At 46.4% G+C, this 115,343-nt stretch carries 102 protein-coding genes and 1 tRNA gene (2 of these 103 cut by a window edge); 56 read left to right on the top strand and 47 right to left on the bottom strand.

Translation table 11 applies throughout. From position 1 onward, the window contains the following. Positions 1 to 1,491: the 3' portion of a tetratricopeptide repeat protein gene (locus tag EHO61_RS04275; protein ID WP_135812371.1), read on the top strand. Its footprint begins 2,100 nt before the window's first position; only the last 1,491 of its 3,591 coding nucleotides appear in the window; the start codon falls outside the window, past its left edge; its stop codon occupies positions 1,489 to 1,491. Positions 1,492 to 1,494: 3 nt separating this feature from the next. On the opposite strand, the gene trmB is transcribed toward EHO61_RS04275, so the two are convergent. Beyond that, entirely contained in the window at positions 1,495 to 2,142 is a 648-nt protein-coding gene (gene trmB / locus EHO61_RS04270; protein WP_135812370.1) for a tRNA (guanosine(46)-N7)-methyltransferase TrmB, read from the bottom strand. 49 nt (positions 2,143 to 2,191) lie between these two features. On the opposite strand from trmB, the gene EHO61_RS04265 reads away from it, so the two are divergent. From EHO61_RS04265 to EHO61_RS04255, 3 genes are all read left to right on the top strand, one after another. Beyond that, positions 2,192 to 3,130, top strand: a complete 939-nt coding sequence (locus EHO61_RS04265) for an MBL fold metallo-hydrolase (protein WP_135812369.1) — start codon at positions 2,192 to 2,194, stop codon at positions 3,128 to 3,130. 159 nt (positions 3,131 to 3,289) lie between these two features. Continuing rightward, positions 3,290 to 3,598 (top strand): PilZ domain-containing protein, encoded by a 309-nt coding sequence (locus EHO61_RS04260; RefSeq protein WP_246031998.1) that lies wholly within the window; start codon positions 3,290 to 3,292, stop codon positions 3,596 to 3,598. A gap of 74 nt (positions 3,599 to 3,672) precedes the next feature. Then, positions 3,673 to 4,365 (top strand): hypothetical protein, encoded by a 693-nt coding sequence (locus EHO61_RS04255; RefSeq protein ID WP_135812367.1) that lies wholly within the window; start codon positions 3,673 to 3,675, stop codon positions 4,363 to 4,365. 8 nt (positions 4,366 to 4,373) lie between these two features. On the opposite strand, the gene yihA is transcribed toward EHO61_RS04255, so the two are convergent. The 4 genes from yihA to EHO61_RS04235 are packed head-to-tail and all read right to left on the bottom strand — an operon-like array spanning position 4,374 to position 8,242. Continuing rightward, positions 4,374 to 5,048: a ribosome biogenesis GTP-binding protein YihA/YsxC gene (yihA, locus tag EHO61_RS04250; protein WP_135812366.1), complete on the bottom strand. Its 675-nt coding sequence runs from the start codon at positions 5,046 to 5,048 to the stop codon at positions 4,374 to 4,376. 14 nt (positions 5,049 to 5,062) lie between these two features. Continuing rightward, positions 5,063 to 6,073, bottom strand: coding sequence for a PP-loop family protein (locus EHO61_RS04245; RefSeq protein WP_135812580.1), 1,011 nt, complete (start codon positions 6,071 to 6,073; stop codon positions 5,063 to 5,065). Next, positions 5,992 to 6,318 (bottom strand): PP-loop family protein, encoded by a 327-nt coding sequence (locus EHO61_RS17385; protein ID WP_135812365.1) that lies wholly within the window; start codon positions 6,316 to 6,318, stop codon positions 5,992 to 5,994. The genes EHO61_RS04245 and EHO61_RS17385 overlap by 82 nt, the downstream gene beginning before the upstream one ends. A gap of 4 nt (positions 6,319 to 6,322) precedes the next feature. Next, the gene (locus tag EHO61_RS04235; protein ID WP_135812364.1) at positions 6,323 to 8,242 is read right to left on the bottom strand and encodes a GAF domain-containing SpoIIE family protein phosphatase; all 1,920 of its coding nucleotides are present in this window, start codon (positions 8,240 to 8,242) and stop codon (positions 6,323 to 6,325) included. A gap of 255 nt (positions 8,243 to 8,497) precedes the next feature. On the opposite strand from EHO61_RS04235, the gene EHO61_RS04230 reads away from it, so the two are divergent. Then, positions 8,498 to 10,540: a sigma-54-dependent Fis family transcriptional regulator gene (locus EHO61_RS04230; protein ID WP_135812363.1), complete on the top strand. Its 2,043-nt coding sequence runs from the start codon at positions 8,498 to 8,500 to the stop codon at positions 10,538 to 10,540. Here EHO61_RS04230 and EHO61_RS04225 read toward each other — a convergent pair. Both EHO61_RS04225 and EHO61_RS04220 read right to left on the bottom strand, forming a co-directional pair. Beyond that, complete coding sequence (locus EHO61_RS04225) at positions 10,534 to 10,935, bottom strand: SET domain-containing protein (RefSeq protein ID WP_135812362.1); 402 nt, start codon at positions 10,933 to 10,935, stop codon at positions 10,534 to 10,536. The two genes, EHO61_RS04230 and EHO61_RS04225, sit on opposite strands and share 7 nt — an antisense overlap. Before the next feature lie 67 nt (positions 10,936 to 11,002). Then, a complete protein-coding gene (locus EHO61_RS04220) occupies positions 11,003 to 12,877 on the bottom strand; it encodes an ABC transporter ATP-binding protein (protein ID WP_135812361.1) in 1,875 nt (624 codons plus the stop codon). 276 nt (positions 12,878 to 13,153) lie between these two features. Between EHO61_RS04220 and EHO61_RS04215 the strand changes: the two genes are divergently transcribed. The 5 genes from EHO61_RS04215 to EHO61_RS04195 all read left to right on the top strand — a co-directional run bounded on the left by EHO61_RS04215 (position 13,154) and on the right by EHO61_RS04195 (position 18,794). Then, the gene (locus EHO61_RS04215; RefSeq protein WP_135812360.1) at positions 13,154 to 13,765 is read left to right on the top strand and encodes an ACT domain-containing protein; all 612 of its coding nucleotides are present in this window, start codon (positions 13,154 to 13,156) and stop codon (positions 13,763 to 13,765) included. Positions 13,766 to 13,938: 173 nt separating this feature from the next. Further along, positions 13,939 to 15,438: an HD domain-containing phosphohydrolase gene (locus tag EHO61_RS04210; RefSeq protein ID WP_135812359.1), complete on the top strand. Its 1,500-nt coding sequence runs from the start codon at positions 13,939 to 13,941 to the stop codon at positions 15,436 to 15,438. Positions 15,439 to 15,580: 142 nt separating this feature from the next. Next, entirely contained in the window at positions 15,581 to 16,726 is a 1,146-nt protein-coding gene (gene aroC / locus EHO61_RS04205; RefSeq protein WP_135812358.1) for a chorismate synthase, read from the top strand. 102 nt (positions 16,727 to 16,828) lie between these two features. Continuing rightward, complete coding sequence (locus EHO61_RS04200) at positions 16,829 to 18,280, top strand: NADH-quinone oxidoreductase subunit G (protein WP_135812579.1); 1,452 nt, start codon at positions 16,829 to 16,831, stop codon at positions 18,278 to 18,280. Continuing rightward, a complete protein-coding gene (locus tag EHO61_RS04195; RefSeq protein WP_135812357.1) occupies positions 18,267 to 18,794 on the top strand; it encodes a NuoI/complex I 23 kDa subunit family protein in 528 nt (175 codons plus the stop codon). The genes EHO61_RS04200 and EHO61_RS04195 overlap by 14 nt, the downstream gene beginning before the upstream one ends. A gap of 10 nt (positions 18,795 to 18,804) precedes the next feature. On the opposite strand, the gene EHO61_RS04190 is transcribed toward EHO61_RS04195, so the two are convergent. The 7 genes from EHO61_RS04190 to EHO61_RS04160 form a co-directional block, all read right to left on the bottom strand. Continuing rightward, on the bottom strand, positions 18,805 to 19,086 hold the full coding sequence (locus EHO61_RS04190; protein ID WP_135812356.1) for a DUF433 domain-containing protein: 282 nt from the start codon (positions 19,084 to 19,086) through the stop codon (positions 18,805 to 18,807). A gap of 77 nt (positions 19,087 to 19,163) precedes the next feature. Then, positions 19,164 to 19,766: a hypothetical protein gene (locus EHO61_RS04185; RefSeq protein WP_135812355.1), complete on the bottom strand. Its 603-nt coding sequence runs from the start codon at positions 19,764 to 19,766 to the stop codon at positions 19,164 to 19,166. A gap of 116 nt (positions 19,767 to 19,882) precedes the next feature. Beyond that, positions 19,883 to 20,461, bottom strand: coding sequence for a DNA-3-methyladenine glycosylase I (locus EHO61_RS04180; RefSeq protein ID WP_135812354.1), 579 nt, complete (start codon positions 20,459 to 20,461; stop codon positions 19,883 to 19,885). Positions 20,462 to 20,500: 39 nt separating this feature from the next. Beyond that, positions 20,501 to 21,004 carry a hypothetical protein gene (locus EHO61_RS04175; protein WP_135812353.1) on the bottom strand — a complete coding sequence of 168 codons (504 nt, stop codon included), beginning with the start codon at positions 21,002 to 21,004 and terminating at the stop codon, positions 20,501 to 20,503. A gap of 1 nt (position 21,005) precedes the next feature. Then, a complete protein-coding gene (locus tag EHO61_RS04170) occupies positions 21,006 to 21,938 on the bottom strand; it encodes an alpha/beta hydrolase (protein ID WP_342776041.1) in 933 nt (310 codons plus the stop codon). 82 nt (positions 21,939 to 22,020) lie between these two features. Continuing rightward, positions 22,021 to 23,463 (bottom strand): flavin-containing monooxygenase, encoded by a 1,443-nt coding sequence (locus EHO61_RS04165; protein WP_135812351.1) that lies wholly within the window; start codon positions 23,461 to 23,463, stop codon positions 22,021 to 22,023. A gap of 162 nt (positions 23,464 to 23,625) precedes the next feature. Beyond that, positions 23,626 to 24,930 carry a hypothetical protein gene (locus tag EHO61_RS04160; RefSeq protein ID WP_135812350.1) on the bottom strand — a complete coding sequence of 435 codons (1,305 nt, stop codon included), beginning with the start codon at positions 24,928 to 24,930 and terminating at the stop codon, positions 23,626 to 23,628. A 181-nt stretch (positions 24,931 to 25,111) separates the two neighbouring features. Here EHO61_RS04160 and EHO61_RS04155 point away from each other — a divergent pair, with 181 nt between their 5' ends. Together EHO61_RS04155 and EHO61_RS04150 are read left to right on the top strand one after the other, a co-directional pair. After that, entirely contained in the window at positions 25,112 to 26,587 is a 1,476-nt protein-coding gene (locus EHO61_RS04155; RefSeq protein WP_135812349.1) for an NAD-dependent succinate-semialdehyde dehydrogenase, read from the top strand. Positions 26,588 to 26,792: 205 nt separating this feature from the next. Then, entirely contained in the window at positions 26,793 to 29,954 is a 3,162-nt protein-coding gene (locus EHO61_RS04150) for a SpoIIE family protein phosphatase (protein WP_135812348.1), read from the top strand. Positions 29,955 to 29,974: 20 nt separating this feature from the next. On the opposite strand, the gene EHO61_RS04145 is transcribed toward EHO61_RS04150, so the two are convergent. Then, the gene (locus tag EHO61_RS04145) at positions 29,975 to 30,430 is read right to left on the bottom strand and encodes an OsmC family protein (RefSeq protein WP_135812347.1); all 456 of its coding nucleotides are present in this window, start codon (positions 30,428 to 30,430) and stop codon (positions 29,975 to 29,977) included. Between the two features lie 168 nt (positions 30,431 to 30,598). Between EHO61_RS04145 and EHO61_RS04140 the strand changes: the two genes are divergently transcribed. The 4 genes from EHO61_RS04140 to EHO61_RS04125 all read left to right on the top strand — a co-directional run bounded on the left by EHO61_RS04140 (position 30,599) and on the right by EHO61_RS04125 (position 38,189). After that, positions 30,599 to 32,179: a methyl-accepting chemotaxis protein gene (locus tag EHO61_RS04140; RefSeq protein WP_135812346.1), complete on the top strand. Its 1,581-nt coding sequence runs from the start codon at positions 30,599 to 30,601 to the stop codon at positions 32,177 to 32,179. Positions 32,180 to 32,290: 111 nt separating this feature from the next. After that, entirely contained in the window at positions 32,291 to 35,068 is a 2,778-nt protein-coding gene (locus EHO61_RS04135) for a SpoIIE family protein phosphatase (RefSeq protein WP_135812345.1), read from the top strand. 207 nt (positions 35,069 to 35,275) lie between these two features. Continuing rightward, positions 35,276 to 36,277 carry a ketol-acid reductoisomerase gene (gene ilvC / locus EHO61_RS04130; protein WP_135812344.1) on the top strand — a complete coding sequence of 334 codons (1,002 nt, stop codon included), beginning with the start codon at positions 35,276 to 35,278 and terminating at the stop codon, positions 36,275 to 36,277. 289 nt (positions 36,278 to 36,566) lie between these two features. Then, on the top strand, positions 36,567 to 38,189 hold the full coding sequence (locus tag EHO61_RS04125; protein ID WP_135812343.1) for a caspase family protein: 1,623 nt from the start codon (positions 36,567 to 36,569) through the stop codon (positions 38,187 to 38,189). A 56-nt stretch (positions 38,190 to 38,245) separates the two neighbouring features. Here the strand turns inward: EHO61_RS04125 and EHO61_RS04120 are convergent, their stop codons facing one another. Next, positions 38,246 to 38,452 (bottom strand): hypothetical protein, encoded by a 207-nt coding sequence (locus tag EHO61_RS04120; RefSeq protein WP_135812342.1) that lies wholly within the window; start codon positions 38,450 to 38,452, stop codon positions 38,246 to 38,248. A gap of 161 nt (positions 38,453 to 38,613) precedes the next feature. Between EHO61_RS04120 and EHO61_RS04115 the strand changes: the two genes are divergently transcribed. Both EHO61_RS04115 and EHO61_RS04110 read left to right on the top strand, forming a co-directional pair. Beyond that, on the top strand, positions 38,614 to 38,847 hold the full coding sequence (locus EHO61_RS04115) for a hypothetical protein (RefSeq protein ID WP_135767216.1): 234 nt from the start codon (positions 38,614 to 38,616) through the stop codon (positions 38,845 to 38,847). Beyond that, entirely contained in the window at positions 38,844 to 40,766 is a 1,923-nt protein-coding gene (locus EHO61_RS04110; protein ID WP_135812341.1) for a MutS-related protein, read from the top strand. Before EHO61_RS04115 ends, EHO61_RS04110 begins: the two co-directional genes overlap by 4 nt. Before the next feature lie 48 nt (positions 40,767 to 40,814). Here the strand turns inward: EHO61_RS04110 and EHO61_RS04105 are convergent, their stop codons facing one another. From EHO61_RS04105 to EHO61_RS04080, 6 genes are all read right to left on the bottom strand, one after another. After that, on the bottom strand, positions 40,815 to 42,875 hold the full coding sequence (locus EHO61_RS04105) for an AsmA family protein (protein WP_135812340.1): 2,061 nt from the start codon (positions 42,873 to 42,875) through the stop codon (positions 40,815 to 40,817). 1 nt (position 42,876) lies between these two features. Beyond that, positions 42,877 to 43,833, bottom strand: coding sequence for an ABC transporter ATP-binding protein (locus tag EHO61_RS04100; RefSeq protein ID WP_167884806.1), 957 nt, complete (start codon positions 43,831 to 43,833; stop codon positions 42,877 to 42,879). 5 nt (positions 43,834 to 43,838) lie between these two features. Next, a complete protein-coding gene (locus EHO61_RS04095; protein ID WP_135812338.1) occupies positions 43,839 to 44,834 on the bottom strand; it encodes an ABC transporter ATP-binding protein in 996 nt (331 codons plus the stop codon). After that, positions 44,831 to 45,868: an ABC transporter permease subunit gene (locus EHO61_RS04090; protein WP_135812337.1), complete on the bottom strand. Its 1,038-nt coding sequence runs from the start codon at positions 45,866 to 45,868 to the stop codon at positions 44,831 to 44,833. The genes EHO61_RS04095 and EHO61_RS04090 overlap by 4 nt, the downstream gene beginning before the upstream one ends. Continuing rightward, positions 45,865 to 46,878: an ABC transporter permease subunit gene (locus EHO61_RS04085; RefSeq protein WP_135812336.1), complete on the bottom strand. Its 1,014-nt coding sequence runs from the start codon at positions 46,876 to 46,878 to the stop codon at positions 45,865 to 45,867. Before EHO61_RS04085 ends, EHO61_RS04090 begins: the two co-directional genes overlap by 4 nt. A gap of 111 nt (positions 46,879 to 46,989) precedes the next feature. After that, positions 46,990 to 48,168: a lipocalin-like domain-containing protein gene (locus EHO61_RS04080; RefSeq protein ID WP_135812335.1), complete on the bottom strand. Its 1,179-nt coding sequence runs from the start codon at positions 48,166 to 48,168 to the stop codon at positions 46,990 to 46,992. Between the two features lie 225 nt (positions 48,169 to 48,393). On the opposite strand from EHO61_RS04080, the gene EHO61_RS04075 reads away from it, so the two are divergent. The 8 genes from EHO61_RS04075 to EHO61_RS04040 all read left to right on the top strand — a co-directional run bounded on the left by EHO61_RS04075 (position 48,394) and on the right by EHO61_RS04040 (position 56,598). Next, the gene (locus tag EHO61_RS04075) at positions 48,394 to 49,365 is read left to right on the top strand and encodes a lysophospholipid acyltransferase family protein (protein WP_135812334.1); all 972 of its coding nucleotides are present in this window, start codon (positions 48,394 to 48,396) and stop codon (positions 49,363 to 49,365) included. A gap of 105 nt (positions 49,366 to 49,470) precedes the next feature. Further along, the gene (locus EHO61_RS04070) at positions 49,471 to 50,391 is read left to right on the top strand and encodes a septum formation inhibitor Maf (protein ID WP_135812333.1); all 921 of its coding nucleotides are present in this window, start codon (positions 49,471 to 49,473) and stop codon (positions 50,389 to 50,391) included. 221 nt (positions 50,392 to 50,612) lie between these two features. Continuing rightward, complete coding sequence (locus EHO61_RS04065) at positions 50,613 to 51,344, top strand: phosphoadenylyl-sulfate reductase (RefSeq protein WP_135812332.1); 732 nt, start codon at positions 50,613 to 50,615, stop codon at positions 51,342 to 51,344. Then, positions 51,341 to 52,249: a sulfate adenylyltransferase subunit CysD gene (gene cysD, locus EHO61_RS04060; RefSeq protein ID WP_135812331.1), complete on the top strand. Its 909-nt coding sequence runs from the start codon at positions 51,341 to 51,343 to the stop codon at positions 52,247 to 52,249. Before EHO61_RS04065 ends, cysD begins: the two co-directional genes overlap by 4 nt. Further along, on the top strand, positions 52,249 to 53,487 hold the full coding sequence (locus tag EHO61_RS04055) for a sulfate adenylyltransferase subunit 1 (RefSeq protein WP_135812330.1): 1,239 nt from the start codon (positions 52,249 to 52,251) through the stop codon (positions 53,485 to 53,487). Before cysD ends, EHO61_RS04055 begins: the two co-directional genes overlap by 1 nt. 24 nt (positions 53,488 to 53,511) lie before the next feature. Beyond that, on the top strand, positions 53,512 to 54,291 hold the full coding sequence (cobA, locus tag EHO61_RS04050) for a uroporphyrinogen-III C-methyltransferase (protein WP_135812329.1): 780 nt from the start codon (positions 53,512 to 53,514) through the stop codon (positions 54,289 to 54,291). Further along, the gene (locus EHO61_RS04045; RefSeq protein ID WP_135812328.1) at positions 54,288 to 54,884 is read left to right on the top strand and encodes a precorrin-2 dehydrogenase/sirohydrochlorin ferrochelatase family protein; all 597 of its coding nucleotides are present in this window, start codon (positions 54,288 to 54,290) and stop codon (positions 54,882 to 54,884) included. Before cobA ends, EHO61_RS04045 begins: the two co-directional genes overlap by 4 nt. A 28-nt stretch (positions 54,885 to 54,912) precedes the next feature. Then, on the top strand, positions 54,913 to 56,598 hold the full coding sequence (locus EHO61_RS04040) for an NADPH-dependent assimilatory sulfite reductase hemoprotein subunit (protein WP_135812327.1): 1,686 nt from the start codon (positions 54,913 to 54,915) through the stop codon (positions 56,596 to 56,598). Positions 56,599 to 56,620: 22 nt separating this feature from the next. On the opposite strand, the gene EHO61_RS04035 is transcribed toward EHO61_RS04040, so the two are convergent. Both EHO61_RS04035 and EHO61_RS04030 read right to left on the bottom strand, forming a co-directional pair. Next, the gene (locus EHO61_RS04035; RefSeq protein WP_135812326.1) at positions 56,621 to 57,718 is read right to left on the bottom strand and encodes an SMP-30/gluconolactonase/LRE family protein; all 1,098 of its coding nucleotides are present in this window, start codon (positions 57,716 to 57,718) and stop codon (positions 56,621 to 56,623) included. Then, a complete protein-coding gene (locus tag EHO61_RS04030) occupies positions 57,718 to 58,593 on the bottom strand; it encodes a LysM peptidoglycan-binding domain-containing M23 family metallopeptidase (RefSeq protein ID WP_425460328.1) in 876 nt (291 codons plus the stop codon). Before EHO61_RS04030 ends, EHO61_RS04035 begins: the two co-directional genes overlap by 1 nt. A gap of 103 nt (positions 58,594 to 58,696) precedes the next feature. Between EHO61_RS04030 and EHO61_RS04025 the strand changes: the two genes are divergently transcribed. The 7 genes from EHO61_RS04025 to EHO61_RS03995 all read left to right on the top strand — a co-directional run bounded on the left by EHO61_RS04025 (position 58,697) and on the right by EHO61_RS03995 (position 69,428). Beyond that, the gene (locus EHO61_RS04025) at positions 58,697 to 59,599 is read left to right on the top strand and encodes a CPBP family intramembrane glutamic endopeptidase (RefSeq protein ID WP_246031997.1); all 903 of its coding nucleotides are present in this window, start codon (positions 58,697 to 58,699) and stop codon (positions 59,597 to 59,599) included. Continuing rightward, a complete protein-coding gene (locus tag EHO61_RS04020; RefSeq protein ID WP_135812324.1) occupies positions 59,596 to 60,381 on the top strand; it encodes a hypothetical protein in 786 nt (261 codons plus the stop codon). Before EHO61_RS04025 ends, EHO61_RS04020 begins: the two co-directional genes overlap by 4 nt. 24 nt (positions 60,382 to 60,405) lie before the next feature. Beyond that, positions 60,406 to 62,358, top strand: a complete 1,953-nt coding sequence (locus tag EHO61_RS04015) for a chloride channel protein (protein ID WP_135812323.1) — start codon at positions 60,406 to 60,408, stop codon at positions 62,356 to 62,358. A gap of 271 nt (positions 62,359 to 62,629) precedes the next feature. Continuing rightward, positions 62,630 to 64,168 (top strand): OmpP1/FadL family transporter, encoded by a 1,539-nt coding sequence (locus EHO61_RS04010; protein WP_135812322.1) that lies wholly within the window; start codon positions 62,630 to 62,632, stop codon positions 64,166 to 64,168. Between the two features lie 132 nt (positions 64,169 to 64,300). Then, positions 64,301 to 65,593, top strand: coding sequence for a sterol desaturase family protein (locus EHO61_RS04005; protein WP_135812321.1), 1,293 nt, complete (start codon positions 64,301 to 64,303; stop codon positions 65,591 to 65,593). Between the two features lie 76 nt (positions 65,594 to 65,669). Then, positions 65,670 to 67,775: a DUF4139 domain-containing protein gene (locus EHO61_RS04000; protein ID WP_135812320.1), complete on the top strand. Its 2,106-nt coding sequence runs from the start codon at positions 65,670 to 65,672 to the stop codon at positions 67,773 to 67,775. A 15-nt stretch (positions 67,776 to 67,790) separates the two neighbouring features. Then, the gene (locus EHO61_RS03995) at positions 67,791 to 69,428 is read left to right on the top strand and encodes a mucoidy inhibitor MuiA family protein (RefSeq protein ID WP_135812319.1); all 1,638 of its coding nucleotides are present in this window, start codon (positions 67,791 to 67,793) and stop codon (positions 69,426 to 69,428) included. Here the strand turns inward: EHO61_RS03995 and EHO61_RS03990 are convergent. The 5 genes from EHO61_RS03990 to EHO61_RS03970 form a co-directional block, all read right to left on the bottom strand. After that, positions 69,391 to 70,527, bottom strand: coding sequence for a vWA domain-containing protein (locus tag EHO61_RS03990; RefSeq protein ID WP_246031996.1), 1,137 nt, complete (start codon positions 70,525 to 70,527; stop codon positions 69,391 to 69,393). The genes EHO61_RS03995 and EHO61_RS03990 overlap by 38 nt on opposite strands. A gap of 104 nt (positions 70,528 to 70,631) precedes the next feature. Beyond that, on the bottom strand, positions 70,632 to 71,279 hold the full coding sequence (cobC, locus tag EHO61_RS03985; RefSeq protein WP_135812318.1) for an alpha-ribazole phosphatase family protein: 648 nt from the start codon (positions 71,277 to 71,279) through the stop codon (positions 70,632 to 70,634). Continuing rightward, positions 71,264 to 72,076 carry an adenosylcobinamide-GDP ribazoletransferase gene (locus EHO61_RS03980; RefSeq protein WP_135812317.1) on the bottom strand — a complete coding sequence of 271 codons (813 nt, stop codon included), beginning with the start codon at positions 72,074 to 72,076 and terminating at the stop codon, positions 71,264 to 71,266. The genes cobC and EHO61_RS03980 overlap by 16 nt, the downstream gene beginning before the upstream one ends. A gap of 71 nt (positions 72,077 to 72,147) precedes the next feature. Continuing rightward, positions 72,148 to 73,026 (bottom strand): LIC_13355 family lipoprotein, encoded by an 879-nt coding sequence (locus EHO61_RS03975; protein ID WP_135812316.1) that lies wholly within the window; start codon positions 73,024 to 73,026, stop codon positions 72,148 to 72,150. 42 nt (positions 73,027 to 73,068) lie between these two features. Then, positions 73,069 to 73,644, bottom strand: a complete 576-nt coding sequence (locus EHO61_RS03970; protein ID WP_135812315.1) for an LIC13354 family exoprotein — start codon at positions 73,642 to 73,644, stop codon at positions 73,069 to 73,071. Between the two features lie 457 nt (positions 73,645 to 74,101). Here EHO61_RS03970 and EHO61_RS03965 point away from each other — a divergent pair, with 457 nt between their 5' ends. After that, positions 74,102 to 75,445, top strand: coding sequence for a flavin monoamine oxidase family protein (locus tag EHO61_RS03965; protein ID WP_135812314.1), 1,344 nt, complete (start codon positions 74,102 to 74,104; stop codon positions 75,443 to 75,445). A gap of 69 nt (positions 75,446 to 75,514) precedes the next feature. Continuing rightward, complete coding sequence (locus EHO61_RS03960) at positions 75,515 to 75,952, top strand: SRPBCC family protein (RefSeq protein ID WP_135812313.1); 438 nt, start codon at positions 75,515 to 75,517, stop codon at positions 75,950 to 75,952. Between the two features lie 38 nt (positions 75,953 to 75,990). Here the strand turns inward: EHO61_RS03960 and EHO61_RS03955 are convergent, their stop codons facing one another. Next, positions 75,991 to 78,135, bottom strand: coding sequence for a toprim domain-containing protein (locus tag EHO61_RS03955; protein WP_135812312.1), 2,145 nt, complete (start codon positions 78,133 to 78,135; stop codon positions 75,991 to 75,993). Then, the gene (locus EHO61_RS03950; RefSeq protein WP_135812311.1) at positions 78,132 to 79,517 is read right to left on the bottom strand and encodes a DNA gyrase subunit A; all 1,386 of its coding nucleotides are present in this window, start codon (positions 79,515 to 79,517) and stop codon (positions 78,132 to 78,134) included. Before EHO61_RS03950 ends, EHO61_RS03955 begins: the two co-directional genes overlap by 4 nt. 224 nt (positions 79,518 to 79,741) lie before the next feature. Between EHO61_RS03950 and EHO61_RS03945 the strand changes: the two genes are divergently transcribed. From EHO61_RS03945 to EHO61_RS03900, 10 genes are all read left to right on the top strand, one after another. Further along, positions 79,742 to 80,686: an LIC_13346 family putative lipoprotein gene (locus tag EHO61_RS03945; protein ID WP_246031995.1), complete on the top strand. Its 945-nt coding sequence runs from the start codon at positions 79,742 to 79,744 to the stop codon at positions 80,684 to 80,686. Further along, positions 80,676 to 82,238: a glutamate--tRNA ligase gene (gene gltX / locus EHO61_RS03940; RefSeq protein ID WP_135812309.1), complete on the top strand. Its 1,563-nt coding sequence runs from the start codon at positions 80,676 to 80,678 to the stop codon at positions 82,236 to 82,238. Before EHO61_RS03945 ends, gltX begins: the two co-directional genes overlap by 11 nt. Before the next feature lie 63 nt (positions 82,239 to 82,301). Beyond that, positions 82,302 to 82,889: an ATP-binding protein gene (locus EHO61_RS03935; RefSeq protein ID WP_167884799.1), complete on the top strand. Its 588-nt coding sequence runs from the start codon at positions 82,302 to 82,304 to the stop codon at positions 82,887 to 82,889. Next, positions 82,886 to 83,731: a DUF455 family protein gene (locus tag EHO61_RS03930; RefSeq protein WP_135812308.1), complete on the top strand. Its 846-nt coding sequence runs from the start codon at positions 82,886 to 82,888 to the stop codon at positions 83,729 to 83,731. Before EHO61_RS03935 ends, EHO61_RS03930 begins: the two co-directional genes overlap by 4 nt. A gap of 55 nt (positions 83,732 to 83,786) precedes the next feature. Continuing rightward, positions 83,787 to 84,938, top strand: a complete 1,152-nt coding sequence (locus EHO61_RS03925) for an LIC13341 family surface-exposed protein (protein ID WP_135812576.1) — start codon at positions 83,787 to 83,789, stop codon at positions 84,936 to 84,938. A 28-nt stretch (positions 84,939 to 84,966) separates the two neighbouring features. Beyond that, a complete protein-coding gene (locus EHO61_RS03920) occupies positions 84,967 to 85,626 on the top strand; it encodes an FFLEELY motif protein (protein WP_135812307.1) in 660 nt (219 codons plus the stop codon). Continuing rightward, on the top strand, positions 85,623 to 86,351 hold the full coding sequence (locus tag EHO61_RS03915; RefSeq protein ID WP_135812306.1) for a flagellar motor protein MotB: 729 nt from the start codon (positions 85,623 to 85,625) through the stop codon (positions 86,349 to 86,351). Before EHO61_RS03920 ends, EHO61_RS03915 begins: the two co-directional genes overlap by 4 nt. Before the next feature lie 8 nt (positions 86,352 to 86,359). Next, positions 86,360 to 86,845 carry a hypothetical protein gene (locus EHO61_RS03910; protein ID WP_135812305.1) on the top strand — a complete coding sequence of 162 codons (486 nt, stop codon included), beginning with the start codon at positions 86,360 to 86,362 and terminating at the stop codon, positions 86,843 to 86,845. 100 nt (positions 86,846 to 86,945) lie between these two features. Further along, the gene (locus EHO61_RS03905; protein WP_135812304.1) at positions 86,946 to 87,932 is read left to right on the top strand and encodes a M14 family zinc carboxypeptidase; all 987 of its coding nucleotides are present in this window, start codon (positions 86,946 to 86,948) and stop codon (positions 87,930 to 87,932) included. Between the two features lie 438 nt (positions 87,933 to 88,370). Next, entirely contained in the window at positions 88,371 to 89,858 is a 1,488-nt protein-coding gene (locus tag EHO61_RS03900) for a 7TM diverse intracellular signaling domain-containing protein (protein ID WP_246031994.1), read from the top strand. A gap of 24 nt (positions 89,859 to 89,882) precedes the next feature. Here the strand turns inward: EHO61_RS03900 and EHO61_RS03895 are convergent, their stop codons facing one another. From EHO61_RS03895 to EHO61_RS03885, 3 genes are all read right to left on the bottom strand, one after another. Then, entirely contained in the window at positions 89,883 to 91,076 is a 1,194-nt protein-coding gene (locus tag EHO61_RS03895; RefSeq protein ID WP_135812302.1) for a pyridoxal phosphate-dependent aminotransferase, read from the bottom strand. Between the two features lie 3 nt (positions 91,077 to 91,079). After that, positions 91,080 to 91,313, bottom strand: a complete 234-nt coding sequence (locus tag EHO61_RS03890) for a DUF2905 domain-containing protein (protein WP_135812301.1) — start codon at positions 91,311 to 91,313, stop codon at positions 91,080 to 91,082. A 26-nt stretch (positions 91,314 to 91,339) separates the two neighbouring features. Then, positions 91,340 to 91,426: transfer RNA gene (locus tag EHO61_RS03885), tRNA-Ser, on the bottom strand. A gap of 173 nt (positions 91,427 to 91,599) precedes the next feature. On the opposite strand from EHO61_RS03885, the gene EHO61_RS03880 reads away from it, so the two are divergent. The 3 genes from EHO61_RS03880 to EHO61_RS03870 all read left to right on the top strand — a co-directional run bounded on the left by EHO61_RS03880 (position 91,600) and on the right by EHO61_RS03870 (position 94,336). Further along, positions 91,600 to 91,833, top strand: coding sequence for a ferredoxin (locus EHO61_RS03880; protein WP_135812300.1), 234 nt, complete (start codon positions 91,600 to 91,602; stop codon positions 91,831 to 91,833). 192 nt (positions 91,834 to 92,025) lie between these two features. Continuing rightward, the gene (locus EHO61_RS03875) at positions 92,026 to 93,939 is read left to right on the top strand and encodes a PAS domain-containing sensor histidine kinase (protein ID WP_135812299.1); all 1,914 of its coding nucleotides are present in this window, start codon (positions 92,026 to 92,028) and stop codon (positions 93,937 to 93,939) included. Continuing rightward, positions 93,923 to 94,336, top strand: a complete 414-nt coding sequence (locus EHO61_RS03870; RefSeq protein WP_135812298.1) for a response regulator — start codon at positions 93,923 to 93,925, stop codon at positions 94,334 to 94,336. Before EHO61_RS03875 ends, EHO61_RS03870 begins: the two co-directional genes overlap by 17 nt. 29 nt (positions 94,337 to 94,365) lie before the next feature. Here the strand turns inward: EHO61_RS03870 and EHO61_RS03865 are convergent, their stop codons facing one another. The 12 genes from EHO61_RS03865 to EHO61_RS03815 all read right to left on the bottom strand — a co-directional run bounded on the left by EHO61_RS03865 (position 94,366) and on the right by EHO61_RS03815 (position 106,205). Continuing rightward, a complete protein-coding gene (locus tag EHO61_RS03865; RefSeq protein ID WP_135812297.1) occupies positions 94,366 to 94,854 on the bottom strand; it encodes a GDYXXLXY domain-containing protein in 489 nt (162 codons plus the stop codon). Beyond that, positions 94,844 to 95,899 (bottom strand): DUF4401 domain-containing protein, encoded by a 1,056-nt coding sequence (locus EHO61_RS03860; protein ID WP_135812296.1) that lies wholly within the window; start codon positions 95,897 to 95,899, stop codon positions 94,844 to 94,846. The genes EHO61_RS03865 and EHO61_RS03860 overlap by 11 nt, the downstream gene beginning before the upstream one ends. Beyond that, positions 95,896 to 96,879 carry a DUF2157 domain-containing protein gene (locus tag EHO61_RS03855; RefSeq protein ID WP_135812295.1) on the bottom strand — a complete coding sequence of 328 codons (984 nt, stop codon included), beginning with the start codon at positions 96,877 to 96,879 and terminating at the stop codon, positions 95,896 to 95,898. Before EHO61_RS03855 ends, EHO61_RS03860 begins: the two co-directional genes overlap by 4 nt. A 98-nt stretch (positions 96,880 to 96,977) precedes the next feature. Beyond that, on the bottom strand, positions 96,978 to 98,444 hold the full coding sequence (locus EHO61_RS03850) for an NADP-dependent isocitrate dehydrogenase (RefSeq protein ID WP_135812294.1): 1,467 nt from the start codon (positions 98,442 to 98,444) through the stop codon (positions 96,978 to 96,980). Positions 98,445 to 98,606: 162 nt separating this feature from the next. Next, positions 98,607 to 99,788: a molybdopterin molybdotransferase MoeA gene (locus EHO61_RS03845; RefSeq protein WP_135812293.1), complete on the bottom strand. Its 1,182-nt coding sequence runs from the start codon at positions 99,786 to 99,788 to the stop codon at positions 98,607 to 98,609. Then, positions 99,785 to 100,735, bottom strand: coding sequence for a bifunctional molybdenum cofactor biosynthesis protein MoaC/MoaB (gene moaCB / locus EHO61_RS03840; RefSeq protein ID WP_281276633.1), 951 nt, complete (start codon positions 100,733 to 100,735; stop codon positions 99,785 to 99,787). The genes EHO61_RS03845 and moaCB overlap by 4 nt, the downstream gene beginning before the upstream one ends. 79 nt (positions 100,736 to 100,814) lie before the next feature. Next, positions 100,815 to 100,991 carry a hypothetical protein gene (locus EHO61_RS17195; RefSeq protein WP_167884798.1) on the bottom strand — a complete coding sequence of 59 codons (177 nt, stop codon included), beginning with the start codon at positions 100,989 to 100,991 and terminating at the stop codon, positions 100,815 to 100,817. Positions 100,992 to 101,219: 228 nt separating this feature from the next. After that, positions 101,220 to 101,633 carry a nucleoside-diphosphate kinase gene (locus tag EHO61_RS03835; RefSeq protein WP_135812291.1) on the bottom strand — a complete coding sequence of 138 codons (414 nt, stop codon included), beginning with the start codon at positions 101,631 to 101,633 and terminating at the stop codon, positions 101,220 to 101,222. A gap of 9 nt (positions 101,634 to 101,642) precedes the next feature. Continuing rightward, entirely contained in the window at positions 101,643 to 102,125 is a 483-nt protein-coding gene (gene coaD, locus EHO61_RS03830; RefSeq protein WP_135767266.1) for a pantetheine-phosphate adenylyltransferase, read from the bottom strand. Then, entirely contained in the window at positions 102,122 to 103,333 is a 1,212-nt protein-coding gene (locus tag EHO61_RS03825; protein WP_135812290.1) for an argininosuccinate synthase, read from the bottom strand. The genes coaD and EHO61_RS03825 overlap by 4 nt, the downstream gene beginning before the upstream one ends. Before the next feature lie 73 nt (positions 103,334 to 103,406). Next, positions 103,407 to 105,005, bottom strand: a complete 1,599-nt coding sequence (locus EHO61_RS03820) for a DUF2779 domain-containing protein (protein ID WP_135812289.1) — start codon at positions 105,003 to 105,005, stop codon at positions 103,407 to 103,409. Positions 105,006 to 105,047: 42 nt separating this feature from the next. Further along, positions 105,048 to 106,205, bottom strand: a complete 1,158-nt coding sequence (locus EHO61_RS03815) for an ACP S-malonyltransferase (RefSeq protein WP_135812288.1) — start codon at positions 106,203 to 106,205, stop codon at positions 105,048 to 105,050. 264 nt (positions 106,206 to 106,469) lie between these two features. Here EHO61_RS03815 and EHO61_RS03810 point away from each other — a divergent pair, with 264 nt between their 5' ends. Genes EHO61_RS03810 through EHO61_RS03775 form a run of 8 tightly spaced genes read left to right on the top strand, consistent with a single transcriptional unit; the run spans position 106,470 to position 114,647 of the window. After that, a complete protein-coding gene (locus tag EHO61_RS03810) occupies positions 106,470 to 107,402 on the top strand; it encodes an ABC transporter ATP-binding protein (RefSeq protein ID WP_135812287.1) in 933 nt (310 codons plus the stop codon). Between the two features lie 11 nt (positions 107,403 to 107,413). After that, positions 107,414 to 108,142 (top strand): ABC transporter permease, encoded by a 729-nt coding sequence (locus EHO61_RS03805; RefSeq protein WP_135812286.1) that lies wholly within the window; start codon positions 107,414 to 107,416, stop codon positions 108,140 to 108,142. Beyond that, complete coding sequence (locus EHO61_RS03800; protein WP_135812285.1) at positions 108,139 to 110,076, top strand: motility-associated ABC transporter substrate-binding family protein; 1,938 nt, start codon at positions 108,139 to 108,141, stop codon at positions 110,074 to 110,076. Before EHO61_RS03805 ends, EHO61_RS03800 begins: the two co-directional genes overlap by 4 nt. Next, positions 110,066 to 111,160: a DUF4340 domain-containing protein gene (locus EHO61_RS03795; protein WP_135812284.1), complete on the top strand. Its 1,095-nt coding sequence runs from the start codon at positions 110,066 to 110,068 to the stop codon at positions 111,158 to 111,160. The genes EHO61_RS03800 and EHO61_RS03795 overlap by 11 nt, the downstream gene beginning before the upstream one ends. Beyond that, entirely contained in the window at positions 111,157 to 111,786 is a 630-nt protein-coding gene (locus EHO61_RS03790) for a YIP1 family protein (RefSeq protein ID WP_135812283.1), read from the top strand. Before EHO61_RS03795 ends, EHO61_RS03790 begins: the two co-directional genes overlap by 4 nt. Further along, positions 111,783 to 113,183, top strand: a complete 1,401-nt coding sequence (locus tag EHO61_RS03785) for a UDP-N-acetylmuramate--L-alanine ligase (RefSeq protein ID WP_135812282.1) — start codon at positions 111,783 to 111,785, stop codon at positions 113,181 to 113,183. Before EHO61_RS03790 ends, EHO61_RS03785 begins: the two co-directional genes overlap by 4 nt. Continuing rightward, positions 113,180 to 114,205: a phenylalanine--tRNA ligase subunit alpha gene (gene pheS, locus EHO61_RS03780; RefSeq protein WP_135812281.1), complete on the top strand. Its 1,026-nt coding sequence runs from the start codon at positions 113,180 to 113,182 to the stop codon at positions 114,203 to 114,205. The genes EHO61_RS03785 and pheS overlap by 4 nt, the downstream gene beginning before the upstream one ends. Before the next feature lie 10 nt (positions 114,206 to 114,215). Then, positions 114,216 to 114,647, top strand: coding sequence for an acyl-CoA thioesterase (locus EHO61_RS03775; protein ID WP_135812280.1), 432 nt, complete (start codon positions 114,216 to 114,218; stop codon positions 114,645 to 114,647). Here EHO61_RS03775 and EHO61_RS03770 read toward each other — a convergent pair. Further along, positions 114,644 to 115,343, bottom strand: the 3' portion of a protein-coding gene (locus EHO61_RS03770) for a DUF389 domain-containing protein (protein ID WP_135812279.1). Its footprint extends 539 nt past the window's final position; only the last 700 of its 1,239 coding nucleotides appear in the window; the start codon falls outside the window, past its right edge; it ends in the stop codon at positions 114,644 to 114,646. The genes EHO61_RS03775 and EHO61_RS03770 overlap by 4 nt on opposite strands.

The following is a 115,343-nucleotide window of genomic DNA, read 5'->3' as shown; positions in this document are numbered from 1 at the left end:
GAAAAGAAACCCGACTCCTATTATAGCCACTACCAATTAGGTATCATTTCTCTCCAAAGGAAGGACTATGATCCGGCGATTCAATCCTTCGACAGGGCGTGGTTGTTGAATCCCGAATTCTCTGCAGCAAAAATAGGAAAGGGAATCGCGTTTTATAACGGAGGTCGGACAAAAGAGGCTCGAGAGGAATTCGAGAGCGCTATGAAGTCGGATTCCGAAAACGAATTAGCACCTTATAATATAGGAATCGTATTGTTCAACGACAACCTTTTGGAACAAGCATCGAACGTGTTTAAGGATATCATAAAGAGAAATCCCGATTTTTCCGACGCGCACTACCAGCTTTCCTATATCTACTTTAAACGCGGGGACCTGGAAGTCGCGGATACGGAAATCGGAAAAGCTCTCGATTTGGAGAGAAACGAAAAGTATTTGCACGCACGGATTAGGATTCTGAGCGAATTACGTTTGAAATATCCGAGCAGATCGGAATATAAGAAGTTGGCGTTGGAACTAGGGCGGGAAATCGCCGAGAAATATCCGAATTCTCCCTACTCCACTCACGCCGAAAGATTGCTTTTAGCCGATGATGATACTCCGGTTATTGTTCAGCCTTTTCCGAACCGAGGATCCCTCGTCGGAGTTCCCATCTTGATAAACGACACTCTGTTAATGAATTATGGAACTTCTCTCGAGGCTCTCGATAAGAATCGAGCCATTCGGATTTGGAGAATTTCAACCGTTAAACCTTACAAATCGGTCATTGCCGACAAACGGATCTTTGCATTTACGGATAAGGCGTTGGAGGTAAGGGATCAAAATACAGGCGTTCTTTTTCAATCCTTGCAACTTTCAGGTAATTTTAAAAAAGCACAGATTGCGGGGGAACGAGTCCTTATTGAAACCGAAGTTTCCGGTAAAAGATCTTTGACGTCCTATACCGAGACGCTGGAGGACAAGAAAACGATCCCGCTGGAAGCGAAATCTTGGACGTCGACTAAAGAAGGTCGATTGCTCTTATCCATTTCCACTTCGAAAGAAAATAAGATTTTCGTAATGGATTCGAGTCTAAACGGACCGATGGAAACGGCATGGATCGGCAAAACTTCCCAGGAACCTAGATTGCTTGGGTCTGCAGAAGAAGGAGTATTTTACCGGTTGGAGAATCAGATTCTATATGTCTCGGGCAAGGGAAGAGTCTCTAAAGCGGAGAACATAGATGCGGCGGCTTCTATGTTCAGCGTCCGCGGAAATACATTATGGTACGTATCTAAAGAGAATCTGTTTAGATTGGAAACGGGATCTAATTCGCCCACTTCGATCAAAATCGATTCGAAAACGGTCGAAGGGTTGCTTCCGGGAAAAGGCAAGGATTGTATCGTAGTTTACTCGGACAATACGGCAATCCGATACACGGATAGGGGAGAAATCGCCTGGAAATACTCCCTGACCCAAGACAAAGACAACGTCTATTCTCTATTGTATCGTTAAATGTCAGATGCGTTCGCGGTCTAGATAATAGATTCGCGAACCTTCTTCCCGCTTCGTCTTTTCGAAATAGGAAACGGGAAAATCTTTTCGAAATAGCGAATATTCGGCGCCGACGGATCTGAATCGCGGATCCCGGCGAAAGTAGCCGATTCCCTTTCTGGCATAGGGTCCGTAGTCCGTCGCAAAACGAAAACGACCTCCGGGAACGAGCAATCGGTGGATCGAATCCAAAAATCTCGGACTTAGGGTTCTGTGTTTGTGATGTCTTTTTTTAGGCCAAGGATCCGGGAAATTCAGAAGGATTTCTTCGAAACTCCCGTCCGCGAAAATGTCTTCGAGAAACCAGTTGAAGTTTACGGATAAAATTTTTACGTTAGTCAGCTTTAAACGACTAGCCGCTTTGATCGTTTTCCTGATCCGATCCGCCTTTTTTTCCATCAACACGTATCCGATTTCGGGATGAGTTTGGGCCAACTCGATCGCGACCTCCCCCCAACCGGAGCCCAATTCCAAGTAATATGTCCCGAAGTCCGAAGCGAATAGATCGGATTTTTTTAATTTACTTTCAGGCAGAATTCTCAGGAAGTATTCCGAGTCGAAGGGAATTCCGCCTGCGATGTTCCAAAGTTTTTTTCGAAAATCTTCGGTCATTGAGGATATACCGAGAATACCAAATCTCCCGATTGTCTAATTTAATACAGTGAAAATAAAACTTTATGGCGTTCGGGGCTCGCTCCCGACGCCGATTTCGGAACTAGAATACCAGGAAAAAATCGAAAGAATTCTCGAAAAGGCCCAGCCTGAGATTTTGAAAAAGGGGAACGAATTTTCCGTTTCGGACTTTGTTCGGTCCTTGGACCCACTCCTAGCAAGACCGATAGGAGGAAATACCACCTGCATTTATGTCGAGTCTTCCCTCGGAAGCCGTCTCGTAATCGACTGTGGCTCCGGGATGCGAGTGCTCGGAAACGAACTTCTGAGAAGCGGGATCGCGTCCGGAGGTAGGATCTCGATCTGCCTGACCCATACACATTGGGACCATATCCAAGGTTGGCCCTTTTTTAAGCCTGCATACATTCCTTCCGTTCAGATCGATTTTTATTCCACGATAGCAAATTTGAAGGAAAGGCTGGAAAGACAACAGCATCCTGAAAATTTTCCTGTTTCTTTCGATTCGATGGCCTCCGATAAGACATTCACTCTTTTGGAAAAGGACAAACCGGTAAGAATCGGGGATTTTAAGGTGACACCATTTTTACTACGACATCCCGGAAATTGTACGGGTTATCACGTGGAGGAAAACGGGAAAAGCTTCCTTTTTTGCACCGATCTGGAAGTTCGGGAAGAAGGTTTGGATGAAATCGAACGGTTGAGGAAGGAATTCGGAAAAGTAAATCTTCTGGTAATCGATGCCCAATACAGTTCCGACGAAGCCGCCTCTAAGATCGGATGGGGACATACGGCAGGTAAAATCGCTGTCCGCTGCGGTGAAATACTCGGTGTAGATCGATTGGTGTTAACCCATCACGAACCGGATCACGCGGACGCCGAGATTCTACGGATTTTTGAGTCTGAAAAATCGGGTAGTTCTTTGGCCGAAGTGAGACTGGCTAAGGAATCCGATTCCTTCGTTCTGTAGCGCGGGATGCGAAACGTTAAACGGGATCGGATCATCGTCGCTTTTCGGCGAATTTTTGAAAAATTCCTTCCTATTTATTTTTTACGGGTGTAGACTTTCCCGGTTATGGAAAGACTAGAGATCGGGAAAAGAACGTCTCCCGTGGACGAACCCGATTGCATGCGAGATAAAAGATTTTATATAAGATTTCGCAGACAAAACAGAGTTCGAGTTTTCTACGGGGGAGAGTGTATAGAAGGGGATCTGATCGATATATCGATGATCGGAATTTCCTTGGTTTCGGGTGGAGTCTGGGAAATCGGCTCCCATTTAAAAATTATGTCTTCTATGTTTTCCTGTCAGTTGGAAGCGGAAGTCATTAGAAAGGAAGAAATGCCGAATGGAACACGGTATGCGTTGGTATTCGGCGAATTAACGGACGATTTTATCATAGAAATACTGAATAAGATTCCCGTTCCTTCCGAATGATTTTTTTTTCGATAGATTCAATTTTTTTAACAAATCCTAAACTGAGAAAGTTTATCGCCGACATTTAATATAGGATGAACGTCGGGGCGATACAATCTGCCGTACTGGAAAGACCGCGAGATACCTCGGTCAAGTACGTGGGTCACGGGCAGTTAGAAAGCTCGCCCCAGTCTACCTCCGTTCTGCATGTGATTTCTCATGAGTTGGGGCATGTCGCCGAATTTAAAAGCGAAGCGATTCGGGATAAGGCGGAAATCAGATCCATAGACGTCTCCATCAAATACGAAATGAGAGACGGGAAATTGGTAGCCGTAGCCGGCGAAACGAAAGTGACTTCCGTAAAAAAAGCGGAAGAATCCGGCAAAGCGACCCCGGAACTCCGGAACGATTCCGATTCGTTCGAATCCGAAAAGAACGCGAAGGGAAATTCCGAAAAAAGCGGCAGGTCCGAGATCATTACGGATCGGGAATGGGACCTCATGTCCGAACTGCGACAAATCGAACTGGAATTAGGTCGTCTGGATAAAAACCCCGATTCCTCCGAAGAGTCGAACGTAAAAAAGGACGAAGAATCCCGTAAACGTGTCGAACTCGTGGAACTAAAAAGAAAACTCGAAATGGAATTGAGTCAGGAAAAATTAAAGGCCCTGTTAAAGGAAACATTGGATACGATCCAAGAGTTAAACCGAAAACAAATCCAATTCGCAAACAAAGTATATAATGGGGAATTCGAAGCGGTCGGGAATTTCCTACAGGATCTTGCCTAAAACAAAATTTAGCCTTGTCCCTGTGCTTCTCCCGGAAAAGGTTCTTCTTCCGCCGGTAAAATGATCGTCTTCATCATCGTTTCTATGATCTTTCGCAACTCGGGGAGGCCTTTTCCGTATTTCGGAGAAACCAATACTACTTCCAGCATGGGGTAGAGTCCCTGGATATTCTTCATTTTTTTACGTAGCTTGGAAAGGTCGGACTGGTTCAGTTTGTCGACTTTCGTTCGGATCAGTACCGGTTTCATTCCGCGCTCGAAACAAGTTCCGATCAACTCCAACTCTTCTTCCGGTAATTCCCTTTGTGCGTCCGAAAGTAGGAATAGCACCTTAAGATCCTTGGCGCTATTCAGATAATTCATAAGCAAATCCATCATTTGCTCGTGTTCTTTATGCGAATTGGCCGAATAACCGAATCCGGGAGTGTCTACAAGGTACAGGGATTTCGAGACCAGGAAAAAGTTCAGAAGTTTCGTTTTTCCCGGAACTGCAGAAACTTTTGCGAGAGATTTGCGCTCGACGATAGCGTTCAATAATCTGGATTTTCCGGAGTTGGACCGTCCGGCAAACGCGATTTGCGGTATTCCTCTGGCGGGAACTTTAGATGCGTCCGCGTAGGAGGAATAGAATCGAACCTCCCGGAAGAATGGATCGGGTTTCGTATCTTGAACCTCTTCCGACATACTCTCCCCTTACTTTAAAAGGCTCCTTGGAAATCGTCGGACTGGATATCATCCATCCTTGTATCCCACATTCGGAGACAGACCATTACAGTTTTCCCGTCCCTTTTTAGAATGGGTAGCATTTTTCTAATCGGGACGGGGATCTCCTTTTCCCTTAACAACTCTGAAAGTTCTCTGTGAATTCCTCTCAATAAAATTTTTTCTCCCTCCGCATCGGATTCCGGCAGGCAAAATTCCGGAACCCGCTTCGTTTTCCCGTTCCAGCGCAAAAATCCGGATTCCGAATCGAATTGAAAGCTTCTAAAGAAAGCCCCAGATTTGGGTAAAATATAAAGGTCGGAAGAAACGCTTTTCCAAAACCAGGCTTCCCTATTTTCCAAGGAAAAAGAAGTTCTGGAGTCGATTTTAGAAAGCAAATCACGTAGGAAATTCCCGGATAATGGATGGAGAAATACGGATTTCATGTGTAGGTCGAGAATATCTTTGCAGACGGATTCGGTTTCCGATTCGAGTACTTGTCGACTCACGACACGGACTTCTTTTCCGCTCCTATCGGCTTTGGGCCTGGGAATTTCCAAATCATGAAAATTCCTATAAATTTTTTCCGGATTGGCGCCTTCCTTTAATAAATGCGGAAGAATTTGCTTCCTGATTCTATTTCTGAGGAAGGAGTCGGATTCGTTGGATTCATCGTCGAAGACCGGCCATTTCGGATGTTCTACCAGAAATTTTCGATCGGATTCTTTAAAGAGCAAAAGAGGTCGAAGTCGGTCGTTTTCATACACTTTTAAAGTGCGAAGTGAATTCCAACCTCCACCTCGGATCAACTGGACAATTACGGTTTCGAGATAGTCCTCCGAGTGGTGCCCTGTCGCGACATAGCCGTCGACTTCTCCGGCAATTCTATGAAGACTTTTGTAACGAAGCGTTCTCCCGGCTACCTCTAAGCTAAAGCCGGTTTTATCCGAAAACTTCGGAACGTTTTTTTTTTGCCGACAAGGGAAAGGCCTAGTCCGCGCATATATTCCAGGATTTCTTTTTCCTGATCCTCGTTTTTTCGGATCGAATGGTTCAGGTGAAAAAGAATCGGATCCTTGCTCAGATGTTTCTCCTTTCGGAGCCAAAGATAAAATTGCAGAAGAAGAGAGGAATCTTTTCCTCCGGAATAAGCGATGACCGCCGTTTTGCGACGGATCAGTTCCTGATAATTTCGAAGATTTGACCAGGCCTCCGAAAATACGTCCTCTTCCCGAACGATTTTTTCCGACATAGTTCTACTTTAACCTTCTCAATCCCACTAGAGTGATATCGTCTACTTGTTCCTGTTCTCCGGTAAAGCGTTTTATATCCTGCACGATTTTATCGAAGAGAGCCGGCAGGGATTCCTTTCTGTTTCTTAGGATGCAATCCTTCAATCTTTCCGTTTCGTATCTATCCCCGCCCGCATCCGAAGCTTCCCAGATCCCGTCCGTTCCCATAATGAAAAAATCCCCGATATCTAGCCGGAATTTGCCGTGGTTTTCGAATTCGCTCACGTTCGGATCGATTCCCAGAACGATGCCCCCCGTAGGTATCTCTTCGATTTGTTCTGAGGAAGCCCTGTAGATCAAAATGTTTCCCTGTCCGCCGCCGCTGAATTGAAATTCGTGTCCTAACCGGTTCCAATGAATCATCGTCAAAGACATGAATCTCGGACTCAGCGAATCCTTAAAATAATTCTGATACAGATACGTGTTTACGGTCGAAATGATTTCCCAAGTTCCTGGGTTCCTTCTGACCAACGAGTGAATGACAGTGCGAACGGTTGCCATCACCAGACCTGCGGGAACCCCCTTCCCGCTTACGTCCCCGATGCAGATGTACGTTTCTTTATCCATCGGATCTGTTATAAAATCGTAATAGTCTCCCCCAACGCCGATTGCCGGGATCATCGTGCCGCCGAATTCGTAACCGACGTGTCCCGGAACTTTTCTCGGAAGTAAGGATCTTTGGAGTTCTCTCGCGATTTCTATTTCCCGATCGAGTCTTTCCTTCTCCGCTCGTTGGTGGAAAAGGTTGAAATTTTGGATCGAAATTCCCGCCTGGATCGCAAACGCGTTCAGTACGTCTAGTTCTTCGTGACTCCATAAGAACTCGGGGTTTTTCGTGAGTAAAATCCAGATGTTCGTCTCGTCCGAGATAAGTACGGGTAAAAGAGCGATATTCTTTTTTCCGAATCCTAAGCGCTTCCAATCGGAAATTTCGGAGGAGTCCAAAACCCGAATTTCCTCCGTTTTTTGAGATAGGATTTCCCAGTTTCCCTTTAGATCGTTGTTCAATTTCAATTCCGGAACCATCGAATTTCCGGTGAGAAAATGCCCTTTTACCGAAATTTCATTTTCGGAACCTTTCGATTTTTCTAATATCGCGTAAGCATCGCTCTCGGAAAATTCAGTGAGGCATAAAAGTATTACTCTGAATATTTCCGTTCGGTATTTGAAGCCCAGACTGCTCAGTTTCAATGCGGCAGAATGCAGATTACGGAAGTTTCTGGATTGTGTCTGGGAAATTTCGAAAAGAATCCGATTCTTTAATGTGGTTGCGAATTGGTTCGCGATCAGTTCCAGGAAATAGCGATCCTTTTCCGCTTGGTACGGATCGTCTTTTTCGTAATCCACATTGATAAGTCCTAGGACTTCCCCTTTTAAATGGATGGGGACGCAAAGCGCGGAGACGACCCGATTCAATCGGCCGTATTGCTTTATCTGCTTATGTTTTTGTTCCGCAAATCTATAATAAATGGATTTGCAAGTGTCCACGCAACGACCGAAAGGGCCCGTATCCTCGCCTTTTCGAATTTCCATTTTAAAGGCTAATCTCTCTAAAGCCGGACCTTGGCGGTTTTTGCAGGATTTTACCAAGATGCGATCCAGTCTAGGTTCATAGACCATTACGGAGATTCCGGGGAGACGCAATTTTCGAAACGCCAAGTTCGTAAAATTCTGGAGTAAGGCATCCAGGTTGGCGCTGGTATTAAAGAGGGATAGAAACTCCAACAAGACTTCGTTGGTTAGGCTATGGCTTTCCGGAGGCTTGACCCTCGTATTTTTGCGCTTTTCCAGGATCCATTCCCGGCTACAGGCTCGGCAGAAGAATTTTCCGGCTTCAAAAATTCCTTCCGGAACCTTTTCTTCTCCGCAGAATACGCAGGGCATTCTCCTCAGAATAAGAAATTTATTTCATAAGGGAATCGTTTTCGGAAACCAATCATAAAAATTGCGCGCTTAAATTTCAGAAATCGCTCTAGAAAATGAAAAAAAACCGGCGAATTGAATTATTTTGAAGCCTCTTGCTCGAATTTTAAGATTTTTTACTTGACCCTAAAATCATCAATTCGCACCTTTTTTAAGCAGATGTCAGGTTACGTAAAGCCCAGCCCCCTCCGCCACATCCAAGAAGTGGCAACCGCAATGAATTCCACTCTGGATCCGGATCGTCTTTTGGATTTGATCCTGGAGCGATGTATCCAAATTTGTGAAGTCGGCTCCGGTTCTCTCATGTTGATCAATCGACAGGACGAGGTTTTGGATATCGTAACGTTCCGAGGAATGAATCCTTCCGTTCGCACGAAAGTAAAATTACGTGTGGGGGAAGGGATCACGGGAATTGTCGCAGCTTCCGGGGAAGGAATGATCGTAAACGACGTCACTCAGAACCCGCATTATATTTCTATAAAGGACGACATACTTTCCGAACTAGCCGTACCTATGATTGTGGAAGACGGCGTGATCGGCGTCATTTCATTGGATTCCAGCCGCAAACAAGCCTTTTCCGAAGAGCATTTGGAATTGGTTTCCACCTTGGCGAACATGGCGGCGCAGATTTTCAAAAACCTGCAGACCTTCAGGCAACTGGAACAGAAGAACAAAATCCAGCAAGTACTCATCGATATCTCCCGCACGGTCACTTCCACGCTTATTTTGCAGGAAATCTTCGACGATATCATGGAAAGATTGGATAAGTCCCTGAACTTGGAAAGAGGGTCCATCGTTCTATTCGACTCGGAAAAGAATATCCTAAAGCTGACGGGGGCGTACGGGCTGACTGCCGAAGAGATGGAAAAAGGGGTTTATCTTCCGGGCGAGGGAGTCACGGGAAAGGTTTACGAGGCGGGAGAGGCGATGATCGTCGAATCGATCGTAAACGACGATAACTTCCTGAACCGTATGGGGAACATGACCCACTTTAAGAACAATCCGGAGAACGTAAGCTTTTTAGCGGCACCTATCAAATCGGATACGGATGTTTTAGGGGTAGTTAGCGTATTCTTCGTTCATAAGAAATATGTGGATTTAAAGACCTACTTGGACTTTTTGCAAGTGGTTGCGTCCATCATATACCAGGCGATCCGAATCCAGAAATTGATCGATGAGGAAAAACGCGAGATTTCCAGAGAGAACGTTCTTCTCAAACGCGAATTGAAGAACAAATATAAATTCGGTTCTCTCATCGGAAAATCCAAACCGATGGAAAAACTTTTCGAAATGATCCAATTGGTATCCGATTCCCGTGCTTCCGTTTTAATTACGGGGGAATCGGGAACCGGAAAGGAAATGATCGCGTCGGCAATCCATTACAACTCCTCGCGTTCCGACAAACCCTTTATCAAGATCAATTGTGCCGCAATTCCGGAGAATCTGTTGGAATCGGAATTGTTCGGGCATAAGAAAGGCTCGTTTACCGGGGCAGTAGCAGACAAAAAAGGGAAATTCGAGATGGCGGATACCGGAACGATCTTCCTGGACGAAATCGGAGAGATGGATCTGAACCTTCAGTCGAAACTTTTGCGAGTGCTGCAGGAAAAGGAAATAGAAGCGGTTGGCTCCGTTAAACCCAAGAAAATAGACGTCAGGATCATAGCGGCGACGAACGCGAATCTAGAAGAGTTGATCGCGCAAAAACTCTTTCGCGCCGATCTTTTTTACCGTTTAAACGTGGTCAATATGCTCACTCCTCCGTTGCGGGACCGTCCAGAGGACATTCCGTTGCTTATCAATCATTTCATCTCCAAGTACACTGCGGAGAATACGAAGAAGATCAAGGGAATCACACGGGAAGCTCATAAACTGCTTATGAGCTATAACTGGCCGGGGAACGTCCGGGAATTGGAAAACGTTATAGAAAGAGCCGTTGTTCTTTCCCAATCCGAGATGCTGGATATCCAGGATTTTTCCGAAATCAACGGCCGTATCCTATACGGGGAGGAGGGAGAAGCCATCGATGTCGGAGATCCCGACACTTCCTTAGAAGTTGCGAGTTCTCGCTTTTCTCCGGCTCATTTGGATGCCTTGGACGGTCGGGCCATGGAAGTCGTGGTCGGAGAGGTGGAAGCCCGGCTGATAAAGTACGCCATGAAGAAATTCAAGTACACCAAAACCCGGGTCGCGAAATTCCTCGGTATCAACAGGAACACGCTGGATAAGAAGATAAAAGACTTAAAGATCGATTATTGAGGCGGAAGTTTTTCGTTCCAATTTTGATCGAACTGCTTGTAGTTGCAGGTTAATTCCTCTCCCGCTAAGATCTTTCGAACCGCACGATCTCTCCCCATAGGATTGCTGCTTCCGGAAACTCCGGTTTTGTCTTCGAGAGTATTGGAGTCGTCGCTGTGATTCATAAAACGCGAGTTGTCCACACAGAAAAACCATTTTCCTTCGTACAGGTACGAATACGTGCAAATCGACTCCTTTAATCTTGAGGGAAAAGAAGCGACCTCTTCCTCGGTAAGGATCCAGACGGTTTTAGGATGGTATTCCCAAATTAACTCTCCGGGTTCGATATCCCGTCCCGCAAAGAGTCCCAATCCCCCGATCGGAGATTCTGCGACGTACGTAGGCACTTTTAGCATAATAAGAGTAGAAAAAAATCGGTTCCTTTAAAATCAATCTAGTTGCCGATCGTCATCGGAAATTCCGTCAGAGACCGATAGCCGGAATCGGAGTCGGTTCGTCTTCCGTAGAAGGATAAGGTTCCAGCAATCCGTTTCTCATGACTAAAACCTGATCTGCGGAATGCAATCCAGTCAATCTGTGAGTGACGGAAACAATGGTCCTTCCTTCCCGCAATTTCTGTAGGGTTTTGAGGATTCTCGCCTCGGTAACGGGATCCAGGGCGGAAGTAGCCTCGTCCATCAGTAGGATCTGCGGATTTCGGATCATCGCTCTCGCGAGAGCGATCCTTTGTTTTTCTCCCCCGGACAATCTTGTACCTTTGTCCCCCACGATCGTCTCGTAACCGTCCGGCAAGGAAGTGATAAATTCGTGTATTTCCGCGAGTTTAGCGGCTTCGATCGCGTCTTCCGCACTTGCGGTCGGACTTCCGAGACGAATATTCTCCAGAATCGTAGTATGAAAGAGGAACGTATCCTGAAACACGATTCCGATCAGAGAGTGCAAGGCGGGGCGATGGATTTTATCCAGGTCCATCCCATCCAAAGTGACCTTGCCTTGGTTCGGTTCTATAATTCCGAGCAGCATTTTAAAGATCGTACTTTTGCCGGAACCGCTCGGTCCGAGGATTACGGTGTAACTTCCTTTCGGGATTTCCAGATTGATTCCGTTCAGATTCTTATTTCTTCCTTTATACCGGAAGTGAATATCCTCTAACCGGATCATGTTTCTGAATTCGGAGGGAGAAATCGCCCGATTTGCGTCCTGATCGAAGACCGGAGTTCTCAGTATTTCCAATATGCGCTTAGCGGACCCGCTGGCTTGGTTCAGAGTGGGAAAATATTGGGACACATATAGCAGAGAATAGCTCAAATTCAGGAACGGAGGTAAAAATGCGGCCAAGGCCCCGACGCTTACCATTCCGTGAAATGCGAACCACGCGCCGGAGATTAGGAGTACCGCCTGTAACATCAGGATTCCTCCGGATGCGGAACGTTCCAAAAAGGAATTCGTAAGACCCAATCGCAGAGAAACGTTGAACAATCGATCGCAATTGTTTCGAAATCTTTCCCAGAAGAGTTTGTCCAGGTCGTAGACCCGGATCAGGTTTTGCGCGGAAACGGATTCCTCCACCGCGTTCAACACTTTCGCCTCTTCTCCTTTCCTATCGTAGCTCGCTTGGGTGGATTTTTTGGAGAAAAAGATCGGCCCTAAGAAAGTGACAGGCCAAGTCAAGGTAGCGATTGCTCCCAATTTCCAATCCAAAGCGAATAAAAGAGCGGTGCCGAAGATCGCTTCCAGAATCGGAGAGATCCCCCAAGGAATGGCGGCCAAGACCGCGTTTTCTAAAGCGGACAAGTCGGAGGAAAAACGGGAAAGAATATCCCCCATCCGCGCATTTCCGTAAAAATCCAGACTAACGCGCTGCAGATGTAGGAATAATTCTTCCCTCATGTCACGAATTGCCCTAGCGGAGACCCAATTGTACAAATAATCACGGATCGTTCCGACGGCTGTGATCAAAATGGTTCCAGTGACCAGGAAGATTCCTGTTACATAGAGTACGGTTTGGTTCTTGCCGATGATGGCGTCATCTATTAGGAATTTAAAGGAGAATGGGATCGTAGAATAAACCAGAATTTCTACGAGTAAAAGAGCGAGAACGATGCCGAGATGGAACTTGTATTTTCGGAAAAAACGGGTCAGTCCGTACAAAATCAGGAGAGGAGAATCTTGGGAAGGTTCTCCCGAAACTAAATTCGGGCCCAAGGAGGAAGAATAAGAACCTCTAGCACCTTGGCTTCCTGGCGGAGCTTTCGGAGTTCCGGTAGGCGTATTGGGGAAAGCTCCCGAGTTCTTGCCTAAACGGAACCCATCCTTAAATTTCTGTTTATTTGTCATATATTTGTCCCCTTTTGTATCGAGTCGTCGGGGTTTTTAGAACCTAATTTCTTTACTTTGTCCTAAGATTTTCCTATTATTCAGAAAGTGCCAAAGACGAAAAGCGGAAGGCGAAGGATTTCGACCAAACTTCTGTCTCATTGAAGAAAAATTTTTCGAGACAGAATCCGGAAAAAAGGGCCTATACTATTTTAGACTTGATTCCATCGTAAGGTCGAACACAAGTTTTTGCTGGATACTGGCTAAAAACTGGGTTTTTTCCTAGCGCGCGGGTATATGATAGAATTTAACTATAAAGAAGAATACGGAGTTTATCGGGTCACCTTAAAGACTTCGGAAACTGCGCCGGGAACCCTCCATAAAATGGTAAAAGCCATGTTTTTCATGGGTTTCGAAATCCTGTCCGGAGATATCCGAACCGTGCAGGAAGGCGATTCCATGATCAGTTATGACGAATTTCTGTTGCGCTCCGACGAGACGGATTCCCGGATCAAAGCCTCCAAACTCGGGATTTTAATGTCTTCCGTTTTTTCCGATGAGAAACTTCTGGAAGAGATGATCCAAACTTCCAGTGAAATCGACATTCGAAACACTTTCTATCTTAGCAAAGACTCCCAACTTGAGTTCGAAGATCTGCCAGACGGTTCGGCGACAAAATTTTATCTCGAAGCCCCCGACCGAAAAGGTCTGCTTTACTTCGTGACCGGAGTTTTAAAGGATTTGGGGGTGAATATCCTTTCCGGCGAAGTACGAACGGACGGAACCACCAATAACGCACAGGACACTTTCCTACTAACCGACTCCCGTACGAATGCGGGATTTTCCGGTACTTCGATCGAAGAACGCGTTCGCAGATATATATTGCAAAGTAGCCTGAATCAAGTTTGATAGGGGCGAAATTTCTCGTCAAAAGCCACTATACGCCCCGCGAAGCGTTATAAGCTTTTCGGGTTTGCACGCACACCTATGTTCTAAAGTGCGGCGGTATCTTCGGATCGTTTAAACGTTTTTGAAATAAGCGAGAAAGCCGATAATTTAAATAGGAGTTTTCCTCCCGCAAAATGGACGCGTCCAAAGACCTGCAAAAATTCGATTTTACCGAAGAGGTAATCCAGCATTTTAGGGAAAACAGGATTATCCCGGTAGATTTTTATAATAAGAACGGCCAGATTCTCATTCACAAAAAGGATATGGCGACCGGGGACGATATCAATCGTCTCCAGAAATTCGAAAAACAAGGGATTTACTTTTTACTATCCGAAATCGGGAAGATAAACCCCGGTTCCGGAAGACGAGGTTACGGTGGCGATCCCTCGTTCGATCGGCTGATCAATCCCGACCTTACGGTCAATCTCACGAAAGGAGCGACCGAGCTTCTCCAGGAAATCAAAAGATATCCTCTTACGGGCGCCCAGGTTCGGGATGTAGGAAAATCCATAGATTCTATATTAGAAGATTTTAAATCTTCACCGAATATGGAAACAGGGCTAGTGAATATTTTGGAAGTGATGAGTAACGTCGGCGCTCCCATTGATTCCGAAGTTCTGACGAAACGTACCGTGATCACCATGGCTATGAAAGTCCGGACCGCCAAGGCGTTCACCAAAGCGGATATGGACGTCAAAAAGGCCGAGCAGATGAATCTTATGATGGCCTCGTATCTCGCGGATATAGGTTATACGCAGATGAAGATGCCCACGCATGCGGATCTGAAATCGGAGGAATTGGATTACATAAAAAACCATCCTATTATAAGCTATCTGATGATCGCGAATATTCCCGAGCTGGACGATTCGGTGAAGTCGATCGTGCTGAATCATCACAGACCGCATAAAGGCGAAGGACTCAATAATAATTATCCCCAGACCAAACCTCTCGTGCAAAAACTCCAAGGATATCGCGAGAAGTACAAAGACGATTACAGGAAAAACACTCTGGTCAACGATATCCAAAAACAGGTAAGAGGAATTTTATCGAACGCGCTTTCTCACGACGATATCGGAATGCTTTCCATTGCGGGAGAATTCGCCTCTCTGACCACCGCGCAGCCTTGGAGAGGACCCATGGAGGCGGTGAAAGCGTTAAAGTTGATCCTGAACAACAGCTTTTTCGCATATAACGAAAAGACCTTGAAGGATTTTTACGACCATGTCGGTCTTTCCCTTTCGGAAAACCGACCGTTCCTAAAAACCGGTGATTACGTCATCGTAGCTTCCCAAGATTCCAATCGGAAGGTTTTTTTCGAGATCTGCGTGATCCGGGAATCCTATAAGAATTCTATTCGACCCATGTTGGAAAGGATCGGGACAATCCGGCCGAATTTTGCAAATAACGGAAAGCTCCGAATTTCGGGATTCGACAAGGCGAGTCTGAATCTGGATCGTAGGCGGGCGATTTTTAATCTCGAAAGAAATGCGGACCCGAGACGGATCATATACCTGGTAGACCCGGAATTGGATGCGGAATTCTTCGGATTTTTGGATAAGAAAGCCAGAGAATTCCTAGCTCCTAAATCCCCGCAAACGGATTCGGAAGAGTCGGTAAAAACCCCGGCAGAATGATCTGATTCTTCAAGGAAAGCGGATTTGATTTACCGCAAAAGCGGTCGACCTCGGAAATCTGTCACGTAAGTCGGACGGCTTTTCCCTTGCCTGTCCGAAACGGACTTTCTTCTGCCCGGGGGTTCTTGTTTTCTGGTACTGTATGCCTTCCAGTTGGGGTAAAATATTTCGTATCAGTACCTTCGGAGAATCTCACGGGGAATCCGTAGGTGTGGTCGTGGAGGGAGTTCCTGCAGGAATTCCGATCCGTCTAGAGGAAATCCAAAAGGATTTGAATCGAAGGAGACCAGGGCAAAGTAAACTGACCACTCCTCGGGATGAATCGGATACGGTTCGGATCGTTTCGGGAGTCTTCGAAGGTAAGACGATCGGAAGCCCGATTGCGCTTATCGTGGATAACCAAAATACCATCTCCAAAGATTACGAAAATTTAAGGGAAACGTTCCGTCCCTCTCACGCGGATTATACGTACCAGGCAAAGTACGGTTTTAGAGCTCATGTAGGCGGGGGGCGCTCCTCCGTTCGCGAAACCATAGCTAGGGTAGCCGCGGGAGCGATTGCCAGAATGATCCTTGAGGACGACCTAGGGGTTCGTACCGTGGCTTGGGTGGATACGATCGGAGAAATTTCTTCCGATCTTACGGAGGAAAAATATCCTCGCAGCAGGGAAGAAGTGGACGAAAACGAGGTTCGATGTCCGGATTCGGTTGCAGCCGATAGAATGAGAAACCTGATCCTTAAAATGAAGGAAGCGGGGGATAGCGTCGGAGGAATTATCCGCTGCGCTTCATACCACCTTCCGCCCGGATTAGGAGACCCTGTGTACGATAAACTGGACGGAGACTTAGCGAAAGCGATTCTATCCATCCCCGCCTGCAAAGGATTCGAGGTCGGCTCCGGTTTTGCCGGAACTCTTTTGACCGGAAGCAATCATAACGACGAGTTTTATGTGGAAGAAGGATCGGGAAGAGTCAGAACTCGAACCAATCGGTCCGGAGGTCTGCAGGGGGGAATTTCGAACGGAGAAGCCTTGGTAATCCGAGCGGCGTTCAAACCTACTTCGACCATCTTTAAAAAGCAAAATACCGTAAATCTCAATCGGGAAGAAACCGTCCTGGAAGCGAAGGGGAGACACGATCCTTGCGTTCTACCCAGGGCCGTACCGATCGTGGAAGCCGCCGTGAACCTCGTTCTGGTGGACGCTTATTTGTACCAGAGAGCGATGAATCCGCTTTGGTTTAAAAAATGGGCCAGTATGCCCGCTTACTACGACGATTTGAAACTTTGATCGTTGTCGTCCGCTTTCCGGATAAGAAACGGGTTGCAAATCGGGAATAGTAAGATTCCATTGAGACGTGCGCCTAGCGGAGCCGAAGAAACGGAGGTCCGAGTGGTCAAGATAAAGATAGACGGGATCGAATACGAAGTCGATGAAAAGAAGAATCTGATTTCGGCGGCAAAAGACGTCGGTGTAGATATCCCTTTTTTCTGTTTTCATCCGAAATTATCCGTAGTGGGCATGTGCAGAATGTGCCTGATCGAAATCGAAGGAATTCCCCGTCTGCAAGTCGCATGCAATACGAAGGTCGCGGAAGGCCTTTCGATCGTTACGAATAGCCCTAGAGTAAAGGAAGCCAGAGAAGGAACGATGGAATTTCTTTTGGCCAACCACCCTCTGGATTGTCCCATCTGTGACAAGGCGGGCGAATGCCAACTCCAGGACAATTCCTTTAACTCGGGTAAAGGGAACTCCAGATTTACTTTAGAAAAGCGCAATATTCCTCAGGAAGAGATCGGCACCAACCTTATCATCAATCACAATCGTTGCATAGTCTGTTACCGGTGCGTACGATTCGAAGAGGAAATGATAGGGGAATCCAATCTCGGCCTCTTTGAGCGGGGTCATCATTCCATTATAGGTTTGGCAAAAGAGGAACCCATCTCCCATAATTACCAGGGAGCGCTTGCCGACATTTGCCCTGTCGGAGCCCTATTGAACGATAAGACATTATTCAAATCTAGGGTTTGGTGGTACAAATCCGAGGAATCCGTTTGCCCCGGTTGTAGTACCGGATGCAAAACGTATACGAACGTACGGGACAATAAGATGTACCGCTATATGCCCAGGGTCGACGAAGAGAAGGACCAATATTTCCTCTGTGATAAGGGCCGCTTCGACGTAGAATGGTTGAATTCGAACCGGCTTTTCGCTTATTATAAGAACGGAGCGGTGAGCACAGGATCGGAAGTTCTCGAGGAAATCGCACTTTCGATTTCGAAGTCCGCCAAGATCGCTGTGCTAGGCGGAGCACAGGAATCCAACGAGAATCTTCAATCCATTCGATCCTCTTTGGAGAAGCTCGGAATTCCCGTCGTAACGGAAGCGAGAGTATCTGACGCCCAATACAAGGAATCGGAACAAGTGGATTTTCTTTTGACTTCGGATGAAAGACCGAATACTAAGGGGGCCGTCGAGGCGAAATTCGTTTCGAGCGCCGGTGTCGTAACTTTGCGCGAGTCGATTTCAAAAGGCGAATTCGATTTGGTCTTTGTGATCAAGGAAGACACAAAATCGGTACTGGACGGGATAAAACCGAAGACTCTCATAATCCTGGACACGAATCTGGATGCTGACATTTCCAAAGCTTCATTCGGAATTCCGATCAAAGCGTATGCGGAACAATCCGGTTCCTTTACGAATAAGAACGGTTGGAAGCAGACTTTTAAAAAGTCTATGGAACCTCCGAAAGGTCTTTTGTCTTCCGGGGAATTCTTTGGAGAAATATTGAACCGAGTCTCCGAATTGAGATCCGAAAAGGAGGCCGCCGTTGGGAACCGTTAATGTAGTAAACGTCGCGGCGAAGCATAAGCTGGCGTGGTACCAAAAACTGTATTTCTATTCGATCGGAAACGGTCTCTGGATCACGTTGAAACATTTCGTTAAGGCCGCTTTTTTAAAAGGCGCGGTCACTCTCGAGTTTCCCGAAAAAAGAAGAAAATATTCTTCCCGTTTCCGCGGAATGCACAGCATGAAACGCGACGAACAGGGACGGGAAAGATGTACGAGTTGTTTCTGTTGCATGTGGATTTGTCCTGCGGACGCGATCCATATCGAAGCCGGACATGTGACTCCCGAAATACAGCATCTTCATCCGGAGGATAAGTATGCGAAGAAATTCGAAATCGATCTGCTTCGTTGTATTTTTTGCGGTTTGTGCGAAGAAGCTTGTCCTAAAGGAGCCATTTATCTGGACGGGCCGGCGGAAATGGCTGCGGACAATCGTGAAGATTTAATCCTGACGAAGGAAAGGATGATGGAGAAAAACGGCGGGCCAATTTTGGGAGAGAGAAAGTAATCGTTTCATTTCAAGCCGTTTGATTTCGTTTCAGACTGGCCATCCAATCCTTTTGCATGGCTTTTTCCAGAAGAGGCGAATGTAACCTTTGGGAAGCGTACTCTAAACAAGCCCGAATATCTTCTCCTTCCAGTTGGGGATATTCTTGCAGGACTTCCGCCGCTCCAAAACCCAGAAAAATCCGATCCAGAATTTCCAATACCGGGATCGAAGTTCCCTTTAGAGTCGGCTTCCCGTTACAAATGGACGGGTGGGAAACGATTCTGTCTTGGAGAAAGTTTTGTTCTTCCATGTAAGCATGATAACAAATTTATCTCTTAGAATTTGCTTATAAATTTCGTGACTGAATAATTCCTTGAGGGATAAATCTCAAAACGATTCTTCCCAGTCGATACCGGGAGGAGCACAGCCTACAAGATCTCCGGCAAAATAATGGGGAAAAATATAAGCCATTTTCCCAGGTATGGGATCGGGATCCCTATAACGGAGTCCGTCGATTCGGATGCTTCCTGTTTCGTCCTGATAGATTTTAAAAGTCAGAGGAAGTCTGAAATTTCCCTTTCCGTAACGGAATTCCGCGTTGGATTTACAGGATTGAAAACAGACCGAGTACGCGTTTTCGGGATTCACACTGAAATTAGAACGGTGGCTTTGGTCCTTGCAGTTATGACTGCATTCGTCCGGATCGTCGGACTTAAAATCGAATTCGACGATCAGATGTTGATTCTCTATTTTAAAAAAACCTTCCGTTTTGGCTACGAGTTCTCCCGATCTTCGACTTTGCATCATCGCGGATGAAGGTGGAACGAGCAAGAGATGAAAACTGCTGACCTCGAGAGACAAACGTGAATCGACTCTAGGAAAAACTTTCTCCCAATTTAAACAGGTCTCTTTTTCGCTTCCCTTTAATAGAATCGGAATCGCAAAGAGAACCGTTAAAGTCGATAGTAGGATTTTCGATCTCGGGCTCATATATATGAAAAGATAAAAAGTATCCGAAATCAATATTATAATGAATCATTCGGCTCTGCGAGCAAAAAGGGCGAAAGGCGATCCGCTTTTTCCGTTTCTTAGGAATGGAATTTGATTTATTCCATCGCTTTTTTTGCTCGTTTCCCTTTGGAAGACATCCATCTGGGTTTTAATCGGGTGATCTTTTTATGAACGGGACAATTCGCGTCGTGCGCGCCCGGCAGATATCCGGTGCTTAACAAAAATTCGTTAACGATCTCGCCGCCGGTAAATCGGAAAGTCTTTTTGAACAATTTGGTCCATTCTTCCCTGGACTTGGGATGGTGGGAATCCAGCCATTCGGAAAAACTTCCGTTTTCTTTCTGAATGGAAAGAATGACATTCGCGTTGTGTATCGCCGCTTCGATTTTCAGTCTGTTTCTGATAACTCCGGAGTCGTTTAATAAGCGATCTATATCTTTCTGTTTGTATCCCGCTACTTTTCGAATCGAAAAACCGTGGTACGCTTTCCGAAAATGCTCCTTCTTTTTGAGAATGGTGGTCCAGGAAAGTCCTGCCTGATTGATCTCCAGGACCAATCGTTCGAACAGTTCGTCGTCTGTTCCAAGAGGAAAACCGTATTCGGTATCATGATAGATTCGGTGCTCCGATGCTTGGTCGTCTTTTAAGGTACGTATGTATGCACAGTAACTCATGCCTTGGAAAATCCTTTTTACGATTTCGTTCCCGCGGATTTAGTCCGATTCGAAGCGACAGTTCTTCAAGCTGATCTCTTTCCAGCTCCAGGCGCCGGGGAAGTCCGGAATCTCCTTTTCAAAAAGATCGAACGTTTTGGCGTTCGGATTCATTCTTTCGAAACTCCAAGAAAACGTTTCCACTCGCCAGCTTTTCGAACTTTGACATCCAGGAATTCCTTCATAGGAAACGGCCGAGTATATTCTTCCCGTATTGTCTCGAAACGTCACATTCTCCAAAATAGTACATGCGAAACTGGGATGATCGTATTTGAAAAAGATTTTAGTGTTCGTTTTGCTAAGGCAAAGTCGGATCAAGCGAAGATCTCCTTGCGATCTGTCGTCTAACTCGCAGCAGGAAATCTTTTCCATATTTTTGCCGGATCGATTCCGTTCCGTTTTTTCCTTTTCCCGTTTTTGCGGAGCGGTAGGAATCAATGCTAAGGCGAAACTTATAGGAAGAAGGGATAAAGATAGGACTAAGATAAATTTTTTACTCAGCATATTAATCTTTTAACTTGAATCCTTTTCGAATCCAAAGCGCCAAATCCACGACCGCATTTTTAGCCTCCGGGACACTAGCTCCTAAGTTTAGAAACCCGTGAATCAATCCTTCCAATACTTTCGCTTCCACGGAGATTTTCGCTTTTCTAAGCCTTTCCACATAGGCAAATCCTTCGTCCTGAAGAGGATCGAATCCTGCGATTTGAATGTACGTAGGCGGGGTCCCCGTCAGGGAAGTTCGGTTTACAGGATTTGCTAAAACGTCTTGGCAATCCTTGTCGTTCTGAAAGGTATGCTTTTTAAAATATCTTAAAAGGTCTCGTGTCAGACCGTATCCGGTCGCGAACTCCTCCACGCTTTTTCTTTCCTGGGCTAAGTCCAACCAGGGATACAATAGCAATTGAAAATTCGGAGGAGTTAATCCTTCTTTTTTTGCATTCGCATAAACGGAGGCTGCAAGATTTCCTCCGGCGGAATCTCCTCCGACTGCAATCATCCTGGTATCCAACCCCATAGCTTTGCCTTGCTTGCGAGCCCAGGAATAAGCGGAATATGCGTCTTCCCAAGCTGCCGGAAAAGGATGCTCGGGGGCCAGTCGATAATCGACGGATAAAATCGCGCATTTAGACAAACCGCTTAAGTAGCGCAGAGGAAGATCATGAGTTTCTAAATTACCGATTACGAATCCTCCACCGTGATAGTAAACCAAGCAAGGAAGAGGTTCCGAAGTAGGATAGGGAGAATACAAACGAACAGGAATTCGGCCCGCGATTCCCGGAATCGTAAAATTCTCCACACGTGGGAGTTCTACTTTAGGAAAATCGAATAAATTTAGAATATAGGCGAATAATTTTCGGGCCTTCTCCGGAGGAAGAGATTCCAATTTCGGCTTAGTTTTGGCTAGGAGGAGGATCGTCCGAAGTTTTGGATCCAACGACCGTTCCCGCTTTCGGTCCTCGCCGAAAATCCGGACGACTTCGTTCGGAACCGCTAAAAGAGAACGGGCTGCCGCCGTTTCAAGTCTTTGCCATAGCACTTTTTTTGCTTTGCCCCGTAGGTTTTTTCCCTTTCCGAACAGCGGAACCCGCAGAGGAACGAAATTGCGCTTTCGCTTTTATCGGAAGTTCGTTTCCGGATTTTAAAGCACGGTTCTTTCCCGCTTTCAATTCTTTTTGCATATAATAGAGAAAATCTTCGAAATCGACCTGCATAGTGTGTCGAGCGGAGGCAACATACCGTTTGCGCATCGCGGATTCGTACTTTTCGATCTGGTTTTGCATTTCCTGGATCGACGGGAGTCGATAATTTCCGGTCAGATATTCCGCGATCCATTTTCCTTGGAATTCCGCTAAAGGCATGATCGCACCGAGAGGTTGATATAGACCGATAAAGAAAAGATTGTTCGATCCGGGCTTAAAAGTTCTATGAAACAACGGAAGGTGGTTGTTTTCCACGGAAATGAAATTCGGATCGAAGAACGGAAATCGGACGTTGTATCCGGTGCAGTAGATAACGGCGTCCGCTTCCTCTTCGGAATTGTCCTCGAATCGAATCACATTTCCTTTAAATTCTTTTATAACGGGTTTATAAACGATATCCCCTCTTCCTAAGCGCACAAGAATGTCTTGGGATATCGTCGGGTGTGCTTCTCCAGGTTCGTGATCGGGTTTAGGCAGGCCGAAGTCCTGCATATTTCCTACCCCCAATCGTAAAATAAAGCCTACTAAAGCCCTTTTGATCCAAAACGGCGTTCCGGGCGGAATGAGTTGCGTAGATTTGTCTAGAGGTTTTCCGAATAGATAATTCGGTATGATCCAGGCGCCTCTTCTGGAACTTAGGAAAACTTTCTCCGAGACTCCGGGGCGACTCAATTCGACGGAAATGTCCATGGCGCTATTACCCATACCGAGCACTACCACCCGTTTGCCGGTCAGTTTTACGGGCTTCTCCGGGTCCACATAGTCGTGCGAATGGATGATTTTTCCGCTGAATTTTCCCGGAAAATTCGGCTCCGGCCAACGGGGAGACCAGTGGTGTCCGTTCGCAACTATAACCGCATCATAATATTCTCTGATTCCCTTCTCCGTCGTAACGAGATAAGTCCCGTCTTCCTGAGGTTCGACTTTCGCCACTCCGTTTTTGAAGAGGATGTTCTTCCGAAGTCCGAAATGATCCACGTAGTCGGAAAAGTATTTTTGAATCGGTTCGTGGTTCGGATAATCCGGATACCATTTCGGCATCGGATAATCCTTATATTCCATTCTATCCCGATGAGTGTTGATGTGTAAGGATTTGTATATGTTACTGATTCCGTTGTCGTTATTGAAACGCCAGTTTCCGCCTATATCGCTCCCCTTTTCGTAGCAATCGAAAGGAATACCTTTGTCTTGTAGAGATTTGCAGACGGTGATTCCGCTGGAACCGGCTCCGATAACGCAAACTTTAGGTAAATCAACCATGGGCCGTCTCCAATTCTTATACAATACCGATCAGTAAGAGGGAGACTAGAGTGAATACGCCTCAAATCGAAGGTCAAGTAGGAAAAACGATTCGAACGGACAGAACTTCGCGGAGAATTTCTCCGACTAAAAAAAGAACAAACGTTCACTCTTCGCGCTTTTTCAGATCCGAATCGTATATCCTATATTATAGAAAAATATAAAATGCACGATATGCTGCTGTTGGTAATGTTCTATCAGTCCTCTTCTTACGAATTCGTTCGGTGAAATGGAAGAAAGATAATTCACTATGAATTGGTTCTTATATCCGTATACTTTGGAAGGATCCGTCGTTTTTCCATCGTTCGGATTCGTATCGGGATAAACGCCGGCGCTAGGCGTATATAACTCGTTGTCCACTAAGGCTGGAGTCGCACGGTACATCGCGTTTAGCGCGAAGAAGAACTTTCCGTAATCGAACTGCAATCTCGGACTGACGTCGCTGAACCCTTTTTTTCTGTCTATATTGTCGTTAACGTCAGCGTATCCGATGACCAAGCTCGGGGTGATTCGAAACGTCTCTCCTTTAAAGAATTCGTGACTCAAGGAAAGTCGATAGTTATGAGTTCCCTGAAATACGCCGCCGTAATCGTTCAACATTTTGTTGTTCGCCGAAAATTGAGGATTCAACCATTGTAGAAAAGGAGGTCTCCATCCTATGACCCAGTATCCCCGCATCACGTATATGGGATCGTTCGCGTTTATAAATAGGAAACCGGCGGAAAAAGCGCCCATCTTCGTTTCGTGCTCGTACATCGCACGAGTAAAAAGATAATCAAAGAGTCCGTTTTTTTCCTTTCTGGTTTTTACCTGATTCGGATCGTATTGTAAAGTTCCTGTGGCCAAAGATTGGTTGATCAGATAGGATTGGTCCGGCCCGCCGGGCGTGGATTGGAAACGATTGTCCGCGTCAGTATTGGACCGATCGACTAACGGATCCATGACGGTTAAGCCGAGTTTGAATTGTTTCGGCAGACCTAATAGGTCTACGCTAGTGGTCATAAAGTAAGCTTGATAAAAATCCTTGTACTTCGTCCCGTTTCGTCTTGCCTGTCGTTCGCCGAATAGATCCACGCCTTGAAACGCGCCGTCGTTCGAAACGGATTGGGAAAGAAGAAAAGAATGTTCCGGTAGGGATTCCGCGGGTGAATCTTTTTTTACCGCTCCAGTCGGAACACTCTCGTCGGTGGTGAATTCCGCAGGACCTTCCTTTGCATCCGGAGTGATTTGTTTGATTCGGTCTTTACGGATTCGGTAGACGACTCCGTCTTTATCGACGATTTCGATTTCCGTTTCCGTCTCTTTTTCGACGGTTACTCGTTCGAAACTACGACCGCCTGTAGTCAGAACCGTAACCGCGTCCAGATCGACCACGAAGGGCGTGAAGAAAAATAATGCGATGAATAAACGCCGATGTTTTTTTCTCATAATACCACCCTTTTGCCGAGTGATTCAGAATTCAATTCAGATAATTAAGTTAGTTAACTATTAATTATTAAAATAATTCCCTTTTTTTAATGATTTTGGGGAAAAAAATTTAACTTTTTTTCCGAACTATAGTCAAATCAGTTCTCGAATCCACTACTAGAAAGGAATATTCGCATTTCTTATGAACGATCCTAGTTTAGCTTGTACTTCGCTTTTTAGGACTTCCTCCTTTTACGCAGGCCATTGGCAATCTTCCGAGAAAAGGATCCGAGTTATAGATCCTGCAAGCGGGGAAGAAATCGGAACGGTTCCGAATCTTTCGGGAGAAGAGACTCGAAAGGCGATCGAGTTTGCGGATGCGGAACAAAGACGATGGGCAAAAACGACGGGAAAGTATAGGGCCAAACTTTTAAGAAATTGGGCGGATCTCATGCTTCTCCATAAGGAAGACCTTGCAAAGATCATGACCTGGGAACAGGGAAAACCTCTTTCGGAATCCATGGGAGAAATCGAATATGCGGCCTCCTTTTTGGAATGGTTCGGAGAGGAAGCTAAGAGAACCTATGGAGATGTAATTCCTTCGCACCGACAGGAATTACGTTTGCTTGCTTTGCGGGAACCTGTCGGAGTCTCCGCAATTTTAACTCCGTGGAATTTTCCGAGTGCTATGATTACGAGGAAAGCCGGGCCGGCTTTAGCGGCGGGATGCGTTGTGATTGCGAAACCGTCGGAGCTCACCCCTTTTTCCGCACTTGCCCTCGCCGTTCTGGCTCAAGAAGCGGGGTTTCCTTCCGGAGCATTCCAAGTTTTGACGGGAGAACCCGAACCGATCGCGAATGAATTTTTAGAGAGTTCTCTCGTACGAAAAATTAGTTTTACGGGTTCCACAAGAGTAGGGAAGATACTTTTGGAAAAGGCCGCCAAAAGCGTTAAGCGGATCTCTTTAGAATTAGGAGGTAACGCTCCGTTCGTCGTATTTTCGGACGCGGATTTAAAAGAAGCTGTAAAAGGAGCGATGCTGTCCAAATTTCGAAACACCGGCCAGACCTGCGTATGCGCTAACAGATTTCTGGTGGAACAATCCGTTCTTCCCGAATTCTCCGCGCGACTGGTCGAAGCCGTTTCGAAATTGAAAGTGGGTAACGGCTTTGACGAAGGCGTGCAACAAGGACCTTTAATCAACTCTCTTGGTTTCGCGAAATTGAGAAGACATATCGAAGATGCCCGTTCTCGCGGAGGAAAAATTCTTACCGGAGGAAAGCCTCATTCCCTTGGCGGAAATTTTCACGAACCTACCGTAATTACCGGTGTGTCCGAGGATTCGCTTTGTTTCCAAGAAGAAACATTCGGTCCCTTAGCCCCGATTCTCGGCTTTAAAACGGAGGAAGATGCGGTTCGGATCGTTAATTCGGGTAAAACGGGTCTCGCGTCCTATTTCTATACTACGGATCCGGCAAGAATCTGGAGGTTCAGCGAATCCATAGAGGCGGGAATGGTTTCCATAAACGAGGGGTTGCTTTCCACCGAGCAAGTTCCTTTCGGAGGAGTGAAAGAATCCGGGATCGGTCGCGAAGGATCTAGATACGGAATAGAAGAATACCAGGAGCTGAAGTATCTCTGCTGGGGAGGTCAGGATCCGCTTGCCGATTCATTTTAGAACTAGTTAAAATTATAGAAAACTGTTGCTTTTTTCCGGGAATATTCGTCATTTATTTAGAATTCTTTTGACATAAAGATTACGGAACCTCTTTGACTACGCCGAGAAAACCGTTAGGCGGCCTGGTCTGTTTGCGGTCTTAGGCAAAAACTATTTTCCTTGACGCGAGTTGTTTTGATCGAATCCTTCTCAGACCGCCTTTTTTATGGATCATATATATCTTAACTTCTATTTTTTCGGTTCCTTGCTAGCGTCTTTATTTGCGCTTTATGTTTCGCTGTTCTTTCTTACGATCAAGGATAGAAGTAAGGCCGCTTTTCATTTAGGGTTGTCCGCCTTATCCACGTTCGTTTTTCATTTAGGTTACGCGATCGGCTTCATATCGTACGACGAGTGGTCGATATTACATCGTTGGATCGTTATTCCTACGCCTATGATAGGCTATACGCAACTCCTGATTTTTTTCTTCTATTTTCCCCAACCGAAAAAGGTGAAACTAGGATTGTCCGTATATGCTGCCTCATACTTAGGCGTCGCAATAATGGCGGGTTACTACATAGTCGCGTCTATGCAATCCGTTCGAACCTTCGTAATGGGAAGCCATTATTGGGATTTTGAGACACATCAGTTCTATAAGATATTTTCTTTAGCCGTTCTGACATATAACCTAGCATTCCTGATCGCCGGGATTTGGAGAGCGGTCAGCGAGAAGGGAAGAGAGCGCAGGTCCGTCATATATATCATACTTTCATACTGCGTCATAACTATCTTTCCAGGAGTGGCAAACGCTCTGAGTCGGGACGGATCCATTTCCCGCGCCCTTTACCAACAGGTGGCGGACCTGGGTCTCGTTACTGGATTGTTCCTGATATTGGTAGTGTACGTAAATACCACGAAGGAACGTACCACCATTCTCAGTAGGATCGTCGGAATCACGATGGCTACTTTCCTTTTGGTATTTCAACTTGTAGGGTATGCGATTCTGAACGGTTACGAATCCTCTTTCGATCAGATCAAGATCCGGGAATCGAAATTGGTGGTGATGGAAGGAGAAAAGCCTTCCGGTTTTGCGTACGAAATTTCCTACGATCCCGCAGAAGACTCGTTCACTACGGAAAAAGGAGTGAAGGACTCCAGGTTCGTCGAGGAAGATAAGACCGAAATTCGTTTTTTTCATTTTTATAATCTGTTAACCGAATTAGGGAACCTGCCTGCCAAGAAACGTTGGGAAAAATCCAAGGAGATCATGGAAGGTTCTCCGCGAGAATTTTACGGCTATCGGGAAGCGGTTCGACAATTTTTAGCGGACAAAGGGGATAAGAGCGTTTCGGACGAGGAGATGCGTTCCCTTTTTAAGAATATTCGAAAAAAATTATCCGTTATCAGGAGCAAATTTTCCCACTTTCCGAATAAAACGGATCGCGACGCCGTCTCCAAACTGCTCCAATCGAACGAAATCGGAATTTCGGGACTTTTGGAGAAAGTGAGGAACGGAACCGACAGACAGATCTTGGACGGAAAACCCTCAGAAGAGGTAACTAAAAACCTTCTTTCCGCTTTGGCTTTGATACGGGAGCCCGGGGAAAGGATTTATCGCGGAACGAAGTTCTATAATTACGGGGAAGAAAAACCGATCTTTTACGTTTCTTATTTTTTCGTACATCCGGAAAACGGAAAAATCTACGAGGTAGGTTTCGATTACAAATCCTTGCGGGCGTTTTTACACGATCCTTCCTTGGTTTTGGTGGCCTCGCTGATCGCCGTTATTCTTATCGTTTCGATCGGATTCCGATTCTTTTTTCAATTCGCTTTGGTCGTTCCGATGAGCGAAGTGGTCGTCGGATTGACCGAGGTGAATTCGGGAAATCTAGATTATCGTCTTACTCCGCGTGTCGAGGATGAAATTGGCTTTATTGCTCGTTCTTTTAACAGGATGGCAAGGTCAATCCAAGCGGCAAGAAAACGACTAGAACAATATGCAAACGAACTTGAGGAAAAAGTAAAGGAAAGAACCAAGGAATTGGAGCAGACCCTCAACGAAGTCCGCGAGTTGAAACACCAACAGGACGGGGATTATTTCCTTACGTCTCTGCTGATCAAACCTTTAGGCGCTAATAAGGCCAACCAAGAGAACGTAAAAGTGGATTTTCTGATGGAACAGAAAAAGAAGTTCACTTTCAGGAGATATAAGGACGAGATCGGAGGGGATCTCAATATTTCGAACCATATCGATCTACAAGGTAGATCATATACGGTCTTTTTGAATGCCGACGCGATGGGAAAATCCATGCAAGGAGCCGGAGGAGCATTAGTTCTCGGCGCCGTATTCGAATCCATTATCGAAAGAACCAGAATTGTGGAATCCATGAGGACCCAATCTCCGGAGCGATGGCTCAAGAATGCGTTTACCGAACTCCATAAGGTTTTTGAGAGCTTTGACGGTTCCATGCTCGTGTCTTCCGTAGTCGGTCTGATCGACGACGAGGTTGGAATATTATATTTTATCAATGCAGAGCATCCTTGGACCGTTCTGTACCGGGACGGAATAGCTAGTTTCATCGAAGACGAGCTTATGTTCCGCAAGCTGGGAACTACCGGAATGGAAGGGAGAATTTTCATCAAAACATTCCAGCTCGAAACCGGGGACGTCATCATAGCGGGGTCCGACGGACGGGATGATATTCTTTTGGGAGTGGATGCCGAAGGAGCTCGGATCATCAACGACGACGAACGCCTTTTTTTGCGCACCGTAGAGGAGGCAAAAGGCGATTTAAAAGAGATCTACTCGGGCATATTGTCCAAGGGAAATCTTACCGACGACCTTTCGCTGATCCGTCTTTCTTTTAAGGAATCGGATCCCGAACAAAGGCGGATGGAGGAAGAGCAAAAGGAGAAGGTCAGAGATCTTTTGAAAAAGGCGAAAGAGACTTCGCAAAATAAGGAAATCGACGAGGCGATTTCCTATTTGGAACAAGCGGAATCTTTGAACAGCAGAATCCCCGAAGTAAAAAAGAATTTCGTCCGCCTGTTTTTAAAAATGAAAAATTATACGAAAGCCGCCCGTTACGCTGAGGATTATCTGAACATCAAACCGGTGGATAAGGAAATCCTGTATGTAGCGTCCTATGCTGCAAGAAAAGCGGGTCAACTCAGAAAGGCTTTGGACTTCGGGGAAAGGTTGCTTTTGAGAGAGCCGGACCATTTTAAAAACCTAATGAACCTCGCGCAAGTTTACATAGCTTTAAAGAATTACAGCCGAGCGATGGTAATGACCCAGTCCGCTCTCCGATTGGACCCGGATAACGAAGCGATTCTGAAAATCAAAGATGTGCTGCGAGCTTATACGGATAAAAAGCCGGAAGCGTAGGAAAAGCACATCTAAAGAAGCTATTCCAGACTCGGATGAATGATCACTTCTGCCTTAATGGAATTTCCTATAAAACAACTCTTATGAGAGAGTTCGTGTAGGGTCCTGAGTTCTTCCTCCGTAGGAACGTTTTCCGAAGAGAATTTGGTTTTAGGATGGATGTCGATTTTGACGATCGCAAGTTTTCCGTTTTCGTTTTTATCCAGCGTGGATATCGCAGTATCGGAATATTCTAACACCACATACTTTCTTTTGGCGGCGACCGCCAAAAAAGTTAACATGTGACAACTAGATAAGGAAGCTGCGATGATTTCCTCCGGATTCGCGTATTCCTCTCTTCCGAAAGTGGAAGCAGTGGAGGATCCTTTGATTTCCTGGCCTCCTCCGAAGCGGATGGAATGGGTTCGATCGTAAGTTTCGTACTTAAACTCTTCCGGCCCTTTTTTCCAATTTAATTGAATACGATACTCGGACATATTCTCTACTCCATGTATTTTTCATGAAACGTTAAAATGTTGTAACGTTCCTTTCTTTTGCGGCGAATTTTCCACGATCCTTCGACAAAAAAAGTGTCGCTTTCCGACCTATTTACTATTCTAAATCTCTTGTAAGTAATGTAAATAAATTACTGGAGAACGGGCGTTATGTCGAATCAAACCGGAGCCGAGAAGATTGCCGCTACAGGACCGATCACGATCAACCGGATACGATTTGGATTAATTTTTCTTTATTTTGCCTCGATTGCGATCGGATATAAGCTTAGCACGACGACTCAGAACGCGATGTACATTGCCGGTACTTCCGCCATGGTTCTATATACTGTTTATTCTTTCTATAAGAACCGATTCGGTGGTGGAGTTTCCCCGGTTTTAGGAAAAGCCTTCGTATTAATAGACGTGGCAGTGCTAACGTTGGTGATGATAGGCGCCACATCGGAAGACCCCAAACGCGCATCGGTCGTGGTCCGGCAAATCGTATTATTCACAATATATGTGATTTATATAATATATTCCGGGCTTCTACTATCCACCTCGTTCGTGATATGGACCGGATTTTCCTCAGTAGTCGCGCAATTGATCATCATCTTCAACGCCAAGCTAACCGGAGTGATTTTTACGGAAGATCCCAAGGTCGTGAATCTTCCCGGATACGCCCCCATCTCCGAACAGTTCACTAAAACGGCTTTTTTGGTCGTCGTAGTGTTCATCGTTCGAACCCTAATTTCCATATTTATGCGACTAAAGGATGCAGAGGAGGAAAAGTCGGCCGCCGCCGAACGTGCTCGGATGGAGCTGGAAACGGAACGGGAAAAAATGACGATCTCAGCAGGTTCTCTCCGGCGGAATTCGAAAACGCTACGGGAATTTTCGGGGGAATTATCGGAGGTGGTTAGCAGTCATGCTGCTTCTTTCGAGCAGATCAGTTCGACGATGGAGGAATTTCTGGCACAGACCGAGCATTCAGCAGGAACGGTCAGAAATCAGTTGTTACGGATAGAAGGTTTGCTCGGCGAAAGCGGTAACCTGCACGACCTGATCGAAAAAATCTCCAGCAATTCCTCGCAATTGAACAATAACATGGAGATCGTTTTATCCGCGAGTAAGGAAGTCAGCGCTTTTGTCGAAGCGCTTCGTCTATCTTTGGATTCCCTCGGAAATTCCTTTCGCTCCGTCGGGGAAGTGAATCAGATCATGTCGGACGTGGCGGATCGTACGAATTTGCTTTCCTTAAACGCGTCGATCGAAGCTGCAAGGGCCGGAATTGCGGGGAAGGGCTTTGCCGTTGTTGCCGTCGAGGTTTCCAAGTTGGCCGAAAGTAGTTCGGAAAACGCGGACCGTATCTCTAAAATCATCAAAGAAAGTACGGGGCACGTTCTGGAAGGACAGAAATCCGCTTCCACAGCGACACAAAAAGTACAGCAGCAGGAATCGTTGTTCGGTAATTTTTTGGACCGGTTCGCGCAGCTGAGCGAATTGCTGGAAAAACAAAAGACGGTTAACGATCGCTTTTTATCCAACTTGGGCGAGTTACGGAACCTTTCTTCGGACATTGAGATTGCGTCAAAAGAACAGGCCTCGGGTTCTGGCTCGATCATGCAGGCGGTTTCCGCTCTACAGAATTCCATGGATTCGCTTTTGTATAAGAGCGAACTTCTCGGTGAAACGATCCGAACTTTGGAAAAGGAAGCCGAGGTACTCGCTCTCCAGGAAAACTCGGCGAATTAAAAAGAAGGTTCCTTCGTTCGGCGTATCGTAACGATTCCGTTCACATCGCGGAAAATTTCGAAAGGAATTTCTCCTTGCATTTTCTCTTTAGCTGATTAAAACCGTGGGTCGATGTTGTTTTTCGATTCTTGGGCGATTTCCACTCTTATCTGTTGCATATTTACTCTCATCATTTTCGTCTATCTCGCTACGTTAAAAAATAAAGCGAGTTATACCGGATCTTTTTCCGTCCTGTTCTTGTTGGTCTTTCTCGTAAATTTGGGATTTTTTATCTCTGCAATATTCCCGTATCCTAAGGGTGCGTTTCATCGCATGTTGACAGGTCCCGGAGCCGCGTTTGGAACGGTTTTTCTTTGTGTGTTTTCCTATTTGTATCCTCGGAACGATCGACCGAAGGAAGCGAAAATCGTACTCGGCATTCTGTCTTCCATCTCCGTAATCGCGGTGATTTACTCGTACTATCAGATTTTAACCCACGATCCGATTTTCGATTTTCAAGGTCAGATATACACTTATCCCGCCGGTGTCGGTGGAATACTCGCGATAGTAATGATCGGTTTTTTGGTATCGATGCTCGTCATTCAGATCAGAAAAATCGTGCAAAGTTCGGGGGAAGAAAAGAAAGCCCTGATTCAAATGTCGATCGCCATAGGTGTAACCTATCTCGTACCCGTTTTTTCCAATTTACTGTTGCGGGAAGGTTATATAAAATTCCAGGTTTTCCAGCAGCTATATGTCGGTTTCATGATATTGGGTTATTTTTCCCTCACGATCGTATTCATCAATAACACGGTGGACCGGACTTCGTTTATGACAAAGATTGTCGGAATAACGGTCGTCACCAGTCTAGTCTTCGCACAAGGCTTCTCCACCGTTTTAAACGTTAGAAACGAGGCGCTCTATGATGAGATCAGCTTGAAGGAAGCCTTGACTTTTGTCTCAACGGGAAGATCGGACGGCACATCGATAGCGTACGTCGTATCGCTCGGCGGAAATTCCCAAAAAGCAAAATTACTTCACAAAAAGGAAAACTACGAACCGAATCTCGACGAATCTCTAAAGGGCATCGTTAAAAACGGAAGAGCCGGAAATTTTCTGAAAAGAATTCCCACGGTCAATCTTCCGAAATCGACGCAAAACGTTTCCAAATATGTTCCTAAATTGTCCGATTTATTCTACTCTTATTATATATCCGATATCGAAAACGACAGGATAGTTCAGGTCGCTTTTCCCTACGCTTACTATCGAACTTTCCTGGACGAAACGAATAGGTCGGTCGCATTTCTGACTTTGCTGTTGGTACTGATTATTCTGACCTTGTTTCCGGTATTTTTCAGCCGAAGTTTAGTGCGCCCGCTGAATACTTTGATTCAGGGCGTGGGGGAAGTGAACCTTGGAAATCTTTCCGTAAAAATCCCCGTACTAGTTCAGGACGAGATCGGTTTTTTGACGGATGCGTTTAACAAAATGGTCCAGAGCATTCTCGAAGGCAGGACCAAATTGGAAGAATACGCAGACACCTTGGAAGAAAAAGTGGAATCGAGAACCAAGGAAGTCACGGAAAAAATGGAGGAAATACAGTCTTTAAAAGTCCAACAAGACGGCGACTATTATCTGACTTCCCTTTTGAGTCGTCCGCTAATGACCAATTGGAATAAATCTAAGAACGTAAGTACTGCGTTCTACATCGAACAGAAAAAGAAATTCACTTTTCGTAATAAGAATTCCGAAATCGGAGGGGATATATGCATCAGCGGAAATCTCCTCTTCGGCAGCGATAAGGATCGTTGGACGGTCTTCGTTAACGGTGACGCTATGGGAAAATCCATGCAGGGAGCCGGTGGCGCCATCGTTTTGGGCACGGCGATGAACAATATCATGGCTCGCTCGGCGGGAAAAGGAAAAGCCCTGGAATCCAGTCCCGAAGATTGGATTCAGGATACGTATCGGGAACTTGACGATATATTCAGGACTTTCGACGGAGTGATGATGGCGTCCGTCGTACTAGGACTTATCAACGAACGTACCGGAAGGATGTTATATTTCAACGCCGAACATCCTTGGACGGTACTGTTTCGGGACGGAAAATCCTCCTTTTTGGAAACGGAACTGACCTTAAGAAAACTAGGCTCCCCTTCCGAAATGAGTTTTAAGATTTTAGAATATATTTTGAAGCCCGGAGACGTGATATATGTGGGTTCGGACGGAAGGGACGATATAAACGTGGCTCAAGGAAATTCCTCCTGGACCATGAACGAGGACGAAACGATGTTTTTAAAGGCGGTAGAATCCTCTCAAGCGGATCTGGACGGAGTCGTGAATTATATCCATGGGCTCGGTATATTGACAGACGATCTTTCTCTGATAAGGATCGGCTTTCAGGAGACTGTGGTGACGACGACTTCGGAGTCTAAACGCAAATACGGGGATTCGGCGATCCGAAAATTTTCGGAAGCCAGAGAACTGCTACAACAGGACGAAATCTCCACTGCTGTCGTTCTTTTAGAAGAGACGATCAAGTCGGAACCCGATTTTAAGGAAGCGATCCGACTTCTCGGACAGATCTATTACGACCAAAAGGATTACGAAAAAGCGGCGAGTCTTTTCGAAGAATACGTAAAGCTTGATCCGGATTCGCCGAACATCTGGTTTTTACTTTCGATCTGTCAAAAATATCTGAAAAATTATTCTCAGGCAAGCATATCGGCGGAAAAGGTTCGATACTCCCAACCTCAGAGACTCGCGAATCTAGTGAATCTTACGGACAACTATCGACTTTTGGGTCGTTGGGAAGAGGCAAGATCCACTCTTCTCGCCGCGCAAATTATCGACAAGGAAAGTCCCGGAGTCAAGAAACTGGACGAGCTTCTCAAATCCAAAGGCTACTGAGGAATTTTAGGTTGTGAAATGGGCCTTTTTGCAATGTGCTGTCAAAAGGACCCTCTAGGACGCCGGTTCGACTCGTCGTCTTCATAGCGTTAAGCCCGAACATTTCCGACTCGTCTTCGATACGGTTATACGTCGGAATATTTCGTCTCATTCGATAAAAGACGGGCTTTTTCTGGAGGTTCTTAAGGTAGATTCGAGGTACCATAGATGGCCAATTTATACTACGATCAGGACACTGATATTTCCCTTCTTAAAGGAAAAACGATCGCCGTAATCGGTTACGGTAGCCAAGGGCACGCTCAGGCCCAGAACATGAAAGATTCCGGCCTGAAAGTGATTATCGGATTAAAGGAAGGATCGAAATCGAAAAAGGACGCACAAGAAGCCGGATTCGAAGTGTATTCCGTCGCCGAAGCGGCTAAAAAAGCGGATATTATTCAGATTCTTGCGCCGGACGAAATCCAGGCGGATATTTATAAGGCCGATATCGAACCGAATTTAAAGAAAGGCGACGCACTGGTATTCTCGCACGGATTCAATATCCATTACGAATTCATTAAACCTCCGAAGGACGTGGACGTCTACATGGTGGCTCCGAAAGGTCCGGGACATCTCGTTCGTCGCGTTTATGTGGAAGGCGGCGGAGTTCCTTGCCTAATCGCGGTAAATCAGGACGCCACCGGAGACGCTAAAAAACGCGCACTGGCTCATGCTGCAGGAGTAGGCGGCGGTCGTGCAGGAATTCTCGAGACATCTTTCCGCGAAGAAACGGAGACGGATTTATTCGGAGAGCAGGTCGTTCTCTGCGGCGGATTATCCAATCTGATTATGGCGGGATTCGAAACGTTAACCGAAGCAGGGTACGATCCCGAGATCGCATATTTCGAATGTCTTCACGAAGTGAAATTGATCACGGACCTGATTTACGAAGGCGGATTGGCGCGCATGCGTTACTCCATTTCCGGCACTGCGGAATACGGAGATTACGTTTCCGGCCCTCGCATCATCGATGCGGGAGTAAAAGCGAGAATGAAGGACGTTCTGAACGATATCCAAAAGGATAAAGGCGCCAAATTCGCAAAAGCATGGATCGCGGAAACCAAGGCGGGATATCCTGAATTCAATAAAATGCGGGACAAAAACGCCAACCATCCGATCGAAGGCGTTGGAAAGAAATTGCGCAGCATGATGAAGTGGCTCGGTAAATAAGAATTCTAGAATTCTGTTTCGTGGAAGCCGGAGGTTGAAATCTCCGGCTTTTTTATTTTAACGGAGAACTTCGCTTGCGACCGGAGCGAAAACGAAACGCCGGAGTAACACGGTCTGCACGGCAGCAGCGTTCTCTAGTATTCCCCGACTTTTGCTATGGAAATTTCCGTAAAAATCCCCGTTTTATCCGCCATTTTGCTCGAACAAAGAACCGGCATAAAGGCAAAAAAATAATGACAAACCTTCGGATTTTGCTATTTTTAGGACCACTCAAGCCAGGAGGCTCGGATTGAAATCCTTAATTTCAGCAATCGGAATCTCTCTTTTTCTGTTTTCAACGGACGTATTTGCGCAGAGAAGATTCGGACTCATCTTCGGCTCGAACTATAAAGGAAACAAAGCGGGGATCCCCGAACTTAACCTTTGCGAAGCCGACGCTAAGTATCTTCACGACGAAATAAGACGCGTTGGCAAGTTCGACGACATTAAGATCATTCTCGGAAAGGATGTCACGAAGGATAATATTCAGAGAGAAATTAAAGCGCTCTCTTCTCGTGCCAAATCCGATGACACGGTTTTTCTTTATTTCTCCGGGCACGGAGCTTTTCAAAGAGATGCGAACGCAAAGAATGGAATGCGGAATTTCATCATTTGCTATGACCGTCCCCACTTGAGCGACGATGAATTGAACGATTATCTGAGCGATATCAAGTCGCCTAAAACGGTATTCGTCTTCGACTGTTGTTTTTCCGGCGGGATTGCCAAAAAAGGAAGAGCGACTAGGGGAGCCGCACCCGTTCCGATTCCGCAGGGCAGTGACGGAACGGTTCGCCAAGATCCTCAGGACTTTTATTTCCAAGATAAGGCCATCATTTCCTCGGCGGACGATAATCAAACCGCTATCGAAGTCGGTGGAAATATCAATCACGGAATCTTTACATATACGTTCGGAAAAGCACTCTCTACCGCGGATTTGAATCACGACAATGTGGTTACCGCATTGGAAGCGTTTTTCGTTTCCCGGGACGATACGGCCGCGATGGCCAAGAAGTTCGACCACGAACAAGTACCGCAGGTATCGGGAAATGCTTCCGGAATTCTGCTGGCGGGAGAGAAAAAACCTGAACCTCCTCCTGCGGTGGAACCTACCAAACCTCCTGTCGTTCCTACGGTAACGCCCGATGTGGATCCCCCTAAGCCGAATCCGGTGACGCCAGTAGTGACTCCGCAGGAACCGCCGGTAGTCCCGACGAACTCGAAAGGGGATCTGGTAATCAAGACGACGATTATCCAGGACAGAGCTTACGGAGTGTCGGATCTTCCTCCCGATATTCGTTTAACGACCGGTAAGAAGAGAAAAGGAAATCGTTCCGTGAAAGTACTGATCGACGATAAGGAATACGAAACCAAAATCTCGACCGAGTCTTCCGCATACTGGGGTTCGGTCAAAAAAATGGGCAAATTGGTTTCCGGAGCGGTTTATACTCTTACTTTAAAGGACCTTCCGGCAGGCGTTCATAAGATCACGATTCAGGCGGACGATTATCCGGAGATTCAAAAAACGCAGGCAGTGATTCCGAACAAAAGAAACGAGATGGAAGTGATGACTTCTATGTCGGGTTTCGGCGCGATACGCGGCAAGGTTTTTTACCAGACTTTGGACAATCCGGTGATCAATCAGCCGATTTATATGCCGACGATTTCGAGTGTAACAGGGATCCAGAAGTTAAATACGGATCAGAACGGAAACTTTTGGTTTACGAACCTGAAACCGGGAGAATACGAAATCAAAGCCTCTTTTGCGGAGGATTTGAATTTGAACAATTCGAATCTTGTTGTTAAGGAAGGAGAGGTGACGGAAGTGGACGTGATCCTAAACGTGAAACTCCCTTCCACGAAGACGAAATATTGATTTCGGAAAAAGGGTAATATTAAAAAGCCTTCCGGTTGGAAGGCTTTTTTATTCTATCAATCTTTCTGGAAGTTTTTCCACTGACTGGAATTGATTCTTCTTTTACGGATTTCGTTCAGCTTTTTCATTTGTTTCGTATCCAGTAGATTTCCCGCTTTTAAACCCGAAGTAGGTAAAGCGGTGTCATCCGTCAAGTTTGCGAAGATTCCACTGATCTTGGCAAAAGAACTCCGGAGATCCGGATCCATTTCCGAATACAGCATAAATCGCCTCCGTGCGACCCTTCGGGTGGAAAAGTGAGAAGGTCCTTCGATCCGTCCGTGGAAGAGGAGCCTTTCCCTGAACTGTACTTCGGGGGATTTACAAAATACTTGAGGTTTTTTTTTCTTGTACGATAAGAAAGTACCGGATAAAAACGGTTAAAATGCAGATTCGCCTGGAAAATCGAACGGGACGAAGGTCGGGCAGATACGTAGTTTACGAGTACGGGACCGACTTATTCGGCTACGTGTACGTGGATAAATTCCGCGGAAAGGACCGTGGGCGAATCGTATCCAGATGGGTTATGAACGACCTAGGCTCCATGGTCCGCTTATTGGACCACGAACTTTATCGCCGCGAATCCGAAAATTACGAGAACGTTTCGGCAGCGGTATGAATATTTCGTCCCGGGTTCTCTCCGTAGAAAGGAGAAAATCCCGAATCTTAAAACTTCTTACGTTCGAAGAAAAAAAACTCCGCAACTTATCCTCACTGAGGCTTTTCTCTTTCGCGGCTTTTTTCCTATGGATTATAGTCGTATATCTGCTCAGACCTTCCTCCGAAATTTATTATCTTCCTTCTATCCTCTTCCTGGCCGCATTTTATCGACTTCTCGGAATGTACCAGGCAAGAAAAGACAAGACCGATCGTCTCGGCCTCTGGGTCCGATTTTTGGAGGAACAGAAAGCAAGACTAACTTTAAGTCCGGGGGGATACCCGCTGATAAAGAGGGAATTGTATCGTAACCTTTCCGGACAAAGGGGTCTCCCTACTTGGACCAAAGATTTGGATTTTTTGGGAGAGAGCGGGATATTTTCGCGGATGGATACGGCTTCCACATCCGACGGCCAGAAACGCTTTCTGTCCTATTTTTTGGAGCCAAACCGGATGGCAACCTCGCGGGAAAGACAATCGTCCGTTTTAGAACTTTCCAGAAGATTACCTACGCTTCAAAAACTTCTGCGATTGCTAAGGCTTTACGAAGCGTCCTTGCCGGAAGTCGAAGAGGAAAAGGAAGAACCTTTGCCTTCCTACATTCCCTCCCTTTTCAAAAAAGATTCGAAAGAAGCGGCCGAAGAAAAAGGAAGCCCTCCTTCCGATTTATTTCGCGAGAGTCCCGACAAATTTTGGACCGGCGCTTTCGGGTCGAAAGGAGGGATTATCCGTGCGGTTTTTCCGTTCTGGGTCTCGTTTACCTGGCTTATCGTTTTAGCGGCTCTGCTATGGGGAAAAACTTGGGGTTTCGGTCTGTTTCTATTGAACTTATCTGTATTCGGAATCTATCGCGGAACTTCATTGGACATGATTCATTCCCTGGCCAAACAAGCGGAGTCCCTTCCCAGACTGGGAAAAGTTTTAAACTACGCACTATGTTCGAATCTGGTTGGCGGCTCCGGAAAAAAATTCCTTTCGGATTGGTCTTCTCAGGAATTCGTGCTTTGCTGGAAGGAATTCACAGGAATCGCGAATCGCGCTGCATTTTTCCAAGCTCCTCTCCCGCATACTAGCTTGAACTTCCTTTTTCTCTTCGATTTGTGGCTTTGGAAAAGATACGATCGGTGGTGGAAACGCTGGGGAAGCGGAATCATGTCCGCTCTCCGCGAACTTGCGGAATTGGATTCGATTCTTCCTCTCGCGAATCTCAAATGGTTGGAGCCGTCCTTCTCTTTTCCGAATATTCTCGGAAGATCGGAGCCGGCAAAATTGGAAGTTAAGGCATTAGTGCATCCGTTGATCCAGAGTGAAAAGCGGGTACCGAACGATCTGGAGAAGGTTTCTCCGGGAGATTTATTTCTTTTAACGGGATCTAATATGTCGGGTAAGACTACTTACCTTCGATCCGCAGGAATCTGCGGAATCCTTGCTATGGCGGGCGCACCTGTCCCCGCTTCCGAATGCAATCTTCCGTTATTGGAAGTTCATTCAAGCGTTCGAAACGAAGACTCCGTGGAGGAAGGAATCTCTTTCTTCTATGCGGAAGTCAGGCGTTTGGCAAAAATTCTGTCCGAGGTTTCCGATACCGGCGTGGAACACCTGGTTTTGCTGGACGAAATCCTGAAAGGAACGAATTCGAGGGAGAGAACTCTCGCGTGCAAGGGTATACTTAAGACTTTAAAAAAATCGAAAGTATTTGGAATCGTAACCACGCACGATCTGGAATTGGCCGGACTCGAAGGATTGGAGTTGAGACATTTTCGGGAAGAGATAAAGGACGGAAAAATGAGTTTCGACTATAAAATAAGGAACGGGGTCGTTCAATCCAGCAACGCTTTGGAAGTGCTTAAATTGGAAGGTTTGGATTTGGACTTTTCCTGATTCGCAAACCCGTGGCCGACGGGACGATATCAGGAATAAGAATTAAGGTTATTTTCCTTTCGGCTTCTTGCTTTTCGATTCCTCTTCAGATCCTCCGAATAGACCGGTGACTCCGTCCCATAGATCCCTTACGTATTCTCCGATCACCGAGCCGGCGACTCCTCCTCCGTAAGGACCGCCGAGGGGCAGGAGATAAGGACCTAAAAGAATGGAACCTGCATAGACCGAACCCAGCCAAATCGGATCGATAAAAGGGATTCCCTTTCCGAACACGCCCTTATATAAAATCGGGATTTTGGCCGCCTGACCCACCACCTTTCCTCCCAATCTTAAATACAATATCATATCGATTCGTTTGTCAAAACCGACGTTTCCGTTTCCATCGACTTCCATTCCGCTTCCTTCCAAAGAAAGATTAGGAAAAAATAATTTATTATTTCTGATTTTGATATCCGACTTAAGTTCGGAAAATTGGAATTTTCGACCGTCTACGCCTTGGAAACTGATGATCTTACCGAGAGTGTTCAGGACCGGAATCATGAAGTTTGCGTATCCTATCAATTCTCCGTTCCGGATTCTCATATTACCCGAACCGGTCATATTCTCGAACAGTTCGGCGACCGTGTCCCTTGAATGATCCCTGATATATGTTTCCAGATAGAATCGACTATACAGTTCTCCTGTAATGATTCTTTCCGGAAGGTAGGGTAAAAGTATTCGATCGGATTGGAGTCTAAAGGCTTCTCCTTCCACCTCTAATTTCGGAATAAACGGGAAGATTTTCGCTTTTCCTACGATTTCACCGTTATAGATGAACGCATGAAAACTCGGAACACTCAACATCGGTTTTATGAATTTGGCTTCGCCTTTTATGGAAGCGAAGCGATGTTTGAATGCGAAAAAATTGTTCAGCTCCGCATTGAAATAGAATATTCCCGGTGGAGAAGTCGGATCGAAGAGATCCTCTCTTACGTCGAAAAGGCGCCCTAATTTTACGAGATGATGATAGTCGGCATAATCGCTGTGAATGCTGAATTGTCCGACGGTTCGGTTTTTCCAGTTTACACTCCCGGTACCGTTGGCTTTCGCTACGCCTTCCCAAAGACCGTCTATATAGGAAAAGGATATTTTCTTTCCGAACGGATCCAAATCGAAGTCTGTATCGACTTTGATCTTTCCGAACGGAATTCCACCTTTGTAAGCTAGGTCTCGGACCTGGGATCTGATCTTAAAATGAACTAACGAATCCCTTTCCTTCGATACTTCGATTCGGCCGGACACGGTGGTTTTGGAAAAATCCGCAACGGGAAAAATAAAGAACAAATCTCGCAGCAAAGATAAGGATAGATCGTTCAGATTTAAAACGATGGAAAAGCTCAGTTTATTCCAATCCGCATTCGTCTTTTGTACGATAGCGGACGTAAATTCCAGATCTATAGGTTGCTCGTCGATTTTTCCTTTAAACGAGAAATCTAGGTTATTCCCGTAAAAAGAGATCGAGATCCGAGATTTGTAGAAGTATACGCTGTATTCCCTATTATGAATGTCTTCCTTGTATACAAGTGTAAAGTTGTTTACCTCGACGTTCTTCAGTTCTATACCGATGAAATTTTTCGCGGAAAAACCCACGCTCAGATCGATATTTTCGGGATCGAGTTTAATGCTGGATCTTTCGTCCTCGGCGGCTTCTTCTTTTTGCAGATATTCCAATAGATCGAAAGATCCGTCTTTTCTGCGTTCGAGGTATAGGGATCCGCCTTCGATGGTTATATCCCGCAACTCCACTACCCCGTGGAATAAACCCAACCAGGATATATCGAGGTCGATCCTATGACTAACAGCTAGCAGGACGTCGTTTTTTTTTATCGAAACGCCTTCGAGAGTGATTCCCGGAAACGGAAATACGATCAGGTCCGAATTTCTGACTTCTATATCCAATCCCGTGGCCTGGCGGATTTGGTTTAACAGAAATTCCTTATAGAATTCCTTTCTTTGCAGAAACGGAATATAAACGAGAGTAAGGAAGAGAATTCCGAAAAGTGATACGAAAAATAGGAACTTTAGCCTTTTACGTTCCAGGTAATCGGATAATACGTCCCACGCGCGCATCTCATTTCTCCAAAGGAAAATGACATAGAACCTTGCGATCCGATCCGACGGATTTCCAGTCCGGCTCGGTACGGGAACATATTTCCTGTGCTATAGGACAACGGGGATGAAAGTGGCAACCGGATGGTTTTCGGAGAATACTGGGAACTTCCCCCTTTAGAGACGCTTTCTTTTCCTTTCTGTTTTCTATGCTGAAAACGGATCCGAAAAGGGCTTGGGTGTAGGGATGTCCAGGGCGCTCGAACACGTTACGGGTATCGCCGATTTCCACGATTCTACCTAAGTACATAACCGCTATCCTGTCGGAGATCGCTCGCACGATTCCGAGATCGTGAGAAATGAAAAGATAGGAAAGCCCGAAGTGTTTTTTCAAATCCTGCAATAACAGTAGGACTTGGGCTTGCGTCGATACGTCCAGGGCGGATACCGCCTCGTCCAAAACGACGAATTCCGGCTTCAGGACGAGAGCTCTTGCGATCGCGATCCTTTGTCTTTGACCGCCCGAGAACTCATGCGGATAACGTTCCAGTATATCGGAAGGAAGTCCGACTTTTTCCAGAATACTTTTTACCTCTTCGATAGCGCCGTTTTTCGTTTCCTGCTTGTGAAGTAACAACCCTTCGATTAATATTTCTTTAATATTCATTCTCGGATTCAGAGAGGAATAAGGATCCTGGAAAACGATCTGTATTTTCCGTCTAAACGGATGAAAGCCCTTTTCGGACAAGGGCAATATGTCCGTTTTTTCGTAGGAAATCCTTCCCGAATCCGGCTTTAATAAACGAAGTATGGCTCTGCCTAATGTGGACTTTCCGCATCCGGATTCTCCGACTAAACCGAGTGTTTCCCCTTTTACGAGATCCAGGCTCAGATTTTCGACCGCTAACAATCTCTTTTTGCTTCGGCCGAAAAATGTTTCCTTTCCGAATCCGACGGTCAGATCCCTGATTTCCAGCAAAGAATTCATTCGGTCTCTCCTTGGTTTGAGAGAAGGTAGCAGGCGGAATAATGGTCGGGACTGCCTGCAACAAGCAAATTAGGCTTTGATGATTCGCAGCGATCAAAAGCGGAGGAGCAGCGATTTTGGTAATGGCAACCTTTCGGATAACTACCGGGGGGAGGAACTCTTCCCTCTATGGTTCTAAACGTTCCGGTTGCAGCAAATCTGGAAGGCAAAGAATTCAGTAGGTCTCGGGTATAAGGATGCGAGGGCATTTCAATGACGGAATCCGTGCTTCCTATCTCCGCGATCCTACCCGCATACAGCACACAAATACGGTCGGCGATATGACTGACTAATCCGAAATCGTGGGAGATAAATAGGACCGAAAGTCCGAACGTGTCTTTCAGCTTAAGCAGTAGCTCTACGAGTTGCGCCTGGACCGTCACGTCCAAGGCGGATGTAGGTTCGTCCGCGATCAACAATTTCGGATCGCACATCAAGGCGGCGGCTATGCTCACCCTTTGCAGGATTCCTCCGCTCAATTGGTGAGGATAGGAATTCATCCTGAGCTTTACGTCCGTGATTCCGACGGAAGAAAGAAGGTATTCCGCCTTTTCCTCCCCTTCTTTTCGGGAACCCATGGAATGGATCAGAAACCCTTCCGTCATCTGGTCTCCGATTTTTTGGAGAGGATCCAAGGAGGAAAACGGTTCCTGGAAAACGTAAGAGATATTCCTTCCTCGGATCGACTCCAATTCTTTGGAAGCGAGGGTCAGAAGATTTCTGGATTCGAAGAGAACCTCCCCGCCGGTAAAACGGAACAAATCCTTCGGAAGCAACTTTGTCAATGCCATGGAGCATACGGATTTTCCGCATCCGGATTCTCCGACCAGTGCCAACACTTTTCCCTTTTCCATCCGGAAGGAAAGATCCTGCAAAAGGGGAACATACCCGTTTTCCGTTCGGAGTTCCAGGGAAAGATCAGTGACGGATAAAATCGTTTCTTCGGAACTCATTCGTAAGTCGTCCTTTCCTTGGCATCGAAGGAATCTCTCAGACCTTCTCCGACAAAGGAGGTAAGCAGGATGGTCATAGCCAGAGCGGACGAAGGAAAAGTGATCAACCACCAAGCTCTTAGGTTTTCTCTTCCTTGCCCGATCATCTCCCCCCAGGAAGGATTCGGCGCCGGAATTCCATATCCTAAAAAATCCAGAGCGCTTAGAATCCCCACAGCACCGATCAGCGTGAAAGGTAAAAAGGTCAGCAAAGGAGTGATCGCATTCGGAAGAATATGGTTCCACATGATCTTCCAGGAACCTGCTCCGAGTGCTCTTGCCGCGTCCACGTATGTTTGGGTCTTGAGTTTATAAAATTCGCCTCTCATATACGCGCTAATTCCTATCCAACTCAATGCAGCATACGTTATCAGAAGAACCAAAAACCCGCGTCCGAAAAAGGAACCCATGATCAGGATCAAATATAAGAACGGTATAGCGGACAGGATTTCGATGATTCTTTGCAATACGATATCCGTCCTTTTTCCGAAATATCCTTGTACACCGCCAACAATGGTTCCAAGCAGAAGTTCGACGACGACCAATACCAAACCGAAACTCATCGAATTCCTGTACGCGTAAAAAATGCGGGTAAATACGTCTCTTCCCCTATCGTCGGTTCCGAGCCAATGTCGTCTTCCTGGCGCCGAAGGAGGAGCGTCGTCGCCTTCCAAACTTTCTAAATTATCTTCGTTGTATCCGTATGGAATCGGAGGAAACAGGATCCAACTTTTGCCCTGCTGAAAATCGGATCTCTTGGCCAACTTTTTATAATTGGGAGAAGTAAGATTGACACCTCCGAAAGCTTCATCCGTATAAAAGGAAAAAATCGGGAAATAAAATCGATCCGAATAGGAAACGACCCAAGGTTGGTTGTTGGCCAGCACAGGGGCTAAAACAGAAATTCCGTACGTTACGATTAGGATCCAGAGGGAAATCCATGCCCTCCGGTTGGATCGAAATTTCTTAAACCGCCTTTCGAATAACGAATTCATGCTTCGAAGTTAATCCTTGGATCGATCAGTACGTAGCAGATGTCGGAAAGAATATTGCCGAAAAGAGCGAGCAAACTCTGGATCAACAGGAGACCCATCATCAGATCCGTGTCACGTTCCGTTACCGCCTGAAAACTCAAAAGACCCATCCCGTCTATGTTGAATACCAACTCGATGATCAAAGAACCGGCCAATACAAGGCTGATATTGGATCCGAATCCGGTTGCGATCGGAATCAGACTATTGCGGAATGCGTGCCTAAACACCGCATCCTTAAAGGACATTCCTTTGGCTACGGCAGTGCGAACATATTCCTTGGAAATCTGATCCAATAGGGAATTTTTCATCAAGAGCGTAAGAACGGCAAAGGAACCGGAAACGTAACAGATTACCGGAAGAAACATGTGAGACAGACGATCTTGAATCCGGTCCAAAAAACCGAGGGATTCGTATTCGTCCGAGACTTCGTGACCTAACGGAAACCAGGAAAACACTTCTCCGGAAGCGAATACATAAAGTAAAAGCATTGCCAGGGCAAAGACCGGAATGGAATAGGCGAGTAGGATCAAAATGCTGGTTCCGGAATCGAACGCTTCTCCGCTGCGAAGCGCTTTCGTGATTCCGAGAGGAATGCAGATCAGATACGATAACAAGAACCCGGAAAGACCGAAAGTGATAGAGACTGGAATTTTTTCCGCGATGAGTTCCGAAACGGGACGGGAGTGCAACCTTGATTCGCCGAGATCGAAATGAAGAATGTCTTTCAGCCAGAAGAGATAGGCTATCGGAACCGGCTGGTCTAGATGGAGGCGCTTTTTTAAAAGATCGATCTCTTCCTGACTGATCTGGTTCGCCTGTGCTCCTTGGAGACTGGCATATCCTCTGATTTTCGCAATTTCTCTTTCCAGAGGGCCGCCCGGCGCCAAATGAGAAAGAATGAAAACGAGAAAAGTAATTCCGAGAAGGGTCGGAAGGATCAACACGATTCGTTTTAGAAAATAATTTCCCACGCCGGCTCCTCAAAGAATCCTATATCCGAATCCTAGACATCCGGCTATTTTTCCGAAATGCTTCCTAAGGATAAAGATTTTTTCGACCGGTTTTGTCGACTTTGGGTGCTTCTAACGACTTCCTTTAAGTTCTAGATAACCCTTTCCGGTGACAGGTTTTCCGTCCTTCCAGCCCTTGACATCGATCCCGCCTTCCCAATAAATCAACCCGGAACTTTGTCTAGCGTCGAATTCCTGGTCTTCGAATTTCGGAGATATTTCCAATTTCAACGTTTCGGTTTCTATAGTCCAATTCAGTCGATATGGAATTCCGGTTTTGGAGCTGGTCCAAGATTGCGGCTTTGCCCGAAAAAGGAGCTGGCCTTCTTTTTCCAAAGAAAGAACGTCACCTTCTTTGTTTCGGATCGTGCCGAACGTTTCGGAAGGTTCTCCCCGACCGGAACGGAAATTGAATGCCATCACATCGGAACCGTCGTCGAGCTGGATACAGATCCAGTCCCAGGAATTTTCCTTGGAGAAAAGATCGGAACGGGAATCCGGGGAATTCTCCGGACTGCTCCATTCGTGATCCATCCATGTCTGTCCCGATTGGATCGCATATTCCTTCCCGTCCAAGTACATCGTACCTTTTGTCTCCAATCTGGGAATGCTATAGTAATAGGAATAGAACCCCGGGCGATTCCTGCTTTTGAGCGATTTTCCTTTGTTTCCGTGGAGAAGGATGTTTTCGGTCTTGCCTTTCAGATCCAGTTCGATTCCGAAGCCGGGCTCCTCGCGGGGAAAGGCGCTGATTCGAAACGATGCGGGACCCAAAATCTCCAGCCGATAATCCCCGCTCCAAATCGAACGCTTGTCCTGACCGGCAAGATTCCCCAGTTCTCTCTCCAGGACCTGAGCAGTCTTATGAATTTTATTTCGCATATCGGAGATTGCAAAATGAACAGGGTAAACGGTAACTTTCGGTCCGAAATATGCCCGAAAGAAACTCAATTCGTAACCCATGGGGCCTGAATCCGTTTCTAGAATTCCCACAAAATAACACCATTCCACCCGATATCCGGTATGAAAGAAATGATCCTGCGGAAATTTAAAAGACCTTGGGTGATCCGTTTTGGGATTCGCGGCCAGTCTGCCGGGGCCTAAAACGATCGTATTCTCCGCGTTCAGGTGTGTAACGAGCAAAAAAAGGCACAGTAAGAGACATGCTTGCGCACGTCCGGTTTTCGGTTCGTATTTTCGGGGTTCGACTCCAAATTTTCGAGATTCGGTCTGGGTTACTTCGGGTGCCATATTCTATCCGGTTTGATATTTCGAATTTCGGATCCGACAGAATCCTCCATTACGCTTAAAATTCCTGCCAAGCTAAAATCGGATTCGGCCGCACATTTTAGCCGAATTGTGATAAAAGTCCAATTTTTACCGAATTCCAATCTTTGGACTCTTTCCCTTAAAACTCTTAGGTCTCCTAGACCAAATTCTACTTGTTCGATTGGGGTCGATCCGCCCAATTGCTTTATGTCAACCCTCACTCCGCGAAGCGAACGAAAGAAAGTCAAAAAATTCTTTCATTACGTCTTTACAAGATTTGTCGTCGGCCTCCTGTCTTTTTTTCCCTACAAGCTACGCGCTCGAATCCTATTTTCCATCGTGCTGCTGTTGAGTAAATTCACCGGTGCCGTTCGAAATAGAATCGAGCGGCATGTGCGGATGGTTTTTCCGGAAAAGTCGGATTCCGAAATCAAAGGGTTGGTCTCCCATAATCTCAAAAATCTGGCGCACATGGCCAATGAGTTCTGTCAGGAACCTAGGATGAATCGCAAATTCCTGGAAAATTGGGTTACTCTTCTGCCAGACCCGGAAACTCACAGCAGGCTTTTGGAAAAAGGCGGCATTTTGATTCTAGGACATCTAGGAAATTGGGAAACCATGGGTGTATCCGTCTGCTATTCCGCTCCGGAAAACGATCTCTACGTTTTTGCAAAAAGGCAAAGCAATCCCTGGTCCAACCGATGGATCGAAAATACCCGAGCCACGCAGCGGATCAAATTGGTGTACACCGATGAAAGTCCCAGAAAAGCTTTGGGTTTGCTGAAACGGGGAAAATTAGTCGCCTTCATTTCGGATCAAGACGCGGGAAAAAACGGGAGCTTCTTTCCGTTTTTAGGTCGTTTAGCATCCACGTTTCTAGGACCGGCGACTTTCGCTCGTATGACGGACGTACCAATCCTGTTTTGCAGCAGTTGGTACGACGATTCTGGAAGATTGTATTTTTATATCGAAGAATTCGAAAGGCCCAAGTTGGACCCGAGGCAAGATCCCGAAAAATGGGAAAAGGAGTTCACGTATCGATGGGTCCGGCGACTGGAAGAGGAAGTTAGAAAGCACCCCGCCGACTATTTTTGGTTACATAGGAGATGGCATACTCGACCGGAAAACGAGACCGAGCTTTCCAGGTTTTGGGAAAGCTTTCTTTTAAGTCCGGATTAAACCCGAACTTTAAAGTAGACATTCATTTAAAGCCGCCTTTTCCGAGGTAGAAAAAGAATTTTCTTCCGGAAAGTTTCGACTTATGATCTTAGAAAAGGTGCGTCGATGTCGATCCTAGGAAAATTTCTCCCGCTTCTATTTCTTCCTGTCTTTTTTCAATGTGATCGACCGGAAGTCGCCTCGGCTTCGCTGGAAAATCCGAAGCAATTTTCGGAATACTGGGATTCCGGACTTGCGGAGATCGCCACGTACGATCTTTCACAGGCGCGATACGGAAAGATTCATAAAGGGACCGCCACTCTCATCTTCGTTCATGAGGGATTTTCGGGAAAAAAACAGGTAAAATCGGATTCTCCGGACGATTCGTCCGGAGATGTAATTCCTGTGCTCAAGCTGAATATGACCAAGGATTTTTTGACGGGAGTGTATCCGTACAAATTGATGCTATCCGTCTTTACTCCTAGGGCGTCGTCGCCTTCTAGCATAAAGGAAGTCGCAAGCATTCAAGAATGGTGCGGAACGACTTTTTTACAGATGAACCGAAAAGGAAACGGCTACGATTTCGTTTCCTACTCATATTTCGAATCGGAAGGAGACAAAAAAGGAAGGATCGAAAATACGATTCTGGAGGACGAACTTTGGAACCGGATCCGACTCGCACCGGAAAAATTGCCCCAGGGTAAGATCCGAATTTTTCCTAGTGCCTTCTACCTTCGCTTCTCACACAGAGATCTGGCGTCGGTATTTGCCGAAGCGAAAATCGAACCCGTCGATACCCGGATGAATCGATACATAATTCGAAACCTCGGATGGGACAGAACTCTGAAAATCGAATTTGAATCCGCTTTTCCGCACCGCATCCTAGGCTGGGAAGAAGAGTACCCCGATTCCGATTTTCTTTCTCCTCCTCAAAAATTGATTACAAAGGCGACGAGAAGGGGTTTAGCTAGGATGGCCTACTGGGAAAAACATTCTCCCGTGGATCGATCACTTCGTTCGGAATTGCATCTTTCTACGAACGAATGATGAATACAGAGCGGAAAGAGGAAAAAATAAAAAGAGACATAATGAGAGAACCATCGCTTTCTCTTTTTCCTTTTTTTTTAAAATTCTCTGTTCCGGACAGTGGGCTGCTAGAATCTTGGTACAGAGAAACGATTATATCTTACAAAAAATCCAATATATAAAACTTTTGTGCAGTATATTAGTCAAACCGTCATAGTACATTCAGTGGCAGGGTAAGTTCAATGGATCCGAAGGAGCTGGAAAATCAAATCAAAGGAATGGGATTGGAAGAATCCCTGGCTTGGATCGATAAAGAATTTCCGGGAACCGCCGTTTTTTCGACCAGCTTCGGCTTGGAAGACCAGGCGATCACACACGCAATCTATTCCCAAAATCTGGGAATCCGCATTTTTACCTTAGATACCGGTCGACTTTTCAGCGAAACGTACGAGCTCCACAAGCGCACCAACGGAATGTATGGGAAAAGAATCCAGACCTTCTTTCCCGATTCGGAAGCGGTGGAGAAACTCGTGAATGAAAAAGGACCCGATTCTTTTTATGATACGATCGAGAATCGAAAAGAATGCTGTCATATCCGTAAGGTTCTTCCTTTGAATCGAGCTTTAGAAGGAGCTTCTCTCTGGATCACCGGGATTCGCGGAGAACAATCCGGTTCGCGCGAGGACTTACCGAAAGTAGAGCTGGACCAAGCAAGAAATATATTAAAATTCCATCCTATTCTAGATTGGACTTGGGAAGAGACCAAAGCCTATGTGGAAGCTAACGGAGTGCCGTACAATCCTCTCCATGACAAAGGGTACCCGAGCATCGGCTGTGCTCCTTGTACGAGAGCCATAATGCCGGGAGAGGATTTCAGAGCGGGGCGCTGGTGGTGGGAGAACGAATCCACAAAGGAATGCGGTCTCCATTGGGTGGACGGAAAATTAGTTCGTAAAAAAGGATCGCAAGTATGACTACCCGTACTCGCCTATCGCATCTGCAACAACTGGAAGCGGAATCGATCTATATTTTAAGGGAAGTGGCCGCACAATTCGAGCGTCCGGCGCTGCTATTTTCCGGCGGAAAGGATTCCATCACGCTAGTCCATCTCGCCTTAAAGGCTTTCCGCCCAGGAAGATTCCCTTTTCCCCTGGTCCATATAGATACCGGTCACAATTTCCAAGAGGCCTTGGATTTCCGGGATAGACTGGCGCAAAAGATCGGGGAAAAACTGATCGTGCGTTACGTTCAGGACTCGATAGATCAAGGAAAGGCTGTGGAGGAAAAGGGAAAATTTCCGAGCAGAAACGGAATCCAAACCGTTACCCTCCTGGATACGATTTCGGAATTTAAATTCGACGCATGTATCGGCGGCGCGAGAAGAGACGAAGAAAAAGCCAGAGCGAAGGAAAGAGTTTTTTCTGTCAGGGACGAATTCGGAGGTTGGGATCCGAAACTGCAGCGTCCCGAACTATGGAACATTTATAACGGGAAAATCCACGTAGGAGAAAACGTAAGGGTGTTTCCGATCAGTAACTGGACGGAACTGGATGTTTGGGAATACATCAAGGCGGAAAATATCGAATTACCTTCCCTGTACTTCTCGCATAAGCGTGAGATCGTCTGGAGAGAAAATCTGATTTTTCCGGTTTCGGAATTCATAACATTGGATTCCGGGGATCAGGTGGAGGAAAGGACCGTCCGTTTTCGAACGGTGGGCGACATGACTTGCACTGCCGCCGTGGAATCCGAGGCAAATTCTTTGGACGATATTATACGTGAAATACAGACCTCCAGAACGACGGAACGCGGATCCCGTTTAGACGATAAGAGATCCGAAGCGGCTATGGAAGAACGGAAACGGGGAGGATATTTCTGATGGATCTATTGCGTTTCATCACGGCGGGTAGCGTGGACGATGGAAAGTCCACTCTGATAGGAAGGTTATTGTACGACAGTAAGTCCGTTTTTCAGGACCAATTGGAAGCCATAGAAAGAGCCGGTCAAGTCAACGGCCAAGTAAACCTCGCGCTTCTGACCGACGGATTGAAGGCGGAAAGAGAGCAGGGAATCACGATCGACGTCGCGTACAAATATTTCTCCACTCCTAAAAGGAAATTCATCATTGCGGATGCGCCCGGTCACGTTCAATACACCCGAAACATGGTGACTGGCGCTTCCAACGTGGATCTGGCGATCATACTTGTCGATGCCAGAAAAGGAGTGATCGAACAAACCTACAGGCACTCCTATATCGTCTCTTTACTTCGAATTCCTTATATCGTCGTCTGTGTCAATAAAATGGACTTGGTGGAATTCTCTCAGAAAAGGTTCGAAGAGATCAAAGCGGAATATCTCAGGTTCGCGGCGGAATTAGGTATTAAAGAAATCGAATTTATTCCTATTTCCGCCCTAAACGGAGATAACGTGGTGGATCCGTCACAAGGAATGCCATGGTGGAAAGGAAATACCTTGCTCGGATATTTGGAGGAAATCGACATAGATTCGGATGAAAGCAAGCAAGAAGCCAGATTTCCCGTTCAATACGTGATCCGCCCTCAAACCGAGGAGTTTCACGATTACCGTGGCTATGCCGGACAGATCCGGAGCGGAATATTGAAACGCGGAGATGAAATTTCGGTTTTACCCAGCGGACTGAAATCCAGAATCAAATCCATAGATACGCACGAAGGAAGTGTGGAAGAGGCCTTCGCTCCCATGTCCGTGACCATATTACTCGAAGACGAAATCGATATCGGTCGTGGAGATATGATCGTACTTTCCGGTTCCCCTCCTATCGTTTCCCAAGATCTGGAAGCGGACATATGCTGGATGGATTCGAAAGCGCTGGTTCCCGGAAATAAATATCTTCTTCGGCAAACGACAGGATCCGTTAAATCCGCGGTCCGTGAGATTTCCTTTAAAATAGAGACCCAAACCCATGAAAAAGTGGAAGTATCGCAGTTAGGGCTGAACGAGATCGGCAGGATTAGGATCCGTACGGCAAAACCGATCGCCTTCGACAAGTATTCCAAAAACCGGGGAACGGGAAGTTTCGTTCTGGTGGATGAAGGAACGAATAATACGGTCGGAGCCGGAATGATTTCCGGTTCTTAGCGAATTGGAGATTAGAAAAAACGAATGGAAAAGCGCGGAAAAGTATATTTGGTCGGAGCCGGTCCGGGCAATCCGGATCTACTGACCTTACGCGCTCTGCGGATCCTAGAGAAGGCGGAAGTGGTTTTATACGACGCGCTTTTGGATCCTTCTTTCCTGGAATACTTTCCGCGCACTGCGATCGCGCATTATGTGGGAAAACGTGCCGGGCAACATTCCGCTACTCAGACCGAAATCCAGGACCTTTTGGTAAAATATGCGACCTCCGGAAAAATCGTCGTCCGATTGAAAGGAGGGGATCCTTTTTTGTTCGGCCGAGGAGGGGAAGAGCTGGAAGCGCTTCGTGCCGGCGGAATCGACTATGAGATCGTTCCCGGGGTAAGCTCTCTGACGGGGGGATCCTCTGCAGCGGGATTTCCCCTAACCCATAGAGGTCTTTCGAGACAGGTCCTGATCATGGACGGGCACACGGTATTAAACGAAGATACGGATTGGAATTGGTTCGCGAAATTCAAGGGAACCATCGCTCTATTTATGGGAACTTCCTCCATCCAGAAAATCGCGAGTCAATTGATCGACCACGGTGCCGATCCGGAGTTACCGTTGGCTTTGGTCGAAAACGCGAGTCTATCCGAACAGAAAATCGTTACACTCACTCTCGGCGACGCTGCAAGAAATGGAGTCCCTAAAAACGGAACCGGTCCGGGAATCATCTACATAGGTGCGGTCGTAGGATTGCGATCTAAGATGGATCCTTCTCTTCTTGATGGACAAAGTCACTTTCCTTTCGGTACGGAAGAATGAACCGACTTCTTCCCGTGTTTTTAAAGCTGGAAGGAAAAAAAGTTCTCCTGATCGGAGGCGGACGGGTCGCCGTCGAAAAATTAGGTCCTCTGCTGGAAAGCGGATGCGAATTGACTCTTGTTGCGGAAACGTTTCGACCCGAGGTCCGTGAAATTCTTTCAGGAAGACCCGATGTTCGACTCTTTCAGAAGAAGGTCGAACTTTCGGATCTGGTAGGGTTCCAGCTGATCTATTCCGCGACCAACGATAGAAAGACCAATCAGGATCTCGTAATCGAAGCGAAACGTCTCGGAATTTGGATCAACTGTGCGGACGATCCGGACGCTTGCGATTTTTATTCTTCCGCCTATTTCGATCGCGGTCCCTTGCGGGTCGCCGTTTCGACCCAGGGGGAATTTGCGGGATTAGCAAAAACACTAAGAACCGCTTTAGAGGAACTGATCCCGGAGGGTCACGAACGGGATTTCGAAGATTTGTTCGAGATCCGAAAGGCGGCAAAGAAATCGCTCGGTGATCCGGAAGTCCGGAAAGAGGCGCTTCGCTCGTTACTGCGCGAATTTAAAGAGAAATACCTAAGATTGAAGCATTCATAAAAGTTAATATAAAAGGACAGCCCCTATTATGTCAGAAGAAAAGGAACTCAGCGAAGTAGAACATATCAAATTGGCCTCCCAAGGTCTTCGGGGAAAAATCGGAGCTACAGTGGAAGCTGGGGCCGAGGAATTCGGAGACGACGATCGGCAGTTGATCAAATTTCACGGGATGTACCAACAAAAGGACAGGGATCGGAGAAAAGACGAGCAAGGTGATTTTATAGAAAATCCGACCTCTTTTATGATCCGTGGTCGGATTCCGGGCGGGAGATTAACTGCGAAGCAATACTTGGTCTGGGACGAATTAGGCGACAAATTCGCCGGGGGAGCGCTTCGCTTAACGACAAGACAATCCATCCAGATGCACACGATCCGTCTTACCGATCTGCGCCCGATCATGCAGGCTGTCGACAAAGTCAACCTTTCCACTATGGGCGCCTGTGGAGACGTCGTAAGGAACGTAACCCAGGCTCTAAATCCGTGGGGAAGATCCGATCTGAACCAGTTGGATGCGGTCGCTCAATTGTTATCAGACCATTTCAAATACAAATCCAAGGCTTATGCGGAAGTATGGCTTGGGGAAAAGCAGCTCAATTCCGAAGAGGACGAAGATCCGATCTACGGAAAAACCTATCTGCCTAGGAAGTTTAAAATCGCCGTTACTCTTGCCGGAAACAATTCCGTCGATATCTATACGAATGATATGGGTTTCGCGGCTACTCTGGACAAAGACGGTAAAATCGACGGATACTTCGTATTCGCCGGCGGCGGCTTGGGTATGACCCATAATAAGGCGGATACTTATCCTAGAGCCGCCGACTTATTGGGTTGGGTCCCCGTAAAAGATCTGATCTCGGTCGCGGATGCGATCGTCACGTCCCATAGGGATTTTGGCGATCGTACCAACAGAAAGCACGCGCGACTCAAATACGTCTTAGCCGAAAAAGGCGTGGAATGGTTCCGTTCCGAGGTGGAGAAAAGATCGAATGCGAAATTCGATAAGGAAAAGCTCCTGCCTAAGTGGGAAACGCCTGCTTATCTAGGATGGACGTTACGGGAAGACGGAACTTATTCCCTCGGGTTTCACACTCTTTCCGGCAGGATCAAAGACTTTCCGGAAAAGCCGCTTAAAACCGCGTTAAAAGACATCATTTCCGCCTTCGATTTGGACGTGCAGGTTACCGCGGACCAGGACCTGGTTTTGATGGGAATCAAAAAGGAAGATCGGGCAAGTGTGGAAAGTAAATTGCGGAATTATAATATAGATCCCGCTTCCCCCAAACCTCTGTACGATAGGGCTCTGGCTTGTCCCGCTTTGCCGACTTGCGGATTGGCGCTTACCGAATCGGAAAGGGTTTTTCCGCAGCTTTTAGACGGGATACAGAAAGTCCTTGATAAACTTCAACTGAATGATCGTGCACCCATTCTCCGAATGACCGGTTGTCCGAACGGATGCGCAAGACCGTATTCGGCGGAAGTCGGAATCGTCGGACAGCAAGCCGGAGGAAAGTATTCCCTCTTTTTCGGAGGAAATCCGGAAGGAACCAAAGTAGGCCAATACGTGGCTAAGAAAATCGCGTTTGCCGATATTCCGAACCAGCTGGAGAAAGCCTTCGAAGTCTGGAAAAAAGAAGGAAAATCCGGAGAAAGATTCGGAGATTTCGTGGAAAGATACGGACTGGATAAAATCCGCGAACTCTTGGGTTCGATGTGATTCTATACGTCGTTTCGATTCTTTAAAAGAAAGATTCGAGGGTTTCGAATTTCCATTTCCAAATTTTATCCGAGGAATTTCCGGATAGGAGTAGGCCTTTGCCGAACTCGATGACGGCAGTCGTCGAGCCTACGCGACCCGAGGTCGCGTCCGTCAAGGCAAAGGTCACATCTCCTTGTTCGTTCATCCCTAACGCGTAGGATAAGATTCCATCTTTGGGTTTATAGATTTTCGGCAAAGAAGCTAGGACTTTTTTCCACTCGGGCTTGTGCTGGATCTTATCGATCAGAGCGTGTCTAGGAGAGGACAGTGCGATCCAGAACGTTCCCGCCTTATCGGAACGGATTAGCGCCGGACTACCGGGTAAGTGAGTGATAAAAAATTGCTCTTTTCCAGTTTTTTTCCCACGCAACCAAAATCGGGTGACTCTGTGTCTGTACTTCTCGGCAAAAACCAAAAAGTCCTCTTTTACCGATAAGGAGATTCCTGTCGGAGCATATACTTCATCCAGAACCGTTTTTACGGACTGGGTCATCGGATTGTAGGAAAGAATTCTACCGTTGGGTTTCGATTCCAGTTCTTCCAGATAGGAATTCTCGTAGGAAAACTTACGGCTTAGTTCCGTAAAATAAACCGTTCCGTCCGAGGAAATGTCTAGTCCATAAAGATTCTTTAATTCATTACCCTTATCATCGGTACGGGCCAAAACGTTTTCGTCGCCTTTGGAATCGTAAAAAACCAGGCCGATTCCGGAAAGGCATACTACAAGATTTCCTTTTCCGTCGAAGATCAGACCTAACGGACGACCGGAAGTTTTTGCGAATAGCTCCTGCTTTCCGTCCGTTCTGATCCGGTAGATGTTTCCATCCGTAGAGCCTGTATAAACCCGACCTTTCGAGTCGACGGCCAATCCGAAAGGTTCCGAAATCTTTCCTTCATGGACGGACTCGGAAAAGAAAAGTGCATTGTCTTCTCCCTGCGAAATCGGGGAGTCGACGGAATAAAAGTCCGGATCCGTTTTATTCCAGCCGGCAAGGATCAAGATCGCGAATATGACGAGGAAAAGAAGGACGGGGGCGAGAACTCTAAGGATCGGATTACGATATAGAGACCGGATCATCAAACGTGACCTTTAAATACCGGACGCTGCTTCTGGCTATTCCTCAGTACTTCGAAATGTAAGTGGAACCCAGTTGCTCTTCCCGTTTTTCCCACTTCCCCGATCAGCTGCCCTTTTTTCACTTTCGTACCGGATGGAACTAAAATCCTATCTAGATGTCCGTATCTTGTCTCATAACCCAACAAATGTTTGAGCACTACCAGATTTCCGTAACCGCCCTTGGAGTCCGCAAAGGTAACCACGCCTTCCGCCGAAGCATAAACCGGGGTTCCCTTTTCCGCCGCCAAGTCGATTCCTCCATGAAACGTATCCTTTTTCGTAAAAGGGTCCCTTCTTCTGCCGAAGCGGGAACTGATTCTGCCTTCCTCCGCTAACGGATCGGAAAATGCCATACCGTAAAAAAAGTTCTTCTCTTCTTTTGGCAAACCTCTTCCGGGAACGAACCAGACTTTTCTTAGGTCATCATAATATAGGAATTTGGACGGAATCTTATGTCGGGAGGAAATTTTCTTTCTCTCGGAATCGTCGGAGGAAGACTGTTGCGATTCGTAAAAGCCGCGCATATTCGGAATCAAAAGCTCCATCCCCGGATAAATATCCTGCGGGGACGAAAGTTGGTTCACGGAAGAGAGCGTATCCAGATCCATTCCCGTTCTCGCCATGATCTTGAAGAAATTATCCTTAGGTCCCACTTTATAAACGAGAAATCGAAGAGGTACTAGATTCTTTTGGTCGAGATTGGATACGGAGACTCGCAGATTGTATTTTACCTCTTCCCTCACTCTTAACAGATTTTTATCCGAATAATCCAGACTTTTTAGCGGCATTTTATCGAATCCCGCCCGAAGGGGTTCGGCTGAATATAACAGGAACAGTAGTACGGAATAAAATGCCGGTTTAGTAAGTTTTTCGAAGAAGGACACGCATTATAAGAATCGGTAGGTTTAAAAAAACAATGACGCAAAAAATCGGAGGAAAATGATGGGCGCGGCTCCGCGTATGGAAGAAATCGAAAAGCAACCCGGAACCCGCGGTTTTTGGAGCGAGGTCGGAAAGATTTTGCTCCTTCAGGTTTTGGTTTTGTTGGTTGCGAACCTTCTCTACCAACAGATTGCCAAGATTCAAATCGAATTAACTCTTTCCGCTAAACCGCCTGCTTACGAAAAAAACAAGGCTTCCAAAACGCCTTTTCCCGGTAGTCAACCGGAAGACAGAAAGATCGCTTGGAACGAACCCGCTTCCGCGGAGAAGGCTCTCAAGGATTATACCGAATTCGTGGTCACGAAAAGACCCTGGCTTCTTGTCGTTGACAGGTTCGTTTGGGCCTTCTGCTTTCTATTACCCGCGTACTTCATTCTCGCCAGACTCGCCAAGGCGGACCGAGCGGACTTCGGGGATCAGTTCGACGGAGGTTCCTTCGGGATAGGAGTATCCGTCGGAGTCGCCACCTTCTGCTTTGTAAATGTCGCGGGAGGGCTGATCTTCTTTTTTATAGGAAAGCCTCAATCCAATCCGCTGGAAGTTGCGTTGACCCAAAATCTGCAAGGAAATTGGGCCTTGTTAACCTGGGCTTTGCTCGGTGTAAGTTTCGGAGCGGGGTTTGTGGAGGAGACTTTTTTTCGCGGTTTCTTACTCAAACAATTTGCGGGAAGAGGAATGGAGCGGCTCGGTTTAGTACTGACTTCCGTGCTTTTCGGATTGGTGCATTATAACCCGAAGGGCTCTTGGGTAGGTCCGTTACTTTTGATTTTCGTGGGCCTTTATTTCGGATTATCCTATTTAAAAACCGAAAATATTTGGGTTCCCATTACCGCTCACATCACCTACAACAGTTCCATGTTGATAGCCGCATTTTTTTTGGGAGACCGAGTGGTAGGATGAACTGCGGAACAAGCCGGATTTTCTCTTTTCTTTTTGCGATCCTACTCTTTTGGGGAGGCGAATCCCTCATCGCCGGAGAAGCTTTTGAACTGGAGGGTGACCCTACCGACAACGATCTCAAAATCATTGCGGCTTTGAATAAACTGACCTACGATCGTATCATTTCCAATAAAAACACGAAAGGCTTCGCATATCGTTACACCTCGCGTTGGTACTCTCCGATCTCGGTGGATGTTTACGTATTAGGTTTTTCGAAGCGTGAAAAACTAAGTTTGATTCGTGTGGAATCGCCTAAACGAGGGGCCGAAAAGGCCTTTCGGGATTTTCTATATGAGGAATTGACCCGGAGACAGGTTGTCAACGGGCAAACATCTCCGGAATCCTCGCAAGGGCCCGCAGTCGGTGCCGTCTCGGAAAAAAGATATATGATTTCCGGAGGATTGGCTTTATTGGAACCCGCTGCCTCGGTGTACTACAATTCGAAGGCTTCTCCGGTATATACTTCCTCGGACACGTTAAGAGGAATGTTCGGATATATTATGGCCGATTTGTTGTTGGCCGGAATCGGTTATTACTATGCCTCCACTACGATCCATTCCCATTCCGCGATGGACACCTTACTTGGCAAACCTACTCCTTCTGGGAACGTTTTGCAATCTCCGGGAGCGGGAGTGTTCTTAGGATTGTTGATCGTTCCCCGATTGTATCGCCTTGTCGGGGCCTGGCAGGATACGTATTCGCACAATCGAATCCTGGAGCTTAACGTCTCCAAAAGTTTTTAAAGTCGAAGTTCGAGGTTCTAAGCAATGACGGAATCGAATGCTAGATTCGAACGAATCGAACGACTACGCTCCTTTTTAAAAATCGGGGGACGAAGATCCCTGTATCTGTACTGCCTCTTGACGGGGATCGTCTCGGGCCTGGGAGCGTTTGCATTTTCCCGCGCCTTGGCATGGGGCGAATTCCTAATGTTGTATACCTTCGCAGGTATGAATAATACGCACCCGAACGGAGAATATTACGTAGATTTAAATCCTGATCCGAACCTAAGAGTCGGCCGTTGGGTTTTGCTTTTTTTACCGGTAGTAGGCGGGCTGGTTACCGGCTGGATCGTAACCCGTTTTTCCAAAGATTCCGCCGGAACGGGAACGGATTCCATGATCGATTCCTTTCATAATAAGGAAGGAAAAATGGAAGCCAGAGTTCCTTTCGTAAAATCGATCTCGACTATTTTCACTCTTTCTTCCGGAGGAAGCGGCGGAAAAGAGGGACCCATCTCCCAAATCGGGGCCGGTTTCGGCTCCCTGGTCGCGACGATTACCGGCGCCGGAGCCAGGGCGAGGAGAACCTTGCTTTTAGCGGGAACTGCAGGAGGTCTCGGTGCAATTTTTCATGCGCCTCTGGGGGGAGCTTTGACCGCAGTAGAGATGATTTATCGGGAGGATATAGAAAGCGATTCCTTGATTCCCTGCATTATCTCCTCGGTAACCGCGTACCTAACCTATTCAGGTCTCAACGGTTTCGGTTCCGTTTATCGGGTGCCTGAGATCGGGTTCGAGGAATATCCGGAACTGTTTTTTTACGCGGTCCTCGGAATCCTCTGTTTTTTGAACGGATCCTTGTTCATTCATATTTTCCGAAAAATCCAGGATTGGGCCGTCGGTTGGAAAATTCCCGACTGGCTGAAGCCCGCGATAGGAGGAATTCCCGTTGGGTTGATCGGATTTTTTCTTCCAGAAGTGATCGGAACGGGAGCGGGAGTTTTACAGGACGCGCTGGACGGAAAGCAGATTTTCGAGGCTTATATTCCGAACGTCTTAGATACATTAGGGATTGATAAAATACCTGACGCTATCGGATTGCAGGAAGACGGAATATTGTCCACGACGAATCTTCAAAAGGAGTTCGCCGTAAAGAGAAATCTCTTGTTGGTGCTATTCTTTTTCGGATTCGCTTTTCTGAAGATTCTTACGACTTCCTTTACGATCGGAACGGGGGGCTCGGCAGGTATGTTCGGACCGGCGCTTTTTATCGGCGGAATGTTAGGAGGTGCCGTCGGAACTGTGACGAAAATGGCCCTATCCACTTCCGTCTCCGTTTCCTCTTTTATTCTCGTCGGAATGGGGGCGTTTTACGCGGGAATAGCCAGTGCGCCGATCGCCGGGATGGTAATGATCTGCGAAATTATCGGGAGTTATTCCCTACTGCCTCCTTTAATGGTCGTTTCGATCATTTCCTTCGTCATGTCCCACAAATTGACCTTGTACAGGAACCAGAAAGAGAATCGCTTCCAGTCACCCGCTCATTATTGGGACATGAATAGGGACGTACTGGAAGGAATCACCGTAGAACAGATATCCTCTCTTCTTAGGAATATCGCGGTAGTTCGTTCTTCCGTTTTGTTATCCGAATTGGAGAAGGAATCCATGAAGATCCAAGCGAGCGATTACGTCGTTTTGAACGAGAAGGAAAAATACCTAGGAATCCTTTCCTTAAGAAAAATCAGGCATTCTCCCGAAAGTCGGGAATTCGCGACGAATCTAATCACGGTCGGGGACGTGGCGGATTCCGCGGTGCCTGCCGCTTCCCTGGACCAAAGTCTTGCAAGTGTCTTAAAGCTGCTTTTAGAATTCGATTTGGATAAGATTGCCGTTACTACAACGGAAGGGAAAGAGTTTCTGGGATACCTTCGGTATGCGGAACTTATGAAAGTATATTTTGAAGCCACTGTTCCTCAAAAAAATCGCTCCATCGGATAATTGTTTTCTTCTTGGCCAATTTTGGGTTAGAATGTACATATTGTAGCGTTCATTCTTTTACAAAAAACTCTGTTTATCTGATTTTTTCTTTATAAATCGATTATTTTTGATAAAAATCGACACCACCCTGTTTTTTCAATTGTACTGGACATTTTCGCCCTGAGCATTAAGATACGGAATAATTTTTAAAAAATAACTGATGTGTAATAAAGAAATTAGAAACATCTATCTATTGTAGATAGATTGGAAGCTGATTGATCAGGAAGGGAACATGCGAAACATTCCAATGAAAAGAAAGATTCCCTATCTTTCGGGGGCATCTTTTACGATATTGTATTGCCTTGTCGGAGGAGGGCTTTCCGAAATCCGAGCCGGGAGCTACGGGGATATTTACGGAGCTCACCCCGCCGCTACGGGGATGGCCGGAGCGGTAACCGCAACGGTAAACAATTCGTCCGCGGTATTTTACAACGTTGCGGGTTTAGGACGCTTGAACGAAGCGGACCTCTTTGTCGGGAAGATGGACCAAGCGGACAAAGAAAAGGAAGCTACTGCCGCCACAGACGCCAATAAGGACGGAAAAACTCCTCCGGAAGGTCCGATTCTTTCCACGGAACCTGCAAAAGACGATCCCAGTTTAACGGGCCCTTGGTACAAACGAGGCTGGTACAATCTTAAGGACGGATTGTTCGTTTATAGGCCGCTTCTTCGTCCTGCGCGAAATTTTCATGAAGTCGCTTTGATCATGAATTACGCGAATCCTACGATCCGTACGAACGCCCCTACGGATAATGATATCAAAAAACCCCACGATAGTTTCGTCGGATTGGGATTCTCGATGAACTTGAACGAGATTTTCGATATAGGTCGTACTATTCGTTTCGGTTTAAACGCGATTCTTCCTGCCGGCGGAAACTTGATGGTGGTGAACGATCAAAACCCGACAGTGCCGAGATACCTTCAATCCGGAACGAGCAACGAAAGACCTACGATTATGGGCGGGGTCGGGGTGGAATTGTGGAAGGATCGCCTTTTTGCGGGAGTGGGCTTTACGGCTTTAGCAGGAGGATCCGGAGCGATTCTTTTAAAGGATGTTCCGATTTCTCCCGATCCTGTCCAAGCGAATTCGCAAGTGGTTTTGACTCTCAAACCCTTGATCAATCCAACCTACGGACTTCAATTCACGTACGGAAAATTCAGCTTAGGAGCATCTTATAAAAGGGAAACCTATCTGTCTGCGGATCCCATTCCTGCGAGAGCCCAGACTACCCTATTAGGAATTCAATTGGATTTCGATCTGGCTCTTTTCGATCAATACAACCCGAGGGTTTGGTCCTACGGGGTCGGTTTCCGTCCATTCAAAAGAGTGCTCTTGAATTTGGATGTGAATCGGGAGCTATGGAGTCTTTTGCATGATTCGAGGATCAAGGCTAAATATTCGGATCCGCTGAATTTTCATGATACCACGGACGTTCGATTCGGTACGGAAGTAGTGGTAACACCCACGTTAAAGGCAAGAGGCGGTATCGGACGCCGTCCTACTCCGGTGCCGCATTACGCGGGCACGAATAACTGGATGGATAACGATAGGATGATCTACTCTTTGGGACTTTCTTACGCATTAAGCGGTCGCAATTTCAAGTTTTTGAAAGATAGGTTAAAGAATCCTGTCATCTTCGATGTAGGATTGATGTACCAAAAATTAAGATGGGTGGAAGTGGACAAATACATTCCCACGACTCAAAATCCCAATTACCATTACGGTGGAGGAATCGTGTCCCTGAACTTCTCCGTGAGTTTCTTCTTTTAATACCGAAAGGTACTTTCCTGGTCTTCAGATAACGTACGTTATCGAATCTTTACTTCGGGATATCCGATTATCCCGATTTCTTTTTCTTGACCGACCGATCGTTACATCGAAAGTCGAAAGAGGAAAAGACAAATGGAAAAGAATATCATAGAATTAATCACTCCTGCATTTTTTGTTTTAACGTTTGCGGAGCTTTTTTGGGTTCTTGCAGCTAAAAAGCCGTTCTATAGATATAAAGATTCAGTGAACAACCTTTCGGCCGGCGTGTATATGCAGGTCTTTACGGTATTTATTACGGTCGGATTGGTCGGGATCTATGCTTGGGTTTATGAAAAGTGCCGGCTTCTTACGCTATCCGATTCGTCTTGGCTAGCTTGGATCGTCTGCTATGCATTGGCGGATTTCTTTTATTATTGGTATCATAGGTTTGCCCACGAAATTAACGTCTTCTGGGCTTCGCACGTGGCTCATCACCAAAGCGAAGATTATAATTTCACCGTCGCCTTGAGACAAGGAGTCCTGCAGAATACGTTCTCTCTCCCGTTTTATCTTCCTTTGGCCGTGCTCGGTTTTTCCCCTTTTATGTTCGTCATGGTCATCCAGATTAATTTCGCATACCAGTTCTGGATTCACACTCGTCTCATACCTAAGCTAGGTTGGTTCGAATGGTTATGGAACACTCCTTCTCATCACAGAGTCCACCATGGTAGAGATCCGAAATACATAGATAAAAATTATGCCGGCACGTTCATCATTTGGGACAGACTCTTCGGCACATTTCGGGAGGAGGAAGAGGAACCGATTTTCGGAATCGTAAAGCCCATGACTACGTGGAATCCGGTGCGAGCACAGTTCGATTATTTTAGGGAGTTATTTGAATTGTCTTGGAAAACGAAATCTTGGAGAGACTCCCTTACCGTTTGGTTTCGAGCTCCCGGCTGGAAACCGAGGGATCTAGGGGAGAGCGTGATTCCTCCTGAAATCGATCGAAAAACTTATAGAAAGTTCGATACCGAGATCCCGGTTACTTTGACCGTCTACACGATTCTCCAATTCCTGTTCGCTATGGGCGCTTCCATGATCTATATCGAATTTAAGAAGGAACTTCCTCTCGTCGAAATGATCGTTTTAGGTTTTTACGTACTTTGGACGCTCCGGAATATCGGAACGATTTTCGAACTGAAAACGTCCGGAATCGTTCTGGAACTGGTTCGTCTGGCATCCATAGCCGCATTGACTTACGTGTATCCTTTCGACTTTACAAGTGTGGAAAAATTGAAAGCGGTGCTTGCTCCGGAGATCATCGCCTCTCTTCCGAATCTAATGAAAGCGACTGCGATCATATCCTTTTTGGTTTTGGGTGCGTTTCTCCTTTCCCAAAAAAGGTTTTTCAGCGTCAAAGGATATTCCGCAAAGGCGGCATAGAGGGTCCAAGGTCCCTTTTTGATCCGGTTGAAAATAAATTGACGAAGAGGGAAATTCGGGCTTATCTATTGAGCCTATGTCTTTTCGGCCTTTTCTCAGGTGCTTTTCGACCTTCTGCATCCTCTTAGGGTTTTTCTCTTCTCCCGGATCCGTAATTTCACAGGAGTCCGAGGATGAGACCCCTACCGCAATTACGGAAGGGTCCGATTCTTCTAAAGCGATTTCTTATCTAGGAACACCCCGGGTTCATTCGGTTTTGTTATACTCGGATTTCGCATATACGACTCGAGTCGCGGAATTCAAGCTTCCCGTAGGTTCTTCTGAAATTAGCCTGGGCGAAGTTCCGTATAATATTCTAGATAAAAGCGTTTCCGTTTCCTTTTCAGATGCGGGGAAAAAATTTAAAATTCGGGGCATTCGGGTTCTGGAAAAAGTGACTCGGAAATTTAAATCGAAAGAGACGGAAGAATTATCCAAGAGAAAGGAGTCGTTGCTTCTTTCTCTTTCGACGAAATCGAGAGAAGTTCAGGAGCTTCTAGATTGGGAGACGAGTTTTAAATCCATCAGGCCGGTGTTGAGGGAAGAGGAAGGCGTCGTCGAAAAAGTGGATCCGGAATCGTTATCGGGATTTCGAAAGACGTTTTCGGATCTATCGGAAGAGAATACTAAATTACGCTTATCTAAATTAGAGGAATTGGATCGGATTCGCGAGGAGTTTTATATCGTTAACGCCAAGTTGGATCATTTGGCCCAAGGTGATGTTCTCCGACGAAAGGAAATTCGCTTGGAGGCCGAGGTAGAAACGGGTGGAACTTATAAACTCGAATACAAATATCTGATTCGAGGCGCCATTTGGTATCCCCGCTATACTCTGGATTTGAAACCGAACGGAAACGAAGCGGAGCTAGGATGGTACGCTCTCGTTCGGAACGAAACCGGGGAGGATTGGAACGGGGTACGGTTGGAATTCTCCACTGCAAATCCGAACCAGGATTTGGATCTTCCCGATTATCGGGAATTGAGGATCACTTCCCGTGTGATTGTCGCGGAAGAAAAAGAATATTCCGGCGCTGAAGATAGGGATATAGATTATAGCCGAGCTAAGAAATCCGCCTCCGGACCTCCTGCTGCAGCACCGGTCATGGCAAAAGAGGCTAGAAAAAAAGTATATCGCCCTGCGACTAGCCAGGCTAAAGCGGATGATTTCAAATCGGAAGATTCGTATACTCAAAACGAGAATCCGTTGGAAAAATCCCGTATGATTATCGAAGGGAATTTCAAGGGGCAATCCAATTCCCTACAAGTAGAGGAAAATATGGGCCAACTCAGAGGAGACTTGGCCAACCAAAAGACTTTTTTCGACCAGGGTTCGTACGAGGATTCCATTCGATACGGAAAGGAAGCACTTAGGCGTTTTTCCGGCTTACGGGAAAGCTCCCGTAAGGAATTGAAGGAGATAGAATCCCAGGTTCAGATTTTATTAAACCGGTCTTCCCAATTGAATTCGGATAGGAAATACGCTTACAGCCTGATTGCTCCGGGTTTATCCTCCGAAGGATTCGATTTTCGTTATATATCCCAATCGAAGGAGATCGTTCCCTCTGACAAGACTCTGAATCGGGTCTTTTTGCGCAAAAGGACGGTTCCCGTCGTTCCTACTTACGAATCCTCTCCTTTGACCGGAGAGGAGGCTTATTTGACCGTAGTATCCACGAATCAGGAAAGGGAGCCGTTGCTTTCCGGTCCGCTGGAAATTTATTCCGGCGAGAATTTACTCGGCACTACTTCCGTATCGACCTTGAAACCGGGGGAAAAAATCAGAATGGAGTTGGGTCCGGATCGGGACGTAAAAATCATCCGCCGGGAAGAAAAATTCGAGGATAAGTCCGGGCTCATTTCCAGGAAAAAAACGATCCGTCATCGGATCGGAATTTCGATCAAAAATAATAAGAAACGGAAAATTCTGTTCCGACTGATAGATAGAATACCGTACACGGTGGACGACAGTGTGGAAATCCGCTGGAATTTAGGTCCCGAAAAACCGGAAAAAACGGAGGACGGCATCTTAACGTACGAAGCGGAGATTCCGGCAGGTTCTTCCAAGAAAATCGAATTCGAATACACGATTTCTTACCCCGCAAACAACGTTTTAAGAGACTCTTCCGGAACCGGATCTTATTAAGAGAGGATAAGGGAAATGAAATCGAACTATATTAGAAATTTGTTTTTATTCGTATCCTTTTCGCTTTTCTGCGAAGGTATTTTCGCCGTGGGCGGCGATTTCCCGATCCGGGAGATAACGGTGCACCAAGGCACTGCACAAGTTTTACGAACCGGCAAAATCCAACTATCTCCTGGAGCGAACCGGATCGTCGTCCCGAATTTACCCGTTTCTTTGCTTGAGGAGAGCCTCATGGCCGGTACCGATTCGGAACAGTCGGAAGTGACGGGCACTAGAACTTGGAAAGAAGAAGGTACCGCAGCGTCTAATCCGGAAGTTGCCCAGCTCCAAAGAAGAATACAAACCCTCCAGAAGGATCTGGAAGCGGTCGTCTCCAAAGAGAACGATCTAAAATCCGAGAAAGATCTTCTCTCCGAATTCCGTAAAAAAGTCTCGGAAACCGTCGGCCGCAATCTCATGTACGGAAGAGTGGAGTCGGACGGTAAAAACTGGGGAACCTATCTGAGGAAAAATAGAGAGGAGTCTTTTTCCCTATTTTCCCATTGGGAAAAGGTGGAGAAAAATAAGAAAAATCTTCAGAACGAGTTGGAAGAAGAGAAAGGAAAACTTTCCCTGCTCCTTTCCCAAGCGGAAAAAAGCAAAAGGATTACCTGGGTCCAGATCGTAAATACTTCGGGAGAAGTCAAAACCGCGGAACTTCGTCTAAGTTACTTGGTTCCGAATGCTACTTGGAAACCGACGTATATTCTTACTTCCAATGATTCCGCGGAGAAGGTCCAGTTCGAATCTTTGGCCGAGGTCCGTCAGGAAACGGGAGAAGACTGGCAAGGAGTAAGATTGACTTTGTCCACTACTCGACCGGACCAATCGCAAAGACGCAATCGCTTGCATCCGCAAAGGATTTACGACCAAGAAGTCGCGGTAAGAAAAGAAGTTCTAAACACCCAAACTCAATCCGTAGGTGCGGCACAGATGGAACCTTCACAAACCGCTTCTCAAAACGCTCCGGAATCCCAGGCCACATCCGAGAGAGGGGGAGGTTTTCTATTCCGTTTGCCTAAACTAGTCAATCTTCCTTCCCAGAAAGAATCCAGAAAACTCGAAATGAGTTCTTTTACGATTACGGCAAAGATCCGCACGATCGCTTCTCCTCGATACAAACCGTTTCCATTACAGGAGGCTAGTTTTCTGAATGCCGGAGAGTTTCCGATTTTACCGGGAGAAGTCTCCCTGTTTCGCAATTCCGGGTTGATCGGAACGACTCGGGTTCCTTATACCAGTCCGGGAGAATCGGTTTCCGTTTCCCTAGGCACGGAAGGAAGTCTGAGGCTTTCCTACAGAAAAGAATCCAACCAAACTCGAGAAGGTTTGATCACCTCCCAAAAGGTGTTGGAAAAGCGCGTCTATCTGACTTTGGAAAATTTCGGTAAGGACGCGAAATCCGTTTTAGTCCGGGACCAAATTCCGATTTCCGAATTGGCCAGCGTCAATGTGGAGATCGTCAAGGAAAGAACTACGGATGGGGCAAAGGAATTTCGTCCGAACTCGGGAATCTACGAATGGCTTCTGGAAATTCCGCCGGCGAGCAAGAGGGAAATAAAATTGGAATACCGCGTCACTTTTCCGAGTGATCAGGACCTGAACCTTCCGTGAAATCTTTTCCGATCTGGACCTCTTGGCTGATTCCGACAACCTGAGGAATTCCCGACATGTCCCAGAGTTCGAGAACTGCGGAAGCGGCGCTTCCGTTCCGTGCCTCGAAAGAGAATTTTCCCCGACCGGTACTTTGGTTCGGACAGACGGTCTCTAATTTACTTACCTTTTCGGGGTTTTCGGGTCTTAGTTTTCCTAATTGGGCCGGTTTGAGGGAATCGCTAGCGGTGGATTTCAGGTTCATTGTAATACAACGATCCTTTAAACCCGGATGGTCGAATTCGAAAGCAACCGTGTATGCGTTTTTGTTTTCGTCCACTTTGGTTCTTTCCCAGTTTAGGATTCGGATCGGAGAAGAAGTTCGTGTCGATCCGGAAGCGTAGGTTGCGGGCATATTTGAAATCGTTTCTTTATGGAGAAGTTTCTCCACGGCCGACTGGAAATCGCCGTCACCGTCCACGTTGAAATAGGAACCTTTGCCTACCTTTGCTAAGGATTGCATCGCGGCTCTTTCCTCGGGTTTCAATCCGAGTCCGATGATGTTCATTCGGAAATCGATTCCTTTTGATTGAAGTATTTTTAGCTCTTTTTCGGGATCACCGTAACAACTTTCGATTCCGTCCGTAACTAGGATCAATTCCACCGGTCTTTTTTTTCCGGCAAGATAGGTTCCCGCAACTCTGATGGATTCCGCTAATGGAGTGGCGCCGGAAGGCGTCAATCCGTAGAGTTTATTACGAAATTTTGATTTATCATCCTCGAAAGGCTGGTAGAGTCTTGATGATTGGCACCCCGGAAGTCGGTTTCCGTAAGCGATTAAGCCTACTGCTGCGCGCTCGGAGAGACTATCCACATAATGTTTTACGTGTTTTTTAGCCAGATGAATCTTTTGGTAAATTCCTAGATATTCGTTCATCGAACCGCTTGCGTCCAGAACGAAAAGTTTGGCGCTCTCTTCGGAATCCGTCGTTCCGGGAAAAAGATCCGAAGCGAGCATGGGCGCCGTAAGGGCGTATGAATACGCGACGAAAAGGAAAATCCCCGTCCAAGAAAACCGATAGGAATGTCGCAGTGGAAAGATCTGGATTTTTCGCATCATCGCGAGCGCTCGTATTTCTTATCGGAAAACATGGAAAAAGCATAAGGGGAATGCTAAGATCCTAAAAAAAGGTCCGGACTTCGCAGGACATAATAATGTGCGTTTTAACCTGCCCGTCTATTCCAGAAGACGAATTGGGGATAAGAAGCGCTTTCTCCGAAGCGGACCCGAATCATAGAAAGAGAGCCGTATTCCAGCGAAGCGCGGAAAGCGTTTTCCAAAGGGAATCCAAGGACGAAGGATGCGATGCATCGAATGACTCCACCGTGACTGACCCACGCTTCCCGGTACTCTTCGTTTTCTCCTTCTTCCTTTCTAATTTTCTCCCATGTATGCCCTTCTTTTAAAGTTTCTTCCCAGGCCTCGGAAACTCGGTCTCGCAAGTCGGAGTATGTTTCTCCGTCGGGTGGGGAACGATGAACGTAATTTTCCATCCAATGATCCGTCTCTTGGCGGGGAATTTCCTCCCAAAGCTTTCCCTCCCAAGCTCCGAAATTCAATTCACGAATTCGTGGATCCACTTTCCAGGCGGGAGGTTTTCCGATCGCCTCCCATCGCTTGCTTAGGAACTCCGCTAGGCTATAGCATCGAAATAGCGGACTCGTTCGTATCGAATTCACTCGTCCCGGAAGGATCTTTGCGAGTTCGCCGGCTTCCTTTTCAAAGGTGGACGGAAGACCCAAATCGGTCCAGCCGTAACAAGTCCCGGGCTCCACTTCGGGAGTCGTATGACGGATTAATAATATTTCCATGCGACTATCGCTCCTAACAGGGAAAGTATCTCCGTGACTTGTTGAACCGCTCCTAGGCAATCTCCCGTATACCCTCCCAGACGTTTGTTATAAAAATTCCGTAGAATAACGAAACCTAATGATTGAAAACCGAGCGGAATAAAAGTCATGAGGGAATACCGAAGCGGATCGGAACTTTGAACGAAAGGGAGCAAAAGGCAAGGTCCTAATCCCCAGATCGCGGAAATGAAAACGTCGGATACTTTCATCGATTTGACGATCGATTTCACTTTCGAAAGTTCGTCTTCTCTCGCATAAGGCAAGGATACAGCCATCGCGTTCGCAAAAAATCTGCTGGATGCATGGGAACTCCAAACGGCGATCATAAAGAAAAAGAAAGGAAGATCCGTCAGAAAAAAATAACAGACCGACTTTAAGAGTAAAAGAAGAACAATGCCGATCGCGCCGAAGGCTCCGATCCTGCTGTCTTTCATTATCTCCAGGATTTTTTCCTTGTTCCATCCTCCGCCGAAACCGTCGCAAACATCCGTAAATCCGTCTTCGTGAAAAGCTCCCGTAGCAAAAACGGAAGCACAAATCGAAAGAACGGCGGCAATCATCGCGGGAAGAATTTGCCGGCTTCCTAAAAATACGAATATCGTTATACAGGCGATGATCCAACCTACGAGAGGAAAGTATCTTACGGAAGAAGCGAGCAGTTCTTCGGAATGTTCCACCCAATCCGGCACGGCGATTCGAGTATTAAAGCGCACCGAAGATAAAAATAGGATCAGCTCTCGACGAAGGAAACGAATCATAGAAGTCTTTCACCGAGACTAGGATTAACGCGAAAGTATGCACGAAAAATTCGGATTTTTTTCTTCGTACTTTAAGGACTTAGATTTTTCGCAATTACTCCGTCTATATCGGGAGTGCCGTTTCCCGCCGGAATCGGAAGGGAAGGCAAGGCTGTGATCGCCGGAACTAGCTTGATATAAAGAAACCCGTTCGTCTGAAGATCGGTTTTTAAGCTTCCCGTACAACCGGATCCAGTGGTTCCGAAATTCGTGTCCGCCAAATCGAATCCGTCTCCACCCCCGCCTCCGTGAACCACATCCGAATTATATACGGCAGATACCGTCATCGGATTCGATTCCTGATTGTAGACGAAAGGAGTGATTCCGGCAAATCTCGTCCAAACGGAAGGATCGTTGGAAAAGACGCTCGGATTCGAATTCGCGTACATTGGATTCCAGCCGCACCAATTCGCTAGGTCGTTGCCTACCTCGACTACGATCGGCTCCAAATACACGGAATGAAATGAATTCGTATTATTTTGGACTCCGATAAAGAAAGGATTTTCATAGACCATAAAGTCGATTCCTGCTCCGGGCAGTACCTTTTTTCCGGACCAGCCTAGAATCAAAAGGGCGCCGATTCCGGAAGGATCCAAAGTATAAACGTCCAAAGAACCGTCGAAAAGATCGAGTCCTCGAACGCCATTAGCCGAACAGTAGGAATCCTTGAAACCGATCCCGCTATTTGCGGGAGCGGAAACGATCTGATCGGCTACGTAGATATTGCCGGACTCCTGAGGTAAAAAATTTCGACAATTACTCGTAGTTCCGGATCCGCTGCCCTGTAGTAGCTGCGTTAATACTGCAACGGAAGCCTCGTTGCCCGATCCGCCTTTGCTTTGGCAGGAAATTGTAAGCCCTATCACTAAAACGGCGGCGGTAAGAAAATATGGGATTTTATTTTTTGCCATTTTATTCCTCTTTTTTCATGCGGGAAACGCGAGCTTTGCCAACTATCTCGGTTGCAGTCTGCTCCAGACCGTTGGGGAAAATCCGCTGTTTAGGCCGCAACCCGCATTAATATTGCTAGGATCCGAATAGTAATCCAGATTGTCCGCTTTGGCCGCGGCCAGAGTCGTTTGGTTGCTTACACCGGAAAGGTCGGGACACATATACAGATATCCTCCGTTGTAGGTCCATCGATACCAGGCATAGTCTCCTGCGGAATACGTGGAGTCCGATCTGAATTTTACGTAGACTACTTGGCGATTCAAATCGACTTCCTGAACTTCTCCGTAAAGATAGCTCGCACCGTATCCAGTATCGTAATCGTATCTCGTAATTAATGAATTTGTAATGGTATATTCTCCTACCGCCACGTTTCCCGCAGCAGTATATGTTCCTCCGGAGTAATTCGGAGTTCCGTTATAATAAACGTAATTTCCCAAAGTCGGATTGATCGATAACAGAGCCAAAAGCCCGGTTGTTTGATCGCTATTATCGTTCTTTTTATTTTCGAAGCAGCCTAGATTCATTGCGAATAGGATGCTGAATGCCGAGACCCGTACTATATTCTTTGTCCGTCCCATCTTGGTTTCCTTTTTTTCCATATTTGGCGGCGGCACGAATCGCAAATTGCGCAAAGGCGATCTTTACCGTTAAACGGGTAAAGACGATTTTATCCTAGATAGTCGACGGTTTTGTTTACGCCGCATTACCATTCAGGGTGCCCCGACTACGACTTTCTGGGCCCCTTCGCGGTGCACGGGCGTGCTTCGGCGAGAAATGCAATACATCCCGACCTCGAGGATCGCATTGCGGGGAAGATCTGGCTCGTTCCGGCCTCGGAAAGGACGGACATCACAGTTGCGGGTCAGCGCGGGATTAACACCCGACTTCCTCCCTGAAAGTATAGGACTAGAGAACGATTCTAGGGTTTCCGTTGCAAGAAAAAAACCCATGATATTCGGTATCGATGTCCGAAGATATTTATAGCGGTCTAGGGTCGTACGTGCCGTGCTCCAAACCGATTCGAGGTGATTCGTTATGAAGTTTTCCCGATCCGAATTCCTAAAAGCCGGAGCTTTAACGGCTGCGATGTTATTAGGAATAGGAAAGAACGTTATTCGCGCTCAATCCTCGCCCGCTCCTGGAAAGAAAGTTATCGTTTTGGGAGGCGGCCTCTCCGGATTATATTCCGCATATCTACTCGGAAAGACGGGAAGCAAGGTAACTCTGATCGAAGCGACGGATAGAGTCGGCGGAAGGGTTCGTTCCATAACGGACTCCTCGGGGCATGTGTTGGATCTAGGTGCGGAATGGATCTCCTCGGAGGACAAAACGGTCCGAAGCTTGGTGAGAGAATTGGGACTGAAATCTTTTTCGGCCGCTTTGCACCCGGATTTGTTTTTAGGAACCTATAAAAAATTCGGTTCCTGGGAAATATCCGGAAAGTCCCAGGAGATTCTGAACAAGTTGATAGGCTTGAATTCTAAAATGAATCCGAGCCAGCAAGAAGGATTGGATCGAATCAGCTTCTACAATTATCTTCTTTATCAGGGAGCGAGTGCGGACGATCTTTCTCTCCTCGGATATAAATTGTCCTTACATTACGGAGATTCGATCCGGGTGCTTTCCGCTCAGAAAGTCTTAACGGATTTGGCGCAATTTCCCCAACGCAATTCCAAAATAGAAGGCGGGATGGAGAACATAGCCAAAACCCTCGTTTTAAATGTGGAGAATACCGAGTTCGTATTTTCGGATCCGGTTCTTTCCGTCGACCAGAACGAGAGCGGAGTAACGATCAGTACGGCTTCCGGTAGAAAATTCCAGGGAGCCGTATGCGTTTGCACGCTTCCCGCAAACCAACTAGCGTCTCTGAAATGGAATCCGGATCTGGATAAGGAAAAACTGCTTTCAGCTCTCAGGATCAGATATTCGCAAATATATAAACTATTTTTGGTTTTGCGGGAGGCGCCGTGGGAATCCTCGCCTTTTGCAGTACATTCCGATTCTGCGGCCCAGTTTCTATACGACGCAGGTACTAAAGTCGATTCTCCGGATAAGATCCTCGGAACGATAGCTAACGGGGACAGGTATTCCGTTTTCGAATCCGCCTCCCAAGATCAGAGAGTGGATTATATCCGACTAACATTAGGACGTTTAGGGTTGAAAAAAGACCTTCAAATCCAGAGAATCTATTCCTCCGAAACAGGTAAGGAGTATGTGCCTTCCGGAGTCGCGACCTTTCCTCCCGGTAGTTACGGCTCGGAGATGAGTCTCAGAAAGCCGTTTGATCGGGTTTTCTTCGCCGGAGAGCATACCGGAGAAAGCACGGGTACGGTGGAGGCCGCCTTGGTATCTGCGATCAAAGCGGTCAACATGGTCTAAATCTTTAAACGAAGATCGAGAACTCGCGGGTTTCGCACGAAGACACTCGATCTAATTTAGGAAGGATATATGTCGGCAACCCCGTTCGTTATCGAAAGAGTTTATAGCGCTTCTCCGGATCACGTTTGGAAAGCCATTACGGATAAAAATCGAATGAAAGAATGGTATTTCGATCTTTCCGAATTTAAGCCGGAGGTGGGATTCGAATTCAGTTTCGAAGCCGGTCCGGAAGATAAAAAATACGTTCACCTATGTAAGATTAGCGAAGCGATTCCGGGTAAAAAATTGACGTACAGCTGGAAATACCAAGGTTATCCCGGCGATTCAAAAGTGATCTTCGAACTTTTTTCCGAGGGAAACGCAGGCACGAAGATCAGATTGACTCACGAGGGAATCGAGACGTTTCCGAACGACGACCCTGCGTTTGCTCGCGAGAATTTCCAAGCAGGGTGGACGGAATTGATCGGAACCCAGTTGAAGAATTTCTTGGAAAAAAAAGAGATATGAAATCCGGAATTCCCGAAGGAATTCCGGATCTTTCCGTCTTAATCCTCTATGACGCTCATCGCGTATTCGGAGATCGCGTCTCTTCTTTGCTCGGCGAAATCCTTGTGGAACCAAAGGTTCTGCACTTTGGAAGCCTCTTTTTTGCTCCCGATTACGATTTTGGTCATACATTCTTCGACGGCAAATTTCATGGCTTCCTTGCCGGTTTCTCCCAATCCCTTGTTCCGTTTTTTGCGTATGACTTGCCCACCGGACTTTTGGACTCTCTTGATTAGATCGTCGTAATCCTTATCGTCGATGCAGAAGACCGTTTCGGTCTTTTTCGAATCTCCCATGCGGATATCCACTTCGTACAGAGGCGCGCTTGAGATATGAATCAATCCGAGTTCGAATAATTCCGGCCAATATTCGTAAAAGAAGGAAAGCATCAAGGATCGGATGGCGTATCCGTCGAAGTCCGCATCGGTGATGATACTTACTTTTTCGTAATTGAGCTCGTCTATCGACTTCACTTTTTCGTTCAAGGGCAGTCCGACGATGGCTACGATATTCTTCAATTCCTCGTTGGCGATCGCTTTGGCCAGAGAAACGCCTTTGCAGTTCATCGGTTTCCCTCTCAACGGAAACAGACCGTGCAGCTTCGGGTTTCTTGCCGGTCGAAGTCCCGCGATTGCGGAATCTCCTTCCGCCACGAAGAGCACTCTGCCGGCGTCTCCCGCTTTTCCCGTAGGAGGCATCAATTTCGGAATGTTCATCTTACTCGCCTTCTTAAGACCTCTCTGTGCGTCTTCGAAGGCTTTCATTTGGGTCCGCTTTTCCATCTGGAGTTTTACCTCCTCCAGCAGCCCCGTTTTTTTTATGAATTTATCCAGGTGTTTATCCACAGCATTACGGATATCTTCATTTAGGTCGTTGATCAAATAGGACTTGTCCTGGGATTTGAATCTGGGATTCAGAAGACGCATATTTACATACATGTGAAAGCAATTCCGAACATCGTTTCTGGTACAGCTGGTCTTCAATTTCTTTTCGAGAGAAACGATCTGGCTTTTTTTGCGAATCTCGTCGCAGATCCTGTTCTCGAGATATTCGATGGCGGATCCGCCTTGGGGAGCAAAGATGGAGTTTACCCAGGTAAGATTTTTGTTTTGCCCGATCACTAGATACGCTTCCAGGTGAAGCTGGGTTCCGGTTGCCGGCGCCTGATAGTCCATTTTGTAATACGTAAGGGCGGAGTGGGAAAAGATCTCATCCAATCCTTTCTTGAATTTGTATTTTTCCTTTTTGCCCTTGTGTACGAATTGGACTTCCAAGCCCGGATTCGTCATAGCGATATCCTGAAGATATTGCTTCATCAGATCCACGTTGAAAGAGACGTCCAGGCTGTTGAAATATTTCGGATTTAGTTCGAACTCTACCGAGGTTCCGTGATCTTCCTTAGCGGCTTTTTCCACCGCTTCGATCATATTCGTTTTTTTGCATATCGGAACCAGTTTTTCAATCTGGTCTTTGGTCAAGACGGGACACTCGTCGAATTTCCCCTGTTCGTCGAAATACAAAAACGCCCGTTCCGTATCTTCTTTGGAGAGTTTGTAGGAACGGATCTGTTTTTTCGCGTCTTCGTGAAGGGTAAACAGTTTCTTGAAGGAGGCCCCGTCGTTTACGGTCTTTACCTTAAAATAGGAGGAAACCATGCGCACGAGAGAGATTCCCACCCCGTTTTGTCCGGCGACGTGGTCCTGTTTGACTTGATCGTCGAAGTTCTCGCCGTACATCAAATGGAGAAAGACACCTTCCGCGTTTTTAGCGGGAATACCTCTACCGTTGTCTAGGACATTGACCGTTTTTTTGTCGGACGAAAGTTGGATGATCAACTTGGACATCTTGTCCTTTTCCGGAATGGATTTGTCCTTCTGGTTTTTGCGGTATTCGTCCACTGCGTTCATGCAGGCTTCGTCCAGACATTTCAATTTCGCGGGGACGTCCTCCAACTCTTCATGGACGACTTCGTACTGACCGTCGCTTCCTTTACGAAAAAAATGCTGCTCGAATGTGGATGCCGAGTTTTGACCCAACCACATCCCGGTTCTCATACGTACGTGCTCTACGTTGGAAAGTTTTTTAAAGTTTCTTTCCTGACCTCCGTTCGGCTTTTTTTCGGTTTTGGTTTTGGCGTTACTCATTCCTTATCCCATTTATCCTTGAGTTCGGTCAATTCTCCGATCATGAATTCCGTCAGTTTCTTATCCTCTTTGACAAGACTTTGGTACCTGGAAAGTGCGGTTTTGGCTTCTACGATCGCTTCTTCGCATTTGCGGACCTCGTCTATCGTCATCCGGTAAACGGGGATAGAGGCCAACCATTCGAAATACGTAAATTTCGCTTTTTGAAGCCGATCTTCGAAATCCTTTTTGGATTTGATCCCGACGACTTTTTCGTTCCATTTTTCCTTGATGAATCTGATCAATTCGGAATTTCTTTCTATCTTTTCTTCTTCCAGACCTGCGAGGCGTTTGAACCTTCGAATCAAATGGGTTTTCCGAAAATCGCAGAACCGTTTGATGATTTCCTCAGGTCCGAAATTTTTGAGCCGACCGTCGTAGGTGATCACATTGTTTGCAAGGGTCTGCGTATCTTCTTTGGAAAAAACTTCCGCGATCTCTTTAGCGGTCGGTTTTTCCCCTTTTTTGTAAATCAGCTCGACCTTGAATTTTTGGCTGGAATAATCCACGTAGTCTTTGAGCCAGGAATCTTTCCTTTCCAGGATATCGTCCAGGAGATTGATCACTTTCTCACGGTTCCAGTTCATCGGAGAATCCGTAAGGAATAGAGTATCACCTTCCCAAGTGAAATTGAACGTAGTGGTCATCGTGGTATTACCGGCTTCGGTTTTAGCCATTTTCACTACGCCTTTGTAATCCTTGTACCAAGGCTTAAGGGGAAGAGGCTTTTTGGTTTTCAAATAATTGACTTGGGAATTGATTACGTCCGAAAGTTTGTGACCCGGAATAAAGCAACGGAATCCGGTCGCGATTCCCTGGATATTGTTCAGAAGAACGACGGGAACTTTTCCGACGAAATGGATGGGCTCATCCTCCGTTTCGTCGTAATTTTTAACATAGTCGATATCGGGTAGACTTTCGAAAAATCCCAGATCCTTTACGAAATCTGAAAGTTTGACTTCGGTGTACCTCGGGGAGGCGATGGCGCTCGGATCTAGGACGTCCCCGAAGGTCCCTTCTCCCGCGACCAAGGGATAATTATTCGCAAACGTAAAATCCTGCGCCATTTGGGAAAGGGCGTCCTGGATGGAACGATCCCCGTGAGGGTGGTATCCCATTGCGAGACCCGCCACTTTTACGGTTTTCGTAAAACGATTTCTCGCGTCGGAGTTCCACATCGCCCAAAGAATCCGTCTTTGGACCGGTTTCAACCCGTCTATTTCGTGCGGAATCGCCCTAGAATCGCAAACATAACGGGAATACTTTCTTTGGTCGTCGTTGACTTGGTCCTCGAAGGGAACTTTCGGAAAGTTATCTTTGCTGGATTTATTGGAATCTTTCATAGGACTTTTATGCCAAGGGATTTTAGGACGCTTTTGCTGTCAACCTTTTTGAAAGTAAGGAGATTTTAAAGTGCCCAAAAGCCGTCCGGAAAGGTGTTTTTTGGGCTTTCTTCCGTTCTCGCTCGGAAACGACAGGAGGGAAAGAAAATTTCCCGGTTTTTCCTTGAAGAAACACTGGAAAGCAGGACTTTTTCAGGAAATCCTCTTTTTCCGCAGGAATTCCTTTGAATCTTAGACTTTCTTTTACTAGCATTTCAGCCTATAGCATTCTCTTCATTTGCATCTCCGGACTTTCCCGCTGTTCCCTCCTGCCGGATTGGATGTCGGGGGAAAAGGCTCTGCTAGACGAATCTCACAAAACTCGGATTTACTGGAATCTATCTCAAGTTCCGAAAACTTCCGAGAACTACGAAAATAAACCGAGCAATTTGCGCTATATTGTGGTGAGCAGTGAGGCTCGCCAGGAAGGAGTTTGGAAAGGAGAAGTGGATCTTTGGGAAACGAAGTCCGAATTTTTGGATTCTCTTCCTAAAGGGATTTTTTTTCCGAAATTCACGTTTAAGGCGGGGCTTTTTACCGGTTCCTCTAAGCTAGCGGAAGGAGAAGTTACGAATCCGAAACGAATTTCCTTTCTTCCGAAAATGAACGAGGTCTGGGATTGGGAAGGAAACGCATTTCCGAACTCCGCAACGAGCATCTTGTCCAAGCGGATCCCGCTGGAAGATTGGTCTCTTACCTTCGAGTTGAGTCCTGAAGAAGCGTGGCTTTCCAAGGAATCCAGAAACCTAGGTTCAGGCACCGAGATCGTTTGGGAAAATTTGAGAACAAGGGGTTCCCTTTTAACTACGGACTTTGTCCACCCTTCCGGAAAAACCTTTCCCTACGCTGATTACGATTACAGACAAGTGGCATTTATCGCCTTGCCCAGAGTGCCCGATGCGTTGCCTATCTGGATTTTCAGGAGAGAAAAAGGGGAAATATGGGCCTGGGGAATGATCCCGGAAGAACTCCTTTCCTCACAAACCTTGGTCCGACAGAGAAGCATAAAGGGAAGCAAGTTCTCCAGTTTTCTTTTTTACGATGTTTCCTCCAATATTCCGTTTACCACTCGGGCCGATTTGAGGAATTATCCAATCATCATCCTCTCAGACCAGAACAATGCCAAATAATAGAGAAGTTCGTACCCGTTTTGCCCCGTCTCCTACGGGTTTTTTACATGTCGGAGGCGCAAGAACCGCGCTCTTCAATTATTTATACGCTAAAGCCCAAGGCGGAAAATTTCTGCTCAGAATAGAAGATACGGATCAGAGCAGATCGACGGAAGAGTCCTTTAAAACGATTTTGGAATCCCTAGAGTGGCTAGGAATCGAATGGGACGAGGGTCCGAGTGTAGGAGGTCCTTTCGGGCCCTATGTACAATCCGAGAGATTGTCCATCTACCGCGAATATACCGAAAAATTGATCTCCGAAGGCAAAGCGTATCGATGCTTCTGTACTCAAGAAGAGTTGGAAGCGAAGAAAAAGCAATCCGAAGCGATGGGAATTCCTTATGTGTACGACGGACTGCACGCGAATATGAGCGAAGCGGAAGTGCAGGAAAAATTGAAAGCAGGAGTTCCCTATTCCGTTCGATTCAAGACCCCTTCCAAGACTTTAATCTTCGACGACATCATCCAAGGAAAAGTGAAATTCGAAACGAAACTGATCGGCGATTTCATCATCGTTAAATCGGACGGCTTTCCGTCCTATAACTATGCAGTGGTCGTAGACGACGGTTTGATGAGGATTTCCCATGTAATCCGCGGAGTCGGACACCTTTCCAATACTCCTCGCCAAATATTGATCTATGAGGCTCTCGGTTTTCCCGTTCCGGAATTCGCTCACGCGTCAGAAATCGTGGGAATGGACGGAAAAAAGTTGTCCAAGAGAGCCGGCGCCACATCCATCCTCGCCTTCCGGGATTTAGGTTATTTGCCGGAAACCTTTGTGAATTATATGGCCTTGCTCGGTTGGACTTCCTCGGACGGACAGGAATATCTCAGAGGCGAAACACTGAAATCCATTTTCGACGTGCACAGGTGTTCCAAATCCCCGTCCACTTTCGACGTATTCAAAAAACCGAAAGGAGGAGAAGAGGAAGTCGCAACGAATTTCTCCAGTTTGGAACAGATTGCGGAAGCCATGAACCCGAAATCCAAATTGAACTGGTTGTCCAACAAGTATATCCGCGAACTCCCCATCGCCCAGATTACCGAAGCCTTGGTTCCTTTTTTGACGGATCGGACGGATATTCCAAAAGAACATAAGGACCCCAGGAACCCGGAACTTGCCTCCATCGTGGATAGCGTCAGGGTCTATCTGGACAATCTCAGACAGGCGCCGGATTATGTGGCGGAGTTCTTCGTTTCGGATATCAAAATCGCCGGAGAAGAGGCGGAGGAAGTCCTCAAGCAGGAAACTGCGGCGTCCGTGATTCGCGAATTCTATCGCTTATTATCGGAATCTTTGCCGCAAAACGATGAGGATTATAAGACGTTGATGACCCAGGCTGGAGAAGCCACCGGCCAGAAGGGCAAGACCTTATACATGCCTATCCGGGTGGCGACTACCGGCAAAGCACACGGACTGGAGCTCCCGATTCTTTTCCCTCTCTTAGGGAAGGAAAAGCTACTCAAACGAATAGAAAAAACGGTATTACAGTCAGGAATTTCCTTAAACTAGGGGTTTTTTGTTGCAAAACCCCCCTTTTGACCTGTATCTCTAATATATAGGGACATCCGTTTAATGAGGGATACGATCGACTCACTATTGGTAAGGCAACATTCGGGTTCCTGCGTAATGTTCCTTCCACCGGACCTATCCAGCATACGGGATTTTCGGAACGCTCTTCGAGAGTCCCTGGAAGAGAACGATTTTTCTCCGAAGAATATCGGACAAATAGAGCTGGCCGCGGACGAGGCATTGACCAACTCCATATCGGCGAATATCAACTCGGATTCTGTGGAGACGATACTCTGTAGATGGATCGTTAAGGATTCCAAATTCACACTTTGGATCGTCGATTACGGCTCCGGATTAAAGGAGGAAAGACTCCGTTCCGCCTATAACGAATCTAAAGCTTCCTCCCTCCAAGAATTCATTAATAAATTCCAAATATACCAAGAGAACAAATGCGAATTCCTTCCGATGAAAGGAAAACCTACCTTCCATCGGAATCTAGGCAAGGGATTGAGGATCATACAGTCCTTGATGGATTCCGTCAAAGTTCTCTATCATTGTAAAGAAGGTAGAATTTCCTCCGATCCCGGAGTTTCGAATATTCGCGGATCCATCATAGAACTCGCATTCGACGCTAAAAAACATTCCTTGTGACCTCCTTAAACCAATTCGCAGAATTCATACTCCGCTCCGAAAGGCTGGAGGATAAACTCTATTCTCCCGAGAAATTTCCCGAAGACGATTCCTCTATATCTTTTTTTCTTCCGGAGCGCCCGGCCCGAGGGGAGAAAATCGCATTTTCCGATAAAAGATCGAAGATTCCCAGATTGGAACATTTGAATAGCGAAGAGAATCGGATTTTCTCCCTGCATCATTTTGCGAATCACGAACTGATGGCAGTGGAATTATTCGCCTGGGCGATTTTGAAATTTCAGGACGCACCTACTAGCGTGCGAAAGAGTTTTTATCGGACTTTACTGGAGGAACAATCGCATCTGAGATTATATTTGGAATGCATCAGATCCGGAGGCATGGATTTGGGGGATAAACCTTTAAATTATATCTTTTGGAAGCAGGTTCCGAATATGAACACATTAGAAAAATTTTATGCTGTGATGGCTATTTCTTTCGAAGGTGCGAACTTGGATTTTTCCGCGATATATCGAATGGCGTTCGAAAAATTCGGCGATACTAAAAAGGCCGAGATCATGGATCGCGTACATAAGGACGAGATCCGACATGTCAAACGAGGTGTTCAGGTCCTTTTCGGAGATTCGACGAAGGGGATAGGCCAGTGGCACAAATACAGAGAATTGATTTCCCATCCCTTCACTCCGCGTCGTGCAAAAGGAACGTTCTATTTTCCCGAACTTAGGACGAAAGCGGGTTTATCTCCCGAATTTGCGAGGGAGCTCGGTCTGTACGTGGACGAATACGAAGGCACTACGAATGCCCGGATACTGAAGGACGTCCTGGGAATCGGAGAAGTCGTTTAACCCCGGAAATCGATGGACAGGGGCTTTTCCTCTTCGGATACTGCTTGTGACCGGCATGAATTCTCGATTTTTTACGTATCTTTCCTTCCGCCTTCCTACCCTATTTTTCGTTTGCATATTCTTCGTCGCTTGTAGTTCAAAGACTCCGTCCGATTCCAAAGTCGTATCATCCGTACTATCCGCCGCGGAAGAAAAGAATCCGGACGTTATCCTGAAAAGACTCGGAAACTTGGACGAAGATCCCGATTTGGAATGTTTCGCTTTGCTCAGAAACGGAACGGAAGAAATTTTGGCGGTGTTCAAAAAAGAAGGCGGGGAATGGGTCTTAAAATATAAGCTCCCTTTCGGACTTTTGAACATAGGACCGATGCACTATGATTCCAAGGCGAATTCCTGGAAACCCGGAGAAGAATCGAAGTCGAAAGAGGCAGGATTTGTCGTTAAGAGAATTCTTATGGAAGAATTGCCCGGCGATGATTTCAATTCCCTTTTCTTGGAAGTTTTGAGCGAAGAACCCCCCCTAGGACTTTTTTCGGTTCCGTATGTGATTCGGAAAGGGGTCAAAATTCTGGATGGCCTTTCCGCATTGAAAGATCACGAATTTCTGGCTAAGTCCAAGCGGGCGGATTTTAACTATAACAAAGAAGAGAAAAACGTTACTATATTTCCCGCCAACAGAACCTACGCGCAAAATTTCAATTTTAACGGTTGGGAAATGATTCCGGATATTCCCAATGTCGCTGTCCCCGGTTTGTTAAGCGTAGAAGCTCCGACAGATTGGAAAAAAGACCGGCAAGGCGAGGCCGTCGTTTGGTTTAAGAACCGCGGCTCGTACGCAGGTACGACATATCTGAGTTTCTCCTTTCCGCAAGGAGGAAAGCTCGAAGTCGAATCCGGTAAGGACGGGGTCAGGACCTATTCCCCCGGATCGAGCATTTATTCTTCCGAAGGAAAATACATAAATTCCAAAGTACCCCTCTTGGAGGCCACTAGGGAAGGCTGGGGAAGAAACCATCGTTACGGAATCCGATTCAAATATACTCCGAATGAGGAAGGAGTTCCGTATTTGCTATTTCGTTCCACTTCAAAAGCTTACCGAGAAACGATTCAAATCCCGACGCAGGCCAGTTCCGCAAAGACGGAAATGGATCAACAAGGATATAGAAGTTATCGATTGCCTTTGGTCTCGAGAGGAAAATCCAAATAGCGGATTTTTCGGTAAGGAAACTATATCCGTGGGAAATTTCGAAGAAACAAAACTCAAACAGGCCAAAATAGAGATCGTTCGGGCTCAAGTGGAACGGTTCCGCAAGTTCTATGCTGATTACTTTCACCTGGAAGAGACGATCCCTATGGTGGAATATTTCTTCGAGACTATCTACAATTTGGAAGGAAAGGAAGCTTGGATGCAATTGGCTCTGGATACGTATCAAAGAGTTAAAAGCATGATGAAAGAAACGACCAGATCCAATTTGGAAACGCTTATCGAACTGAACAACCTTACGGATAAGCTCGACAGTGAAATGGCCAAGCTGCTTCTCGCGCGGGACTGGAACGGAAAGCGTCTTACTCGCGAAGAATACGACGAATTGTATCGTGTTTTCGGTCATAAGCCCGAGAGAGAGGAACAGTTGAGGATCGTATTACACAATCTGAGAACGTTTTACGAGCTCGCACATAGACCGATCGCGGCTTATCTCATACGACCGGCTAGGCTCATGGCATCCTTGCTCGGGGTTTCTCCTTTGTTTCATTCCGTAGAGCAGGCTTATAATGCGGTTCTTCCCGTTTCACCCGAGATATTCGCCGCGTTTATCGAAAAAGTGGAGGAAAGGGAAACACAGTATTTAAATTCCGCATTCGATTCCGAATCTAGACAAGAAACCGCATTATGAATTTTAGATCCCGTTTTGCACGTTATAAAAGAAAGGAGTCCTCGGAAGAAAACGGGGACCGCTGGCTTTTGACTTATGCGGATATGATCACTTTGCTTCTCGGCTTATTCATTATTATGTACTCCGTCTCCCAAGTGGACCAAAGCAAATTGAAACAGGTCGCAGATCTAGTCCGCGGAGGTTTCGGATTGGGAGAATCTTTTTTCGAAGGTTCGAGTACTAGTCTTGAGGAAGACTCGTTATTGCAGCCGAGAACGGAACTGTACCGTTTTTGGGAACGTATCTCTTACGCTTTAAAGAAGTTGCGTGAAAAAACGAAATTGATGATCGGGATGAACGAAACGGAAGAAATTCGCATCCAAATTTTTGCGCCGTCTTTGGGAGAAGGCGAAGAATTCTTGCCGGACGAAGATACGGATTTTACGTTTCGGAAAGTCGCCGAGGTCGTCCAAGGTCTGGACGTGGATATTACTCTTCGTGTGCAAATTCCCTATTCGGATCAGATAACGAACCGAGGTTTTAGGACAACTTGGGAGTACAACGCTCATCGGGCCACTCTGATCGCGGAAGTGCTTTCGGAAAAATACGGCATTCCAAAAGAGAAAATATCCGTTCAGGCTTTTAACGGTTTCAGACAAATCGGCAACCGAAACGAAACTTCTCCGGAGCAAAAAGCTTCCCAAGAGAGGATCGAAATTCTGATTCGAAAAAAAGAAAAGGAATAAGACGGAATATGAGTTTTATAAGAAAAGGAATGCGACAAAAAAAAAATTCGAATCGGATCTTATTCTCTTCGGTTATCGTTTCTATAACGATCCTCTGCGTCTGCTGTCTTCTGAGCTGTAAGGAAAAGCGAAAGATTTCCGCGGATATCGAAACCGTTTGGACCGGAGAAAAGGGAAAGCTCGGTTCCAACGGGCTCGTTCTGATCGCCGAATACTGCGAAAAAATCCGAAGCTGCGCGCAAGGCGACTTAAACAGACTGAACAAGGACGAGAAGTCGATTTTGGAAAAAAGACTGAGGCCGGATATCTGCATACAGAAATTTAAGGAGACTCCGGTTTATAAGTTGGAAGTGGAAAATTCCGAAACTGCCGTTGCCAGAACCGGATCTTGCCTCCAAAAAGTGATCGATTCGGACTGCGAATCGATTAAAAAAGGAGTATCGAGTCTGTCCGATGATTGCATGTGGCTGTATTCGAACCAAATATCGAAATGAATTCGATCGCAGGATTCCCTAAAAAAAATAAAGGGAATTTTTGAGCCCCGAAGGGACTCGAATCCGGGAAAGAAAAAGATAAATCCGGGAGGATGAACTTTTGCTCAGAGGATTAAAGAGATTAAACAGATACGAAAAACGTTTATTAAGAATCGCTAAATTAGCAGGCAAGCTGGCCAAACTCAAGCAGATCGGATTTTCCAGAAGGACTTCCGAAGGTTTTAGGTTTCCCATCTACTCTCTTGAACTGGGCACGGATCAAGGGCTGGCAAAACATCCAGTGGGAATCACTGCGGCAGTTCACGGCTTAGAGACGATAGGGATCCAGATCTTATTGGATTTTCTGGAATACATCATTCATCCGGGATCTACGGGTTATCTTCCTGAATTGAAAAAAGGAAAACTGGGTTTGGTTGTGATTCCGATCGTGAATCCGGGCGGCGTGGCGGCAAAAACGAGATCCAATCCGGGCGGCGTCGATTTGATGCGAAATTCCGGAATCGATGCGGTAAAGCCGCTCCCTTTTTTCGGCGGTCAGAAGTTCTCCAGTAAACTTCCGTATTTTCGAGGACATGGATTGGAACCCGAATCTAGAATCCTGTTCCGCACCATGTATGAAAAATTCTTCGAAGTCAGGAACGCTATCATGCCCGTCTTGGATCTGCATTCCGGTTTCGGAACAGTGGATAATGTGTGGTGGCCGTACGCTTACACACAAGAACCCTGCGAAGACACTTTTCTTTATCGTAAATTGGCATCCCATCTTAGGGAAAATTGCGGCCATCTTCATTTTTCTTACGGACCTCAAAGCGAGAGCTATACTACACACGGCGATCTGTGGGATAAGTTTTACGACCATTATCGAGACGTGCATTCGGATCGTTCCGACTGGGATGCGAAGTTTTTACCTTTAACTTTAGAAGTAGGCACTTGGTCGGATATCAAAGAGGAGCCGATGAAGATTTTTTCCAAAAAGGGAATTTTCCGTCCGGCGGAGCATAATAAAAGGGATACCCTGACTCGGTATCGCGGATTCTTGCGCGATTTCGTTCGTATCGGTTTATCGCAACCGAAGGACTGGATTTAGAGGACGTTAGTCGCCCTCTCTTTCTAACGCGACCATCCGGTCGGCATTGTTCTCAAAAAAAGCCCGCCTTTCCGGCGGGTGTTAATGGTTCGAGCGAAGGAAATTTCGCTCGAGGCAAGGCGATCTATTTCCGCTTTTCCTGATGGAAACAGCGCATTCGGATGTATTTTCCGCCGTCGGCGCACCCGAACATTCTCTTCTTAAATCGAATACGAATGAAATTATATATGAAGAGACCGACGGAATCGTTCGGAATTATAAAAGTGAACTAATTTTAGTTTGCTAGGAAACGGTCCGAGACCAATATGAATTTCCTAGAATATGCGAAATTACGTTATGCTGGCGTTTGCCCTCCTTTGTGGGGGTCCGCTATTTTCGGAATCCTTACGATTAAAGGATTCTATACATTCAAAAAATATAACTTCCAATTTGGAATTTTTGGAAAGTGACAGGGGGGACTTTTCGCCCTTAAGCAACGGCGATCTTTTCGATTGGAAGAGGATCGGCTTTTCCTCCTTGAATTTCAGCTTTTCCGATAAGTCATATTGGTTCCGTTTTCGGGTCCATTTTCGGGAAGGGGAGCAACAGGATCTATTTCTCGTCCTACGCTGGAGGGCTCAGGATAGGGCGGAACTCTATTTGGCGGGAAGACCGAACGCTATTCAAACGGTAGGCGATCGTATTCCCAGATCGGATTGGCCGGTTCAAAATTTCCCCTATCCGTCGTTCCGTCTGCAAGGGAATCCGGGAGAGGAAAAGGAATTCCTTTTACGGATAGAATCGACGTCTATGATGTCTTTTCCGATGGAATTGATGGATGAAGCCGGTCTTAGAAGCGATTTGGCCTTTGAAACCTTCCTCTTTTCCTCATCCGCTTGTCTTTACATTTTAATGATATTTGCGGCGGTTCTTTATTACAAAACGACAGGATTACAGGAATTCGTTCTCTACGCCGGTTACATCTTATGTATGTGGCTTTCTTACGACGTAAATTTCGGAAACATATACGAATTCTTCGATTCGGGGAGTTCTCATTGGTCCGAAAAAAAGAATTATTTTTTCTTCGGCGTCACTACGATCCTATTCTTCCAGTTTATACGGAAATTTTTGGAAACGAAAAGAAGTATGCCTTGCCTGAACGCCGTACTTCGGGGATGTATTTTCGCTTCCCTTGCTTCTTTGCCGATGGTTTTTTTCGACAGCTACTTGCATGTTCTTTCCAAGATTACGGCCTTTTTATATGCCTTTGCGATGCCTATGATCTTGTTTGCGGGAATTTATCTACAAAGAACGGGAAATAGGAAATTGCGACTGTTCTTATTCTCATGGACCGTTTACATGTTGCTCGGCTATACCAGTATATTTTATTATTTAGGCTTTGTCGGTTATACGTTTTTTACGGTCTATGCGCTTCCGATCCTTCTACCTTTGGATTTGATCGTGCTCTTTTATAACGTAATTCGAAAATCCTCCAGAAAATTAGAGGAAAAAAAGAAATCCTATCTGAGTCCGAACCCGTTCGACAAAAAAAGGAAATATACGAAATCGAAATTATCCGGAGTCGACGTGGATCGGTCTTTGGAGTCCTTATTGAAACTCATGGATTCGGAAAAACCGTACCTCGAGGAAAATCTCCAGCTCCAGGACGTAGCGGATAGATTGGGCTTGAACCAGCACCAACTTTCCGAACTTATGAATTCTAGATTGGGAATGAATTTTGCCTCTTACGTGAATTCCAAAAGGATAGAGGAAGTGAAACGCATCCTGGAATCGGGAACGGAGAGGAATATTTTGAATATAGCGTTTACGGTGGGATTCGGTTCTAAAACTTCCTTTAATGTCGAATTTAAAAAGGCGACCGGGTTGACTCCCAAGCAGTACAAGGAACTTTTTTTTCGCAGGGAAAAGTTATCGAACAAAAAATAGGAACCGGTACGCGATGAGATATCCCTACCCGTTTCCAGCAACAAAGTCTAGAATTTTTGCGATTCCCGCTTCTATAATTTCGGTTTCCGGTAAGAGACTTAAGACGATGGCGGGGTGATCCTCCGGAAATCCAAACATACATCCCGGATGAACGAGAGTATGTTCCTTTTCCAGAAGGCGGAGACAAAACGTCTCTTGTTCCAAGAAGAAATCCGATTCTAAAACCGCGTACCAACCTGCCATGGGAGGTCGGTACCGGATTTTTTCGGCGCTCGGAATCATCCCGGAAAGAATTTTAAGATTTCTGGATATTCTTCGTAGAACTTGTCCTTGGATCAATTTTCTCCAAGGCATCAAATCTGAGAGGGCATGTTGTATGGGAGAAGCGACGGAGAGATACGTATCCGATATGATTTCGAGTCTTTCCTTACATTCCGTTTTCCAGCTCTCCGGACCGTCTACGTGGATCCATGAGAGTTTCATTTGAGGCAATGCGAGAATTTTGGAAATCCCGTTGATCCGAAAAAAAGGGACTTTCCGGGTGTGGAGCTCCGAGTGTCGGGTTCCTTCGGAGTGGAAATAATCGCAAAATACCTCGTCTAGTACGATTCCGATCCCATTAGACTCGCAAAATCGGACCAGTGCGGAAAAATCCGATTCGCTTAACGTGGAGCCGGTCGGATTGTTCGGAGAGACGAGGAACAATAATTTGGTTTTCGCGGAGACCGCTTCTTTTAGACCCTCGAAGTCCGGTTTCCAATCTTGGATCGGATCTAAGCGGTATGAGTTGAATTTTACTCCTTCCAGCAGGGCCAAAAATTCGAACAAAGGATAACCGGGAGAAGGGATTAGAATTTCGTCCCCCGGATCGCAGAGTAATTTTATAATATACGAATATGCTTCGGATGATGAGGAGGTCAAAAATAGATCTTCCGGAAGTATATCCAGTCCTCGTTCGCGGTAATACTCGGCCACACAATTCCTGGCGACTTCGGAACCCTGAGGTTCCGGTTCGTATACCAGGCCTGCGTTTTTCGTGAGGGAATGTAAAATCGCCTCCCCTGGAAAGGAGAGTTTTACCCGAGTAGGATTCGAAACGGTTAGATCCAGGATCGGCGTTCCCGCTTTTTTCAAATCTCCGACTTTGGAATACAGTGGGTTTTCTCCCGCTTCAAAATCGAATCGGTCGCTGAATTTGGGGAGAAAGTCCGGAGTCATCGATCAATGTCCGGCGATTCTATTCCAAATATAGAGAATCGTGGAGAGGATGACGCTGATTAAAATGGATGTGGTGATGGGAAAATAAAATCGGAAGTTTTCTTTTTCGATTCGGATGTCTCCCGGAAGATTTCCTAAGGAGGAGAAAAAAGGAAGTTTGGAACCGAATAAAAAAAGGAATCCTAGAAAAAGGAAGATAGCTCCGATCCAGAGAAAAGTCTTACCGAACGGTTCCATAAGGGAATCCTGAGGAGGACAATCGGCGGAGAGGGGGGGATTCGAACCCCCGGTAGGTGTTACCCTACGCATGCTTTCCAAGCATGTACCATAAACCGCTCGGACACCTCTCCTCGAGCTTGCGTTTACGATGTTTTCTTAGACGGGCTCCCGGTCAAGGAGATTCGCCTTAAAAGTTTTACATGAGAAACCGGAGGAACCTCGGGGAAAAATCGCGACAAACCCGTAAGCCGATCTTCGGAAAACCGAGTTGACTAAACATATGTTCGATAATCCCTGGTAGATCATGGCCGATAAGCACGATAAAGTTCCTGAAAATGCTCCAGGCAAGTACTACATAGATAATACTTGCGTGCCCTGCAACGATTGTCTAGAGGAAGCTCCCATGCTTTTGAAATATACCGACGACGAATCGAAGGTGTATTTTCATCGCCAACCTCAGACGCCGGAAGAACAAATTTGTGCCCGTAAAGCGAAGGAAATTTGTCCTGTAGAAGCGATCGGAGACGACGGAGAATAATTCGGATTCGATAGGGCGTTCTTCACGTTTTTGTTTCGTACGGAATTCCCTCCTTTTTCCCGCTCATTTTGATCCTCGTTCTCCGTAATATAAAAATATCCTTTTTTATCCTTCTTTCCATAAAGATATTGTACTTTTTCTTCGTCTAACCCGTGTTTTTAGCTCGAAAAACGGGTCTTATGAATAAGTCCGATGAATGTGCAAGAAGACAACGGAACCTTACCCGCTGACTTTCAGGGCGAAGCCTTCTTCCGAATCCTTGTCGAAAAGAGCAGGGATATGGTTTGTCTGCACGATATAGAAGGTAGATATTTGTATGCGAATCCTCGCTGCAAGGAGTTGACCGGATACGAACCCCGGGAACTTTTAAATCGGGATCCGTACGATTTTATTCATGCGGAAGATAGGCGAAGGATACGTCTCGAATCCCACGATCTAGCCAAAGCCGGTACGAATCCCCATTCCATCGACTACCGGTTTTTAAAAAAAGAAGGGACATACGTTTGGCTTCAGACCCACACGCAACCAATACCGGACGTTTCCGGCAAAATAAAATATCTGCATACTACGACTCGGGAGATCAGCGATCAGATCGAACTTCTCGATAAGTTAAAATTGTCGGAGAGACTTTCCGGTCTAATGAGCGAGCTTGCTCATGTTGGCGGCTGGGAATCCGATTTTCTAACAGGGACGATCCATTGGACCGAAGAAGTTTACAGCATCTTCGAACGGAATCCGAGTAGCGGACTCAATAAGGAGATCATCTACGGATATTGCCATCCGGAAGATCTTGTTATCGTAATGCATCACAACCGGAGACTCGGAGAAACGGGGGAAAGTTATTCCTTTGAACACAGGATCGTCACCCAATCCGGCAGAGTTAAGTGGCTTCGAAGCCAGGGGAAAGCGAATTATTCCGACGGAAAGATCGTCGGAATCTACGGTGCCATTCAGGATATCACCCTTTCTAAAATCGTGGAAGAGGAGATTCGGATCAGTGAAAAGAAATTTTCTCTCGCGTTTCACAACTCCGGAATCGGGATCTTCCTGTTGGATAAGGAAGGCAGGTTTATCGAAGTGAACCAATCCTTTTCCGATCTGGTCGGATATCCCGCTGAAGAACTTTGGTCCAAGAAGTTGAACGACATCGCTTTTTCCGAGGATACCGCCCTAGTGGAGGAGATGTTCGGTCGGATTTTTTCCGGAGAGAAGGAATCCGGGCAGTTAATCAAACGGTATCTTCATAAAAAAGGTTTTCTGATATGGACTCTTATTACTGCGGTAGCGGTTAGAAAAGACTCGGGAGAATTGATGTTCGTAGTCGTTCAGGTTCAGGATATCTCCCGTCGACGGACTTTGGAGAATATCCTGAGAGAGAAGAATTCCCGGTTGAAGTCCGTCAGCAAAACCTTACAGGAGAGGATAAGTCAGCTCGAGGAATTCAATCAAATCGTTTCGCATAATATCCGTTCTCCGATCGGAAATATCTCTACTCTGATAAAATTTCTGGAAGAAGCCGAGACGGAGGAGGAAAAAAAGGAATTCGTCGAATATCTGAAAGAGACGGCGGATCAACTTTTATGCACTTTGAACGAGCTCGTCGAGGTGATCAAGATCAGACAGAACGCGAATGTCTCGTCAGAACAGATCTATTTCGAGGAAGTCTTTGAACGCGTGAAAGGGATGTTTCTCGGTCAGATCATGGAAGTCGGGGCCATTATTAATACCGATTTTAAGGACGCGCCAGGAGTAGTTTATCCTAAGATATATCTGGAAAGCATTCTACTGAATCTTTTTTCCAACGCCTTGAAATATAGGTCGCCTAAACGAAAGCTTTGTATAAATGTTAGAACCTATTGGCAGAATAGCGCTTTAATGATCGAGGTTCAGGACAACGGTTTGGGTTTGGATTTGAATAAATACGGCAATCAGATTTTCAGATTGCATAAGACTTTTCATAGAGATACCGAAGGAAAAGGATTGGGTCTATTCATGACCAAAAACCAAGTGGAATCCCTAGGCGGAGAAATCCGCGTGGAAAGTGAGCCGGATGTAGGTACGAAATTCATTGTTCAGCTTAACAAAGGTTATGAATTCGCAATTTAGAAAGCGGAGACTCTTATTGATCGACGACGATGATATCTTCGTCGCTATCGCAAAAAGAACCATTGAAAAGGCCGGAATTTTGGAGAATTTCGACGTGTTCTCGGATGGAGAAGGGGCGATTTCCTTTTTAAAGGATCATATTACGGATCCGGAATCCATTCCGGATTTTATCCTTCTAGATATAAATATGCCCTACATGGACGGCTGGCAGTTTCTGGAGGAATATTCCCTGTTCGAAGGCATGCTCTTAAAAAAACCGATCATTTATATGATAAGTTCGTCGGTCGACGATGCGGACATTAAAAAGGCCAAAGACATTCCCTATGTTCGGGATTATCTAATTAAACCGGTATCCGCCGATTCCTTCCGAAGGATCCTGTCCTTTTCGGAGGAGTAAGTCGAACTTAAGCGGCTTTCCTTAGACGTTCACCTGATTTCTTTCCGATTTTTGTCGTAGACTCCGACCAGAATTCCGTTCCCGGCAGCGTCTACTTTTAAGCCTCCGAATTTGGCCTCGGAGAATTTGTCCGCAGTTCCTTCCTGAAAAAAATACTCTTCCGCTCCGAAACTCACCGCGAATTGGGAACGATGGAATTTTATTTTTCTCTCGCTTGTAGAAATCGGTTCCGAATCTTTCTGGAATCGTACGAATCGCGCCACTCTTTCGGAGTCGGGAGTAAAAATCAAAAACCCCCGATTGGGTAAATCGTCGGAAAAATTGCTTCGGGTAATTTCGTAACCCAATCGCATATAGTCGCCCTGCATCAGGGAACGGGGATCCACCGGAGCTAAAGCGAAAAGGAACAATTCTCCTTTTTCCCTGATTCTCTCCTTTTGCCAGGTTTCCTTCCCTAAAAACGCCAGAACGACGATCAGGTTAAGCAGGACTAGGATTTTTCGGATTTTATCGCTCATTCTCTAGTTCCTTTCTATCATACAGTTTTGATAGATAAAGATAGGCGAAAAGGAATAGGGCGCCGGAACCCAGTAAAATGTACGATTTTATCAGCAGGGTAAACTTAAGAGAATAATAATAATCCACTAAATAGCAGGATATGGATAGGATTCCCAGCATCAGTATGAGATATAGTCTTTGCCTGAAACCGACGGTGATTAAAAAAACCGAAAATGAAATTCCCGGAGCTTGCAGAGTCGGAATCAGAAGTATGCAAATCGCTCCGACCGTGAGCCCTTGTATAAAAGGAGTATCTTTCAGGATCGGATTCATACAAGTCCAAAGATAAATCGCTAAGACCAGAATTCCTATCGTACCGGAGATTCTCCAATCCGTTGATATGTAGTTTCCACCTACGGCGGATAGAGCCGGGATCCCGGAAATCGCAAGTGTCAAGCCGTAGATTGTGGGTATGTAGAACGGTCGTATGGCTTTTCCCAAGGAAAGGATTTCGACTTCGTACCGAAATAAAAGAACGATCGCAAATCCGGACAATGCCAGCATGATATGAATTCCGAACGACATTTCGTTCTCTTCCAGGAGGATCACGGAGGAAGAAAAAATCAGAAGGACCGAAACGAATTTTTGTATCCAAGTTCCGGAGAAAAGGTAGAGAAAAATTTCCACGATCAGAACCGACGCGCTGAAGGAAAGGATTTCGGACCGGGAAAAGGCGATACCTAAAAATAACAATACTTGTCCTAAGAATCCTATGGAAACGGTAAAAGACTCCGAAATCTTTTTCCTTTTATCCAACATTGGGATTGCTATCGATCCGATAGATACCAAGGCCCCTATCACTTTCAAGCTCTCGGTCGTCTCCAATATTTTTGCGATAAATAGAAACAAGAGTAAAAGCATGGTCGCAAACCAGGAACCGAGAATTACCACCAAGTGAACATACCAAGGGGTATCGGAACTTTCCCCACGGGTTAGGAAGGAATGCAATTTTTCCTTTTGTTCGGCGTTTAAGTTCAGTTCCGGCGGAATTTCGAAAGGTTTCATCCTTCTCTTTCCCCCTTTTTCCATTCGTTCCGGATTCGCAACAGATGCCTTGCGCTCCATGCCGTAGCCGCAGTCAGCGCTATACCTCCGAATAAAAACGGAAGGGCGAAATCTTTCCAATCGAAGATTCTCACAAAGACGGAAAAAACCAATGTGATTGCGGACAGCAGAGATAGAGCCAATATTCCTAGTCGCTTAATCTTATAACGATAAACGAAATAGCCAACCGATAAGGTTGCTAACGAAAGGCAGACCATCAGGAGATCTCCTTCTCCCTTTACGTCTCTGAATATGCTGAAAATGGAACCGAAAGTCGCATAATAATAGGTCAAGAATCCGACGGTATTCGGAAACCACCCCGCAATTTCCTTGGAATCGTTCTTCTGATTCTCTTTTTCGTACAGAACAACTGCTGCGGCATTGAAAAGAAGCGCAAAGGAATATGAGTACGGGCTTTCATCCCGGAAAAAAATCTGTCTCTGGTACAGTTCTATCGTAATATTCGAAAGTAATATCCATAGGAACCAAAGCGGAGGGGAATTCCCCGCAACGACGAAACCTAGACTTAAAAAGGTCCATCCTAAGAATAAGTCTACGGCGTTCGCCCCGGTTTGATAGATTTGTCCGTAAACGGCAAGGAGAACACCCACCAAGACCGAGGCAAGAATCAGCAATGCTTGTTTGGAGTAACTTTCGGATTTACCTAGCAGGTACGACCCGACAGCCGCCGCTAAAGAACAAGAGATCAATCCCAATTTGGAGAATCGATGCATCCCCGCCCAATTATAAGCGAAGAAAAAAACGACCCCTGAGGAAAATAACGCTAGCCCTAATCCCAAAAAGGAAATACTGGCGAATCGAACCCATTCTTTGGGCTCCCTTTCGGGAAAAAGGGAAATAAGAAATTTCCTGATTTGATCCTTTCCCAAATCGAGTGTTTGGATCGCCTCGTATATTTCCCCTTTTTCTAAATCTTTCATAATCGAAAAACCGGATCCTAATGCGGAAGAAAAGGATCCGAATTTACGAAAGAAAGTCCAGCAATTAAACCTTCACCATTCCTAAAACGGACGGGGATTTATTCCCCTTGGCCGAGGGAAAATGCGCGTTTTCCCTCGAATTTATATAGATTCTCGGTTTGGATGCTGTCCATACCCGCCTCGGCTATGCGGATCAATAATTTTCCGATTTGCTCCGATTGGATGACTTCGAAACCGTCCCCCATTTCGGTATCGGGCGTATTCGAGTGCACGAACCTACATCTCCAATGATCCGTTAAGAAAGTTTCGGGCGCTCCGTTCGGATATACTTTCACCCCTCGATTCGTTATCATACGGAGCTTCAGGTCTCCTGCGATGGCGGATAATTTTTTACCCAATTCCTCGGGAGAACCCGGAATCCAATCCAGAAATACGTCCACGCCTACCAATTCCTTCGGAATGGTCCGTCTTTTATATTCCGGAATATGAATGGGCTTGGCTTTTCCGAAAGAGACAGGCTTGAATCGTTCCGGTAAATGACCTAAATTTCCGATCACGGCTTCGGCAAACTCTTTGGTTCCCACCTTGATCCTACTCACTCCCGCTTTGAAAATGTCGCCGGTATGAATTCCTTCCTCTATCGTTAATAGCCAGGCGTTTTGTATTTTTGCCGCTATGTCCGGCTGCCCGAGGTGAACTAACATCATTACCGCAGCGTTCAATAAACCGGAAGGATTCGCGGCGTTCTTTCCCGCTATGTCCGGCGCCGAACCGTGAATCGCTTCGAACATGGAGACGATTTCTCCTATATTCGAGGATCCGGCCATTCCCACCGATCCGGCAACCTGTGCCACTATGTCCGAAATGATATCTCCGTATAAGTTTAATGTGACTACTACGTCGTACACCTGTGGGCGTTCCGCGAGGTGAGCGGCTCCGATGTCGATGATCTCGCTATTCGCTTCGATTTCGGGATATTCTTTCGCGATCTCTCTGAATACTTCGTGAAACAGGCCGTCCGACTGCTTCATGATATTATCCTTAACCATCGCGGTGACTTTTTTTCTGCCGTAAGCCTTGGCATATTCGAAAGCGTATCGGATGATTTTCTCGGACCCCGGGCGAGAAACCAGTTTTAAACATTGGACCGTATCGGCTGTCTGCTTGTGTTCGATTCCGGTATAAAGATCCTCTTCGTTTTCCCGTACGATAACCACGTCGAGTTGGGGATGCTTGGTGTCCACATAAGGATAAAGGGAAACACAGGGCCTAACGTTCGCAAAGAGTCCTAGGGTCGTGCGAACGGTAACGTTCAGGCTTTTATATCCTCCCCCCTGCGGCGTGGTGATGGGGGCTTTTAAAAAGACTTTCGTTTCCCTCAGAATATCCCAAGCGGAAGGTTCTATACCGGCGCTATGGCCTCTTTTGTAGACCTGCTCTCCGATTTCCAAAAAGACGGGCTCGATTTTCGCTCCGGCAGCTTCTAAAATTTTTAAAGTCGCATCCATGATCTCCGGGCCGATTCCGTCCCCTTTGGCCACGGCGATTCTCTTTTTAGCGGTCATTCAACCCTCCGGTAATAGACTTATTTGAGCCCTCTATCGGTACGGGTCAATCCGGAATACTTACGTTTTATTTTTCGGACCGGGAAGTATTTTCCATTTTAATGATGCGACTAAACGCGAAGGTTTCGGAGAAAAACACGTCTGGATTGGATTCCTAGAGAATCACCAAAAGTGGAATTCGATCGGATCTCCGTCTGCGAGTTCCTCTCTCTCGGCCGGGTGTAAAGCGATCCCTTCCGAAAAAAGTCCTGCCGTCACATCTCCGCTTCCGTTGAAGATTTTCGGAGAGACCTTCGTCTGATCGGAGGAATCCAGAATTGCGGGAAAAAATTCCGCCAATTTGTTTTTCTTTTTCCTGGAACCCGCCAAAGGAAGAAGCAAAGGTCGCTCGGGCGGCATCCCCGAGAATTTACGTAGATAAGCTTCTACGAAAATCCGGAAACAGACTTGAACACTGAACGGGTTTCCGGGTAGTCCGAAGATAACGGTGCTTTTTTTCTTACCGAACCAGATCGGTTTTCCCGGCTTTATCATAATTTTGTGAAATATCTGCTCGACTCCCAAGTCTGCCAGGACGCTCGGAACCAGATCGTAGTTTCCCATGGAAACTCCTCCGGAAAGGATCAGTATGTCCGAATCCAAACCTTCGGTCAAAGATTCGCGGAGAACGGATTTCTCATCCCCGGCCAATGTCGTTTTTTGCGGGAGAATTCCGAATTTGAAGAGTCCTGCACGGATCGTATAAGAATTAGAATCCCTTATCTGCCAAGGCAAGGGCTCTTCTTCTACGGAGATCACTTCGTTTCCGGTGGATACGATATGCACCTTGGGTAATCGGGAAACTTGAACCGATTTTTTTCCCAAAGAAGCCAAGAGCGATAAAGTGGAGGCGTCGATTTTTTGTCCTGCCGGGAGGACCGGCTCTCCTTTTTTAAGGTCTTCCCCTTTTAACGCGATATTCAGGTTTTCTTTTACCGAAGGGAGCCGGAATCGAACGAATCCTTTTTTCTCCTCTATGCTATCCTCTACCTTGATAACCGCATTTAATCCTTCCGGAACAGGAGCACCGGTCATGATTCGAACCGCTTGTTCTCCAGGCTGAAGTTCCAGCGACATACCTGCGGATACTTCGCTCTTGTAGGCATATATCCGATCCGCGGAAAATCCATTCGAACGTACTGCAAATCCATCCATGGTTGCCCTTCGAAAAGGAGGATAATCCCGGTCGGCAACGACGGATTCCGCTAAGATTCTTCCCGTCGATTCGGATAACGAAAGGTTTTCCGAAGAAGAGGATTCCGCGTGCGAAACTATTAATGAGATCGCTTCTTGCAAGGAGATCAATGTCCTTCCCCTCGCATCATTTTTTTTGCATGGAAAATCGCCGGCAAGATCGACTGCATGCTTTCTCTGGCACCGTTCGAACTACCGGGAACGCACACTACGAGCGTCTTACCTATCCGCCCGGCGATGGAGCGGGAAAGCATCGCAAAAGGAGTCCGATCCTGACCGAAGGACCTCATCGTTTCGGCGATTCCCGGAATTTCCTGATCCAACAACGAACGTATCGTATCCGTAGTATTGTCCCGTGGACCTAATCCCGTACCTCCGGTGGTAACGATCAAATCCAGCTTTTCTCCAACCCAAGCGGAGATCGCTTTGCGGATTTCTTCCGGCTCGTCCGGAACGATTTTCCGTTCGACAACTTCCACTCCTTGTTCGGTTAACAACTCATTGATCGCCGGTCCGGACCCGTCTTCCCGGTTTCCGGCAAAGGTCGAGTCGGAGCAGACTAGGATGGCCGCTCTGGAGCCTGAGGCGAATTTCGCGATATGAGAATCGCTTTTCCCTCCTTTCTTTTCTAGAAGACGTATGGAAGAAATCTCCATGTTTTTATCGATGGGTTTGAGAAGGTCATAGATTACCAAAGCGGCTACGGAAACCCCGGTCAATGCTTCCATCTCGATTCCGGTTTTGCCTATGGATTTCGCCGAGGTGAAAATACGGATCGCGTTTTTTTCCGGAAGTACTTCGAAGTCGACGGAAAAGGAATCGATGGGAACCGGATGGCAGTGGGGAATCAGTTCCGAGGTTTTCTTGGAAGCTAGGAGGGCGGAGGCTTTTGCTACTCCGAAAAGATCGCCTTTAGGAAGATCGTTCCGCTTGATTCTCTGGATCGTCTCAGGTCCGCAAAATACGTAACCTTCGGCTTGGGCGGTTCGCAGGGAAATCCTCTTTCCCGTGATATCGTTCATGGTTCGCTCCGATCGACTCGAAAAACTTCGGCGAATACAAGTGAACCACTCCCGGTCGGTTTCACCAAGGATTTTATTCGGAAAGGAGGTGTATAAAAAATCGGAAAGACTAGGCTTATTCGGAATCGAGATCGATGTCAGGACGATCCGTCGCGAATTCCTCCTGCGAATAGATCACCTCCAAAACGTCGTCCATCCAGTCCGGAGCACCACTGGAGAGAGGGTCGTTGACCCGGTACTTCTCCATAATGCGGTTGTGTTTCAGGATTTGTTCCTTCGTTGCAGCATTCATGTTATTAGCTTCGGTCGAAAAGAGAAAAAGATTTCGCCTACTTAAACGAAAATGAGGAAATAAATTTCTTAAAAGTACAAGGATTTTTTATCGCTTTCGAAGGAAAAAATTCCGAAACATCGTCGTGGATTTTCGGTTAGACGGTAAGGCTATTAAGGAGATTGGGAGGGAAGGGCAACCAAAGGGCCGTCGAGGAAACGGATTCTCCCCGACGGTTCTAAAGGATCCTTAAAATAGCTCGTTTCCTTTAAAGAAGAAGCTGATTTCCAAAGCCGCGTTGTCGTCCGAGTCGGAGCCGTGTACTGCGTTTGCTTCTTTGCTTTCGGCAAATAAGGCGCGTATGGTGCCCGCTGCCGCCTCTTTCGGGTCGGTCGCACCGATTACGTTTCTCCAGTGCTGGACCGCGTCGTTTCTTTCCAATGCTGCCGCCACAATCGGTCCCGAAGACATGTAAGCGCAGAGGTCGTTGTAAAAAGGACGGGCAGAATGGACTTTATAAAACTGTTTAGCGTCCTCCAAAGAGAGTTTGAGATATTTCAAACCTAGAATTTTGAATCCTTCCTTTTCGATTCTTTGCAGAATATCTCCGACGTGTTTGTTTTTTACTCCGTCAGGTTTGATCATGATGAACGTTCTAGACATTGGTTTTCCTTATTTCGATAGTTTTTTTAATAGAGCTTTACTGACTATATCCGGGACCTGAGCGGACACGTCCCTCCCGTGTCTGGCCACTTCCTTTACTATAGTGGAAGATACGAAGGAGTATTCGTTGGATGACATGAGAAAGATTGTTTCCAGCTCCGGAGCCAGTTTTTTATTCATTAGAGAAATCGCATATTCATAATCGAAGTCCGTAACGGCCCGAAGTCCGCGTATGATGCTTTTTGCTCCGCGTTTTCTGCAATAATCCACGGTCAGTCCTTCGAACGTGTCGATTTCCAGATTCGACCATCCCTCCGTCACTTCACGGACGAATTCCAGCCTTTCTTCGATGGAAAATAGGAAATTCTTACTCGAATTTACCGCGATCCCGATGATCACTTTGTCGAAAAGTCCCATGGAGCGCTGTAAAATATCGACATGTCCGTTCGTAAGCGGATCGAAGGAACCGGGATAAACTGCGATTCTAGTCATTTTTTCCTCAACCGTGCCGCTTCCTTGGCGGGTAATCCGTATAGGTTGATGAAACCTTCCGCATCTTTTTGGTTGTACAATTCCTCTTTTTCGAACGTAGCCATTTCGGGATTGTAAAGGGATACCTGCGATTTTCTTCCTACGACGATCGCGTTTCCTTTATATAATTTGAGCTTAACCGTTCCGGTGACGAATCTTTGGGTTTCGGAAATGAAAGCCCGTACCGCACTCATACGTGAGGAGAACCAGTGGCCGTTATAAATCAGCTCCGCAAGTTCCGCGGACAATTTATCCTTATGGTGTTGCGTGTCCCGATCTATGGTGATGGACTCCAGATCACGATGAGCATGGAATAGGATAGTTCCTCCCGGAGTTTCATAGACTCCGCGGGACTTGATTCCGACGAGACGGTTTTCCACGATGTCGACTCTTCCGATCCCGTGTTTGCCTCCTATCGTATTCAGGGTATCCATGACTTCGAGGGGATTCATTTTTTTACCGTTAATGGCGATACAGTTTCCTTCCGAAAAATCCAACTCGACGTATTCGGGAGAATCGGGGGCTTTTTCCGGAGATACGGTGAGAAGGAACATATCCTCGTTCGGTTCCTTATAAGGATCCTCCAGGATTCCGCCCTCGTAGGAGATGTGCATCAGGTTTCTGTCCATGGAATACGGTTTCGAGGCGGTGACCGGAACGGGGATGCCCTTGGATTTGGCGTACTCGATCAGATCCGCACGACCTCCGAAAGTCCACGTTCTCCAAGGCGCGATGATTTCCTTTTCCGGAGCCAGCGATTTGAAGGCCAGTTCGAAGCGAACCTGGTCGTTTCCTTTTCCGGTAGCTCCGTGCGCGAATGCATCCGCTCCTTCTTTCTTGGCCACTTCGACCATCGCTTTTGCGATCAGAGGGCGGGCCAAAGAGGTACCCAATAAATACCTCATTTCATAGATTGCGTTTCCCTGGATCGCGGGATAAATGAAGTCTCTCGCGAATTCCAGTCGAAGGTCTTCTATATAAACTTTAGAAGCTCCGGTTTTGATTCCTTTTTCTTCCAGTCCGGTCAATTCTTCCTTTTGACCGACATCGGCGGTGAATGCCACCACTTCGCAGCCGTAGGTTTCCTTTAACCAGGTAAGGATTACGGAAGTGTCTAATCCGCCCGAGTAAGCGAGTACGATCTTTTTAATATTCTTTGGAGCCGCCATTCTAAGGATAGGGAATTCGGTCGAGCCCATCCGACAAGTCCGATTTTCACTCCCGAATACGCGGAAGTAAAGATTAGCTTCGGTTTTTCCAATCCAGTTTTTCCGCGAGCTTTCTCAGGATCAGTACTAACGCGAAGGTGTCCATTCTGCAATAATCCCGGAGGTTCGATTCCACTTTTTTTCTCTCCTCGTCCGTTACCGGTTCCGTTTTGATCCTGAGAAATTCGGAGTTGGCCAGGTGACCCGCGTTGATCGTTAATCCCTTATAATTCGCTCCGGTCAATACCGGTAGGACCGATTTCAAGGAAGTGGTCCCGTGTTGGTCCGGGTGATAATAATCGAAATCCCAAAAAGGGAGCGCGAGATCCGAAAAGTCTGCTTCTATGGAATCGAACCACTTCTTGAATTCGGGAAACACTTGCACGGATTCTTTCAGACATCTCTTTTCAAAAGTGTCGTTAAAAGCCAGGACCGTTCCCCCCGGTCGGATTTTTTGGGATAAGGAATTCAGGATACCGAAGCGAGGGTCCTGGACACCGTCGTCCAGGTAGGAATGTTCCTCAGGTTCTTCCTTTAAGTCGTTTTCCAAGATGTGTAAAGAGAATAGGAACGGAACATGTTGAAAAGGACTGGATTTCGGATAAATCGGAGCCGGGGGATTGATGGTTTCGAAATCCAGAAAGTACAAAGGGAATTTTAATCTGTTCATAAAGCGGAGCAGATTTTCCCGATTTAGATATTCCTCGCCGGTTTGCACCGATCGGATTTGTATCTTTTGTCTTTGCGTAAATTCTTCGATATCCTTAATTTCAGAAAGGTTTCGGATCCCGGCTGCCCAAAGGCGCAGCGTTTCCTCTTTTCCTTCCCGTAAGGAAAATAAATCCCCGGGCGGAGAATCTGCGAGACAGGATTCCGGATATACGCAACTACGCGGATGTTCACAGACGTTTACCGAATTTCCAGAAGGGAGCGAGTTCTCCTCCAGGATTTCCAGCATACGATACGCTCTCTCTCTGGTTTTAGAAATCGCAGCAAACGTCTCAGCACTCAGATCTTTTTGTATAAAAAGTGAATTCGGATCTATTTCGTTTCCCGAAAAAAAGTATTTCGAATTCAAAAACAGTAAAGTGGTTCGAACGACCGGAAATTCCGCTTCTTCCATGATCATTCGTAAAAAGGAAAGTTCTTTCGAGTAGGATTTTTTCACCGAAGAGGATGCCTTGACGATTACGATCTCCCAACCGTTTTCTTGAGGCAGTAGAAAGTCGGCGCGAAAGTCGAAAAAGTCGGTCTGAAACGCGGCCCCGCGGACGGCTTCTTTGTTTCGGATCATCGCACGAGTGACGGAATCGTTATACCTCGCATGGATTGCAGTCGGATAAAGTCGGTTCGCAATTTCTCTTAACAGAGATTTTTGCTTAGGCGAAACGTATTGGTTGGAGCCTTCCGAGGATCTTGCGTTCGGATTCTTTACGAGATTCCAGAGTTGCCTCTCGCAGTGGAATCCCGCCTGGTACGCGGTCTTTCCTAACTTGGGGAGAGTCTCCTCGCGAAAAGGAGCGAGAAAAGCGAAAAGCAGTTTTTTGCGGATCGAATCGGGAAAAAGGAAGGCGAACCTTCTTGCAAAGGCCCTATAGGATTTCGGGAGATTGACCCAAGAGAAGCCCTTCATACGGACTGCTGTCGGGAGGATTCTCCCGACAGTCCTTAAGTTTTAGCCCAAAAGTACCTTGATATCTTTCGGACTGGATGCGCTGTAAATCTTGTTTTCGGAGGTCCCGAGGTTCGCTTGGGTCAACTTTTGTGAGACCACGCTCGGTCCGAAATCGATGCCGACAACCTTAGGAGTCTTAACGAAAGCGGAGATCGCCTTATCCCAATGAAGAGCCTTGATCAACACTTCGCGAAATAGCGGAAGGGAAACGTCCGACTCGTTTTGGAAATTTCTTCCGTCGAAAATGGAAAATACGGGAATCTTTAGATCCGAGCCTTTGTAGCTGAATCCGATCCTTTGCATGTCTTTCGGAACGGTATTTTCCGTTTCGTCCATAAGGGGACAATGGAAAGGCGCCGTCGTTCTGAGATATACGAACTTCACTTTTTTCTCGTCCATTTCCGCTTTGTATTTCCTACGGAACGCGAGAAGTTTGTAAGGATCTCCGGAAAGAATGTTGGAATCCGGAGTGTTAAAAAGGGAAATATAAAGCGCGCCGTGTCCGGTGGAACCGGTTTCGCTATTGAAGGCTTTGACTCGATCGCTCAAGTCGGTTTGGGAATATCCTAAAACGGCAACCATAGGAGCGGGTTGTTTGTCGCCGATTTCCTCGTTCCCTTTCAGCAAATCTTCGGCGGGATTAAACAATCCGTATTGTTCCTGAGCTCTGTAACCTAAGTAGAGAACGAATTTTAGAAATTTTGAAAATTCCTTATAGAACTCGTCCCCTTCCTTACCGAGAGCGATCAGAACTGCAGGAATCACTCCCTGGCTGTGTCCGGAAGTTCCGATGGCGTTCCCCAAAAGTTCGGAGGCGGGAAATCCTTTATGAGTCAAAGAGACGTAATTTCCGACCTGGGTTAGGAAGATTCCTACGATGGAGACGGTCGCACTACAAAGATAGCTTTCATCCGGAGCCGAATCCGGGTTCTTGAGCCAGGCCTCGAAATCGTAACCTTGGGAAACGTATTTTTTATCTAGGCTTGGTATTTCTTCCGCTAAAGTGCGAAAGGCGGTGTCGAAGAATTGTTTTAAGGACGGATCCGATTCGTAAAGTTTCGAAAGTTCTTTTAACCAAGGGGAACCTTGGCCGCCGAATTGAAGAAACAGTTTATTGCCTTGTGCTTTGGCTTCGTTCAGGAAGTTTGCTATTGCCATGGAATGCCTTATACAGTAGTCGTTTAAAGGATGCTTTCCATGATCCCCCGGATTCGCAATTCTTTTTTGGTCATATTTTCCTTAGAGATTCGTGTTTAAGAAGAACGATCGTTCCGATTTCCGAACGAACGCTTCTTGCTACGCGCCGATCTCATTCTTACGGGAAAATGATTGACCCGTATTCACCGGTGTGAGGTATTCTTCTCTAAACCCTTCTATAAAGAAATTTCTCCGATCTCCGGTATTTCCGGAAAAGAAAGCAGTATGATAAAAGTAAGGAACCTTTCCAAGTTTTACGGAAAGAAGCTGGCCATCGACCGATTGAATTTCGAACTGAAAGAGGGAGAAATCGTCGGGCTTCTGGGTCTTAACGGAGCCGGAAAAACCACGACCATTCGTATTTTGACCGGTTATCTGATCGCTACCGATGGGATTTGCGAACTCGACGGAGTGAATACGTTCGAACATCCTCTGGATGTAAAAAGAAAAATAGGATATTTACCGGAAACTCCGCCGCTCTATCCGGAATTAACCGTTTTTGAATATCTGACTTTTGTATCTCGTTTGAAACAAATCGAAGAGAATGAAATTCCGGCCGAATTGGAAAGGGTTTGTTCACTTACGGATTTGACCGACGTAAAAAACAAGGTGATCGAAACCTTATCACTCGGATTCAAAAAAAGGGTCGGGATCGCACAGGCCATATTAGGAAATCCGGAAATCATCATTATGGATGAGCCGATCTCCGGACTGGACCCGAAGCAGATCGTGGAAATTCGGAATCTAATCCAAAGCTTGCGGGAAAGTCATACGATTCTACTGTCGAGTCATATTCTTCCGGAAGTTTATAAAACCTGCAATCGATTCCTTTTTTTGCATAACGGAAGGATCGTCTATCAATGCGATCGGGCCGAACTGGAAAAGGAGATGGAAAATCTCTCCGGCCTGGAAGTGACTCTTTCGGGAAAACCTAAAGCTCGGGTAGAGGAATATTTGAGCGGGATCGCGGAAAAAGTCGGCGCGACGGTTCGCTTCGTTGGGGAAGAATCGCATGGAGCCACGTTTTTGGTGAATACGAATTCCGAGAGAAAGTTCAAAGAGGAACTCTTTTCGGGTATATCCTCCTCGGGGATCCTGCCGGAATACATACGCAAGCAGGACGTGACCCTCGAACAAATCTTTATGAACAAGGTATAAGGAAAGAACCGATGTTTCGTAATATCAAATGGATTTTCTGGAAAGAGGTAAGGGTGTTTTTCGGAACGTACCTGGCCCCTTTGGTATTGGGCGGTACCGCTTTTTTGAATTCCCTTTTTGTCCTGATCCTAAACTTCAATTCCGGAACGAACTACGCTGAGACTACTGTGGTGACTTTTCTATCCTTTATGAGCACCATACTGATCGCCATGCTGATCGTCGCGATGGGTTCCATCACCGAGGAAAAGAACCGGGGAACGCTGGAGTTATTATTCACCTCCCCCGTAACCGATTTGGAGATCGTCGCGGGAAAATTCCTCTTCGGCGCCTTGGTTTGTCTGATCGTATCCGTGTTGGTGGACGGTCTCTTTCCCATTTTTCTGTATTTTTTCTGGAAGGCTCCGCTATACATCGTGGCTTCCGGAACGATAGGAGTTTTTCTACTCGGATTGTTCACGTATTCGGTGGGATTATTCGGCTCCAGTTTAGGCAAGAACCAGATGATCTCCATGCTGATCTCTATTATGATTCTGTTAACTCTTTGGGTGATCGGTTTCTTTTCATATTTGTTCGATGCGGTGACCCGAAAGGTACTGTTTCACTTGCATATCTTTTCGCATTTTATCGGCTTTTCGAAAGGAGTTTTACCTTTGAATAGCGTGATTTTCTTTTTGAGTGGAACGGTTTTCTTTCTTTATCTCACGGTAAAAGTCCTGGAATCCAGGAGGTGGAGAGGATGAAAAACGAACTTTTCCGTCGCGTTCTCTCCTGGGGGTCTACCCTTGGACTTTTACTCTTCTTTCCGATTTACGACAGCTTAACTTCCTTAGGAGCAAGGCTGGGATTTACCCTCTTCGTGCTCGCTCTTCTGGGTGCGGCCGGAATTCTCCGTTATTTCCCTTCCAAAAAGGAAGAGAAAGACGGCAATCTGACGATCTCATCCGTTTTGGGTATCATCGCGCTCGGTATCTATTTCCTGCGGATCTATCTGGAAGAGTCGGCGTTGCAAAAAGGGGGGGCGGCTCCGGTTTGGATCTCTCCGGTCCGAGAGTTCCTGCTCGTGATATTGGTGCTCTTCGTTTTAGGAAATTTCTTTTTAGGAATGTTAAGAGAATGGGAGCGGGAATCTTTGAGCGCCCAATCCTCCTTAAAATCCTCCAAGCAGGGAATGATCCGCGATTTTCTACTCGGAACAGGGATTTTACTTTTGATAGTCGTATTGGCGAACTATATCGCGACGATCCGAAACCATAATTTCGACCTGAGTTCCCACGGACAATTTTCGTTTTCTTTGGAAGCCAAAAAACTCCTGAAACAAATTCCCGAAGGGGAAGTGGATGTGGTCGCTTTCTATCCTCGACCCTTGGAAAACGCCCCTGCTTCCGACAAAGCCAGTTCTTTATCCTTGCGTAGAATCCGCCCCGATCTGGAAATCCTGCTGGGGCAATTAGCGTCGATTCGCGCCTCTTACAAAGTCCGTTTTATCAACGCGGATGTGGAATTGGACGAGCTGACGGAATTCGGTCAGGTCTCTAACGGAACCGTGCTGGTTCGTTTTAAAAAGAAAGGTGCCGCCGTAACGGACAAAGCACCCGAACAAAAAATCAGCGTGAAGGACAAATCGGACCTAGAAGAATTCGAGAGAAAGTTCGTCCAGGCCGTCGTCAACGTCACGACCAAGGAAAGAAAAATCTATTTTACGGAATCCAACGGAGAAAGGTACTCTCAGGTTTTTCAGAACCTTCCCAACGAAAGGTTGAATCGCCTGACTTCCGGCTTGGCATTTTTGAACTTCAAAGTGAGTGCTCTCGGCTTCAAGGAAGGTTGGCCTCCGAAAGTTCCGGACGACACGGATATTTTAGTGATCGCGGGACCGACCGTGCCTTTCGGTCCTGAAGCACGGCTAGCCGTTTTGGATTTTGTGAAAAAGAAAAACGGAAAAGTTATGATTACGGTCGAGCCCAAAGGGGGAGAATCCTTCGACTGGCTTTTGGAAGAAGCAGGATACCGATTCGTAAAGACCGGCTTCTCTCAAATTCCTTCTCAACCCGGAGTGATCGTCACTAAGGCCTTCCGAAAACATCCGATAGAAGAGACTCTTTCCAAAAAGGATTTGGGTGTGGTATTTCCGTACGCGGGCTATTTCGAAGCGAAGACTCCCGAAGGCGGCCAAAAACAATTCGACGCTTTCCCGCTTTTGGATAGCGGCGGAGATGCATATTTAGATCCCAACCAAAACGGGAAGCAGGATCCGGGAGAGGAAAAGAAGAACGTTCCGGTCGCTTTGGTTTTGCAAACCTTCGTAAAGGGAAGAAACTCGCCTGCGGATATGATTCCCGGTGCTCCGCCCATTCCTTCCGTTCCGAATCCGACAGAAGGAGAAGAGCGAGGCCGGGTGGTGATCTATTCCGGGACCTCTTGGTTGACGGACCAATACCTTCCTTTTGCCGCGAATTATGAATTGGCTAGCGCTTCCGCTACTTGGATGCACCAAAGTGTGAGTTTACCCTCTATCCCTCCCAGAAAAGAGGAGATCCAGTCCGTGTCTCTCACCGATGGACAAAAAAGAGCGGTTTGGATCTTAGGCATGTTTGTTTTTCCGGGCCTGATCGCCGGCCTTGGATCCATCTATGTGATTCGCAGGAGAAGGATCGGGAGAAAGGATGAAGACTAAACTTTATATTCTCTCCGGATTGATCGTAATCCTCTTAGCGGTCTTTATCGTGATGGAGGAAAAGAAAGAAGATCTTAGCGAAGTTTCCTACTGGAAACTCTCTTTGGATCGGTTGGAATATTTTCCCCCTAGTAAGGAATGGATTTCCGAATCCGGCGAGAATTTTTACGGCAATGCATTTTCCATATTTTTAAAGGACGGAATTAAAAAAGGAGGCCTGTTTTTTTCCGTTTCGAATCGGAACGAGGAAACCGGAGAATTGATCGAGTACGAGGGTGGGTACAATTCCGAAAATACGTTTCGAGATCTTGGTCAGCTAAAAGTTAAGGATTTCGAATCCTTGGCGGAGGGAATTTCTCCTTCGTCTTCCTTGAAATTGGGAGAAGGGGCTCCTCGCATCGTTCTGCATTCCGGAAATAAGACCAAGACTTTAAGGTTGGGAAAAAAACATTTCAACGGGTCTACCCGTATCGTGATGGAGGAAGGAAAGCCGGCAACGTTGTTGACCGCTTACAATTTCATCTTCGAAAGATTCCAGAAGGGCCCGGAGGATTTCCGCCAGAGACAGCTCGTTTTTCCCGGAAAGGAATTCGTCCAGGAGATCGATTACTTGGAGGAGGAGGGAAAATCGATCCGGATCGATAACCATCCGTACCAGGAAAACGGAGCCAAACGAAATTATTGGAGAAGGATCTCCGGCCAAATCATATTATTGGAACCGAGACTCGGCGAAGAGCTGTATCGTTCCGTAATCGCTTTAAGAGCGGAATTGTATCCGGATGAAGAAAAAGGGGCCGGTTTTAAAGTGGGAAACCTCCTCGCCCCCCAAGGTGCTCGTTCCCAGTTTTCTTTAGCTACGTTGAAAGTTTCTTTAAGCGGCGGGGACGAGCTTATGTTTCGCTTTCACAAGCCAACGGAAATACAAGGGAAACGCTTTATTCCCACGATCAGGATTTGGAACGGAAGCTTTAAGGAGCCTCCTTTTTACGTGACAGAGGAATCCTTTCGGAAAATCAAAGAGAGTGCCGGCTTGGTGGAAAAGGCCTCCATTTGGGTCGCTCCTAAGCCGCCTAAGAAAAGATGATCCCGATACCCCAGACAGAATCCATGTCCGAGACGGATAAGGCCAAACTTTCGCTGCTCGAAAAACTGTTTCGAGCTCCGGAGGAGGCTTTCGATCTCTATCTGCGGGAACCTTCATTGGGGCGTAAAGAACTGGTCCGTCTGCATTTTGCTCTCTGGATTTTGGCTCCGATCTCGAAGTTTATCGGAAACCTGTTCCGCATAATCATAGAGTGGATATTCTACGATGAAGTTTCTTCTTCCTTTTTTTCCGGATTGGTCGGTTCGTTTCTCGTTTATCCGCTAGTGTTATTTGTAGTCTTCCAACTGGACGTTCTTCGGGTCTTTTATAGGAGAATAGACAGGACCAAAGGGGAGACTTATCCGACGGCGAACATTTTGACGATAGCCTTCCTTCCTTTTTCTTCTTCGTCCTTATTCTGGATTCTTCCTTCTCCCTTGCATGCCGGTTTGATCGTAATCTCGCTGTTATTTTCCTACTATTTAAGTTTTGTAGGAATGAGGCGGGTCAGCGGAGTCGAATCCAAGGAGTTTCTGATCTTTTCGCTGACTTCGGTGGTTTATCTGCTCAGTCTGTTTCTAATCTTCACTTTCGCGTATAATATCTTTAGGACTCTCTTAAATTGAAAATACATTTGATTGGAATCGGCGGGATCGCAATGGGAAACCTAGCCTCGATGTTGCGCAGTCTGGGGCACGAAGTATCCGGCTCCGATAGCGGAGTCTATCCTCCCATGTCGGAAAAGCTGAAGGACTGGGGAATTCCTTATGGAGAAGGTTTCGACCCTGCTAGATTGAAGGGTAAGGATTTGGTGGTGATAGGCAACGCTATTTCCCGCGGTAACGCGGAAGTGGAAGAGGTTCTAAACTCCGGAATCATGTACGAGTCCATGTCCTCCGCGTTGGAGCGCTACGTTTTAGCGGATAAGAAAGTCGTCGTGGTCGCAGGAACGCATGGAAAAACTACGACTACTTTTCTCATTCATCATCTTTTGAAGGAGGCTGGTCTAAAGCCCGGTTTGTTCGTGGGCGGAATCCGTCAGGACGGATTTCCGGGATTCGAATTCTCCAAGGGAAAATATTTCGTCATCGAAGGAGACGAATACGACACCGCATTTTTCGACAAAGCTTCCAAATTCTTACACTACAAGCCGACGTATGCCGTATTGAACGCATTGGATTTCGATCATGCGGATATCTTTAAAGACATAGGAGAAATCGAAACTATGTTCTCCCGGTTGCTGCGTTTGATTCCGGGAAACGGAAAAGCGTATTATTGGTCGGGAGCCTCGAATTTACGGAGACTCTGTAAGGAGGCCTCGAAGTACGTCCGATCCGAAGCCTTCGAATTCAATCGGAAGGATTCGGTCCTTTCCTGGAAGAAGGGAAATCTGATGTCGGGGCATAGAGTGCTGCGCACCAGATTCTTCGGAGATCATAATTATAGAAACGCCGAAGTCGCGATGCGGGTATGCGAAGATATCCTCGAAAAGGAGAACGTCCCTTCCCCAAAAACGGTTCTTTTGGACGCCTTGGAAAAATTTCCCGGAGTCAAAAGAAGACAGGAAATCCTCTTCGAATCCGCTCGAACCGTCGTAATCGAGGACTTTGCGCACCATCCGGTTGCGGTCGAAGAAACCATCAAATCCGTGCGGAAGGTTTTTCCCGAACACAAATTGATCAGTCTTTTCGAGCCTCGTAGCGCCACTTCGCACAGGAACGTTTTCCAAAAGGAATATTCGTACGCTTTTAAAGGTTCCGCTGTGACTTTCATAACGGAAATCTTTAACTTAAAGAAGGTAACGAAAGAGAACCGGCTGGACGTGAAGAAACTGATTTTAAAACTTCCCAAACATTCGGGAACCCTTCCTTTTTATTGCCGGGATCCTAAGGACTTAATCGTAAAATTGCGGAAAATCCTTCCCCAATTTGTCGGGGAAAAAATTCTGATCTTAGCCATGTCCAACGGAGCTTTCGGAGGAATCTATCCGACGCTCAAGGAAATCGCGGAATCTAGAAAATGAATCTATCGGAAGAATTGGATAAAATTTATGCCGAGGCCCAGGGACTGATCTCGTCTTCGGCGGATGAAGTCGAGCTGGATAGGAATAAAAACGAATATCTAGGCAAAAAAGGAAAACTCACGTCCGTTCTAAAGAACCTCGCCTCTCTTTCGATAGAGGAAAAAAAGACCGTCGGAGGAAAGGCAAACGAGATTTCCAAAAAATTGGAAGAGTTCGTCTCGGAAACTCGGGAAAATCTAAAATCGAAATTATTCCGCGACCTTGCGGAAAAGGAATGGTTCGATGTCCTCCGTCCCCAAGGCTCCCCGGAACCTGGGACATTACATCCGATCTCTCATATCCAATACGAAGTCGAAGACATATTCACTTCCATGGGATTCGAAATTTGGGACGGTCCGGAGGTCGAAACCGACTTTAACAATTTCGGCGCCTTGAATTTTACGGAAGATCATCCTGCCAGGGACATGCAGGATACGTTTTACTTGGACGACGGAAAACTTCTCCGTACCCACACATCGGCAATTCAAGTTCGTGCATTACGTAAATTGAAACCTCCTTTTCGAATCATCGCTCCGGGAAGGGTTTTTCGATACGAGGAAGTCGACGCTTCCCACGAAACCTGTTTTTATCAGGTGGAAGGCATGGTAGTCGGTAAGGATATCTCCGCCGGCAACATGATTTATACGATGGAAGTACTTCTCTCCAGAATCTTCGAAAGAGAAGTCAAGACCCGCCTGCGTCCGGGCTTTTTTCCTTTCGTCGAACCGGCTTTCGAGCTGGACATCAATTGTCAGGTATGCGGAGGAAGCGGTTGTTCCGTATGCAAACATTCCGGCTGGTTGGAACTCATGCCTTGCGGTCTCGTTCATCCGAACGTTTTCCGATTGAACGGCCTAGATCCGGAGGAATGGACCGGGTTTGCCTTCGGATTAGGACTGGACAGGCTCGTCATGATGAAATATGGAATTCACGATATCCGGTATTTGCATTCGGGAAATCTTAGATTCCTAAAACAATTTTAGGGTCCGTTTTATGCTCGTAACTCCGATTCAAGTCCGCTGGAACGATATGGATCCTTTTGCTCACGTAAACAACGCGAGATACATGTCTTACTTGGAAATCGGTAGGGTCGATTACTGCCGTAGAAAATTCGGAGTAAAAGAGATATATGATATTCCTTTTTTACTCGCTCGAATCGAAATCGATCTGCTCAAACCGGTGGAGATGGACCATGAGATCGAAATCGTAACCTGCGTATCCCATATCGGAAATAAATCCTGGCATTTCACTTCAGTTTTACGAGAACAAGGAACGGAAACGCTTTTTGCGAAAGCCAAAACGGTTCAAGTTTCTTACGAGCATAAGACGAAGGCCTCCGTCAAGATTCCGGACTGGATCCGAAAGATCTTGCTGGAAGATTTGGAAAAATTCGAATCCGCATTCGGGGCCGATAAAACTTTCTAGTCCGTCGGGTCCGGTATTTCCGGAACGTCCGCTTCCGTAAAATCGGACAACTTGGACGAATGCAAATCAGTTTCCCTCTGGATCCGCGCCAATTGGATCGTAAAGCGCATCCCGGGAAATCCCGAAGAGAGCTCCTCGTTCAGAGATTTTGTAAGTCCTCCGTCTGGTGATTTGCTGGAATAGAAAACCAACGTTCCGGAAACCGCAGACCCCGTAAAAACCAGGGTCTCGCTTCCTCGAATGTAATGAATCTCTCCGAGTACGGAAAGTTTGGAATCTATAAATTCACGGATGTCGGACTTTTGTTTTAATAAGAAAAACGAACTGAAAATCGGGACAGAAAATAGGAAAATCAACAAACTCGGAAACATGATCCGATTCCCCAACGAGAATCTGGACTCCAATTTTTGCCATATCCCGAAATCCGAAACGAACTGATAGAGATGTTCGTTCTTTTTTCTATAAGAAGACAACAAATGGATCAGATTTGGTATGTCATATTTCTCGAATATTATATAAAAGCAGGCTGCGCTCGTAACTACGATCAAGGAAAGATTCGCCAAAAAAGACAAAAGCAATCCCTGCTGAATATCCCAACGCAAGGCTCTTTCTACTGCGAAACCGAATATGCATAAAGGAGGCAAAAGCGAAACTCCTAATACGGTTCCGATTCCTACTCTATAATGCTCTTTTGCG

Origin of the sequence: Leptospira fluminis (assembly GCF_004771275.1) — a bacterium.
GTDB lineage: Bacteria > Spirochaetota > Leptospiria > Leptospirales > Leptospiraceae > Leptospira_B > Leptospira_B fluminis.
Note: the sequence above shows the minus strand (reverse complement) of the source record. Positions and strands in the feature narration are given on the sequence as shown.

Excerpts from the sequence above, each read along its gene's own strand:
- trmB (WP_135812370.1), bottom strand. The coding sequence starts at position 2,142 with ATGACCGAAGATTTTCGAAAAAAACTTTGGAACATCGCAGGCGGAATT.
- EHO61_RS04260 (WP_246031998.1), top strand. The coding sequence starts at position 3,290 with ATGCGAGATAAAAGATTTTATATAAGATTTCGCAGACAAAACAGAGTT.
- EHO61_RS04255 (WP_135812367.1), top strand. The coding sequence starts at position 3,673 with ATGAACGTCGGGGCGATACAATCTGCCGTACTGGAAAGACCGCGAGAT.
- yihA (WP_135812366.1), bottom strand. The coding sequence starts at position 5,048 with ATGTCGGAAGAGGTTCAAGATACGAAACCCGATCCATTCTTCCGGGAG.
- EHO61_RS17385 (WP_135812365.1), bottom strand. The coding sequence starts at position 6,318 with ATGTCGGAAAAAATCGTTCGGGAAGAGGACGTATTTTCGGAGGCCTGG.
- EHO61_RS04235 (WP_135812364.1), bottom strand. The coding sequence starts at position 8,242 with ATGCCCTGCGTATTCTGCGGAGAAGAAAAGGTTCCGGAAGGAATTTTT.
- EHO61_RS04230 (WP_135812363.1), top strand. The coding sequence starts at position 8,498 with ATGAATTCCACTCTGGATCCGGATCGTCTTTTGGATTTGATCCTGGAG.
- EHO61_RS04225 (WP_135812362.1), bottom strand. The coding sequence starts at position 10,935 with ATGCTAAAAGTGCCTACGTACGTCGCAGAATCTCCGATCGGGGGATTG.
- EHO61_RS04220 (WP_135812361.1), bottom strand. The coding sequence starts at position 12,877 with ATGACAAATAAACAGAAATTTAAGGATGGGTTCCGTTTAGGCAAGAAC.
- EHO61_RS04215 (WP_135812360.1), top strand. The coding sequence starts at position 13,154 with ATGATAGAATTTAACTATAAAGAAGAATACGGAGTTTATCGGGTCACC.
- EHO61_RS04210 (WP_135812359.1), top strand. The coding sequence starts at position 13,939 with ATGGACGCGTCCAAAGACCTGCAAAAATTCGATTTTACCGAAGAGGTA.
- aroC (WP_135812358.1), top strand. The coding sequence starts at position 15,581 with ATGCCTTCCAGTTGGGGTAAAATATTTCGTATCAGTACCTTCGGAGAA.
- EHO61_RS04190 (WP_135812356.1), bottom strand. The coding sequence starts at position 19,086 with ATGGAAGAACAAAACTTTCTCCAAGACAGAATCGTTTCCCACCCGTCC.
- EHO61_RS04185 (WP_135812355.1), bottom strand. The coding sequence starts at position 19,766 with ATGAGCCCGAGATCGAAAATCCTACTATCGACTTTAACGGTTCTCTTT.
- EHO61_RS04180 (WP_135812354.1), bottom strand. The coding sequence starts at position 20,461 with ATGAGTTACTGTGCATACATACGTACCTTAAAAGACGACCAAGCATCG.
- EHO61_RS04175 (WP_135812353.1), bottom strand. The coding sequence starts at position 21,004 with ATGCTGAGTAAAAAATTTATCTTAGTCCTATCTTTATCCCTTCTTCCT.
- EHO61_RS04165 (WP_135812351.1), bottom strand. The coding sequence starts at position 23,463 with ATGGTTGATTTACCTAAAGTTTGCGTTATCGGAGCCGGTTCCAGCGGA.
- EHO61_RS04160 (WP_135812350.1), bottom strand. The coding sequence starts at position 24,930 with ATGAGAAAAAAACATCGGCGTTTATTCATCGCATTATTTTTCTTCACG.
- EHO61_RS04155 (WP_135812349.1), top strand. The coding sequence starts at position 25,112 with ATGAACGATCCTAGTTTAGCTTGTACTTCGCTTTTTAGGACTTCCTCC.
- EHO61_RS04150 (WP_135812348.1), top strand. The coding sequence starts at position 26,793 with ATGGATCATATATATCTTAACTTCTATTTTTTCGGTTCCTTGCTAGCG.
- EHO61_RS04145 (WP_135812347.1), bottom strand. The coding sequence starts at position 30,430 with ATGTCCGAGTATCGTATTCAATTAAATTGGAAAAAAGGGCCGGAAGAG.
- EHO61_RS04140 (WP_135812346.1), top strand. The coding sequence starts at position 30,599 with ATGTCGAATCAAACCGGAGCCGAGAAGATTGCCGCTACAGGACCGATC.
- EHO61_RS04135 (WP_135812345.1), top strand. The coding sequence starts at position 32,291 with ATGTTGTTTTTCGATTCTTGGGCGATTTCCACTCTTATCTGTTGCATA.
- ilvC (WP_135812344.1), top strand. The coding sequence starts at position 35,276 with ATGGCCAATTTATACTACGATCAGGACACTGATATTTCCCTTCTTAAA.
- EHO61_RS04120 (WP_135812342.1), bottom strand. The coding sequence starts at position 38,452 with ATGCTGTATTCGGAAATGGATCCGGATCTCCGGAGTTCTTTTGCCAAG.
- EHO61_RS04115 (WP_135767216.1), top strand. The coding sequence starts at position 38,614 with ATGCAGATTCGCCTGGAAAATCGAACGGGACGAAGGTCGGGCAGATAC.
- EHO61_RS04110 (WP_135812341.1), top strand. The coding sequence starts at position 38,844 with ATGAATATTTCGTCCCGGGTTCTCTCCGTAGAAAGGAGAAAATCCCGA.
- EHO61_RS04105 (WP_135812340.1), bottom strand. The coding sequence starts at position 42,875 with ATGCGCGCGTGGGACGTATTATCCGATTACCTGGAACGTAAAAGGCTA.
- EHO61_RS04095 (WP_135812338.1), bottom strand. The coding sequence starts at position 44,834 with ATGAGTTCCGAAGAAACGATTTTATCCGTCACTGATCTTTCCCTGGAA.
- EHO61_RS04090 (WP_135812337.1), bottom strand. The coding sequence starts at position 45,868 with ATGAATTCGTTATTCGAAAGGCGGTTTAAGAAATTTCGATCCAACCGG.
- EHO61_RS04080 (WP_135812335.1), bottom strand. The coding sequence starts at position 48,168 with ATGGCACCCGAAGTAACCCAGACCGAATCTCGAAAATTTGGAGTCGAA.
- EHO61_RS04075 (WP_135812334.1), top strand. The coding sequence starts at position 48,394 with ATGTCAACCCTCACTCCGCGAAGCGAACGAAAGAAAGTCAAAAAATTC.
- EHO61_RS04070 (WP_135812333.1), top strand. The coding sequence starts at position 49,471 with ATGTCGATCCTAGGAAAATTTCTCCCGCTTCTATTTCTTCCTGTCTTT.
- EHO61_RS04065 (WP_135812332.1), top strand. The coding sequence starts at position 50,613 with ATGGATCCGAAGGAGCTGGAAAATCAAATCAAAGGAATGGGATTGGAA.
- cysD (WP_135812331.1), top strand. The coding sequence starts at position 51,341 with ATGACTACCCGTACTCGCCTATCGCATCTGCAACAACTGGAAGCGGAA.
- EHO61_RS04055 (WP_135812330.1), top strand. The coding sequence starts at position 52,249 with ATGGATCTATTGCGTTTCATCACGGCGGGTAGCGTGGACGATGGAAAG.
- cobA (WP_135812329.1), top strand. The coding sequence starts at position 53,512 with ATGGAAAAGCGCGGAAAAGTATATTTGGTCGGAGCCGGTCCGGGCAAT.
- EHO61_RS04045 (WP_135812328.1), top strand. The coding sequence starts at position 54,288 with ATGAACCGACTTCTTCCCGTGTTTTTAAAGCTGGAAGGAAAAAAAGTT.
- EHO61_RS04040 (WP_135812327.1), top strand. The coding sequence starts at position 54,913 with ATGTCAGAAGAAAAGGAACTCAGCGAAGTAGAACATATCAAATTGGCC.
- EHO61_RS04035 (WP_135812326.1), bottom strand. The coding sequence starts at position 57,718 with ATGATCCGGTCTCTATATCGTAATCCGATCCTTAGAGTTCTCGCCCCC.
- EHO61_RS04025 (WP_246031997.1), top strand. The coding sequence starts at position 58,697 with ATGATGGGCGCGGCTCCGCGTATGGAAGAAATCGAAAAGCAACCCGGA.
- EHO61_RS04020 (WP_135812324.1), top strand. The coding sequence starts at position 59,596 with ATGAACTGCGGAACAAGCCGGATTTTCTCTTTTCTTTTTGCGATCCTA.
- EHO61_RS04015 (WP_135812323.1), top strand. The coding sequence starts at position 60,406 with ATGACGGAATCGAATGCTAGATTCGAACGAATCGAACGACTACGCTCC.
- EHO61_RS04010 (WP_135812322.1), top strand. The coding sequence starts at position 62,630 with ATGCGAAACATTCCAATGAAAAGAAAGATTCCCTATCTTTCGGGGGCA.
- EHO61_RS04005 (WP_135812321.1), top strand. The coding sequence starts at position 64,301 with ATGGAAAAGAATATCATAGAATTAATCACTCCTGCATTTTTTGTTTTA.
- EHO61_RS04000 (WP_135812320.1), top strand. The coding sequence starts at position 65,670 with ATGTCTTTTCGGCCTTTTCTCAGGTGCTTTTCGACCTTCTGCATCCTC.
- EHO61_RS03995 (WP_135812319.1), top strand. The coding sequence starts at position 67,791 with ATGAAATCGAACTATATTAGAAATTTGTTTTTATTCGTATCCTTTTCG.
- EHO61_RS03990 (WP_246031996.1), bottom strand. The coding sequence starts at position 70,527 with ATGATGCGAAAAATCCAGATCTTTCCACTGCGACATTCCTATCGGTTT.
- cobC (WP_135812318.1), bottom strand. The coding sequence starts at position 71,279 with ATGGAAATATTATTAATCCGTCATACGACTCCCGAAGTGGAGCCCGGG.
- EHO61_RS03980 (WP_135812317.1), bottom strand. The coding sequence starts at position 72,076 with ATGATTCGTTTCCTTCGTCGAGAGCTGATCCTATTTTTATCTTCGGTG.
- EHO61_RS03975 (WP_135812316.1), bottom strand. The coding sequence starts at position 73,026 with ATGGCAAAAAATAAAATCCCATATTTTCTTACCGCCGCCGTTTTAGTG.
- EHO61_RS03970 (WP_135812315.1), bottom strand. The coding sequence starts at position 73,644 with ATGGGACGGACAAAGAATATAGTACGGGTCTCGGCATTCAGCATCCTA.
- EHO61_RS03965 (WP_135812314.1), top strand. The coding sequence starts at position 74,102 with ATGAAGTTTTCCCGATCCGAATTCCTAAAAGCCGGAGCTTTAACGGCT.
- EHO61_RS03960 (WP_135812313.1), top strand. The coding sequence starts at position 75,515 with ATGTCGGCAACCCCGTTCGTTATCGAAAGAGTTTATAGCGCTTCTCCG.
- EHO61_RS03955 (WP_135812312.1), bottom strand. The coding sequence starts at position 78,135 with ATGAGTAACGCCAAAACCAAAACCGAAAAAAAGCCGAACGGAGGTCAG.
- EHO61_RS03950 (WP_135812311.1), bottom strand. The coding sequence starts at position 79,517 with ATGAAAGATTCCAATAAATCCAGCAAAGATAACTTTCCGAAAGTTCCC.
- gltX (WP_135812309.1), top strand. The coding sequence starts at position 80,676 with ATGCCAAATAATAGAGAAGTTCGTACCCGTTTTGCCCCGTCTCCTACG.
- EHO61_RS03935 (WP_167884799.1), top strand. The coding sequence starts at position 82,302 with ATGAGGGATACGATCGACTCACTATTGGTAAGGCAACATTCGGGTTCC.
- EHO61_RS03925 (WP_135812576.1), top strand. The coding sequence starts at position 83,787 with ATGAATTCTCGATTTTTTACGTATCTTTCCTTCCGCCTTCCTACCCTA.
- EHO61_RS03915 (WP_135812306.1), top strand. The coding sequence starts at position 85,623 with ATGAATTTTAGATCCCGTTTTGCACGTTATAAAAGAAAGGAGTCCTCG.
- EHO61_RS03910 (WP_135812305.1), top strand. The coding sequence starts at position 86,360 with ATGAGTTTTATAAGAAAAGGAATGCGACAAAAAAAAAATTCGAATCGG.
- EHO61_RS03895 (WP_135812302.1), bottom strand. The coding sequence starts at position 91,076 with ATGACTCCGGACTTTCTCCCCAAATTCAGCGACCGATTCGATTTTGAA.
- EHO61_RS03890 (WP_135812301.1), bottom strand. The coding sequence starts at position 91,313 with ATGGAACCGTTCGGTAAGACTTTTCTCTGGATCGGAGCTATCTTCCTT.
- EHO61_RS03880 (WP_135812300.1), top strand. The coding sequence starts at position 91,600 with ATGGCCGATAAGCACGATAAAGTTCCTGAAAATGCTCCAGGCAAGTAC.
- EHO61_RS03875 (WP_135812299.1), top strand. The coding sequence starts at position 92,026 with ATGAATGTGCAAGAAGACAACGGAACCTTACCCGCTGACTTTCAGGGC.
- EHO61_RS03870 (WP_135812298.1), top strand. The coding sequence starts at position 93,923 with ATGAATTCGCAATTTAGAAAGCGGAGACTCTTATTGATCGACGACGAT.
- EHO61_RS03865 (WP_135812297.1), bottom strand. The coding sequence starts at position 94,854 with ATGAGCGATAAAATCCGAAAAATCCTAGTCCTGCTTAACCTGATCGTC.
- EHO61_RS03860 (WP_135812296.1), bottom strand. The coding sequence starts at position 95,899 with ATGAAACCTTTCGAAATTCCGCCGGAACTGAACTTAAACGCCGAACAA.
- EHO61_RS03855 (WP_135812295.1), bottom strand. The coding sequence starts at position 96,879 with ATGAAAGATTTAGAAAAAGGGGAAATATACGAGGCGATCCAAACACTC.
- EHO61_RS03850 (WP_135812294.1), bottom strand. The coding sequence starts at position 98,444 with ATGACCGCTAAAAAGAGAATCGCCGTGGCCAAAGGGGACGGAATCGGC.
- EHO61_RS17195 (WP_167884798.1), bottom strand. The coding sequence starts at position 100,991 with ATGAATGCTGCAACGAAGGAACAAATCCTGAAACACAACCGCATTATG.
- EHO61_RS03835 (WP_135812291.1), bottom strand. The coding sequence starts at position 101,633 with ATGTCTAGAACGTTCATCATGATCAAACCTGACGGAGTAAAAAACAAA.
- coaD (WP_135767266.1), bottom strand. The coding sequence starts at position 102,125 with ATGACTAGAATCGCAGTTTATCCCGGTTCCTTCGATCCGCTTACGAAC.
- EHO61_RS03825 (WP_135812290.1), bottom strand. The coding sequence starts at position 103,333 with ATGGCGGCTCCAAAGAATATTAAAAAGATCGTACTCGCTTACTCGGGC.
- EHO61_RS03820 (WP_135812289.1), bottom strand. The coding sequence starts at position 105,005 with ATGAAGGGCTTCTCTTGGGTCAATCTCCCGAAATCCTATAGGGCCTTT.
- EHO61_RS03815 (WP_135812288.1), bottom strand. The coding sequence starts at position 106,205 with ATGGCAATAGCAAACTTCCTGAACGAAGCCAAAGCACAAGGCAATAAA.
- EHO61_RS03810 (WP_135812287.1), top strand. The coding sequence starts at position 106,470 with ATGATAAAAGTAAGGAACCTTTCCAAGTTTTACGGAAAGAAGCTGGCC.
- EHO61_RS03805 (WP_135812286.1), top strand. The coding sequence starts at position 107,414 with ATGTTTCGTAATATCAAATGGATTTTCTGGAAAGAGGTAAGGGTGTTT.
- EHO61_RS03800 (WP_135812285.1), top strand. The coding sequence starts at position 108,139 with ATGAAAAACGAACTTTTCCGTCGCGTTCTCTCCTGGGGGTCTACCCTT.
- EHO61_RS03795 (WP_135812284.1), top strand. The coding sequence starts at position 110,066 with ATGAAGACTAAACTTTATATTCTCTCCGGATTGATCGTAATCCTCTTA.
- EHO61_RS03790 (WP_135812283.1), top strand. The coding sequence starts at position 111,157 with ATGATCCCGATACCCCAGACAGAATCCATGTCCGAGACGGATAAGGCC.
- pheS (WP_135812281.1), top strand. The coding sequence starts at position 113,180 with ATGAATCTATCGGAAGAATTGGATAAAATTTATGCCGAGGCCCAGGGA.
- EHO61_RS03775 (WP_135812280.1), top strand. The coding sequence starts at position 114,216 with ATGCTCGTAACTCCGATTCAAGTCCGCTGGAACGATATGGATCCTTTT.